Below are 115,343 nucleotides of genomic sequence, written 5' to 3'. Positions count from 1 at the left end.
TCGCTTTTGGATAACAAATGTGTGTCTTTTCTCCAGTTGAAAAATCGGTTGTATAAATCGACGAGGATAACTGATCAATTTCAGTCTTATTTAGTTCATAAAAATGCTTGATACATGATAGAGACCTAACGTCAACTTTGCTAAATGAACACCTTTCATCTTTGTAAATCCCCTTAAATGTATTTTGAAAATACTGATCGAAAGCTGGGATAAACCCAAAAACACCTAATAAAATTTTAGTAACAAGTGTTATATCACGGTTGTTATCAAAAATAAGTACCTTCTTTATTCCTGAATAAATGTCTACAATTTTCTGCATATTTTCCGGAGTATAATTGTTGACATCAATTTCCCAAATTTTCTTGTCGATTTCTGCTATGTAGGCTAGTAAAGGTTTGAAGTAAGCGATGCTTTTCTGAAAAAGAAAACTCGAACCTCTAAACATTCCCCAACTCGACAGATAGAATCCTAGAACCAGGCAGCTTTTTTCCAGATCGTCATTCGGGTTCTTAGTGGTTCGGAAATAATTGTAACAATAGTCAAAGGATGTATATCTATCCTCTGGATTTGACTTGGCAATAAAATCATCCATCACGGCTTTGATATCCTCTTTTGATGAGTGATGGTCAGAAAAGCTTAACTCTCTCAAGTTAACTTGTTCTTGGGCACTGCCCCAAACGTCGGTCTTCCTTTGTTTATTTTGAGTTTGTGATGTTCCATTACTTGGCGCAAAGCCGAAGGTGACGGTGCCTGTTCTATTTTTAAGAGAAATATTATCTCTATCAATCACATTCAATCCAATTGATAACCAGGCTGGTTTTTGTACATGAGTTGGACTGTTAAAATCATTGCCCCAATAAGCAGAATGTTTATATGCTGTGTTGGGTAAACCTCCCACCAAAGCGCTAATATCAGCCAAAGACATCTTAATCTCTTGGCGCCCATCGGCGACCATATTTTTAAGGTAAACCTGCAAAGGGAAATACTTACTTGTCTCATTCATAGGTTTTATAGCAAAATGGGGTTTAGATAGTTGATAAAGTCAAATAACGCTACATTATATTGATAAATGCACCGTTAGAAAAATCCCTCATCCCTCAATTTGCATCCCAGCAAATTTCTCCCGAATATGCGTCCTCCAAAAAAGTAGTCTTTATGAAAAATATTGAAAGTTTTGCCCTGCGATGGTGTGGGGTCGGCGAAAGTCCCCCGAGCGATGATTACTTCGCTTGGACACCTTAGGCAGGGCATTTTTTATCCATCCAAAAAAGTAATTTAATGAACAACAAACTAAACTCCCCCGAGTCCAGGGACTCGACGTGTATGGCCTATGGTGCTCAGGTCGAGGCGCTGCTAAGTATGAGTGATGCGTCCGTTTGGATCGATGATCTTTGGACGATTTACACCGGGTACATGGTTTCCCAAAAGGAAATGGGTTACAATCCGCGAGCTGCCGACCTTTTCTGCACATTTCGAGATCTGGTGTTTTTCTTTCAGCGGACTCAGTTGGCAAAGTAAGGATTAAGCTCATTTTCGTACTCACGTTCCTCTTTTACTATCTACTCTACCTTACTAGGGCTTGTCCGCAAGCTTAGTAAACTCCTCCAATTGATCCATTCCGCCCAAATAACCACTAGGTATGATCAGCCGCCCAGCCTTATCGAAAATCATTGCACGGGGAATAAATGTGAGGTTTTGCTCTTTCAAAAACCGGGCTGAATGCTGATTGGTGATAAGGTAGTTTTCTGCGTAGGTATCGAGTTTTTCTTCGTCGCTTGCCTTTTTCCATCGGCTGGCGTCTTTGTCAATCGAGAGGTATACGAAAGCAATGTCTTTGCCTTTCATGGCTTCGATCAATTTCTTCGCTTCGGGCATCGGTTCACGGCAGGGTCCGCACCAGCTCGCCCAAAAATCCACTACCAGTATTTTTCCGGCATGTCGCTTTTTTAAATCATCGAGCGTCAACTGAGCACCTGTTGGGTCAACGAGTTGGACGGCTGTACTGTCTTGGTTTTCACACAGCGCGGTCGGTATTACGATTTCGGCAGTGGCCGTGTGATTACTTTGCCCGATATTGATCAAACTGTAAATGAGAAGAATAGATAGCATGTTGACGACATTTTCTGTTTCAAAAAGATAAGGCAGCGTTGTGATTATTTTACCTTCTCTATAAAAGATTTCCTACTTTAACAATCATAACTCATCAACACTCCAGACATTGACTTTATGTTCAAAATCTTGACTAATAGTGGAAAGCAAAAAGTGCGGCAACCATTGATCCACTTTGGCAAACTCTTACTGACAATCCCAATATTTCTCTTGTTTTATGAGTGTTCCTCATCAACACCAACGGAGGAAATTTACAGGCTTACTTTCAGCGACTCGACGAATTTCAAGGTTATGAACCACCTGGGACATTCCCGTCCCGAAGACATCGTAATCCTGGATACGACACAAGGTTGGAACTATACTATTTTTTGGAACAAACCGGTGGGGGGCGAATCTCCTGAGCAACTCGAAATTGATACCACGACCGAACAGCACGAGAGCTATGATCCGGACTATCTTTTTAGAGATTCGCTAATGATAAATGCCATTGATTCAATAGAGCGAAAGGCCCTTCGAAGGAGAACATTAAATGTCGGGCCAAAACGACTCAACCTGCAAGGCCTCCACTACAAGACCATTCCTTACGCAAAGGATGTCAAGGGCTTTTATATTATTACTACCGAACCCGCTTTTAGCTCAGACGGTCGGTATGCATTCATCGTTTGGGAAATATACTTCAATGATGGTGTTAAATACATTTATGGCTGGGGAGAGGTTTTCGGCTATACTACTCTTGTGTATCAAAAACAGGCTGATGATAGCTGGAAGAAGTTTAAACAGATTGATCATCTGATCCTATAATGATGTATTGGGGTGACTTTGGACGACAAAAACCACCTTGTATACCTATTGTTCACCCACATTTCCTTACCATAAACCATTTGTATACCATTTAAAATTGACGGCTGCTTTCTGCTGCCGTACGTTTGCATTGCCTTCCGGGACAGGCTTTCGAATACTGACCGGCGGCAGCTTGCACAGCATTGCATCACACTATTTTTTACTATTAGCCTCAAAATAAAATAAGCAGCATTGTATCACACTATTTTACTATTAGCCTGAAATAAAATAACATGTCTATCATTAAAATCATTACCGGCATCAATTGGGTCCTGATCGCCATTTTCGGTTACTATGTGGTCTGGGCGCTGTTGCAAGTCAGTAAGCCCAGCCACGAAATGCCAGGCGTGGAAACCATCATTAAAGTAACAGGATTAATATTTTTGCTTTCACTGATAGGCCTCAATCTTGCTTCACATTCGTGGATGAAAATCGTTGCATTCATTCTGGGTCTATTGCTGCTGTTGATCATCTATTCTTTTAGGGACAATTAAAGAAAACAACTCATGAAAAACTTTGCAATCGCCCTCCTCTGCGGCATCGTAGGTTACCTTATTCTTGCTACGCTTAGCTACTATCTCGTCGGAAAATTTTCATCCAACAATCATGACCGCAGTGTTGAAGCCAGTATGACCAGCATTTTTGTATACGGCCCCATTGGTTTCATTCTGGCGTTCATTGCCGGTTATGTCTGGATCAAAAATTATTTCTGATATGCGGAGCTTTGACAATCTGGCTCTTAGGTGAGATTTGAAGCGGGAATGATTACGGACGGCTTTTACTCGCCGTTTTTTCCATTCAAAAAAGTTATATTTCAGAAACTTTACTCATCATTATCAAACCACTAAAATGGGCAAGATCACTGTTAAAGACGGCACTGAAATTTATTACAAGGATTGGGGAACCGGGCAACCGATTGTTTTTCATCACGGATGGCCGCTGTCCGGCGACGATTGGGATGGCCAGATGATGTTTTTCCTGAACCAGGGATTCAGGGTTATCGCGCATGATCGCCGCGGGCATGGAAGATCCACGCAAACGGCCGTTGGAAATGATATGGATACCTATGCAGCCGATGTCGCTGAACTGACAGCTGCGCTCGACTTGAAAGACGCGATTCACGTAGGTCATTCTACTGGTGGCGGGGAAGTGATCCGGTACGTTGCAAAATACGGACAAGGCCGCGTCGCAAAAGCAGTATTGATTAGTGCGGTGACGCCATTAATGGTACAAACCGAAAATAATCCCGAAGGTATACCCATCTCCGTTTTTGATGGCATTCGTGAAGGTACTGCTACCAAACGTCAGCAATTCTTTCAGGATTTCACGATTCCTTTTTACGGATACAACCGTGAAGGGGCCGAAATATCGCAGGGTGTCCGGGATAACTGGTGGCGCCAGGGAATGATGGGCGGAATTAAAGCACATTATGACTGTATCAAGGCTTTTTCGGAAACGGATTTTACCGAGGACCTGAAAAGTGTAGATGTACCGGTACTCATTTTACACGGCGAAGACGACCAGATCGTTCCCTACCCATTGACCGGAGCAAAGGCGATCAAACTATTGAAAAATGGCACATTGATCTCCTACCCTGGTTTTCCGCACGGAATGCCTACCACAGAAGCTGCCACGATCAACAAGGATCTTTTGGCTTTTATCAATTCTTAGTGGTCAAAAAGTTTAAGCTACATTAACCTAATAAAAAGCTGTCATCATTTCGTTGACAGCTTTTTTTAATGCACTAGTAGGGCTTCTGCACACAATTCTGCTCCCGGGAATTAGAGCGAGTCGCCTGCCCTTGTTGTTTTTGCACACAAAAATTTCAGCAAAAAATGTAAAATTAATTTTATATCAAGAAAAATAATCTGAATTATAGTATTCCAAATTGCAAAAAGAGGCACTTCGGAGTATCCAAAGTGCCTCTTTCAAAAAAATCAGACTTATCAATAACCCGGGTTTTGTGTCAACATGGGTGCATTACGGTCAATTTCCGTTTGTGGAATCGGCCAGAACTCGTATTTATCTTCATACTTGGTCTTCACGGTTGGCGCCAGCGGGTTTTGCACGAACCCATTCAATTTTTTAGTAGCGATCCCCCACCTTCTCAGGTCGAAGTAACGCTGACCCTCCAACGCAAACTCCACGCGCCGTTCATGACGGATCTTGTCTCTTGTCTCAGTCTGGGAAAGTCCGGCTGCCAAAGCGGGCATTCCGGCTCTCTTCCTAACCTCATTCACAGCCGGAATCGCATTAGCAGGGCCTTTTGCCTCGTTTTCCGCTTCTGCGTACATGAGCAGGATATCCGCGTAGCGCAGCAGCACGAAGTCTTGTTCATCAATGGCGCCGTAGTCCGGGTTCACAAGACTTGGATCGAGCCATTTTTTCACCGCGTAAAAGCCATTTGTCCAGCTGTCCTTACCTGGTGTCGCCACCGACAGATCGCCTGTAAACGGCCAGCCCTGCGCCTTGGTATCACCCGGAAAAAAGAATGTAAGCCGCATTCTCGGGTCTCTTTTTTCAAATGGTTTGGTGCGGTCATACACCGCCGAAGTGGCAATATCCTTACCGTCAATGGCCTCATATTCGTCGATCAGGTCCTGTGTTCCCAGCTCGCCTTTCCAGCGTTGCAGCGACACACCCAGGGCCACATCCTGATGCAGCAGGTTAGGCTGCAGGTACTTTACCGAAAACATGATTTCAGGGCTGCTGTTTTGGGCAGGCTTGAAGAAGTTGCCTTCGTAGCTGGAAAAGAGGCTATACTTTTTGCCATCGATGATCTGCTTAGCCATAGCTGCGGCTTCCGCATATTTTTTCTGATATAATAACACCCTTACCAGGTAACCCTGGGCAGTACTTTTCATGGCATGTCCGTCCTTATAAGCATTGTCCGGCAACGATGCGATGGCTTTCCCAAGATCTTCTTCGATCAGTTTCAACACTTCCGCCTTTTCGGATTTAGCCCTGGCCGACTTGAAATCTACCGCAAACGGATCGTCAGTGGTGATAATTACATTTCCGTACAGCTGCGCCAGCCAGAAGTAGTTGAATGCCCGCAAAAAATACGCTTCTCCCTGGTACCGGCTCAATTTATCGCCTTTCAAAACCTTGTCCACATTGGTCAGAAAAGAATTGATCGCTGCTATTGCCTTGTAATTATTGGCATAATAGCTATACACAAAATCCCCTGACTGCGGCGTGATACCGGACGAAAGAGCGCTGGTACCGCCGCCATAGTTGTACTGGCCGTACGAGTCATCACTGAAATTGTCCCAGGCAAATACCTGGTACTGCGAAGTCGCGTAGCCACCACCGGGAGCATACAAAAAGTTGTAAAGTCCGGTCAATGCAAGATCTGCATCCGCCTCTGACTTCCAGAAAATACTCGTGGATAGTTTGTCAGGCGGGGCCACGTCCAGGTCGTCGGTACAGGAGGTAACCGACAGAGTGAGTGTTACCAGCGTTAGAACAGTATATTTTAATAAATTTTTCATATTTCAAATATTTTAAGGTCTATTAAAATTGGACATTGATGCCGAAGGTGTATGTCCTGTTTTGCGGGTATGCCAGGTAGTTTCCGCTATTCACACGCTCCGGATCCAGGCCAGGGAATTTGCTGATCGTCGCGACATTGTCTGCCGAAACAAACAATCTGACAGACTTCATTTTCACTTTCTCAATCACACTCCGTGGAATCGTATAACCCAGCTGTATATTTTTCAAGCGGGCAAAGGATGCGTTTTTCAGATAGTAGGTCGAATTATAGTTCTGCACGGGTGCGTATCCGTCTGCCACATAAATTTTCGGCATTGTATTGGTAGGATTCGTAGGCGTCCAGCGGTTTCTCCAATCCACTGTGGGCACCGAACCTTGTCTGAATGGCTCAATCCCCCATCCGTTAACATATATTTTCTGGCCGATCGAGCCAAAAACCTGCGCTGCGATATCAAATCCTTTCCAGTCAGCTGATAAGTTCAAACCCAGCTGCATGGCAGGGTACTTGCCTTTCTGGTAGGTACGGTCCTTGTCGCTAATGACCCCGTCACCATTCACGTCCTTAATTTTGAGGTCGCCGGGAGTGGGCGTAACAGGTTGCTTGGGTGATGCGTCAATTTCGGCCTGGCTCTGGAAAATCCCGTCCCAGATATATACATAAAACTCATCCAGCGCGTGACCTTCCTCACGGATATTATTACCAATGATCTCAACCTTTCCGAATTCTTCCAGGATATTTTTATAGGCCTGTACATTCGCGCCGATCGTGTAGGATAGCCCACCGTCCGTGCGACCAGCGTAGGAAATGTTCAGCTCAATACCTTTGTTCCGGACCGCACCGTTATTGATGGTAGGCGCATTCAGCCCCAGCCACAACGGCACCTGCGATCCGCGCAGAATGTCAAAAGTATACTTGTTGAATACATCAGCAGAAAAAGTGATCCTGTTATTGAAAGCCGTTAAATCCAAACCAACATTGACTGACCGGGTTGTTTCCCAGGTAAGATTAGGATCTACAATGGACTGTGCCGCAAAACCAGTTGACGTTGACCCGCCGAAAGCGTAGTTAGCATTGGTCAGTGTGGCCTGGTAAGGGTAAATACCGATGTTCTGGTTACCCAGCTGGCCATAAGAAGCGCGCAGCTTCAAGTCATTAAGCCAGTTTACATTTTGCAAAAAACTCTCTTTCGACACTCTCCATCCTCCCGAAAAGGAATAGAATAACCCCCAGCGCGTATCCGTCGGCAGGCGTGACGTGCCATCGTAGCGGATACTTCCACCCAATAGATACTTGTCTTTCAAACTATAATTGGCAGTAGCATAAGCCGAATGGATCGCCCATTGCTCCGAACGTCCTCCGTTGGTTTGTCCGTCCGCGGGACCTGCATCCAGTTCAGTTAAGAGATTAGTCGGAAACTGCCTTCTGGATGCCGATAACCAGCTCTGCTGGTTCTTTTCCTGCTGATAACCGCCTAAAATAGAGAGCGCGTGATCGCCAAATGTTTTATGATAGTTGAGCTGGCTATAAAAAACGCTATATATCACATCGCTACGTTCGGTGCTCAACCCGGGAGTACCCACGTCCAATATTCCTGCGGAACTCATATCATTGTAATAATACATCGGTACCACCGGCCTGAAAGTGCTCCATTTGGTATTCTGAAAGTTAAATCCCGCTTTGTTTTCCCATCTGAGGCCGTCCAGTACGTCCACGTCCAGGGACATATTTCCCTGTGCGTAGTAATCTTTGGTATACCGAATAGATTTCTCCTTCACAGTCGCAATGGTGTTCTTGTTTCCCTGCTCATTAGGGAATGCTCTTTTTATCCATTTACCGTCTGCGGTTTGAGGCGGGTAAAGCGGCGACTGGGCCATGGTGGATAAAAACATATCCGTACTCCCATTGCTCGGCGCCTGCTGATCTCCATAACGGAACTGCAAATTTGTACCCAGGGTAACACGCTTATGTACTTTGGAAGACAACCCCAGGTTCATTGTATATTTTTTGTAGTCGAACCCTATCATTACACCAGGCTGATCGGTGATTCCCAGGCCGACATTAAAAGTAGTGCCGTCTCTGCTGCCGCCGGACATGTTCAAAAAATGGTTTTTCACATAAGCAGGCTGAAAAAGATCGTCCAGCCAGTTGTGGTTTGGGTACTTGACACGGTCCGTAGCATTTCTGTACAGGTCGATCTGATCCTGGGTGTATAATGGCTGCAGATTGGAATTGGTACGTGCTTCATTGGAAAGCTCCATAAACTCCGCAGAGTTGGTAATTGTTTTCGGGATTTGTGTAGGATTGGAAATACCGATATTGAAGCCGTAACCAAAAGCAAAACCACCGCCATTGCCGTTTTTAGTTTTAACAACGATCACGCCATTCGCCCCTCTCGCACCGTAAATCGCAGCCGAAGCAGCATCCTTCAACACCGTGACGGACTCAATGTTGTTTGGGTTGAGAATACCCAGACTACCCGGCAGGCCGTCTACAATCACCAAAGGATCATTTCCCGCGCCGCTGAATGTCCCCGTACCCCTGATCCGAAGCTGAATGCCTTCATTGCCCGGCTCGCCAGAGTTTTGGATCACCTGCAAGCCTGGGAGCTGTCCCTGTAACAAACTCACCGGGTTGGTAGCTACCCGTTTGGTAATAGCATCACCCGAAACTGTCGCCACCGCGCTGATCAGGTTTCGCTTGGCCTGAGAGTTGTAACCTACCACTACCACCTCATCCAGCGCCTTGTTGTCCAGCGCCAGATCGATGTTGATCACCGATGCCTCACCCACCTTTACTTCCTGGCTCACATGGCCCACGAACGAAAATACCAGGATAGCACCGTCGTTGGGTACGTCCAGCGAATAGGCTCCGTTCACATCTGTGGATGTGCCGCGCGTTGTTCCCTTAATAGTGATATTGACACCGGGTAAAGTTTCTTTTGTTCCCGAGGTAACTACACCTTTTATATTCTTATCGACCGCGTTTTCCGCAGCCGCCAGCAGGGTACCCTCTTCCCGGGACAGACTGCTAGCCGGCTCACGGCCTGCAGGTTTCAGTATAATCCTGTTCCTTACGATTTTGTAAGAAATATTATCAGGGCTGAATATCTGGTCCAACACTTCCGACATGTTTTTATTATGCGCCGAGAGCGTGATTTTTCGCTCTACCGGGAGTAACTCTTTACTATATACGAATTTGACATTTTCGGAGGCTGCGAGCTCCGCAAGTATGGTTCGGATCGATTTTTGTTGCGCCTCAATGGAAACTTTCCTTAGCAGAAGTTCCTGGGCGTGCGTTTCACCACCGTACGAATAGGTACAGGCGACGAGGGCAATAAGCATTTGTAAGGATGACACTTTCATGATAGTCCACCAGGGCTCTATGATTTCTAGTCTTTTTTTCATTTTTTTACAATTTTAGATCACAGGATGATTTAAATGATCCCAGTATTTCATTTGTCCAGAATGAAACAACCGAGATTTTTCGAGGGATGGGAATCGGGACCGAACTATGCTTCCGGCATATTCGGTCCTTTTTTGTGACTACGTAGAGTTTATATGCATACTGACGTTGTTAAAAGTTAAAAAAATCACTGAATGACCTGGCAGCCCGGCCCGACTAGAAAAATCTGATCCCCCCTCACCTCATAACTCGCGTCGACAGCGGCACACAAAACGTCCAGCAGCGCGAAAAGATCATTCAGGTTCGACGCGTCGGCGGTAATGCTGCAGTTAGCCAGATTTTTATTGTCGAGCAAAATGGCCACCCCGTATGCCTTTTCCAGCTGCGGAATAATGGAAGAAATAGGTGTGTCAGTGTAAATAAATGCATTTGCGGCTTCCCTCAGTTTTTCCTGCCGACTTACCATGACCGGTTCTTCGACGAGCCCGGTTATCATTTCTTTGGTTTCAAACGAGAAAGTAACCTTCTTGTTAGGTGTGAGAGTAACTACCTTGCTGCCTGCGGATATCGGCGAACTGTCTGCGTTCTCCTTCACGCTAACCCGCCCCCTCAGTACTGCCACTTCTACATTCCCCTTGTTATTAGTTTTAATCGTAAAACTGGTCCCCAATACATTGGTAATGATATGGTCAGAATAAACCGAGAATGGCTTGCCCGGATCGTGGGTCACATCAAAAAAACCGTCCCCCTTCAAATAGACCCTCCGCTCATGCGCCGTGAATTTTTCAGGGTAAAACAGGATGGCTTTGGGATAAAGTGATACCTCGCTACCGTCCGGCAGCTTAACCAGTTTGGGTTTTTCGCTATCATTCTCATTCCGCACCAGCTCGCTGATCATCGCGTCCGGAACCTCGGCGATAATGGATTTTCGCTCCATGACACCTCCTTTGTAAAAAAGAAATCCGGTGATCAGGAAAACAGCCGTAGCCGCAAATTTGAAGTACACCGACTGCCACCATCTTCTACCGATCAGCGGCTCGATTATTTCCGGTACTTCATTCATATTCTGCCGGATCGAGTTCCAGATGTCCGCTTTCAGCTTCTGATCCTGCTGCTGCAGCTCATCCGTTTTGGAATGATTGATTGAATCATACCAAAAATCCATTACCTGCTTCTTAATCGGATTGATCGTGTTGTTCTGGTAGCGATGTATCAGCCGATAAAATCCTTTCCAACTCTTGCTCATGCCTGTACCTGATCGTTAAAAACAGAATTGTTCCTATGTGTAAGTAGATCAGGCACGGACCATGCCACAAATAAGTTTATTAATTATTAGAAAATTCATATCAATTATTCCAATAAATAGTAAACTTATTAGAATATTTATAGAGATTCTCCGATGCCCTATTTTGAGAAGTAATGGGCGATCAACAGCAATACATAAATGCTGTAATCCTGCAATTGAATTCGAAGCGTTTTGAGTCCCTGGCTGAGGTGGTACTCCACGGACCGGGTCGACATTTTAAGGATTTTGGCGATCTCAACATTGGGTTTGTGCTGCAACTTGCTCAGTTCGAATACCACCCTGGTTTTGGGAGGTAGCTGGTCAATGCACGCGATGAGGGATTGGTTGAGATCATTGTAAGCGAGCTCTTCCTCCGTGTCCCAGTCGGCCTCGGACATGTTGATAAAGACAAACTTGTCGTAATTCCTGCGGACAATTTCTTTTTTGAAAAAGTCCAGTACTTTAAACTTGACGGCACCCAGAAGATAATGTTCCAGCTCGCCGATACTGACCGTTCCACGCCTTACCCAGAGGTCTAGGAAGATGTCCTGAACGATCTCCTTGGCTTCATCAGAAGCCCTGACTTTATTTTCGGCAACCCGATAAAGCTTGTGCCAGTAACGGTCGTAGATCTGCTCAAAAGCGTCCTCATCACCCAGTCTCAGGCCTTCCACCAAATCCGAATCACCGATATAAATATTAGGCATGACGATAGCAATTTATAAACTATTTGATCTGAACCGGGATATCTGATTTCAGGTCCTTCTTTACCATTTTACTCGTACTCAGCACAGGTTTCACTGTGTCACCAAAGCGATTACCGTTGATCGTAACCCCGGTGCAAGCCACCAGTTTGATAGCCTCCCTGGCATTCCCCGGCGGTAAAAAGTTTGTGCGCTCGATCGTATTGTTGATAAAAGTCAGCCCGTCTGTACTTAATGCAGACAGCACGGGATCGTCGTACACTTTGAAGACATTGTTCTCTATCCTGATGTTTTTATGCACATAATAGCCCGGTACCAGCTCATGCGCCTCGGGATTAATATTGATCACATAGTTGTTCGGAGCGGAATTGAAACCACATTCGATAAACTGGTTGTTCCGAACGGTAAGGTCGGTGACTATCCCCGATTCATACCAGCCCGAGGCATCGTTCTCTATTAAAATGGCGTGCATTCCGGTCCGGTAGTACACATTGTTTTCAATGATCACCTTGCGGCGGGTCGTAATGAGGTTCCCCCTCGATATGATGCGTTCAAACCTCGAATTTTTGATCGTCACGGCTGGCGTCCAGGTCGTATTTTCGAGCGCGTCCCCTATTTTCAGTTCTTTGGGTAATGCAGCCTGCATTTCGACCAGCATTTCACGCTCGGAAATGAGTCTGGCTGTTTTGACAATACCCTGCCCGAATATTTGCAATGAGGCCGAATGTAAATAAGCCACTGTGTCACCCGCACTGAACGCTTCAAAACCATACGTCTGATGATGCATAAATTTGATTTTCAAGCTGTTGGGAGATACAATTTCCGTTACCTTCAAATGCGTTCCGTGTACATTGATCGGGTCGTCGTGCAAGCCACTGAACCGGCAGTTGCTGATCGTGATCTGGCCGCGGCAACCGGAAAAATGCATTCCATCCGCCGACGAAGCGATTACCCTCCCGCTGTTTTGGGCAGGTTCCACAAAAACGCTGTCGTAATTAAGATTCTCGGAAAACTGTGATACAATGCCCAGCCCGTGCATGGAGTTCATGTGCAGGTTATGCAGGCTGATATTTTTCGAACGGTTGATAAAAGCGCCCACATAGTCGCGGTACCGGTCCCTCACCGTGAGTACCTCGCCCGGCTCGCCTTTGAACTTGGAAAAATCGCCGGTGAACTTCACGGTCAACGGTGCTATCACCTCTGCTTTACTTTTGAGAAACGGCTCCCAGGTGCTGTACAGCAGCATTCCCTTTTCCGGCCGAACGAGCACAGCATGGAAATTCCGCGCTACCCACTTTTCGCCATACCACTCCAATCGTCCATTGATAATGTCAAATTTTGAATCGGGATGTACGGTGGCAATAACCGTCGTCGGTGAGCTTTCTTTAATGGTCATTTCGGACATTCCCGGCCGCTCATAATTGACCGAAATGTTCCGGATAGTGATGTTCTCGCTGCTGTCGATCACCCAGGTGATCATTTTACCATGAAAAACGAATTCTGATCCATTGCCTTCCAGGGTTACATTCTTTAAGCCTTTGAAAAACAAACCAACCCGCTGTTTCTTGACCGGGAATTCTTCCTCGGAGGAACTATTGCTAATGTAGTAATGAGTTTCAACCGCCTTGTCGGGCCAGAAATCGTACCGTCCTTTCGGAAAACTGATCACCGTTTTCTCCTGGGTTTTACTGGCCGTGATTGCCTTTCCGACACTCTCGGTGGCATCACCGAAGCTGTCCGGTTTGGCACCGTAGCTGGTAACGTCAATGACCTGTGCCTGGACGTGGATCGCGAAACCCAACAGTAAGCCGGTAAAATATCTGATCATGTTTTTATACTTCGTTATTTTTTTCTCGATTGTCCAAAGCCTGGTCATTTCGCAGGCGGAAACAATTCAAACTCATTTACACCAAAATATCCGTGGTACTCATTGATCACCAGCCTGAATTTTCGCGCAGTAACCGGTTTAATTTCCTTGTTCCAATCCCCCATTTTCGTATCCTCCGCCAGACTGACCCAGTTTTTGCCTGCCAGGTATTGCACATCAAACTTCCTGATCTCAGAACCATGATACTTTGACTCACCCAGTTTGATTTTCCCTACGACCTGAGGTTTTCCCAGATCCACTTCCAGCCAGCCCGTAGGTTCATACAATTTCAATACCTCTTCGGACAAGTAGTGAATATTTTTGCCGTAAAACTGGTCAAAATCCACATCATTCCGACGTCCTATTTTCCAGCTCGTTTTTGGATTATCATCAAATGCCGCCGCAGGATCGTGGTAAAACTGTCCGACGGAACTGGAAGCAGTGGCCGTTTTTCCATAAGCCATTGAACCAGAAACGGAGAAAGGAATGATCGGCGCGAGTGCGGAAACATTCTGATCCATTGTCAGCACTGCGATGGTCGCGACCGAGTCTATTTTATCTTTCGGGAAACTGATTTTCAGCCCTGCGTTGCTTTGCGTGAAATCAATCTTCGTCCCATCGAGCAGGGCCGCGGTTTTTACTTTGGCAGCAATGGCCGGCAGCGTGAGCTCAGTCTGCGAGCCCGTCAATAGGTGAATGTATACTTTGTTCCCCTTGAATGAGCTGACGTAGTTTTGGGCTGGCGTGTAAATACCTCCTTTGGTACCATAAATAGCCTGCTCATTTTTCGCGATCCAACTGCCCATTTCGCGTGCCCTCGCGGCAAAATTCGAAGGAAAAACACCCGAGCTATCAGGTCCGATGTTAAACAACAGGTTTCCGTTTCCGCCCACACAACGAAGCAGGGTATGCACCGATTCTTTCAAGCTGCGCGGGTTATCATTGAATTTCCACGCCCATTGATGCCCCATATTCGTGCAGGTTTCCCAGGCGGTTTTACTATAACCCGCTACAAACCCTTCCGGTGTCGCGTAGTCGGCGTACTTGCCCACATACCCGTGCGACTCATCGGGGGTCAGCGGTTCCAGCCGGTTGTTGATAATGATTTCGGGTTGTAATTTTCTGGCAAGATCAAAAACTTTTTTGGGGCCTACCGGACTTGGCCAACCTTCAAAATCGATCCACAAAAGGCTTATTTTACCATAATTGGTCAGTAATTCTCTCACCTGTTCCAAAACCCTGTCGGCAAATACGCCATTCATTTTGGGATCGCGGCAGTCGGGATCTTTCCAGTCGGCCACAGAAAAATACCAGCAGATCGGCATATTGGCTTCGTGCGCTGCCTGTGCGAGTTCCTTGCACACATCACGCCCAAAAGGCGTGTTCATGATGTTGTAATCCGTAGTTTTTGTTTCAAACAGGCAAAATCCGTCGTGGTGTTTGGCGGTAAGCACCATGTATTTCATTCCCGAAGCCTTGGCCAGGGCTACCCATTCTTTTGCATTGAATTGCTTGGGGTTAAATCTTCTGTAAAGCGAATCATACTTCGCAGCACCATATCCCTGCCGCGACCAGCTGATCTCCTTCCCGATCAGTGAAACAGGCCCCCAGTGTATAAAAAGGCCCATTTTCGAATCCTGCCACCATTTCAGCCTCTCTGCACGCGGTATTTCCTTTTGAGAAAACCCCTGAAAACCAAAACAAACCAAAAGCACTGCGAGCACTACACTTTTCATAAAACTGAACTATTAAAATTGATATTTTCCGATGGCAAATCCGTCGGACCGGAGGTCACACGGTGACCTTCTTTTGCATAAAAAACCAGGTAGGCGTAACAAATAAGCGGGATAATGAAGGCAGGCTTGATCCCAAAAGAATCGGAAAGCAGCCCCATTACCGGCGGTACTATGGCACCACCCACAATGCTCATGATGATCAGCGATGATCCTGTTTTGGTATAAATCCCAAGATTTTTGATACTGAGTGTAAACAGGATCGGATACATCACGGAGGTGAAGAGTCCGACGAAGGCAATGGCGTAGACAGAAACATATCCGGTACTTAGTATGGAGATGCCGATCAGTGTCATTGCCGCGAGCGAACATGCTGCCAGCATTTTGGAGGGGTTCAAACTCCGAAGCCAGTACGCTCCGGCCAGCCTTCCTACCAGCACCAGCGCCATGTAGAAAGTAATGAACAAAGCGGCATTCTGCTCGGTAAGGCCCGTTATCCCCGATGACTTAGCGTAGCGGATCATAAAACTGACAATGCCTACCTCTGCGCCGAGGTAGCAAAACACGCCCAAAGCGCCCAAAACAGTGTGCCTGAACTTGAAAACAGATTTAAGGCTGCCAGCCGACTCTCCTTCTTCCTGAATGCTCGGAAGCTTGATAAAGTACAGCAGCAGGCCAATCGCGACAAACAAGCCTCCCAAACTCAAATAAGGCATTTTGACAAGCTGCGCTTCTGCATTCAGATATTGGTCCAGCTCTGATGTATTAAACTGCGCGACGGTGGCCGGTGAAACCTCGGTAGCATGCAGCAAAAACCGGCTGCCGACAAATGGCCCGATGGTTGCACCCAGCGACCCTACTGCCGAGGCCAAGCTCAGTCTGCTGGAAGCCCGGTCAGGATCGCCGAGCACGGAAATGTATGGCGTCGCCGTCACTTCCAGAAACGTAAAACCGGCGGCCATGATAAAAAGCGCACCGAGAAAAAGCGGGTAATAACGCGTATCAGCAGCCGGAAAGAACAAAAATGTCCCGGCGGCGGCTGTCAGCAGGCCGGTTACCATGCCTGCTTTGTAACCATATTTACTGATAAACTGCCCGACTGGCAGTGCAAGCAAAAAGTATCCGCCAAAGAAAGCCGACTGCACCAGTGACGACTGAAAATCAGTGAGTTGACAGGCCCTTTTCAAATGCGGGATCAAAATATCATTGATATTGCGACTGAGGTTCCAGATGAACATCAGGCTCATAACGACCAGCAAAGGAATCACGACACCGTTGCGATTTTTCATTGGAAGTGGTTTTCTTTTAAAGCCATTGTCATTTTATTTTTTGTACCCAAGCTCAGCGCCCCCGCTTACCGGCATCATGCAACCCGTCACGAAACGCGCGGCGTCCGAAATCAGAAACAATGCGGCGTCCGCAATGACGTCGCCCTCAGGACAGTAGCCCAATGCATGAATATGGTCCAGGTAATGCTCGATTTCAGCTGTATTGGGTTGTTCCGTGGCCCAATTTCTCAGCATTGGCGTCCAGACACCGGCCGGGCAAACTGCATTGACCCTGATCCCGAACGGAGCATAATCGAGTGCCATTGCCTTGGTTAATGCGCTCATTCCGCCTTTCGTGGCCACATATGCGGCGTGGTTGCCCTGTCCTATTTCTCCTACCATGCTGCTTGTATTGAGTATGCAGCCTTTGGTTTGTTTTAAATGCTCAATTCCATACCGGGTTGTCCAGAAAACGCTTTTCAAATTGACCGAAAACACATTGTCCCACTCTTCCTCGGTAGTTTGGTCCAGCGGTTTCGAAGGATTTGCAATGCCCGCATTGTTATGAATGACATTGATTTTACCAAAAACCGCAACAGTTTTTTCTATAGCAGATTTCACATCATTTCCCGAATTGACATTCCCCGCAAACGTGAATAGTTTCTGACCATTCAATTCAGATCTTAGCTCGTTCAAACCCTTTTCATCGACGTCCATTACAAAAACCTGCGCGCCCGCTTGCAGGTAAGCGATGGCACACGCCCGCCCAATGCCAGCGGCACCGCCTGTGAGAAAGATGACTTTGTCTGCTAATACATTCATATTCAATTATCAGTCTTTTAAATCGCTACTACTGCCGGGAGTCTGCGGTACCTGATAGTAGGCTTCACAAACCTCGGCAGGATTTACAAAATACTGCTTTAAATGTGGAATATGCTCCAAAAACAGATGCTCGTGATCCATTCCAATGTGATTGAACAAAACCAGATGCTGGTGGATCTGTCCCATATCACCCACGTGCGGCACAACCGGTATCCCCATACTCTTGGAAAGCAGGCTAATGGTCAGGAATTCCGAAATCCCGCCGACCCTCACGGCATCCACCTGGCAAAAATCCATGGCTTTGGCCTGAAAGAAATTCTTGAAAATAACTTTGTTAGGAATATGTTCGCCCGTCGCTACTTTGAGCGGCGCGATCGTTCGCGCTATGGTTTGGTGACCGATCACATCGTCGGGGTGCGTTGGTTCCTCGATCCAGAATGGGTTTACCTCGGCCAGTCGCCTGCATATGTCCAGCGCCTGGGGCACATTCCATTTTTGGTTGGCGTCCACCATGATGGTGGCATTGTCCCCGGCAACATTGCGGATCAGTCCTGCCCGGCGAACGTCACGCGCCGGATCATCGGAACCCACTTTTAGCTTCAATGCGGTGAAACCATTGGCCATTGCCTTCTTTGTATTGTCAACTATTTTTTCGTCCGAAAAATTGAACCAGCCCACTGAGGTATCATATCCTCTGTAGCCTGTCGATAAAACACCTTTTCTGTTTTCGCGACCCGGCACATGATCCGTAAGCATGGCAATTGCCTGGTCTCTGGTCAGGACTTCTTCGAGATAACTCAGGTCCAGGGTATTCACGAGCTGCTCCGGGGTAAGGTCCAGCAGCAATTTCCACAGCGGTACCTTCCGTGATTTCGCCCAAAGGTCATAGCACGCATTAACCACAGCCGCCAACGCCAGGTGTACCACGCCTTTGTGCGGCCCAAGCCACCGGAATGAAGGAGAATCGACCATTTTCCGGTATACCGTCCCAAAATCACTCATCAGCTCCTCCATTTCACGACCGACTAGTGACATGGAGAGATATTCTATCGCTTTGCACACCAGATCCGTTCCTACGCCAAGGGTAAACGCAAGCCCAACTCCTGTGATCGATGTGTCGGTTTTCAGACAGCAAACCGCATAAGAGTACTGGGGCGTAGTGTGTGTCGCATCCGAACCAACTCCTGCGGGTAAAACGAATCGCCTGTCTTTTATCTCAATGGATATAATGTGCATGAGTTGTCAAATATCAATATGCTACCAGTAAAAACATGTTTTGCAAATAACCAAAAATGTGAATAGAAAAATTAATCGTGAAAATATAAATATTTAACAATCAGCATATTATGTCCAATATAGCAAGCTGGAAGTCAAAAATATTTTTCAGTATATTCATTCAATCGCTGACTTATTTGAAGATATTATACAAATTTATTGTCCTTTAATCCAGTAAGTTGATTTTAGATTGATATTTTATAATACTATGTTTGCCCCCACTTCCGAATTACCCAGGACATGAAAGCCACCTACGCACTACTGCCGGATTTTGCCCAGATACGCAAACCGTTTTTGGTCAAAAAGATTGTTAGCCCATACTTTTCAACAGACTTTCACTTCCACACCGAGTGTCAGCTGGTATATATATTGTCGGGTTCAGGAACGCGCATTATCGGCGACTCAATCGAACAGTTTGAGGAAGGCGACCTGACGTTTGTCGGCCCGAATGTTCCGCATGTGTGGTACAGCAAGTCGATGGCGGGCAACAATGGCAATGATTCGGTATCACTGGCGCTTTACATTAATCCCGACGCGATCAGCGAAATTCTGGATGGCTTGATCGATACGAAAGAACTAAGGCATTTCTTTAAAGAATCGGAACGTGGTATCAGCATTTGCGGCGAAAAGAAGGCATTAATTGTTGACATTCTTGCGCAAATGCAGGGCCAACGGAGCATTACCCTGCTCACGTCTTTTATGCAGATCATGAGCCACCTGCTGGACCCGAAAGACCTGGTATGGCTCAACATTCCCAACCTGCTTTCGGTGTATACGACCCAGGCGCCAGGGCGTGTACATAAACTGATGCATTACATTCAGCAGAATTTTAAACAGGAAATCACATTGCAACAGGCAGCTTCGGTTTCCGGCCTGCAGATCCATTCTTTCTGCCGGTTTTTCAAATCGCTCACCAATCGTACCTTTTCGGATTTTTTAAATGAGGTGCGGATCGGGTTCGCGAGCAAACTTTTACAGCAGTCCGACCTTCCGGTGACGCAGATCGCGCTGGAATGTGGTTACGTTAATATTTCTTATTTCAACAGGTGTTTCAAAAAGATCAATAAGGTCTCACCGAAAGCTTATCGTACGCTGAGCGCAACGAAAATTGACGAAAAAAAATGATTGTGACCTAACTGACCAATAAGACAGACATTACCCATAACATACGCTTGCAGTAGCTCTGTCCCGTAACCGTCCATTATAAAACGAGTCCTGCCTTCTTTGGTTGAATTTGTTCGCTCAATGACGCACAACGGGTCGACCGGCTATATTCAAAGGGAGTCATATTCATTGTTGCTTTAAACTGCCGGTTAAAATTCGACAGATTGGCAAAACCTGAATCATAACATACCTGTGCTATTTTCATCTTGTTTTCCTGCAACAGCCTGCATGCATAACCGATCCTTACTTCTGCCAGAAAATGGGAGAATGTCTTGCTGGTACGCTGTCGGAAATACCTGCAAAAGGCAGCAGGGCTCATATTAGCCTCCTGTGCAATCCGATCCAGGCTGATTGGGTCTTTAAAATTCTGGACAATGTAGCGGTGTACATGTTGCAGGCGGTCGGCATAAGCTGGCTCCTGGGTAGACGCCATGCGCGCGTCGGTCAGGATTTCTGCTTCGCTCGAAATACTCATGATCCGCAGCAGGTCCAGTAATGTCAGCAGTCTTTCCGTCTGGCTTTCCTCCACCATTTGCGTCATCAGCGAAGCAACCTGATAACGCAATGCGCCTGTCAGTTTCAATCCGGCAGAAGACTTCCAAAGTAACTGCCTGATTTTGAGCAATTCAGGCATATCGAAAAAATCTTTACCTAAAAAGTCATACGAAAAATGAACGGTTATACACTCACAAGCCGACGCATCAGGCTGATCGAAATACTCGGGATCCGATTTCCAGACGTGAGGCAGATTTGAACCCAGCAACACCAGGTCGCCTTCGCTGAACCGTTCCATTTTATTGGATACAAACCTCGTGCCTTTCCCCTTCACAATCAGATTCAGTTCCAATTGAGGATGGTAATGCATTTCATTGTAGAAATAAGCCATGGATCGACGCCTACATGAGAAGGAGTTTCCCGGGCCGGTTGTAACCTTCAGTAAGTACTTTTTCATAAGTATTAAAAAGACTATTTACGTTCGCACCAACATTACGGTCATATATATACGAATAAAAGATCGTTGAGTTTTCATAATAAAATCCAAATCAGGCCGCGAGCACGGGTTCTCTCTTTTTTGGAAAAGAAGACTCGCGAATGACAAGCCGGGGCACCAGTACTCGTTGCTGCACCACCATAGAACTTCCTTTTCTGGCCCTTGAAAGCTGATCGAGCAATAGTTGGGCAGCCACCTCTCCCATTGATTCGCTGAACTGATCCACGCTGGTCAATGATGGAGTAAGGTGCCTTGTAAATTCTTCGTTGCTAAATCCCACCACTCCCAAGTCCTCCGGGACATTCAAATGATGGCTTTTCGCGTAATTAACAACACCTAAGGCCAAAAAATCGCTGGCAGCCAGAATAGCGTCAGGCGGTTCGGGTAGCTGGAACAGTCGCTCCATTGCTACCACTCCCTCATCTTTATTGGGAGAGCATTCATAAATATAATCCTCATTAACCGGCAGGTTATGCTTGGCCAATGCATACTTGTAACCTCGTATTCTCCGGTCGAAAGCAAGGATGTGGGAATGTCCGCCCATATGCGCGATACGCTGGTACCCCATTTCAACCAGATGGTCTACGGCTTTCACGGCACCGATAAAGTCATCGATCACCACGGAACATATACTTTCGGATTCAAATACCCGGTCGAACATCACCAATGGAACTTCCTTGGCCAAAGCTTTATAAAACTCAACGTCTATGGTTTCCATTCCGAGTGAGGCTATCACCCCCTCAACCTTAGCACGCATTAAACCCTCCAGCTGCTTCTTTTCGTGACGTGCACTATCCCGCGACTGGCAAATAATCACATTATATCCCGCGTCGCTCAACAGCTCCTCGGCGCCTTTGATCGCCGTGGAGAAAAATCCGTATTGAATGCCCGGCACCAGGATCCCGATCAACCCGCTCTTCCCTGTGCGAAGAGCACTTGCCATGATATTAGGCTGATAGTCAAGCTCTTTCGCCATCGCCCGAACAGCCGATCTTGTTTCATCGCTGATGCGGGTATTCCCGCTTAAAGCCTTGGACACAGCAGACGGCGTGATCCCGAGTCTCAATGCTATATCGACGATGGTGGCCTTCTTTTTCACTTGAAACTGATTTTATTGGACAAATATATGAATTTGTTCAAACGTTGTAACAAAAGAAAAATTAATTTTCAGACAGTCCCTTTTTGGCCCGACTGGTCAAAACAAACGGCTTTGTTTACAAGTATCTGCCCGGCAAAATGCGGATACTCATTAAGAATTTCAACAGTGAACTTTAAAGATTCAGGATCTTGCTGTATGACTTAAACCAGTATAACTATCTTGTTATCAGGCTCTTTGTTCTTAACGAGCTGATCAATACTGTTTAAGGTTACCTGGGCAATTTCGGATAATGCTTCCTCGGTGAAAAATGCCTGATGGGCAGTAACCAGCACATTTGGAAAGCTCATGAGCCGCTGGATCGTGTCGTCTTCAATGATACTGCCTGAAAGGTCTTTAAAGAATAGCTTATCCTCCTGTTCGTACACATCGATGCCCAGATGTGCAACGTGCTTACTTTTCAGAGCATTGATCACATGTACCGTATTGATCAGTCCTCCGCGGCTGGTATTGATCAGGGTAACCCCTTTTTTCATCATACCCAGCGTTTTTTCATTGATCATATAATGGGTATCTTCATTGAGCGGGCAATGCAATGAAATAATGTCAGAATGCCCCAATACGGCTTCCAGTGGCTGGTACTCGATACCCGATGATTCGAGTTGCCTGCTGGGATAAAGATCATAGGCCACTACTTTACAGCCAAAGCCCTTCATAATCCGGCAGAAAGCCGCACCGATTTTGCCGGTACCGATTACACCCACTGTTTTACCATACAGGTTAAAGCCCAACAACCCATTCAAAGAAAAATTCTGCTCCCGTACCCTATTATAAGCTTTGTGGGTTTTTCGGTTCAGGGTTAATATCATAGCCACCGTATGTTCGGCTACCGCTTGTGGCGAATACTCGGGCACTCGGCATACCCTTATCCCATGGGCACGTGCCGCTTCAAGATCCACATTATTGAAGCCCGCGCACCGCAATGCAATGATTTTTACCCCTTTTTCAGCCAGTACAGCTATTACTTCCGCATTGACCTTGTCGTTGACAAACACACAAACGGCCAACTCATCCTGAACAGCATTGACGATATGCGGGCCTAAATGTGTTTCCAGGTACTCGATCTGAAATCCATAAGGCTTATTATAATGATCAAAAAACTGCTTGTCATAAGGTTTGGCGGAAAAGAAAAGGATTTTCATGGCAGACGGTCGGTGGATATGGCTAAAATAATAAATAACTCTCAAATGATGCTCCGCACATCATTTTTGCCTTCATTTCCAAGTTTAGTGTGCCAGGCGCAGCAGCAACAACCGACGCCATCATTGCTATAAAAGCTCACACCATGTTCAGAAAATTATATCTGGCGAGCTACCAGGGCCTTCACCTGGTTGCTAAGTCTTGAAAAATCAGCCTGGTAAGGTAATGGTAAACACTGCGCCTCCGCCCTCTTTGGGCTGTACATCCATTGTACCTCCATACCCTTTGGTGACAATGTCGTAGCTCAGGGACAAGCCGAGGCCGGTACCCTGCCCGGTTGGTTTGGTAGTGAAAAACGGTTGGAAAATTTTCTTGCGAATGTGCTCAGGCACACCGTCCCCATTGTCGGCAACCGTTATAATGATCTTGTCACTCACCTTTCGGGTACTCATCTCCACCGTGGGATGGTAGCCGGGCTCTGCAGTGTGCTTTTGTTTTTGCTGAACGGCGTAAAAGGCATTGTTCACCAGGTTCAGGACCACCCTGCCCATATCCTGCGGGATCATCATAACTTTACCCAGATCGGGATCAAAATCCTTTTTAATAGTGGCATTGAATGACTTATCCCTGGCACGCAAACCGTGATAACTAAGCCGGCTGTACTCGTCGACCAGCGCATTGATGTCCGTCGGTTCTTTTAATCCGGTACTACTCCGGCTGTGCTGCAGCATACCTTTTACAATGGAATCGGCCCGCTTTCCGTGCTGATTTATTCTTTCCAGATTTTCAATCACTTCGGAGGCGATTTGGCTGGCTTCTTCCGGGTTACCCTTTTCGATTTCGGCCTTCATCTCATCGAGCAGCTCAATGCTCGTTTCCGAAAAGTTATTCACGAAGTTCAGCGGATTCTGAATTTCATGAGCGATACCGGCCGTCAGCTCGCCGAGGCTGGCCATTTTTTCGGATTGTATCAATTGCGCCTGCGCTGATTTGAGTTCATCCAGTGTCTCCTCTGCTTTTTTTCGTTGGGATTCGATGACAATATTCTTTTGTTGTAATTCCTTATAGGTATGGTTCAGCCTCTGTCTGTTGCGGTTAACAATCACCAGGATCACCACTAGCAAGGCCAATGCAGCCAATGCCGAATAGATCATCCATTGCTGCTTCAGATTTTGCTGGTTCAGCTCGTCCTCCTTTTTCGAAAATTCCAGTTTGGCATCATAGGTCGCAGCCACACGCTCGCTTTCCAGGTTCCGCAGGCTGTCCGAATAGATCTTGAATTCTTTAAAATAGGCCAGGCTGTTTTTCCCGTCGCCCAATTTTTCATAAATGACGGATACGATTTCGCTGGCATCGCGTAGCAACTGGGTGTGCCCCATCGTCCTGGCCTGCTGAAACCCTTCGAGTCCATTCCTCAAAGCTTCCTCCAACAATCCCTGCCGCTCCCGCACCCGGGCGAGGCCGATCACGGCTTTGCAGGCAGAAGTGCTGTAACCATGTTGCCTCGATACTTTCGACGCAGCTTCAAAATAAGCGGCAGCTTTGCCCAGACTGTCCATTCGGAAATAGGTGTTGCCGAGCGAATGAGATACCACGGTCAGCATTTCCGGGTTATCGATCCGGCTGGCCAGGGAATAGGCAAGGCTGAGGTTTGTGAGGGCGGCAGGCAATGCATTTTGCTCCACATTCACCTCCGCAATGTTGTTATAGGCGAGTATAACGCCTATGGTATCGGACATTTCCCTGGCGATCAGCAGTGTTTGCTTGTAAGTACTGTCCGCTTCGTCCATTTTACCCTGATAAAAATGAATGATCGCAATGTTGTTCAGCGTACTCGCCATTACAAATTTGTCGTGAATGGCTTCCGCTGATTTCAGCGCCTCATAAAACTCTTTCAATGCAGCCGTATAGTTCCCCTGACTCATATACACCAGCCCGATGTTGTTGCGGATACCCGGGAAAGCCGTTTTGTACCCAATCTTGTCGGCTACTTCATAACTTTTCCGGTACCAGCTCAATGCATTGGTATAGTCACCCTTGGTCATATAGGCATTACCGGTAATTTTGTAGCCATCGGACTCGCCTTCCCTGTAAGCTATCAAATCGCAGTTCAGTGTATTGATCTGTAATATTTTCAATGCACTGTCAGGATAGCTATCGGCATATAAGAATGCAATTTGGTTGACCACATTCAGGTAGGCGGTGTCACGGGAGTAATTTTCATTCTTTTCCAATCGCTTCTGCCGCTCCTTCAACGAACGCAGGCTACCTGTTTGCCCATTGGCCCGGAGCAAAAAGCAAAACGACACAAAGACTGTCAAAAAGGCAATTTTTGCCAATCGATCCATGAACGAGACACGATTAAAATGATGCGAAGTATACACGTCTGGTAACGAATGGTATACGATAAAGCAGAGTTACAAATATTCCAGATATTTTTTCACAATTCTAAGACCAATTTACTAACTTGGACAAACTAAATTTGATGTTATGCCACAGAAAATTAACAAAATCAAATTATCCAGCCTCTTTACAGTCGTCTTGCTTACTTCACTGATGTTTGTTTCGTGTAACAAAGAAAAGAAATCAGAAGAGGCGGAAGGTGCTGCCGCGGATACCACGCAAGTTATTGATTCGAAAATGGCACCGGACAGCGCGGCTACCGACAGCTTGCCGGCATTGGACAGTTCGGCTTCAACAAGGCCCGAACCCCGGAAAACCTAGTAGGAATATGAGCAAGAAACCCTTTTCCGGCCGGATTGAGTTATTTCGAAAGTGTACCGCGGCAGGGTTTTTTGCCATTTTATTGACTGCTGCCACTCTAAAATCCAACGGGCAGTCGTATTTCTATTTCGAGAACAAACTATCCCTCTCACAGGATTCCTCCTTAACCTACTACACTTTTCTAACCCTGTACAACAATGGCAGTGGGGTTGCACGTATACGGTATATCGAACCTTCGTCGGGCGAAAACAGGCTTACTGAAATCAACCTCCTCGATTCCGCCGATACACATGGCGGCATTTACAGCCAGGAGCATTATCTGATACACGAAGGAGATCCATTACCGGTCGAAGGCGCGATTACAGGCTTTCATATGCCCCGGTTTGTATTCAAAATGCAGAACGAGGAAAACGACATTTTTTACGTACCCGATTCCATTGCTTATCAATGGCCCGACGGAAGCTGGCGAATGTCTGAGATGCTGGTCAATCAACAAAAGAGCCACCGGGAGCTGAGAAAGGAACGGGAATTTGTCTCAGTCTTTTTTAGTGAATCAGATGAATTTTACATGTACCTGTATAACATGCGCACGTCGCCGCGTGACCCGGAAAAAAGGAAGGAGAAACTTTACCTGATTACCGTTGCCAACACCCTCGACTCGACTGTGGGTAACAGCACACAAAGGGATATGGCGAATGTGGTAAACATATTTACCCAGCTGGCCACGGACATGAACATGGATATCCTGACACAAAAAATCATGGACAATAACCTTAGCAAAAAGGCTGTGGAGCTCGTTTTGGCAAAATTACGCCCCTCATCTGTGGATGTCGTGGTGTTTTATTACAGCGGGCATGGTTTCAGATATTCCAATGATGTGAGCGAGTATCCCCGAATATCGCTGCGTATTAACCAGAAAACGGAGCTGAGTAAAAGTAACATGAGCGTGGAGGGTATTTACAAATTATTGCTCCAAAAGAAGGCCAAAGTCACGCTTGTCCTCAGCGATTGCTGCAATGGCGATATCGGTGAACATGCTCCCTTCGGCCCCACTTTTATGAAATCCAGGGCTCCCTCGGGAGACTCCAAACCGGTGCTGAACAAGGGGATCGCTAGCCGTCTGTTTTTTCCTGCCAAACCCCTGTCCATACTCATCGGCTCAGCCGACAAAAACCAGCTTGCGGTGGGCAACCCTTCAATGGGCGGGTATTTTACCAATTCGTTTGCCGTGGAGCTTCGTAAAGTGCTATACGGCATGCCCGGTGATGCTACCTGGCTGAGCATACTGGCCAACACAAGGAAGCAGGCAAGCTGGTTGGCTCTTGCTGCCCTGTGCGGGGAAAATCGCTGCGTACAATCGGCGAGATTTGTCGTGAGGCCTTAGCGTCAGCTACTAGTCAGGTATCATGTAAGCCATTGAGGGAAGTGTTACCTCCTCCTTCATCACCTGGTAGCTGGTTTCGAACAGTCTTGGGGAATATTTTCTAGTCAATGCTTTCCATTGAACCGATGTTCGTAACACGTTCCACGCAGGGTCAGTTTCCAACACATAGCCATAAGAGAAGCCACTTTGCAGACTTCGCTTCAGGGCGTATAGTGCCTTTTCATTTTGTTTAAGCAAAGCATGCAACCGGGCAACTGTGTAAAACCGGAGCGCATTCACACTATCCGGGTTGGTCGGGCCGGCATCCGCGGCAGCTATGGCGTTGAGATGCCGTAGCGCGGTGTTATTTTTTCCGACCAGCCAATTTGATTTCGCATACACCATGGCCAAAGCCGCCTTTTCAGCACCATTGACCGAGCTGATCTTACTTAAAACTTCCAATGCTTTGGCCGTCGCTCCGCTCATTGCATATCCGTTGGCCAATTGCATATCTTGGGTTTGGGTCGTCTTGCGAAGCTTGTGCAGGGCTTCCAGCTGGTTCATCGCGAAGACTGATTCATTGATCGCAAAGCTATAATCGATGATTTTAGTCTGGAGTGTCGCGTCCGCATGCTGATTTTGGATGATCTCTTTATAGGTATCCAAAGCTGTTTTTTGATTTCCCGTCCAGCTGCTAAGGTCGGCGATGGCTTCGAGCAATAGCGGGTTGGGCTGCGCATCACCGGAAAGTTTCACAGCAAGCCGGAGACTTCCCAGCGCCTCGTCCAACGGATCGTACTTAGGCGTAGCAATGATAATGGTATCACCGGTACCGGGTAAATCAAACTGAATCTCCTGATGTTCGGGCAAATTCCCTGTCACATCCGAAAATAAAAAGGGGTAAGCATATTTCTTAATGCCTTCATACGCTGTTACATACTTACTGACCGGCACTTTCCGAAAAGCAAGCAAAAGTCTTTGATACAAAAACATACCTGCTTTTTCCTGCCATTCCGAATCACGTGGAAAACGTCTGAGCATTCTTTGATAAAAATTGAAAGTAGCCGCTTCCGCCTGTCGGTTGATCGTGGCCCAATAGAAATTATAATTTACTCCTGAGATAATTTGAAACGGGCTTGGTTGTGTTTGTTTTCCTCTGAGATAGCCGGCTTCGCGATTGCGCTGCACTTGTTGCAAATAAGTTTTTTCAGCCATCAGGTAATCACCTGACTTTTCGAATAAACTGGCCATCTTAATATATCCACCCATATTCACGGGCGCCTCGTACCGGGCAATCAATTCTTCCTGATTCCCGCGGCTGTCCATTGTTTCAAAAAGTTTGTCGCGGTCGGCCCCAGGCGGTATTTCAAACCCTTTAAAAATCGCCTGATCCGTTTGCTTTTCATTTTCTAGGGCAATAATGATCGCATATTGTTCCTGTGCCTTTCTAGTGTCACCCTCCCGATCGTAACGACCGGCCAGCAAATAATGATCCTGCAACTGGTCGTCTGCTGTTTTCAAAAAATCGCCGCCCGGAGGCCCTCCCAATTCCGGCCCGTATCTGAAACTCTGATCATTGATTGCAAAAGCGATCTTCCGTGCCGAAGCCGCCGCCAAAAACCAGTCCGCCTTCTCATAATCACCGGTACTTATATACAGGCCACCCAGCCTTTCATAAGGAAGAAAGTGAACATTATTTTTCACGATTGCTTTGCTCAAATAGCTTTCTGCCCTGAGCAAATCCCCTTGTTCGGCCATCACGATACCTGCATTCATGAAGGTATAAGACAGGTCGGGCTGCAATGAATCCGCTACCTCAATGGCTTCGCTTGCTTTTTTTAAATTCCGGGTCGCCAGGCCCAGCCTGATCTGATTACTCCACGGCACTGCCCAGGTTGGGGACAGTTCTTTGGCCAGATTAAAATGATAATCAGCCAGCGTGTACTTTTTGCTCCGCAGGTACAGGTTACCCGTTTCATTGTGAATGTAGGCTGCATAAGGCTCCAACTTCATTGCTTTTTGCTGATACTGCAATGCACGCGCCAGCAACGCCGAAGTATTCGGAGCCGTCGCCATTTCCAGCCGGGCAACCAGCCCGCTGATATATGCCTCCTGCACAGAAAGCAGCTGGTACAGGTAATGCTGCTTGGGCGCTATCTGTAATGCAACACGAAGCATACTGATAAAATCACTGTACCGTCTGTTGCCCGCATAGTAATACTGCCTTTTTTCAAGTTCAGCAAGGTCGCCTTCCAGGTACGCATTGACCATGTCCTGAGCCAGGCCATGCACCATCTGAACCAATCGCTCATTGAAATTATTGACTACTGCTTTGCTCTTTATCAACTGGCTTTTGAGTAGTAGCAAAGTGTCGGTATCTGCAAAAAAATAGCTAGCGTCCGCCTCAACATTGCTGGCTATCAATGAATCCACCTGGCGGTTTAATTGTAGCTGATACGCAATACAGTCCGTTACGATTCTTGATGGCAGACTATCCTTTGGTACTTTGGCGTAGCCCGAAAAACGCAGTTTGGTTTCGATCGTTTTTGTTTTCATCAGCCCAAACAAGTAATCAATAGGCTGTATACCGAGCGGTTTGAAAATCCGCAACATTGACTGACCCTGCTCGCCAGGTTTCGCATGCGACGCGGTAATGTTTTCTTGCTTCAACATAGTAGTATCTACCACCGCCATGACTTGAAACGGGTTGCCATCCAGAACGGGATGCTGTTTGCGTGCGTTGGCTATCAGTACTTTGTCCGCAGTAAAAGCGGAGTCAAGATAGCGGTTCAATTCTTCGAGCTGTATGGTATCGTTGCGGTTCAGGTCGGCCAGTCCATTTAAGCCTTTTAACAAATAATAAGAGAATACCCCTCGCCCGCCGCCCCAGTCGTCCCCTTCGGCAGCTTCCTCATCCACCGCACAGGCCGCCAGTCTTACTTCGTTATTCAATATCAATTTTAACTGACTAGCTACCAGCTGCTTGCCCTTGTAATAGTCTCCGGCGAGCTTCCCGGTATGGCAGGCATCGGTCACTAAAACCACGGTAGCGTTGGCTTTTACCGAAAGATGATTTGCCACTTTGTTCAGATCTTCAATGGTGATGGCATTGTTACGGTAGTTGCCAGACGGCGAGTTATAGGCGAGCAAGTACCCCAGGCTGAAAGCATTTTGAGTCTCCACATCCCCGTGACCGGAAAAGTAGATATACGCCTTGTCATTAGCCGTACAACGTTCCTGCAGCCAGTTCAAGGCATCATAAATGGCAGCAATGGTTGCTTCTTCGTTTTGCAGCAATCTGATGTGATCAGCGGGAACACTTCCGCCCGCTTTGGTTTGCAGATGTAATGCGAACAGCCCTGCATCCCTATCCGCAAATTGCAATGTAGACAGGCTGGCATGCTGATAATGCGTGATACCTATCACGACTGCATACGTGTTACTGCGGATAGTGTCCTGCCCGAGAATGGTAAGATTAAAACCTGTCAGGAAAATCCAAAGCAGCGAAAGTCGTTTTCCCCGGGCCATAAAATGATATTTTGCCTAGTGGAAATATAACAAAAAAATAGAGAGGAGCCATTTTCACCAGTACACAATATTTCCGCGACGGATCAACGACTTGAAAGGTGAAATCTCGCAAACAGCTTCGGTCACTGCAAACAAACCTAAAAAGCGCAATGTTCATTCTCTTTTGAAACGTATTCTGCTTCTTCTGCGCAGTCATTTCAGCCAGGCCCAGCACATTCTCATAGGCAAGATTGACATTGATCATAGCTTCCAGCCGGCCATTGGCCACTTTTTTCTGTTTTAATGGAGCGTGCCTGCTTACCGATCCGACTATTTTTTCGGTCCGATAAGCTAGCTTTAAAAAAAAGGACTGTCACCAACAGTCCTCCAATTCCTACACTTTAGCGCCCATCTTCTCAAAACCCTCCCAAAGCACCTTCACATCAAAAAGCGCCGACTTTTCGGCCTTATCACACGGAATATCCGAATGATAAAGCGCCAGATCATGGATCATTTTGAGAGAATGCGCCAGCTCCTCACAGCCCTGACATTCTACGAGATACCAAAACTCGGCTTGTGATTGCGTCAGCGGATCGCCGACATTTGACGCGTGACGGGCATCATTCGTTGGGTTGACTGAATTTGCATTCGAGTCAACACCAGAACCATCTGAAGTTTGCATTGGCAATGGTTTTTGGATGAATAAATAAGGAGAGGTCACCGCAAACTTCAACGAAGAAACACTTCGGCCAGGTTTCGGGACTTGCACCCGTATGCCTCTCCAAGGCCATTTTGGCCTGGCTGTTCTAATAAAATTCATAAAGTGTTTCTAAAAAGTTTGCGGAAGCAAGGTAAGAAATTTCCATTGTTAACTTAGGCGGAAAATTGTCCCTCGCAGTACATCGTAAAGCGGATAGCCCAAGGGTAAATATTTGTTCGAATAACTTAAATACCTAAGTGATTGATTTATAGTGTGATATGAAATTTAATCGACTAAGGTTTCGATCTTTAGGTACTGCCTAATATATACTAGTATTTCTTTGGCACTGGGTTCAAGTGGCTTGCTTTCATGATTATATTTATTCCAAATTCCGGACAAGTCTAGATTTTCCAATGATTTGGCATTCGGAAATCTTTCCGGAAGCTCCTGAGCAATTTTTGTGAGAATCTTTCCTACTAACCACAAGTTCTCACCGACTTTACTCTCAAACTCCACCAACTTGTTTTTTAGAGGCACTGGAAGTAGCGGGGAAGCAATCAGAGTATTTAATTTTTGCATTTCATCATAATACTTTTTTGAAAAATGGATTTGGCCAAAATCATATCGCCTCCATTTATCCAACAAAAGCGCTGGATTATTTATCTCAATTCTCTCTTGCGGCTTAATTTTTTCATAGTATTCAGGTGAGTGAAAATTTTCTTCCATGTACTTACCAGTTACAACAGCACCTGAGAATTGCGAATAAAGCTCTTTCAACGTATCTTCATTAATCTTAATCTCTTTCTCGTAAAACGTTGAAACAAAATCATTGAACATTAGTCTAGCATTTCCGGATACTATAAAGTTGAAGTCAAATTGATGGCTAAAATCGGTTTCGGTTTTACTCTGAAAAAATGCCAATATTTCTTCAAAGGATTTTATCTGCATTTTGAATATTTCAGTCCTAATTGGCGTAAATAGCGTCTTCCTAGCCTGCTTATAGGTGAGTATTGTCACGCAGCCAACAACTATGAAAAATATTATTTGAAAAATATCTTTGACTGATCCTATCAAGAATGAAAGTTTATTTTTTGATAAATTTAACTCATGTCTATAAAGATAGACAACAATTAAACTGGCTATCGAAAAGAATAAAGCGGTCACATAAATTGCCAACGGATGAAATTTGGGCATACCGAATTTTATAAGTTGGTTGATTTTTGATTTTTGAGGGTCAATGGATTTAATAGACATTCGAAAATATTTTTTGGTTAAAGAATGAATGTATCAATAATATTAACTATACTCTATATATTTTGAACAGTGAAATATTAGTGGGGAATTAAAATGGTACTTAAGTTTGGTAACCTTCTTATGCTAAAATGATTTTCGTTACTTTTATTGTTCATCACTTAGCTTCGCGCCCATTATAACTTTTACATCTTTTTTACGACTGTCGTTAAATCCTCTAAGATGCTTGTTTGCGGCTCTTGCATTTTTGTTACCCACGGAGTTATAGACTTTCGTTCGTTGTTCGAAGCTTTCTTTCGTACCAATGACTTGCCCTTTTTCGGTTATCAGATAATTGAACTTCCATTTACTGTCCGAATTCATGATGAACTGTATTTTTGAGATAGGCACCTCGGTTAATAAATCCGTAATTTCTGATTTTACCTTGTCCAGGCGCTTTTTACTGAATGCTTTTTTAATTGCGCCTTCGTATCTTGTTTTGGCAATCAGCTCAATATGAGGCTTCCCCGGTATGTCGAATATAACCGAAACGGGCTTATTTTTTGGAACCATCTGCCGAAGAGAATCGCGTAACACCTTAAAAAGATGCTTCATTGTTTCGAAGCTCTTTTCAACCATAACCTCCGCCGCCTTATCTGCAACCGCCTCTCCCAGTTTTTTTAATATCGGTTTTGAAAATTGGTAAAGAGCTTGAAATTCAAGAAAGCGAAATACAATCTCTGGATCTGGGATATCGGACTTCCTACTAAGGAAGTTTACCTCGATTGGATCCGGAGACTGTTCCTTGATTTTTTCAGCAAAGCTAAATGCCTGCTCACGCGGCGTAAAGTTGATGGTATCGAATGCTACCTCTATTTTGCTCAACTGAGAATCGTCCACTTCAATAAATTGAAATGCATCATCAAACTGCTGAATCATTAGTTTTGGATTCCAGGTAACCTGCTCAGGATCCGGAAAGCTTACCATCTCAACTAGAAGATAATGAAATCCATCCTTTTCAACTACCTGAGCATTCTCTAACCTACCCATTGGTGGAAAGTCTCGCCGATGCTCAACTGACATTTTAATTTTCTTCTCTCCCAAATTTATCTTAACGCACAAATCTTCCAATGCCTCTCTGGTGATCATATCTCCATGACTGTCTACGTGAGTTGACGCCATCGTAGCTTGATAACGCTTATTCATATTTCATAGAATTAATGATTGTTAGACACCCAAACTAATATCGGAATAAATAATTCAATACAACAGACAATCAATTGGATATTAGTTTTGCGTCAACTGCATTTCGCGCCCAAAACGCCGAAGCCATCAATGTCTGCTCGCCGCGACTAATTCCAATTTCACCTGCCACCTTCTTCCATTCCGTCACAGCTGATTTCACCTGATCCAGTATTTCATCCATTTCCTTTTCACGCAGGCGAAAGTAAACTCCTACCTGCTTCGCCAAATCCAAATCGAGTTGGTTGTTATCCATGTCGATATTCAGTGCAAGTCCGTCTTTGTCGATGGAAGGATTTATATCAAAAGCTGGCGATAGTCTCCACCCGGTGGCAGTTAGCAGAAACCCGTGATTGCGCAGATGGTCGTCGGTGTTGGAAATCAGAATATTAAATACCATTCGCCGCCAGAGTTGAGCCAGATCTTCGGCAATGTTGCTTCCTGAAAACTGTATAAATTCAACTATATCGAGATAGGAAGGCGTATCATCGCGGATCAATTCCTCACTTTTACCGGTCATCGTCATGGCGGAGGCAAAATGGATGCGGGTACTTTTTTCTCTGTCAAATCGCTTCGTAAAAAAGGTATGATATTTTCCTGCCACAAGTTCCAGTTTACTTTCGGCCATCTCAATTCCTGCATTAATTGCCAGCCGGTAAGCCAGGTATTCCCAAGCCGCGCGGTCGGTTGTATCGTTTTTTGAAGGAAACTTCGCGATCCAGGGCTGCCCTTTTTCGTCGAGGATATTAGCTTTGGGCCTGGCGCCACCGAGAGAGGAGCCCGGCGCCATCAGCATAGCCAACCATTTTCTTACTTCCGCGGTATCTTCATTGGACTCGATGAGCGCAGCTCCATGTTGAAGTTCACGGACAGTCGCCCAGGGCGGCGTTGGCGAAACCGGATCATTATCTAAAAATGGCCCGCCCGGATCGAGTTTAAACCGCAATGCACCCATTCGACTTTCGTCATGGACTCCCAAAAGAAAATCGATATCATACAATGTCGGAGCCTGCTTCCCATTTTGCTTTGCAAGAATGGACGCCCTTCTTTTCATGAGCGTGCGCCCCCAGGTGTCGGGCATAGAGTCGAGAAATACGCCGAAGTTTTCCTTTTGGTTAGGATATTGCGCGCCGCCAAACCAGGCAATGTCAGGGTCGAGCAGGAATTGTTCATGCGAAGCGATCCAGTCTTTTTGATACGTAAAGCTGAATGATTTCCTGCCCTTGGCTTGCTGCGCAGAAAGCCCCCCGATCAACTTCGGCCCGGCCATACCGATCCAATCTGCATAAACATAAATGTCCGTCCGGTCTGCCATACTACGATTTGCCAATCAGCTTCAAATCCTGCAATTTTCTTCCCAACTCATCATCAGCAGCCAATTTGAGAAAATCATCCTGCAAACCCAGGACTCTCAAAACATTGAAATACGCGCCTATCGACACACTTGGGTTACCCTTCTCAATGTGATACAACGTAGTCCGGTCGATTCCGGCCCGCTCAGAAACCTGAATGGTGGTAAGCTTCCTTCGCTTGCGGGCCAGTTTGATGTTTTCGCCTAACTGTTCCAGGATTTTTAGAAATCTAGGGAGTAAGATTTGTTTCTTGGTTTGCATAATGTTGATTATTGCAAACAAAAATATGGATATTGTTTATAATAATCAACACGCTTTATATTGTGAAGGCGATTTGAGTTATTCGAAATTTTCGAGCAACTGAGTTTCAACCAAATCCCCCGCCCGCTCCTGATATTCATCCAGCACCTTATCATTCATATATTCAAGCCTCTTCTCCAAAGACAATTCAGTAACTGCCTCATAAGAAATAAAAGTACAGGACTCTTTCAAAGACCCTTTCTCTAGAAGCGCGAAAACAGGACGGGAGATTTCTTGCAGCACCTTTTCGCGCCGCTCGGCGGGGCTACGATGTGGGCACCGATGTCGAGATTGGGTTGCAGGGCCATCAGATCGGCCATTCGGAGGATGCCGGAATAGATGGAAGTCGTATGTTCCACTTCAAAAGCACGAACGATCGACCGGCCTTTGATCCAGAGTACATCGATATTTTCAATGGTCCGAAGCGTGATGGTATCATAATTCAGACATTTAATAACTGAAGAAATTGAAGTTCTCGAAGAGGATGGCAAGAGCTACAAGAAGAGAATCTTTGAAATGGACAGGTCTTTGCGATTGCATTGGATCAGATTTCACCTTGAAGAACATGCGGCGGGCGACGTAGAGATTTTCAGCGTTGAGGAACGTGATCAGAAAAAGCGTCAAGATATTGTTAGAACCTATATCTATGACAGAGATCAGCAGTACATCATTGTTTTGGATCCGCAGCGAAGTCAGAGAGACTATTATCTAGTCACTGCTTATCATTTGAACAAGGATTATGGAGAAAAGAAGATTAAGAAGTTATTCAAGAATAGGTTACCTGAGCTCCATTAAAACCGCAGGGCTCGGTACATATCATGATGTATCGAGCCCCGAAACTCCTTTATCCAAATGGAATAATGAGCACGACAAAGGTATGGTGAGGAAAATTGAATTGCAAATTTTGTCTAAAGAATGACCAAAATACCCTCATTTGCAAAAGAATATATGGGTAAATGTATTGAACGGCCACAAAAAAGCCGCATTTACGGTAACGCGGCCAACCAGATCCTTTTCCCTCTGGGAAATGACATTGCAAGATAAGGTTTATAGTCTAACATACCGGTTACAAGCAGAAAAACGTGTATAGAAAAGTGCCATTTTCTATACATATCAAAAAAACATGTATAGAAAAACGCCATTTTCTATACATATCCGAAACCCGATAGCGCATGGAAGTTCCTAGTTTCAAAGAAAACCACATCAGTCTGATCCCCGCTTTGCAAATGCTGCAAAAGCTGGGTTACACGTATTTGAGCCCAGCGGAGGTCAGTCAGCTACGTGGAGGGAAAACGACAAATGTGCTGCTGGACGATATTCTGCGGAAGCAATTGAAGGAAATCAATGCCGAGAAGCGGATCAGTTCCACGAAGTTCACTTACGTGAGCGATGCCAACATTGAGAACGGGATCAAGGCATTGCGCGACTTGCCTATGCAGGACGGATACATTGCCGCCTGTGAAGCAGCCTATAACCTGATCACGCTTGGAAAAGCATTTGAACAAAGCTTCGACGGCGAGAAAAAAAGCATTTCCCTACAATACATTGATTGGAAGAACATTGAAAACAATGTATTTCACGTTGTCGACGGCTATTCGGTAACCCGCACCACGAGCAAGGACCATTACATTCCTGACCTTGTATTGTTCGTCAACGGAATCCCGATGTGCATTATCGAATGCAAGCGACCAGATAAAAAGGATTCGCTGGCACAGGCGATTAGCCAGCATTTGCGAAGCCAGCAAGATGACGGTATCCGATCATTGTACGTATATGCGCAGGTGTTAATGAGCATTGCGACGCAGGATGCCGTGTACGCGACAAACGGAACGAAGGAGAAATTCTGGGCCAAATGGCAGGAAAAATTCCAGCATGAAGAACAGGAGGTGCAATATCGAAGCGAGTTGCAAGGATTAAAGAATAAGCCAGCAAGTGCCGAGCAAAAGGCAAAATTGTTTGCCGATCGTTTTAAATATGTCCGCTCTTACTTTGAAGAACTGGAAAAGGAAGAGATACTGCCTACCGTCCAGGACGAATACCTTTTCGGCTTATGTAGGCCTGAACGATTGCTGGACATTGCATTCAATTTCATATTGTTTGACAATGGTGAAAAGAAGATCGCCCGCTACCAACAGTTTTTTGCGATCAAGAAAACGATCGACCGGATCACCAACACTGAAAATGGAAAGCGACAAGGCGGGGTGATATGGCATACGCAGGGAAGCGGCAAATCGCTGACAATGGTGATGCTGGCCCAGGCAATCGCCATGGAGAAGTCAATCAGAAATCCCAAAATCGTACTGGTTACGGACAGAACTGACCTGGACGATCAGATTACGAAGACTTTCCGAAAATGCGGCAAATTTGTCGAAAATGCAGGAACAGGTCAGCGGCTGGTGGAGCTTCTGGAAAGCAAGAGCGATGCAGTTGTGACAACGATCATCAACAAGTTTTCGGCGGCGGTAAAGAAAATAAAAACGCCATTGGAAAGTCCGGACATTTTTGTGCTGGTGGATGAAGGTCACCGCACCCAGCACGGTACATTCAATGTGGAAATGCAAAAGACGCTGCCTAATGCATGTTTCATCGCCATGACCGGAACTCCTCTTTTCAAAAGGGATAAAAGCACGGCCGCAAAATTCGGTGGGATTATCGACACTTACACGGTAGACCAAGCCGTGAGGGACGAAGCCGTGGTGCCATTGTTGTATGAAGGCCGCGTGGCGAGGCAAGAAGTGAATGCTGGGCCGATTGACAAGTACTTTGGAATGGTCTCCGAACCACTAAACGAGTATCAGAAAGCGGATTTTAAGAGGAAATTCAGCCGCGCGGATCAACTGAACAGCGCAGAACAGAAAATATATGCTATCGCCTGGAATATCAGTGAGCATTTTCGGGATAACTGGAAAGGCACGGCATTTAAAGCACAACTGGTATGCGATAAGAAATTGAATGCAATCCGCTATAAAGAATTTTTAGATCAAATTGGCATTGTAACAAGCGAGGTTTTGATCTCACCCTTGGACGAAAGAGAGGGTGAGGAAACCGCTTATGGAGATTCATCCGATAAAGAACAACGCTTCTGGAAACGGATGATGGAGGAACACGGGAATGCGAAAACGTATGAAAAGAATATCATTAACCGTTTCAAAAATCAATCGGACCCGGAAATTATCATTGTTGTTGATAAGCTATTGACGGGATTTGATGAGCCGAAAAATACGGTGCTGTATTTGACCAGAAACTTGCAAGAACATAAACTGCTACAAGCGATTGCCAGAGTTAACCGGGTTTATGACGAGAAAGATTTTGGCTATATTATCGATTATTATGGTGTTATCAAAAATCTGGATAGTGCGCTGTCCATGTATTCTTCATTTCAGGATTTTGACGCCTATGATCTGGAAGGAACATTAACTAATATCAGTGAAGAGATTAAGAAGCTTCCGCAAAAGCATTCGGAGCTATGGGATATTTTCAAAACAGTAAGAAACAAGCGTGATGCGGAAGCTTACCAGGTTTTGCTCAAAGATGAGGCTTTGCGGGTACTGTTTTATGATAAGCTCGCCAAATTCGCCAAAGCTCTAAAACTGGCTTTATCTTCTATTGAATTTCAAAATCAGGCCGGTGAGAAGCAAATTAATCGATATAAAGAAGACCTGACGATGTTTCTGCGGTTGAGACTTTCGGTGGTGGCGAGATATAGCGATGAGGTGGATTTCAAAAAGTACGAAGGACAAATTCAGAAGCTGATAGACACCCATATCACAACTGAAAACGTGGAGGCAATCACGGAGTTGGTCAATATTTTCGACAAAGAGAAATTTCAGCTGGAGCTTGAAAAAACATCCGGTCCAGCGAGAGCGAAAGCCGATAAAATTGCCAGCCGGACAGCGAAACACATTTCCGAGAAAATGGAGGAAGATCCGGCTTTTTATAAAAAATTCTCGGATATGCTGCGGGAGACAATTGCCGACCACGAAGCCCAGCGCATTGGAGAGGCGCAATATTTACGCAAAGTTCAGGAAATTATGAACAATGTGTTGTCGTATACAGACAGTGCTATTCCTGGCGAGCTGCGAGATAAAGATATCGCAAAGGCTTTCTATGGAGTAACTATTGAAGCGATAGGAACCAAGGTTGGCGATGAGGCATTCAAAAAAGAAATAGGCGTCGAGGCTGCGTTAAAAATTAGTGATTTGATTCAGGATGCAATATTAGATCACGGTAAGCCGGTTGTAGATTGGTTTTTCAAGTCGAACATCATAGGAAAATTGCAGATCGAAATTGGTGATTACTTAATTGACGAGTTGAGGGACAAACATGACATTGACCTGTCTTTTGAAGACATGGACGACATTGCAGCCAAGTGCATCAACATCGCTAAAACACGCTATAAGTGACAGACTACATTGTTTTTGGGTCCAAGCGGATCGATTTCGAATTGACATTCGCAAATCGAAAATCGCTGGGTATCACCGTAACTCCCGATCTGGACGTTCGTGTCAAAGCACCCGACGGAACTCCGATTATTGACATTAAGGAACGCTTGCGAAAGCGAGCACCCTGGATTATTAGACAGCAAAGTTTCTTTTTGTCTTTTCATCCCAAAAATCCACCGAGAAAATTTGTCAGCGGCGAGACGCACCTATTTCTGGGACGACCATATCGGCTGAAAATTATTGATAGTGAGATCGAAGAAGTGAAAATCAGTGGCAAATTCATCGAAGTTTTCACTTTTGAAAAATCGAGAGCCGAAGCACTTCTCTGCGAATGGTATCTTCAAAATGCCAAAAAGAAGTTCCACTCTATTGCGGCGCCACTTATCAAGCGTTTCAAGAAATATGAAGTAGAGCCGTCATCGATCATTTTGAGGAACATGCCTACCCGCTGGGGAAGCTGTACGCCCAGGGGTAAGATTATCCTAAATCCGGAATTAATAAAAGCTCCCAAAGGATGTATTGAATATGTAATTGTCCATGAGCTTTGCCATTTGGTCCATCCTAACCACACGCAGAAGTTTGTTGATTTGCAGACGAGGGAGTTTAGGGATTGGGAGAAATGGAAGGGGAGATTGGAGAGGTTGTTGGCGTAGGTAAAGCAAGAAACAAAACGTTATATTCATAGTGGTGAGCATTTTCTCTGCTTCCAATTGCTCACCGAACTACTCATCAACATATTGGGAATTTTTGAACATTTTGGCATAGGATTTAATGTGTTTTTATATTGATTTCGGCAGAGAAACGGGGTTTTTGAATGTTTTGACATCATATCCTGCAGAGAGAGAGGGACATGGAACTTCTCTATATCTAGCTGAAAATCAAATCCTTACAACGAATATAAAAGCCTGCTCACCGAATTGCTCACCGAGATTTCTTAGGCTGCAACTACCCACAAATTTAACGATGATTTGAATAAAGTACAAACTACATAATCTATGAAATTCATTATCTCACCTGCCTTATCTTTTGGGCCAAGCCAACGCCAAATTCTGCAAAACAAATCTCAAAAAGCCATCCGTAGTCGGGTAGTTGATTCATTGATTTGTGAGATGGTAAATTGAGAATAGTTTGGCGATTGAAATGCAGCCAGTAATGATATGCCAGAGCCTACCCGTGCAACGGGGAAGTCCTAAAATACTGATGGGACGTTTTATGAGATTTCACATTGATATGATGGGTATGTTGTTGTAGTGGCACCCTTTCTTAGATTTGCCATGCCGATGCTGAACGGTTCAATTGGGCTGTCCCACAGAAATCCCGTTCAATTCTACGAAGAGCAAATGAAACTCATAACACTACTATCATTTTGTCTTATTTCATGTTGTGTAAGTGCTCAGCGAATAGTCACGGGAAAGGTTATCGATGAATTTGAACTGATGGCTATACCAGGAGCCAAGATAATGAGTCGTGACAATCAAGAATTGGCGACAACGGGGTTGAATGGAGAATTTAAAACTGAAATTCCTGCTGGGACTGACAGTCTTCTAATAGGTTCTGTAGGAATGGAATGGGCTTCAATAAGAGTCTCGGCCAACTGCGACAGATTGGAAATCATAATGATGTATGACGGTACCTTTGATTTTATGACACTTCGTCTAGTGGATAAAAGACGCTACAAGAGATTCAAAAGTTTAGATCGCAAACACGAAAGGGCTTTCAAAATAGGCGTTTTTACTTCGGCTAGTCCTTGTATCTCATACGCATTTCAAAAGTACTGGGTGAAATCTATAGATTCAGATGAATAAGTTTGATTACGATCCAGTGGGTCAAAAATGAGATCAGAGATTTCACCACCAAATTCTCAAATCTCAAATAACGCTCCAATGTGAGACATCTGATTTCCTGATCGCCATGGCTTAAACCAGTCGCACCGTTCGGAAGTTTCTTGACACAGACCTTAGGCGCTCAATAAAGTGAAGTTTAAGGTAGCGATTTCTTGGAAACGTACACAACGCCCCTGCCTCCCTGGCTATTGCAAAACTTAAATGACTGTTCTGAACCGCAAACCGCATCGCTTCCTACAATGTAAATCCGCTTTTGATCGTCCAAGAAAAGACTTTGTATCTGATGAAGCTGTGGAAGGTCAATTCTTTCTCCAGTAGATTTTATAACCCCGGGCGTTTCATAAACTCCTGATGTAGCATTTGGTCCATCACGAAAGGCTTTGTTAATCTGATAAGTCACCTTATTTGGAGCAACAATTGGATTAATTAGAAATTTATTAGGTGAATCAAATTCAGGGTGACCACCTAAAATAGGATTTCTTGCTACGTATCGTTGCCAGGTTTTACCATCGTCTACACTATAATTATTTGCGTCTACAAGGACTTGTTGATACAAATCGTCTGTGGTCTGATTGGATAGGCCACTCATAGTGAATAAAGTGTCTTGATATTGCACTATGCCCATAATCCCAACAGACTGCTCAAGAACCTGCTTCCACTGCTTGCCCTGATCTGTTGTGCGGAACACTTTAAACATTGTAGAAATTAGTACTGTTTTGTTATAATTGCCCCAAACGCCCTCGATTTGGTGATCTACTGGCGATTTTAAGGTATACCAGTCAGGATATTCATTTAAAACAGTGTCCTGCTCAACGGCATCAACACCCGATCTCGTACAAGACAAGACAGCCATGAGAAAAAAGCAATAAAGAAAGACTTTCATGAATGTTCGATTAACTTAATAGTCCAAAAGTTACATCGTTTTTTATAGTATAACAAGGCTATAAACCCTAGTTCCCTGTAAAAAGCTTCATCTGGCATAGGTGCGAATGCGGACAAAATTGAAACAGTGCGCTCTCCTTGCACGTTCCGAAGAAGTTTCCCAAAAGCCCCGGTAGACTTTTGTTCTGTATTTTGTCGTTTAAAAAACAGGTCATCCGAAATTCGGATTAGTTAGTCTCATGAAATCCTCCAACGTGAGACGTTCCCAAGTGTAAATTCTGAATGTATTTATAGGCAATGCTCCATAAAAACGCACATCTACTTTCAACATTTCCGACGCAACGATCATAAGAAATAACGCTCTCGTCCACACATTAACTTTGGCCAGCGTAATACATTACAATTAGCCACACCTGCTCTGCTGCAAAAACCAAAAGAATTAGAAGCAATTTTTCAAAGCGTTGCCTGAAAAAGACATGATGAAATACCAATCTCTGATAATTTTCACAATAATAATTTGTTTAAAAAACGACGCCTATTGCCAAAAAGCAGCACTACTGATGCTCGAAGGGGTATGGACTGGTAAATTATTACGCCCTAGCGATCCATACTCAAAAGAATGGCAAACGTATGTTGTATTCCATCAGACAGATAATCAGGTTATTGGGACTTTTAAGGCTTACAGAGGAGAGATTTTTATGGAAGCGGTGTTAGATGGAACAGTTACTGGCGACGGACTAAATCTTACCACCTGGAACATTATCGATGGACGGCGTCCCGGCACCAGCGGCTATTATTGGTGTATGGGCTATCACGGGATTTTAAAAGTCATCGAAGGCGGTCAACTATATGCAGTGTTGAAAAGTTATAACTGCCGAGACAGCATACTAATTTTAACACGTCTGGGAGAATCTACAACTGATGTTACAAACGCCGAATCTAGACACACTGATGAGGTCATACCTAAACAGGACCTTACTATCGCTCAAATGACAGAGGAAGTGAGGGTCATAGAAAGTGAGCTAGACAAAACTTTAAAGTGGAATAGTGACTATGTTGCCCAACTAGAAGGAAAAGAGAAGGAATACAAACGTCGCCCAATTGTACAACCATCACATCATGAGCCAACAAAGGAAAATCTGAGCCGAGAGAAACCATCGCTTACGGCACAGCCCACCACTGGTAATTCAAACCGGACGCCTACATTCATTATCCCGGAAGCGGGTAAAAATGTCGTGTTAAACCATGTGATCTTTAGGGAACAAAAATCTGAATTACAACCGGAATCGTTTGGGCAATTGGACGAGGTTGTCAGTCAGATGACAATAAACCCATCACTGAGAATACGCCTTGAAGGGCACACTGATCGAATTGGAAGTCACGTCATGAATTTGAACCTTTCGAAGGATCGGGCGCAAGCCGTCAAATCGTATTTGGTCGGTAAAGGCGTCAACGCTCTTAGAATAGTCGCAATCGGTTATGGCGATTCAAAGCCGATTTGTAAACCAAAATGTAATGCGAACCGCAGAGTTGAGTTCAAGATTTTGGAAGACTAAACTAATGTAGCTTCCAATTAGCATCAATATTGTTATCGGACTGTAAATTTATCAATCTCATGAAACGCTCGAACCTGAGACAATGGCCCTTACCCGCCTGCCCACGTCAAACTCAATTTCCACGCTTAGAGACATTGGTAAGGAAGCATAACTTTTTAGGTAAAAGTAGCCTTCAAGTTTGCTAAGAAGTTGTTTACTTTGCGTTCTTTCATCACTCTAAGGCAATCCACAAAGTAGAGCTTGATGTCTTGGCCTGCTTGACCACTAGATCCTGCTCTAAATAAGCTTGGCCAATATGGCACTGGTGGGCGCTTGATGATATCTATTGCCCACTAAACTCCATTAGAAGCATGAAGCGAAAATTCTGTTTCCTCTTTCTTTTGTGTCTATCCTTCTCCGCACATGCACAAATGAAAGCTATTTCCAATCTTCCTGTCATTAGCCCGGGAGACGCCGGTTTCAACAAAGATTCCATTGATGCTCTTAATGACACACTTTCCAAATTCACTCAAAGAGATTTTCGGGGATTGATTGTTATTAAAGACAATAAAATTGTAATTGAGAATTACTTTAATACATTTTGGCGGAATCACATACATGATATCCGGTCTGCAGGAAAGAGTATTACAGCTTTGCTCCTGGGCGTGGCAATTAAAGACGGATTGGTACAAAATCTAGATCAGGATGTTTACTCTTTCTTTTCCAAGGAGAAGTACCCTTCCATGCACGAAGATTATAAAAAGGTCAAGCTGATCCATCTGCTGAATATGGTTTCGGGTTTAGATGCAGATTCTGATAACCCTAAAACGGAGGGTAGTGAAGGGAAATGGGTGGCAAAGGACGAATGGTTAAACTATTTGTTAAGCGTTCCATTATCCAGCAAGCCAGGTGAAAAATGGGTCTATGCGGATATCAATGCTGTTTTGATTGGAGCTATCATTGAAGAAAAATCTGGCATGAGCCTGAGGGATTTTGCAAGGCAAAAAGTTTTTTCCCCCATGGAAATTAAAGAGTTTTACTGGTACACCAACGCAGCAAATCAGACTGGTGCTGCCGGCAATCTTTACATTTCCACGCTGGACTTTGCAAAGTTAGGTTTGTTGGTTGCTAATAACGGAAAATGGGGGAATAAGCAATTAGTCGATTATGATTATATGAATCGTCTACTGAATGAACACTCTACTGCCATAGGGGATTATAATCCTTTGGCCGACGAATATGGGATGCTATGGTACAGGTCTAAAAGAAAATTTGGAACAAGAGAAGTAAACTATCTCTGGGCATCTGGAAATGGCGGAAATCATTTGGTGGTTGTTCCCAAAGAAAATATGGTCATCGCCATTACTTCTGGTGCATATGGCAATTGGTACCCCCACATGAGGGCATATTTTATACTCAGTAAATTATTTCAAGCGTTAGAAACAAAAGATTAGAAAAGATTCCCTTTTCATCATGACTTAAACCAGTCACAATTTTCCGACGTTATATGAGATGGTCATACAGCAACTGCGATTGGTGGTTTCATAGTCTGATGTCTCTTATAATCCATGCATTTCATACATGGTGTTCAAAATTAACCCGTTTTCGTTGTGTTGCGTCCAAAAGTCGTTAATTGTGTATATATCCTCTATGTTTCCCTTATCAGGTCCAAATTGATAATCAGTTAGAAAATAGATTTTTTTGACTGGCGATTTGTCAAGCGCGATTTTGAGTAATCTATCAATATCAGATATATACTGTTCTAAAAATTTAAAAACGAATTGTTGGTTAGCTCCGCCATTATACTCTAAGTCATCTGCGCTGTATTCAGGAAGTTCAATATATTCACAGCTATCTATACTCCAATCTATTATTTGCCCTGCAAAAAAGCCACCTTCTTTATCATTTTTGAAGTCCGGGTTCCCCAAATGAACAATGACTCCATCTTGTTGCTGTAATATATCGTAGAAAAGTCCACGGTGACTTTCAAGTTTGTTTTCTTCAATTATTGCAATATCAAAGTCGACCTGGTCTAGCCCAAGTTTTGTCGAGTTAATCGATGCAATTTCTACGGTTGGCATATTGTTTATTAACGGTGGGAATATACAAACTGGAATTTTAGGCTTCAAAGACTAAATCCGAAGCCTTTGTCTTTCTGCCAGTCCTACCGGTTAGAGCGATTTAAATAACAATTTTACCCGATGCAGCCGTCATCCCTTACGGCAATTTTCATCGGCTCAAAAAGCAATAAGCCTGAGAGTTCTCCTTAACTTTCTAATTGAATAATGAAAAGCTATTCTCACAAAACACTCTTTTCTTGGTACTGTATCCTACGACCGTATTGGCAGCCCTCCTAATGAATCAGATTTAGGACGTTTTTTGAGACTAGTTTATGCGGTAAACTGAAACATGATCAAGGTACCTTGTATGATAGTATTTACAAACTATTGAGTGCTTTCATTCGTGTAAGCAGAGGCTAGACAAGAGGGATTAACATCAATTAGCAGCGGCATAAGTAGCATTAGCCCGTTGGCTGTTTTATCAATGAATTGCTAGATTAATCGAAACTGATACAATAGAAATGGAAAGGCGTCCATTCCTCAAAATTTTAAGCTTGGCCCCAATAGCTGTGCTGGTTTCCTGCAAGGACAGCCTACCTTCTACACCTACTATCGTTACAGGTAGAATCATCGATGAAAATGGTGATCCACTGGAAGGAGCGGGATTGAGGTTATCGGGTTCCAACCTTAAGGGCTTTTCAGGCTATGACACTTTCAGTATCACGGCTGAAAGTGACAGGAATGGCATGTACCAACTGTCCCAGGTTGCCCCGGAGGACACCAAACAGATTAGTATTGCCAGCAGGAGCACTTCGCAAATCAAAATTGATAATCAGCACTATAGAGTATACGTGTTTACAGATGGACAATATCACTTAGAAACTTCTCCCTATGACATTCCCCGATCTGCATGGGGCAAAACGACTACAATAAACTACCAATTCATCAAACAATGAAGCCGAACAGTAATCAAATATGGGGCTTTTGCGCTTGCCAATTAATGCTCTCTCTTCTCACAAAAACCCTACTCTCAAGAGAATAATCCATCGGAGCAACCCGAATGTCATTTGGATCAAAATTGGGACGTTTCGTGAGACAGAAAAAGTAAAAGCCTGGGGAACTGCCTTTTCCAAATTCACTGACATATAACTGAGGATTGTTTTGCCAATCACCTGTGGCGAGGAAACAGTCTGTTAAACCGGGCAGCTGCGCCGTCTGCTTGATTGTATCAGCACGGCGTTACTGGCTTTAATTTTCAATTTTGTCAACCGGCGTTTCCCGTCCATCGCGCCAATGCATTTTCAAACCGGACATCTGACCAGCAGGACCCTTTATGAACTGGAAATGAACCTGTTCGTTGAGCGTAAACCAATCCTCCATAATTGGACTAAGGGAAGTAATTTCATTGCCCCGGCCCGTGTTTTTACACCATAGCTTACTATTGCTCACATAGACCAACAAGCCGTCATAGTCACCTGTATACTTGGCAAATGCATTCGCAGCAACAACAAATTGATGCTGGCGGGCTTTTAGCTCGCGAACGGCCCATTGTAGTTTTCTTTTTTGCACATCACTTGACGTTTGCTCCATCGCTGTTGTCAAGATCAGCTCCTGGGTTTTTTCCAATGCACCGCCGGACTGCGTAGGAATATCAGGTACTACACCGATGCCCTCCCAATTGGTTTTGGAATACGGGTTTATGGATTGTGCGAACGGTAGATTAATCAAAAAACCCTGGCCGAGTTGAAATGGCCTTGCCGGATGTGCTCCACCTCCTGTCGTGTCACCTACGATCAGCGCTCGTTTGGCTTGCTGCATACTGTAACTGAAGTCTTCGGCGGCCGAAAACGTGCTGTGACTGGTCAGAATATAAACCGGCATGGATAAGTACAAGCCATCTGCCTTGGACGGATCCGCCCAATATACAAACGTAGAATCCCTGACCCGGTTTTCAATGGTCGTAAAAGGCGTTCGAATAGAAAAAAAGTAGCTGCCCAGTTGGCTCACCATTTCCGGACTACCACCTCCATTGTAACGCATATCAAGGATCAGCGCTCGCGTTTGGGAAAGGAAACGTAAGGCCGAGACAAAAGACGGCCGTGCCTGTTCGGTAAATGAGGTAAAGCTGTAAACCGGCAGATAACCAATGTTACCGTCCAAAATTTCCACTTTATTTAAACCGAAATTTTCGTCCACTGCGTCGATCAGAGCGAGTGAATCCTCGATTCTTCTCCTGTTCGGATCAATCTCCGTTAACTCCCTGGCAAAATCCGGATCATAGCGCACAAACATATGACCATCCGCATAAACTGATTGCAGATCCTGGCCCAATTGAGCCGCCAGCTTGTTTGGATTCGTGATTGTACGGTATTGGCCCTGTTTGAATTTTGTTTGCAATTTGTCGCTCATTAAGGCTGCTTTGTCGGGGAAAATATAAAACCGATTTAAAGCACGCTCCATACTGTCAATAAGCATTTTAGTGAGAGGCTGACTCATTATCACAGGATCAGTGGCAGGCTGGGCAAGACCTGATGTGCTTACGTATAATAAGGAAATAATTAAGCATAGAGCCCCTCGAATAAGAGTCATAACAGATTGTTAGTATAGGTTGAACAATGCTATTTTAGAAGATCGGTTAGAGCATTTTGCTCCGTCTTGTTACCGGACAATCAATCGATTATCCACATAGCCATTAGGTATTGTTCAAATCTAATACCACAACTAAAAACCCGCTATTTTGCACTCAGAAGGATATGTGCTGAAATTTCTTGTTCAATTTCGGACGTTTAAAACAATGATCGCCCACAACTAAAAAGTGGGAAGAATAATTGTGCGACCTGTATCTTTACAAAGTGCGAAAGATCAAAGGTTTGTTATCAAAACCTTAGAATAATTGTCTCAGAAAACGCTCGAACGTGAGACAGGCCCCCCCTTGGCGTTATCTTTCCCAGATCGCCACAAGTTTCGGAAGTTTTGTGAGATATTGTATTATGCTACCCGCTAGTTTTACCTATTTTTTATTCGAGTTTTGTAGTCCATATGTTCTAGGCGGTTTATCGCTTGTAAGATATCAATCCTGTTCCTTCTGCTCAACATCCACTTAGGTAGCCTACTTCCCAGGCTTGAATTCCAAATCTCGGGGCCATTGCGTTCCCGATGCTTAGCCTCACTATGCGACTTCATAAATGCAAGATGCTCATAATTGTACGCCCAAACCTGATTTGCACCTGACGATGTTGTCAACCAGAGAGGTAAGCCGAAATAAGGGTCACCTGCACCTCCAATTATAAATTTTGAAGGTTGTACTGATTTATTGTATCCACATTGCTGGCAGATTACCCTGTAATCTCTTTCACTGAACCCAGATGTCGTGACAATTCCCTGGTGTCTACAAGAAGGGCAGACGACATAAATAGTCTTTGTGAATTCACTTAGAAAAGTGGTGTAACCATTAGTACTACGTGCCTGCATAGTGTCAACTTATGAGTGGTATATGAACAAATAATTAATAGTTAACAGGAAATAATCCGAACAAATTTACCAAACTCACAAAACGCTGGAACTTGTGACATAGCGCCCACGCCTGCCTGCCCAGTTTCGCCGTAGTTCCTGAGTGGTCGCAGAGTTGACCTTTGGCCGGTAAGTATCATACTGTCTTTTCCGGTCAACCTGCCTGGCTTCAAAGTGGGCATTTGTCGAAGAGTTTCCAAAACGTTTCAAAATTACATTTAGGATCATTTCTCCTGACGCAACCTGCGACTGCTGTAAGGTGAACGAGCAAAATCAATGTCGATGAATACAGTTCATTGTAAACGAGATTAATGTTTTGACCAGAATCAAGCTGTAAACGAAAGTCTTAGTTGGTCAAAACATACTTACTGCCACGTCTCACAGGTTCCGTCTTTTAAGACCCACATTTATGTGCATAGGCTACACCTCACCAGTTTCACTCATTACAAATAGTTCACATGTCAGCCGTTCAAGTTTCTGGAATTGAGTCTATGTCAAAAGTTCCGACCTTTTCTTGGACAATGTTATTATATATCATTTATTTATATATTAATTTGGGATATATCATGATTGCTACGTGGCAGGACAAGGGGACTTTTGGGGACCAGTACCAATTGGATGGTTAAACGATTTTGTATATGGAACTGTTGGAACGCATTGTCCGAAAGGAACTCGTTACTTTTTGTGTTATTATTTTCTGCGGATTTTCCGTATTTGCTCAGAATTCGAAACCAATTACATCTCCGGAAAATATCGGTTTATTTCCAAAGCCGGGATTTGAGCCGCTCGCCCCGCACAAATCACCGGTTAGAGATAGATCAAACATTAAACCGGAAAATTTTCGGTTTTCTGAAGCATCCGGCAAAAGCTTAGATGATATACTATCCCCTGGTGTAGGTGCAGAAATTCCCGACTGTAAACCATCTTGGGGGTTGTTTAAATTTAGAGTAACCGGCAAAGGACTGGTCGACAGCACCTGGTTCGATGGTCAACTTCCAAAAGAAAAATCAATTCAAATTTTGAATAATATTCGCGCGACAAATGGCAGTTGGATTGTCGCACCTGGAACCAAAGAAGGAGATGTGGCCTGGTACGTTTACTTTTACTCTGATACACGTGCGCGATGGGACAAGAACCTTAATTGTTCGGAGTTGGATAAGGAACTCCAAAAAATAGTTTCTGCAATGACTGGAAACTTTTACAGGCTATATTATTGGACCGGAGAGGACAAGGCCACGATCGTTAGGCCAACAGATAACGACGGCCAACCTAGGTATTAGACCTGCCATATTACGATAAAGGACGCATGTCTTGTTTTGTGTTCTGCTTTTTAACACGAAAGGGGTTACTTGAAGCTAATTCTGTCAATCTCACGAAACCCTACTCTCAAGAGAATAATCCATCGGAGCAACCCGAATGTCATTTGGATCAAAATTGGGACGTTTTTTTGAGACTGATAAAGACCTTTTTTCAGATATCCACCAATATGCTGATCTTCTTGATTATTTATAGTATTGAAGACTTCTAGAGATGAAACATCATTTAGCTGACCTGCTTGACCTATCTGATAACGACCGTTAGCTGACCATAACTAAGTGTCATCCATAATCTCGTTGAGCCTCTCTCGCGACACCGATTAGTTGTCATCAAGACGGGATTCAATTCTAATTTATCCCGTCTTGCAGATACTTTGGTTCATTTGGCAGAATATTTGGAGTCCCAGAAATGGTGGCTTTTACATTTGGACTGTTCAATTAACCATTTGTAAAATGTACATAATACAAACCAATGGCTTATGCCATCAATTTGGTAGGGGCGATCGTGTTGTAAATGAACTTACCTTGCGAGTTCCGCAAGGAAGTATCTACGGATTCTTTGGCCCGAACGGCGCAGGGAAAACCACCACGCTCAAGCTTATCCTCGGATTAATCAAAAAACAGACTGGCCAGATCCATATTTATGGTAAGCCGCTGGAACAAAACCGGGTCTCCATCCTAAAACAAATTGGGAGTTTGATCGACAGTCCATCTTTATACGGGCATCTTACCGCAGTCGAAAACTTATTGGTTTTCCAGAAACTCTATCAATGCCGTAAAGAACGAATTGATCAGGTCCTCGAACTGGTTGGGTTATCGCGGACAGCTGATAAAAAAGTGGGCCGTTTTTCACTAGGAATGAAGCAGCGGCTTGGAATTGCCATTGCTTTGCTACACAATCCAAGCTTTTTGATCCTGGATGAGCCAACAAATGGACTGGATCCCAGCGGTATGCTCGAAATACGTGAAATGTTGAGCAGAATGAATCAACAGCACGGAATTTCGATACTTGTTTCCAGCCATTTACTTTCTGAAATGGAAAAACTTGTAAGCCACGTTGGAATCATAAACAAGGGTCAGCTGATTTACGAGGGTGCGCTCGATGACCTGATGGCCAAAAGCAGGCAAACTTCAAAAGTAATTTGGAATACGAGCAATGCAGCAAAAGCAATGGAAACTCTTAGTGGTAGGCATAATGCGGAGAAACTCGATGAAAACAAACTGATAACGCCCAATTTGCCAAAATCTCAGATCGATGAAATGAACCGTGAGCTGTTGGGCGCCGACGTTTCAGTGTACAGTATCAGTGGTAATAACAAAGATCTTGAAAGCATTTTTATAGACCTGATCGGCAACTAATGATGGTAATCTTACACAGTTTTCAAAGCGAGTGGATCAAGAAAAAGCGTAGCTCCGCTTCCTGGCTCACACTTTTCGGCGCACTTTTCATTCCTGCCATTGTGCTGATTAAAAGAATGTTGGAGGCGGAGAAATTGATCGGGAGCAATTCCTCGGGAAAGATCTGGAATCTGCTTTACAGTCAATGTTGGAATTATATGTCCATTTTTGTGTTACCCGTTGGAATTATTTTAACAGCTAGTCTAATCGCTCAGATCGAATACCGCAACAATTGTTGGAAACAAGTGCACACTACGCCGCAAAGTTTCACAGTCCTCTTTTTTGCTAAATTTTGCATCACGATCACCTTGTTGATCCAATTTTTTCTTCTTTTCAATTTAGGGATAGTTCTGACTGGCATTTTACCAGCGCCACTTTATGCAGATGTACCATTTCCTAAACAGGATTTTCCCTACCAGGGGTTTTTGACCGGAAATGCCAAATTCTTTCTTTACAGCCTACCGATCCTCTCTTTGCAATATCTGCTTAGTATCCACATCCGGAATTTCATGATTCCAATCGGCGTTGGCTTTGCAATGGTCATTGCGTCGCTCATTGCTGTAACCTGGAAGTATGGCTTTTTGTTACCGTATACTTATTGCTCAATGCAATTTTTGATCCATGATAACCGTATTGATCCCAATGTGAATATCTATGGTTGGTCAGGGGGATATTTCGTGCTATTCACGGTTTTGAATTATATCCTTTATATTAAACAAAAGAACAGGGGCTGACACCTTTAACAAAATTTCGAAGTGCCTTTGCACTTTTACATCAAATGAAAAAGTCGATCAGCGCATTGCTTCAGCTAGGGTATTGGATACTGTACGGAATGCTTCTCGTCGTATTATTCTTTCTCTTGACATTATTTCAAAGGCCCCCGATGAGTTTCGTTCATTGGTGCCGGATTATGTTGGGATTTGCGATTACCCCAGGATTAATCGGTTTTTACTCGTTTTACTTATTCTTGTTTCCTTATTATCTGCGAACGAGAAAGGCACTTTACCTGCTGTCACTGTCACTCATTGCTGCTGTGCTGGCGACTCTGGCTGGAATGATTGTGTTGACACTGCTGCTAAATTCAACATATCTGGAAAATGATGGAATTAACGGCGCTATTGCCCTGGCGATTCCATTAGCTTTTATTGCTTTGGTTAATGGCATGGCCGGGTTTGTGATCCGGGGTTTTGAATCCTGGTTTCACGACATTAAGCTTAAAGCGGAACTAAATCAAAGAAATTACCAGATGGAGCTGGCCCTGATCAAATCGCAGATAGATCCTCATTTTCTATTCAATACCATTAACAACATTGATATACTGATTGAAAAAGACAGTGTAAAAGCGTCCGCATATTTGAACAAGCTTTCCGATATCATGCGATTTATGTTGTACGAAACGAAAACAAACAGGATACTTCTGACGAAAGAACTTGTATACATTGAGAAATACATTGCATTACAGAAAGTCCGCACCTCTAATGTCAATGCAATAAATTGTATAATACAAGGTGATCCGGGCTCCAAAATGATAGCACCCATGCTGTTCATCCCCTTTATTGAAAATGCATTTAAACATACCAATTTAACAATAGATGGCGCTGTAAGGATTACATTCGTTATTGATAAAAAAAAGGTCATGTTCGAATGCGAGAATCTGGTTGAGCAAACCCTGCAAACGGAAAAACAATTAGGAGGCCTTGGAAAAGAATTGATGGAAAAACGGCTCGCATTGCTGTATCCCGCAAAACATCATTTACTAAGCACCTTCGACAATCATCATTATCGGGTCAAACTAGCCGTGGACGCATGAGAATCAGTTGCATTATTGTGGAAGATGAGCCTCTGGCGATGGAACGGGCAACAGACTATGTGCTTCGCGTGCCGTTGCTGGATCTGTTGGCAACTTTCACTAATGCAGAAGACGCTTTTACTTTTTTGAAGTTTAACCGGGTTGACCTGGTCTTTTTGGACATTAACCTTGGAGCCCTTTCCGGCATCAATTTGTTGGAATCAACTCGTATAGACAGCCATGTGATCATCACTACCGCGTATCATGAATTTGCGTTAAAAGGCTTTGAATTAAGCGTTACAGATTACCTTTTAAAACCTTTTACATTTGAAAGGTTTATCAAGGCAGTTGGTAAAGTGGAGACTAATCTGGCAACAAAAAGACTTCCGGAAAAGAAGTGGATATTCGTAAAAACCGAGAACCGTTTGGAAAAAATCTTATTGGAAGACATCATGTATATTGAGGGGATGCGGGATTATCGCCGGATTCACACAACTAATAAGAAGATTATGACTTTACAGACTTTTACCGATTTTGAAAAAGAGATTGCTGCCCACATCATTTGCAGGATACACAAATCCTTTATGGTATCTCTCGATAAAATCGAAACCATTGAAAAAGAAAAGGTGAAGATCAATAATATTTTTATACCTATTTCCGCTACTTACCGCAGCCTTTTCTTAAATCTGCTCGGAAAATAACACTCCACGCCCACGTCAACTATCATGACAAAGTCGGACCAAAATGATATGATCTCAGTAGCGAATTGGGGTGATCGACGACTAAGAAATATCCACCCATGCTGACCAATCATTTAAACCGCACATTTAACACAAACTGACTTAGCATTGATGGGGTATATTTTATCAGAATAAAGCTTCTTAAATTCAGTCCCCAACTCAATTACTGATAAAATGCGGAAAGCATGCTTTGTAGTAACCATACTTCTTGCCTCATTATCTGTATCTTTTGCACAATCCTGGCAGGACACTCTTACCGTCATAGATCAACTATGCAGCCGTTATCAGCCTGATCGTCCCGGATGTCAACTATCAATTAGCCGTTATGGGAAGCTGATTTATTCAAAGGCATGGGGCATGGCCGACATGGAGCGTCAAGTACCGCTTACTAATTCTTCGATTATTGAGGCTGGCTCAGTTTCCAAACAGTTTACAGCAGCAGCCGTCTTACTACTTGAACAGCAACAAAAACTGAGTTTACAGGATAACATACGAAAGTATGTCCCTGAACTCCCGATCTATCATTATCCCATTACCATTAGCCAGCTAATGCATCATACCAGCGGCCTGCGTGACTGGGGCGCTATTGCCCAACTCGCAGGTTGGCCGCGGACCACCAAGACCTACAGTAATGCGGATGCGTTACAAATTATCTCGGAGCAAAAGGGCCTTAACAACATCCCCGGTGGAAAGTTTATTTACAGCAATTCAAATTATAACCTGCTTGCTATCATCGTGCAGCGGGTAAGCGGTATGAGCTTGGCCGAGTTTACCCGAAAATATATCTTTATACCTGCCGGCATGGTCCATACCCAATGGCGTGACGATTTTAAGAGAGTGGTAGCTAACCGCGCTTTGGCTTACAGCGTAGATGAAGGACAATTTAAAACCGAGATGCCCAATGAGAATGCTTACGGCAATGGAGGCCTTTTAACCACGACCGAGGATTTGCTCAAATGGAATGAATACTATTGGAGTGGTCAGTTTGGTACTCCCTCGCTACTGGCAAAACTAATAGAGCCCGACCGGTTCATCGACGGAAGTCTTAATCCATATGGCGCGGGCTTATTTATAAGTAGGCGATACGGACTTGAATTCATTCAGCATTCAGGCGCAACGGCCAGTTACCGGGCCATGCTGGAACGGTTCCCTCAATTGGGCCTGTCGATCGCCTGGTTAAGTAACTCAGCTCAGTTCGACACGGCAAGTACCAACTTAATTGTTGAAGTGGAAAAACTCTTCATTAAAGAGGTTTCACCAAACGAAGATACCTCCGATCCATCCCCCAGCCACCCTATTGTTGTACCCCTTGCCCGATTGGAAAAATATGCTGGCGAGTATCAAAGTGGGATGACGGGAAATATATCGTTCACGATTGCAGATAAACGATTAGCCTTTGACGACCAGGCTTTGGTTCCCTTAAACGCCACGCAGTTTAAATGGCGTGAAGGTACCCTCGACTTTACCGAAATTAACGAAGTGACTTACATTAACCCTCCTTTTGATCGCTTTACATTTTATAAGGTTGATTCGACGGAAGCAGCCAATGATCTCTACTTGGGTACCTACTATTCTGATGAAGTAAAAACTTCGTTTACCGTTCAACTGAAAAATGGGAAACTGCTTCTGTACCAAGCCCCGGCCAACGACAACCCAATTATTGCGATCAATAAGGACCATTTTATGGTTCCAAATTTGCGGGCTGATCTTAGGTTTGTCAAATCGAAAACAGGTCAAGTTGTACAATTTACGATAACCACAGCTCGGGCTTTCAATATAAAATTTACCAAGGTAAAATAAACCCAAAACGCTTATTTAAATCCATTTCACAAATTCGAGCGTTAATCAAAGCATGAATCGAAATATGGATTTTCCAGATACCGAGTGAGACGGCTTTTAAGTTGCTCACTAGGTATCACAAAACGCTCGTGGCCGTTGCACAACTGATTGATACCGGAAGCTTTAATTTTTTAAAGTGATAATCAGGTCCTTTTTAAAAATTCGGAATAGCGACTCTTGCATCACCACATATTGCGCCTGAGAAGCCGATCCTAGCTCTTTGAAGCGTCTTTTGGGCTGTTTTAGTAATGGAGAACTTCATGTACTTTCTAATGTTGAATGCGATCGCAGCCATGACCATGTTCTTATGGGCACCATCTATTCCGAGGACTGCTATCTTACTGAGTCCGTAATATTGTGTCAGACTTCCAAACACTGGCTCGACCGTCCCCTGTCGTAATTTTTTCATCCGCTTGCCGGTATACGAATGCTGTCGGTTGTATGCCCTATGATACTCGTTGTCATATGCTGTCCTGACAATCCTTCTCGAACCAGTATTTGGACAGCAAGTAGATTTTAGAGGACACGGCTTACAGTCTTTTCGTGAAGCCCAATATGCTTTCAGTCGCTTGCCTTCAGAATTGTATTCGGTCGCCCTAACAGGAAGCAGCTTTCCTGCTGAACAAGTAAAGGAGTCCGCTTTCCTATCATAGTTAAAACCAGCTATCTCCGGTTTATACATGCCGAAAACGGGTATCCAGCCTATCAGGTCGCGCTGTTCAAGGAAATGATAATTGTAACCGTTGGAATAACCTGCATCAGCGACTATGTCGGTTACCTTCAGCTCATTTTCAGTAAACCTATCCTGCAAAGCACTTACCACTCCTGGTAGGCATTGGCTATCACGTTTGTCCGCATAACTAGCCTGTATATGACTTATAACACCTTCGGCTGTGTCCACTGCCATACTGCAATGGTAGTTTAGTTTCCTTAACTTCCCTGGCTTAATGGAAATACGCGCATCCGGATCATGCGGACTGTAATGGGTTTTATTACTTAACAACTCAGCTTTCTCGTGGTTAGAGGCGATCCCGAAGCTTCTTTTATCTTTTAATTTGTCCTGATACCTTTTCAGTTGTCTGAGCTGATAAGGTTCAGCAGTGATAGCTGGGGTAGCCGACGATTGACCACTTTTTACATTAGGGTCACCTTCTACAACTAGTGCAAGGTGTGCTCTAATTGAATTTGCTGGTACTTTCAATTCGAGACTTTCCATCGAAGCGTTTGCTTTAACGGGTGCGGAATCTATGGCCTGCGTGTGACCTGCAACCATTCCTTTGTCCACACACATTGAAAATACTTTGTTGAATAGAGCTTCGAAGAGTGCAGCCGGATATAATTGTCTGGTCCTGCTAACCGTAGAGTGCCAGGGTAGCGATTCGTCAATATCATAGCCGATAAAGAATAGTATATCCATTCGCATGGCGCAATGATCAATCAGCCTGCGGTCGGATGTGATGTTTTCTAAGTAGCCGGTCAGCATCAGCTTAAAGAACACGACGGGATCGATTGATGGGTTGCCTGTTTTACCATACAGCCCGCGAGTTTCATTGTATAGAAACTGTAAATCGAGCGTTTCGCTAAGTCTGCGATAGAAATTTTCCTTAGGAACGCGGTCTGAAAGTTGGAAGCTGACGAAGAGCTTTTCCGAGTAATTTTTCTTTCCTTGCATTCCTGAAGTTACAAAAAATTATAGCAATTTGGAAGCAGATGAGTCTGTAAATGATCTAAAAAGTGCCTTTCTAACTATGAATTCATTGACCGTACAACAAGCATTACAAAAATTGCTTGAAACTCGAAAGGATGCGACAATTGAAGAAATCATTGATTACCTGGATTACGTAAACAAGGTCAGGTATTCAAGAAATGAGATTATAATGATGTTAGCAGAGTTAACAAACGAACGAGACCCAACAAAATAACATTGATGGCCTTAGCTATGCTGGTACTGTAAAAATTTCGACATTACTGTTCCGACATGACGCAAGCATGAGTTGTGCAACGGCCACGCTCGAAAATGAGACGCCCCACCGTCTAATTTTCTTCGTGCCGGTCTTCGGAAAACATTTCTGTTTTTATGGGCATATCGCCCAGTCAATTCTGGTAGTTCAATATGCCTTTAAGAGCTTATGTTCTGTGCTGTACCGGAGTGACCACAACGATAAAATTTCTCAGTTTAGACAATTGGAGGGATCTGCTTCCTCATTGTAATTAAAGCCGTCCAACTACGGTCTGAACTTTCCTAAGAACGGGATCCACCCGCTCGGTGGCCGCCTGTGATTTTACGCTCTTGAAGGAAGTGAGAATTACATCCGTTGGAATAGCCAGCATCAGCGAACAGATCAGTTAGTCTCATATGGTTTCTCTTGAGCCGATCCTGTAAAACGCTAACGATTCTAGGTAAGTGCACACAATCGCATTAGGCGATTAAAAAAATTGGTCATCAAGTGTATAAGAGGTTCATACCATGGAATTTCTCTGCTGCGCTTTTTATATTCTACTTTTTCCATTTTAATCAATTTCACCCGCTGTTTGTCAACAAAAAGAACGCGTTGAATAATTGTTACATTTTCAAACTCAATCGCATACAAGTTGGAAGACTGGTTGGGAATCGCCCGCACCTTTACAGGCTTTGGCTGCCAGCAGATTCCCTAGCGCTCTGATTGCATTCTCGCTTGGTTGTGGATATTGAGAAACTTCCTTCCAATAAACGGGTGTATAGTCCTTCCTTTGAGGGTTTCCTACCAACGCTTCTTGTGAGATCTGTTTTACACGGTTAGTAAGCGCGGGATTTTTATCCAAGATATCTTGATATCCCTCCCACAAAAACCTTTTCATCGCTGGCAAGAGGTCAATGGGTTCTTGCAATAGTTGACTGTTGATATTGGAAATCTCGTAATAATGCTGTCCCTTGGAAAGTTCATCATTAAGATTGAGGCGAATATCCGGCCGGTTCTCTGAAAATCCTACCAACTGGATTTCTCCGCTACGTAAATCAAATACATTTGAATATTTAGTAGCGTAAGTGCCTTTTTGTCGGCATGCCTGTAATATGGATCTACCATTTGAAATAGTTGGCTCGGTAGAGCCTGACAACTGGCTGGCAAGAACTTTTTGTCCATAACCGAAACCACGTGACTGGCGCGATTGATCAAAGTGAAGGTTACCATCCCTAATTCCAATGATGACAGAGGCGCCAGTTTTATCCGCAATTAGAATTTTTGCATACGTAAATCCAGGTTCTTGGTATTTCTGATAAAATTCAATAGCCTCTGATATTGTTGAACAGCTTTCCAACATCCTCTCACTTGTGTTTCCCTGTGCTGTTTCCAAAGACTCGTCAGGTGTCCACTGGTTGGGGAAACCAGCCACCCAATCAAAAGCCAGACCGTTTTCATTGACCCCTCCTTGCGCCCAGCCATTGTCAAATCCTACAAACGCGCAACCAAAGTGGCTTTTTCCGGAAGGCCGGAACCAAAGCCAGGTTGTAGGATTCGAATAATCTTCATTATTGAAAAATAAGGTACGGTCCGTTCCCGTTAGAACAAAAATTGTACAAGGAGTTGCGGAAAACGAGATTAACTGCAGAACCAACAGCATCCAGAAATTCGCAATGCAACATTGACTTCTTTATTTAATCTTTTGACTACTTAGGTGGAATGCACGGAGTTGTGAATTCGATTATTTTAGCCCATGATAAATAGTCAGATGAAAATTTTTTCGAGCATTATCTGCGGTATCATTTTCAGCATCCTGCTCACATTCATTTGTTTTGCGCAATCGCGAAACCCCGCTGTAGACAGTATGGGAGTCAATATGGGTCGGCAAAACTGGGGTGCTGCCATTCAATGGGCCTTGAAAGCTGCCGAAGCTGAACCAGCTGATAAATACTGGCGCTATCTGAATGCGGCAGACTTCGCCAGTCGGGATCGCAATGCTGACCTGGCGATCAAATATGCTACCCTGGTTGTCGACTCCGATATTGCCACTAAAGTTTTTGGTAACAGTAGTTTTGATTGGCTACGCCAGGATCCACGTTGGATGCACCTGATGGGAAAAGTCGAGCAACTTAAGGAAAAACAACGGCAGCAACGCGTTCAGGCCAGTATTCGTTTTCGTGGCTTTCAACAACAATTACTAGGCCAAAACGATAATCACATTGATTCTCTGACTAAAATTTCGTCTGCCGACAAGTTGTACAAACAAATTCAAAACACCAATCCGGTACATGATTATAGTTATTCCGGGCGGTTTATTTCTGGCTGGTTCAAATTATCGGACTCATTGCAATTTCCCTATCTAGTGCAATTGCCTCTGGGCTTCGAGCCCGGTCGTCGTTATCCGATGATAGTCGTGCTCCACGGTGCGATCGGACGCCAGACCAAAATTCCTGATATGGTCGACAGTACCTTGAATGGATTCTTTGGCCAGCCGTTTGTTGACCAAGCCTACAATTTCAGCTTAATTGCGTTATTTCCGTATGGTACTAACCGTTATAACTGGATGATGCCAGATGATGGATTTGAGCTGGTTCCGGAGCTGGTCAGGCAGGTCAAAAAAATCTATTCAATTGACGATCGTCGCGTTTACGTAGCAGGGCATTCTAACGGAGCAACGGGCGCATTCGCCTATTTGATGAAACAACCAAGCCTGTTTGCTGGGTTTGCGGGAGTAAACAACCGCCCCCAGGTCCGAACAGGCGGCACTTTTTTGAAAAATGGGATCAATCGCTCATTTTACAATGTAGCCACTGACTACGATTATTATTTTCCGCTGGCAGGGCACCGGGCTATTACGGATCTTGCCAGAGAGTTGAAACTAGAGTGGGACAATGAAGAAGTGATCGGGCATTATAATCATGCATACTTGACAAACGCCAGAGATAGCACCGTCAAGGAAGTTTATCAAAGACTTTTCGCAAATCTGCTTACTAAACAACGAAATCCATTCCAAACAAACCTATACTGGGAATGTGATGATGTGAAGCACGGACGCGTCGACTGGTTGGAACTGAATCAATTAGACACAATGGTACAGAAATCGTCCTGGCACACTAGCCAAAATTTGTTAGTCAGTGGATGGCGGAGCATAGCAAATCCGGAAGTTGCTTTGGACAGTACTTCGCAAGCATTTGTTTTTCCCCGCCGATCCGGTGCCGTAAGCGCTTTCTATTCAAATAACCGGTTTGACGTGAAAACCTCGCGCGTGAAATCAATCGCTATCTATCTCTCGCCGGAAATGATTGATTTTAGGAAGCCTGTCCAGGTTGTAATAAACGGCACCACGGTTTTTAACACTACCGTCGTTAAAGATCGCAACTTCATGCTTGACGCATATATTCTTGAATCAGATCATCAAGCGGTTTGGGCCAATCGATTGCAGTTTACCGTACCATAAAATCTTAACTGCCAGAAGTTTCCAACGGGAGGCCCGATAGAAATCTCCTATATTACCGTGAATTATATTAATGCTTGAAAGTATCACAAAACGCTCTAATGGTGACACTGTGTGTCGTCTGGCCGCGTTAGCAATCGCAACGCATCAGATTTTGGAGGTTATTTTAGACGGTCAAAGTTTGAGGTCTTTGGATTGCCTGTTAGTCTCACTGGATAGAAATACAGTATTTTCCAGGTAACCGTATTGTATCAGCTTTGTGCTGCTGGATAAACCCCTTTTAGAGACAGGACTTTGAAATAGCTTCGCAAACGAGTATGTTGACAGGCAAATACTCCATTGTACAATAACCTAGCGCTGCTTTTTTCTCTCTGTTCGCATCGCGATGAAATTGCATATAAAAATTTTTGCCGGTAACAAGAACTGAATCCGGCAAATCCAGCATGGCAGCTTGATATTTTGCAACGGAAGCATTAATGTGAGTGATTTTTGTAGCCAATGAATTAGGCGACAGAAATTCTACCACATGAACCGGTTCTGAGGAAGTACAATGATACTCTCTCACATATTCTACCTGAACACAAAAAGTTTTTGAGCGAACATCAACCTTGTCGTCACACGACGTAAAAAGCCCGACTGCCAGCAAAAGTAGATAAAAAGAAAAATTGCGTATCATACTTTAAATATTTAGATGAACCAGAAAATAACAGGCAATTAACTGTCATTTTATAGACACTCGTGAAGTCCGATTAGTTGGGAATTGAGATTTGAAAGGAAAGGACTTTTATAACTTGGAGCACTACGGATCCAGAACGAAATGTGCAAAGTGCCTTCCCCTTGTACAAACCAGGAATTTAGCCAAAAGCGCCGCCAGGCTCTTGTAATCATTTAACTTTGAAACCATTACCCTAACAAATCTGTCAATCTCACAAAACGCTCCCAGCAATAAGACAAAGGATTTTCCATGTATTTGCTTTTGAAATGGCCGGGCCGTAGCAGGTGTTTTAAAAACATGAATACAGTTTGCCTATCGACAGAAACAAGTATGGATAGTTCGTTTAATGGAATGACCGTCTAAAGGCCAAGGGCGAAAGATTCGTTTTCGTCTTAAAGAACTTACTGAATGATTGAGAGTGCTCGAATCCCAACGTATATGAAACTTCGCTAACCGATAAATTAGTGGTCGAAAGTGTTTCTTTGGCCTTTTCAATCAACTTGTCGTGTATATATTGTTGGGTGCTTTGCCCAATCAATACGTTCAGTAGGCTGCTTAAATATTTCGGGGACACGTTTAATTTATCGGCAATGTATTGAACAGTAGGCAAACCTTTCGACGCCAAATCATCCTTAGTAAAGTAGCTAGTCAATATCTTTTCCAACTGGTCTAAAATTTGATGATTCGATTTTTCCCTTGTGATGAACTGACGATTGTAAAACCGCTTCGAATAACTAAGCAGGCTTTCAATTTGTGAACTAATGATCTGCTTGCTAAAGGCATCAATAGTGGCACGATATTCCTGTTGAATGTTTTGAATAATACGATTGATGGTTACTTCTTCCTTTCTTGAAAGCCACAAGGCTTCGTTCACCGAATAATCAAAAAACTCGTATTGTTTAATCGCCTTGGCGAGCGGTGTGTCCCAAAAGAAATCAGGATGAATGAATAATAACCAGCCTGAACGTTCGGCTGTTGAGATTGGGTTAGGCCGAATGTTAAAAACTTGATTGGGTGCAGCGAAGAACATAACACCTTCATCAAAATCGTACGCCTGTTGGCCATATTTGAGTTTGGCGTTCATGCCCCGTTTAACGGAAACCTGGTAGAAATCAAAAATCAAATTTACTTCGCCAATATCAGCGGGTCGTTTTATCAAGGCGTAATCAACAACGCTGATGAGCGGGTGCTCGGGTTGGGATAGACCTCTCAATCGGTGAAATTCACTGATTGTTCTTATTCGTTGTATCGGCCGTTGTTCCATAGTGCAAATTCAAAACTGGTTATCTTTGCTATTAACGCCAAAATCCCTTCGATTTTATCTGGCTAACATCAAAGCTGTAAGTTTTCAGAAATTTTCATAGCCAAATGTCGGAGCATCCAGATCAAGGAAGAGTACAATTATTGTTGATTGCTTTATGGATAATAACGATACCATCCTGAACTCAAGTATTCTGTTCTTATTTCATTTTGACAGACCTCTATCCATCCTTTAAGCATCGCACAGAAAAGCCGTGATACTTTCCACCATGGTTTCTACCCAGGGCTTCGCTGTCGAACCGCAAATACCAAGCCCAGGCATCCACATCGTCATAAGCTGTGCCACTCCAAAATAACAAAGTGCCATTGCTTAAAGGAATAAATCCGCTTTTGCCACGGAAACTGCCGTATAAAGCTGTAAATCCGCTTAAATTAGTTGCACCGGCGTTTGGGCTTGACCAAAATTCTGTACCTATTGCTTTCATTTTTCCACCCGCTACAATTTCGCCACCAAGAAATTCCGCCAATATTGACCATTCTTTGTCCGTTGGTATGTGCCAACCTTTCGGACAAAGTTTACCAGTATTTAGGGTGTGCCAATTATACAAAGCACCTGTTGTTTCCATATAATTCTCATTATCATCGTACCAGCAATAACCTGGTGAATTCAGCTCATACCAAGCTTCAGCGGTATCGAATATAAATGGGATTTCAGTACCATCGTTGTATTTTGTGGTTTTTAGATTTTCTACCATCCATACTTGAGTGCCAATGGATATCGTGTGATAAACATTACCGTCGACATCAGTAATTATTTCTGTGTTCTTGTCCATTATTATGATTTTTGTGTGCAAATGTATTTATAAAATAGGTATACTTTTGATACCAATATCCTAAAGGATACCAAAACGGTTTAAGTATGAAAGGAATGACAGAAGAACAAGCAATGAAGTATTTGCAAGATACATTGTTTGTCGTAGGCGGTAAATGGAAACTCCCAATATTGAGAGCAATACATAGTGGGAATTATCGCTTTCGTGATATACAACGAAGTGTGACTTCAATTACAACGAGGGTTTTATCAAAAGAATTAAAACACCTTGAAGAGAACAGGTTAGTAATTAGAACGGTTGATCACTCGCCACTTGCAGTCGAGTATAAAGTGTCCGAATATACGCTTTCTCTACTGCCTGTCATTAAAGAAATGATTTTATGGGGCAAAAACCACAGAAAGAAAATTAGTGAGAAATAAACACGATTTTCGGACTTGTTTTCGTCTACAATTAAATTAATCGTTTGGCCTTATTGATTGTCGGGTGTCCGGGCTGTGACAAACCTCTTAACCGATGAAATTCGCCGATCGTTTTTATCCTTCGTGGCTGCCTTTGCTCCATAATACAAAGTTAGGGATCGCTGTTCCCTTAATGCCAAAAGCCCTTTGATTTTATCTGGCTTTCGTCAAAGCCGTAAGTTCTTAAGAGCTTTCTTATTGTCACAATTAATTCTTTACCACCGACAACATAAAAGACAAAATTCTCTTTTTCAGCCTGATGTTTGATTACCCAATCTTCTGTTTGTTTGTGGATAGCGTCATAATTTGAAACTGCCTGTAAAGGCAACCAAGGGCAATTTTCAGAAAAAGCCTCAGCCGATTGCGAGTCGTTAAACGTAACGAGACCGCTGATTGGCGTGTTTTTAGTCGCCAATTGTTGCAACGAACAAAAATGACCGATGCCTGTCTGGTCGCCCAGAAAAACCAGGTGCTTACCTTTAATAGGAAACTGCTTTTCAGCTTCTATTTTTAAGTAATACAAATCGTTTCCTGCAATTTGATTTTTAGCCCATACGCTTCCTTGTCCGTTGTGGCCTGTATCAATATAGAGTGTGCAAGTCTTTTGGTAAATGTCCCACATGGCAGGCGTGTAATCAGTATAATGGAACGCAGAGATCCTACATTTTATGGATTGTGCTTGGTCCCATTTGTCAAAAGTAACGGTTGACAAATAAACGTCTACTTCGTGAATCTTACCTCCGTTCCAAACACGGACGGCACGGATTTTCCCTGACTTGATGAAAATCGCTTCCACAGCCGATATTCTTTTTTCCGTGTTGTTCCTAATCTGATTGGTCATTTCGTATCTATGCCGGTTAATCGTTCCCAATTGGCGAAAGAAAATTTTTCTTTATCTTCTTGGCTTAACTCTATTGCTTCTAAAAAGTTGCGGGCCTCTCGGCCCGGCCGGTACTGATAGGGGTAGTCGGTCGAAAAAAGGATACGGTCTGCTCCGATAATGTCAACTGAACGTTGCAGGTAAGAATGGCTGAACATGCCGCTTGCCGTTACATGCAAATTTTGGCGAACGTAATCAATAAACGGCTTGTCAAGCTTGGTGACGCGGTTTAAGGAAGCCAACCGTTCAGTATAAAACAAAATCACTTCACCCCAATGGCCGAGAATAATTTGAAGATTGGGAAACTGGTCAAATACCTTAGCTAAGACCAGTCGGACAAATTGGATGCCCGCCTCGTAGTGCCATCCAAGCCCAAACGTCGAAAAGGCCAAGTTCGTCAGCTCGTCAAATCCTGAATAATAAACATCTCTTACGGCTTTTTGGGGAATTTGCGGATGGATGAACAAGGGAACGCCGAGGGTTTCGGCACAGTCAAATAGTTCCCAGTAATCTTTATGGTCTAGATTTTTCTCCCGGGTTCTTCCGCATACCATAGCACCTTTTAAGCCAAGATTTTCCACGGAACGTTTTAACTCTCTGGCTGCTTCTTTTGGTACCGCCATTGGCAATGCCGCAAAACCTTGAAAACGATCGGGTGTTTTCCGGACAATCTCCGCCACATATTCATTGGTTAACGTAGCAAGGGCTACGCTTTCAGTGCCCAAATTGTGCAAACTCGGACTGGTGAGCGAAAGCACTTGCATGTCTATACCTGTTTCGTCCATCAGCCTAAGACGTGTATTGCCGATTTCATCCAACCGATTTTCAATCTCGCCGAAATGTAATTTTTGCGTTGGGCCGTCCTGGTCAGAATAGTTCCTCCATTCATCTTTGACGGCTTCTGTCAGAAAATGTTCTTCGATTGCGACTAACTTCATCATACTGGTTATTTTTTGTGGATACAAAATTCACTTCCATTTAAATAATAGCTGTAGCCAGATGTCAGATTGTTGTAGTCAAAAAGAAGATGTCAATTAGTGAGGGCGGGATACGATTAGTTTCCAAAGTCGTAGTCAATAAGCCGAAAGCTGTGAGTTCTGCGGAAAAGTGCCGCCTCGGCCTTTAGTTCAGCTTGTAAACGTCCGTTTGATGGTCTACATAAGTCCAGCCTACCCTAACAAAGTACCCCTTTACTTGTTCTCACAAAAGGCTAGAACGTGGGACACTCATCGCCTGCTCACCATGGCTTAAAACAGTCGCCCCGATTGGAGGTTTTATGAAGCAGATACAAACCCGTAAAACCCAAAAGGCGTGATCGCTATGTGAATGCCTTTTGGGTTTGAACTTTAGTACAGTTTCCTTTATTCGGCCCGTAAACTCTTTACAGGATTCATCAGCGCAGCTTTGAGGCCCTGAAAACTTACTGTCAATATGGCAATGCCAATGGCCAGAAAAGCGGCCAGAACAAATACCCACCACGAAATATCGACGCGATAGGCGAAGTTGTCGAGCCATCGACTCATGGCGTACCAAGCAATGGGCGAGGCAATCAGAATGGCAATGGCGACCCAGGCAATAAATTGGCGCGACAACAGAAACAGGATTTCGGAAATACTGGCCCCTAACACTTTACGAATGCCAATTTCTTTGGTGCGCTGCTCCGTAATGAAAACGGCCAGACCAAACAAGCCCAGGCAGGCGATAAAGATGGCCAGGGCCGAAAAGACGGTAGCGATAACACTCGTATTTTGTTCCGCTTTGTAAAGTCGGGCCACCCGTTCATCTGAAAACGAATAGCGACATTGTTCCGTTTTTTCGAAACGTTGCCAGGTTTCTTCGATGTAAGCAATCGCATTTTTTGTGGCATTGGGCTGAATTCGGATGTTTAAAATACTGGCGGCTTGCCGGACGGGACTAAGGTGAAATACCAGCGGACGAACCTGGCGGTGAAGCGATTCATAATTAAAGTCCTTTATAACACCAATGATTTTATACGTTTTAGGGCCATTTACCTCGATTTCGGTGACTACCTGATCTAACGGATTGTTCGTTTTAAACGCTCGCAATGCCGCTTCGTTGATGACCACGGCAGTGCTGTCCGCCAGCCGATCGTTGGAAAAAAATCGTCCGGCTTTTAACGGCACCGCAAACGTTTTTGCGAAATCCGCATCGACATCTAGAAACTGGCATAAAACAGGATCATTACCCGACCGTCTTCCGAACAAATAAGCACTTCCCGGAATACCGTTTGCAAATAATAGGGACGAGTTGCTGACCGATAGTATGGCTGGATTTTTCAATAATTCGGCTTTAAACGCTTTGAGTTTGTCGCCCAGCACCTTAGCATTATTGATAGAAAGCAAGTGCTCTTTGTTGAATCCCAGGTCTTTATGCTGAAGATACCCTAATTGGTTTCGGATGATGATCATACCCAGAATCAGCGTAATGGATATCGAGAACTGAGTAATCACCAGCAGGCTACGTAACGAGGATTTTCTTTTTTGTACGCCCGATTTTAAGACGTCGACCGGCCGAAAAGACGATAAAAAGAAGGCTGGATAACTTCCCGCCAGCAGACCCACAATGAGCGTAAAAGCAAGCAGCGCCGGAATGGTATACACATTGGTAAAAAGTGGTAGTGTCAACTGCCGACCTGCTATCTGGTTGAAGCCGGGAAGCATGAGTTGTACCAAAACCAACGCTATGATAACCGAAAGGCCGGTCAGTAATATGGATTCGGTCGTAAACTGCCCCATTAGTTTTAAGCGACTCGAACCGATGGCTTTTCGAATGCCTACTTCTTTGGCGCGTTTCTCGGAACGGGCTGTCGATAGGTTGACGAAATTGATGACGGCAATCAGCAGAATAAATAACGCCACTGCCGAGAAAATATACACATACACACTGTCGCCAATTCGGATATCACCCCACTCGGTATTAGGATCGATATTGTATTGGCGTTTTGCGTGCAGGTAAATGGATAATAACGGTTGCATGCGATACTCAAATACATTGCCGTTGGCCAGAAATTGCTTCATAGAAAAGCCCAATGCTTTTTCGATCTCTGGTCCTAAACGGTCGAGAACGGCTTGCTGCATTTTGCGCTCGACCCGTGTAGGATCTGCCCCGTCTTTGAGAACAATGTAAGTGGAGTAATCCCCTTGCAGCCAGTCTTGTTGATTAACCTTGGGATAGGTCGACATCGACAAAAGGAAATCGCAACGGAAATGCGACTTATCGGGAAAGTCTTTCATGACGCCCGTAATCTGATAGGAGTTTGTCCCATCGACCAGAAACGATTTTCCCGTCGGGTTTTCCAGCCCGAAGTATTTGCTGGCCATGGTTTCGGTCAGGACAATGCTGTTCGGGTTTTTGAGAGCAATCGACGGATTGCCATGAATGAAGGGAAGCGTAAACACATCGAAATAGGTGGAGTCGACAGTATAGATTCTGTTTTCCTTGAAAATTTTGTCTTTATACCGCAAATCGTGTCCGCCAAAGTAGCCGATGCGTGTTTGGGTGAGCACTTCTGGGAGCATCTGCACCAGTGCAGGGCCAGCCGGAGGTGCCGTCTTGGAATTGTTTGATTCTTCGTTGTTAATCGAACTGTGAACGTAAAGCCGATACGTCTGGCTGGCTTTTTTGTTGTATGTGTCGAAGTTTAGCTCATCGAGAATGAATAGGAACAACACGATGGAACAGGCAATCCCCAACGAAAGTCCGATGATGTTGATGGCCGAAACGCCCTTATTGGTGAGCAGGTTACGGTAAGTTATTCTAAAATAATTTAGTAGCATATCAGGACCCAGCGAGAAAAGAGATGTATATGGTACTTGGTAGCGTGGTTTGGCCAGCGGCCGCATCAATTTTTCCCCACAAATAAAAGACCACTTGTCCAAATCAGCTCTGATTTGCGCCTGACGGGGTTTTTGATAGATTGCTAGTATGGATAATTGTCCGAATCCGGACACATGACGTACCTAAAACGGACAGCAATTGTAGAAGGTAGTCAATTTCATACCATTGGACGATGACCTATCAATGGTCAGATATGAACAATCTCAAAAAAGGCTCTAATCTTGATACTGCGAGTCGTTTCCCCCGTTACCACTCCCAAACATTTCCTTGAACAGCATCACCTTAACAGGCTGGATTTGCAGAGACCTAATCCTTAATAAGGACGCTGGATAATAATTTGTCTTTCGAATAAGGTAACTTATATTCTGGCCGGCTCGCACTGATGGAACCGATGCGACCGCGGCAGGAAAACGAGGTAGGATACGTCCAAATAAATTCGGACGAATGCCATTATAGAAAGTAACCGCTGTATATTAGCATATCATTTATGTTTTCTCCGAGGAAACAGAATGCCGGTTTATTAGCAGGGCGGCTTATGAATACACTTCTTCTACGGGTTACTTTTATTATTATTGCCCTGATAGCCGCCTTCCCGGCGCGTGGAGCGAACCTTTTGCGTGATAAAATTGATATGGCCTGCGAGCCATCCATTACGAATATCGCGGTGACGAAGGCCAATTGTGAAAAAGACAATGGTGTCATTTCGGTCACAGCCAAAGGGGAAGGGCCGCTCGTTTATAGCCTCGATGGTGATAGCTTCCAATCTTCCCCTGTGTTTTCGGGGCTTTATGCAAAGACCTACCGGCTTTTGGTCAAATCGGGGCAAGGGTGTGTGGTGACGCGCGACGTAGTGGTCGAAAAGTTATGGAAACCTTCATTCGTAACGGCAGTCATCCTGAACCCGTGTGAATTTGAAGACAAGGATTTCGGCGCGACGGCGATGGGCGGTTATGGGCCAATCACCTACGCGCTCGATGACGGGCCGTTTCAGGAGATGGGCTTTTTCCCTGACCTGCCGGGCGGCGAGTACACGCTACGCGCCAGGGACTCGGTAGGATGCGAGATCGTCATGGAGATCAAAATTCCTGAAAAGAAGGAGGGGGTTGTGATGCAGGACGCAGATGTTCTGCATGCACGATGCGGCGGTGAATTTGGCAGTGTTACATTGGCTGCTACTGGCGGCAGCAAATTGCAATATTCGCTCGATGGGCAGAATTACGGACCATCGCCCAATTTCCCACGCGTGCCACCCGGTGCGTATGAAGTTTTTGTAAAAGATGAGAGGGGATGCACCGATAGCAGGAACATCGTCATCGGAAAGTCATCGGCTCCCCAGTTTCTGGAAATCATCGAAACTAATGCCAGCTGCAAGGGCGACGATGGTACTGTTGCGATCTATGCCATTGGAAGCGGCCCGCTAAGTTTTTCGATCGACGCGGTTACCTATTTGTCGGACACCGTTTTCACGGGGCTGACACCGCTCGTTCAAACGGTTTATATGAGAGATACAGCGGGGTGCGACGTGGCGCGTTCCATTATGATCGAAAAAGACTGTCTCGAAGCCATTTACATTCCCACTGCATTTTCCCCAGATTCCGATGGTAAAAATGAGGTGATGGACATGAAATTCTTAGGCGGGGCATTGAAAATCAGGTATTTCAGGCTCTTCAACCGATGGGGAAACGTGATTGCGTCTAGCGCAAGCCAAAACGTGGAAAGCGGCTATACGCTGTGGAATGGGATTCACAACGGCAATGAGGTTCAGCCCGGCACTTATCCTTACGAGCTCATGGTCGAATTTGCCAATGGGTTTACCAGGGTGATCAGAAATTCTGTATTGGTACTGCGATGATTAGTAGCGTGTTAATTTGTAGATTCCTGCGTGGGGATTATCCAGGTGGTAATTTGGCTTTCCATCGCTGGGAATGAAAAATCAGGGTCAGATAATGAGAACGCAAATATCGAATTGTGGAAAATTCTGTTTAAAATCAAACTGCAAATCTTACTAAAAAAAACATAAACTCGGTTCACATCAACGACTGCGACTGTATGTTCCTTCAATATTCAATGCAAGGATCCTGACAAACAGGCGGTCTATGCGATTGCCAAAGTGAAACAGGTGAGAATCAAACGTCAAGGTTTTCGATGTAAAGATTAGTGAGAATATGAAAGGATTACGTAGCTGCCCAAGGTAGTAGGAGTTCTTTAAAGTGCGCTCAAGGAGAAAAACCAATAACAGCCGCTGTATTTGAGGTCAAGTACTGAAAACGACAAAAAATGGTGGCGCGGCATCTCTAAGAAAGTAGTTTGGGCAGTCGAATTTCTTTGGTAACCGTTGTTCTATTTATGACATTATGAATCGTATTCAGCATATATTAATTTTTTTTATACTCGTTTCCTGCTCGAACGATGAGCCCGCACCTCAGGTTTCCTTTACTGCCAGCGACGTGGCACATGGATCGGTTAGTTTTAACCAGAACAGCACCAATGTAACTAGTTATTTATGGGACTTTGGCGACGGATATAGCACGGATGTCGACAATCCAACCCATATCTATATCTATAATGGCACTTATGTGGTGACGCTCACTGTAAAAGGGAAAGGCGGTGAGGCTACTGTCAAACAAGATGTTATTGTAAAAAGTGTTTTAGGAGAACTCATGTTCTGGATGAGCAAGAAGGGTGAAGACGTCAGGGTGGCTATTGATGAAGGGAGTTTCACGGGCAATATTGATTGGGCATTTGATTCGGAGCCGGAATGCACGAGTGGTGGCGCGGTAACTTACTCGAATCTGAGTGACGGTGAACATACCTACCATGCGGTCGAGGAAGAGGGAGGAACTTCGAAGGGATGGTCGGGTACCGTTACGGTAATTGGAGGCAAATGTGTGAAAAAGGAACTTGTTTATTAAATCACATCCTGAATCAGTGCTCAACTATTTGTTTATGCAAAAAATATTCTTTGTCCTGATTATAGGCTTCACGCTTTTCATATCCTGTAAAAAGAAACCGGATCCAGTGCCGGAGCCGGTTATTGTTGGACTTGAAGGGGACACTTGCCGAATAAGCAAGGTCTCGTATGGCCCATTTCAAAAAATCATATATGAGTATACTGGCGACAGGGTAAATAAGATTATACTTCAAATAGATGGCAACGAATATCCAGGTGTACTTGAATATGACGCCGAGGGCAAACTAACGAAAGTGAAAGGCCTTCATGTGGACACTCAATATGAGTATGACAGTAAGAGCAGGCTCATTAAAGAAAACCGGACGCTCCACAATGAAGGTGTATACACGTTGATCTCGCATTGGGAGGCCCGAATTTTTGAGTATAATAATGAAAATCAAGTTGCTAAATGCTCGTATTTGGAAGGGCGTGGTACAGACTACAACTCTTTCTATGTAAAAAAGGGGGAAGTCTACCGGTATGAAACATATTTATACGATTTTCAAGGCTGTGTGGAAAAGTTAGAATCCTATGAGCGAACACCGCGCTCCACTAAATTCGATAGAACTGCTGTGTACATTTACCAATATGATAAACTGATTAACCCTTTCTATGGACATCCGGGAATTTATGACGTCAAAACCTATTTTGGAGCAGATTCAGGAAATGGAGTGCTTACATTTTCAAAACATAATGTTATCAAGGTAACGGCTAATGGGATGAGCGAAAATATTGGTTATACCCATAGCTCCACGAAGTACCCCTTGTCGATCCAAAATGTGCGGTGGCAGGAGAATCATTTTCCTGATCTAAATTTAGAGTATGTGAATTGCAAATAACTTCGTGGATTGGTTTTTATGATCAAAGATTCAAATCTATGTCCCATTTCAAAGATTTAGAATTTACTCTATTCAGATTATAAACATAAAGGTCATGAACAGTTTCCGCTTCATTTTCATTCTCTTATTAACTCTGTCGGGCTGTAAAGATAAAAACCTCGAACCGAGATTCGAGCCGACGGATGTTCTTGTGGGTATAAAAACGGGATATACAATTGATAAGGTTTTTGATCTTATCAACCAGGTTAATTTAGAAGTCGATTATATCGAATACTCCTATTACAGGTCTTCGCTACCTTCGGATAGCTTGCAGTATGTACTTGACTATTTAAACACAAGGCCGTATGCTCACCGACCAGATTGGCCTGTTACAGGTTATTTACATTACCAGACCAACGTCATTCATGTATTTCCGAAATTATTTCAGGCAAATGACGAAAATAACCAGAGAGACTGGCTTGAATGTATCAAAGTGATGAAGCTGAAAGAGATAACAGATTCCGAAGTCGGCAAGATGATTTACTTCCACGTACCCCAAGGTATTGAGAAAAAATGGGTTGAAAAATTCCAACAAATGGATTTAGTGGAATGGGCTCAGCTGAATTATTACCACGAAATATCATTGTAATTTGCTGTCTGGGCCTGGGGAATGCATTGACTAACTGCATATCGTCCCCGATTTAGACTTGTGAACCCGGATGTTGTGATAATTCCTTGGTGTCTACAAGAAGGACAGACCACATAAATAATCTTTGTGAATTCGCTTAGAAAATTGGTGTAACCATTAGTACTAAGTGCTTGCATAGTGTCAACTTACGAGCGGTTTATGGAGGAATAGTTAATAGCTAACAAGAATAAATGTACTTCTCTTCCCGCGATCATTATGCATGAAGATTATTCAATCTCACAAAACGCTCGAACGTGAGACGGGGTGTTCCGCCTCGAAGGAGGCGAGACGCTTATTTTTCAGCCATTAATGCCTTCTGAGCTCCACTCATAAATTTGTATCTTTAATTTGAAATAACTTTGGTTACTTGTGACAAAATAAATCCTATGTCAAAACTTATTTCATGTCGTGCTTGCAACCAGCCTGTATCGGCGACGGCTGAATTTTGTCCTCATTGCGGCGAGAGAGAACCAAATCAAACAGTTTTTAGAGTGCAATCGGTTCTTATCACCGCCCTCCTTTTCTTTGGACTGATATTCATTCTCTATAAATGCATTTCATAGATAGACATGAATTTATGCTTATACTGGCCAATGGGTTTAATACCCGTCACGTTTGAACTAATGTTCGCACAAAACCCTCCAATGTGAGACGGTAACCGCTGGCCTGCCTGTCTAAAATCTAACCGCAGATACCCGACGTTAGTTGAGACCGTTAGACCGTCATCCTAATCTTTTCTTCCTCTTTTTTCATTCTCCTAGCTCTCATTTTTATGGTAAACCAGATGATGTAACTTCTTTATATTTTATAATCCGTTTCTGTACATGAAAAAGCCATCTCAATTCGAAATTGTTTGCATTATATTGGTGATAGCTGCATTTGTGTTCCTATTCGGTCGATCGATCCTAAGAGAGGAGAAGGTAACTTTTATGCCACAGGAGCCGAAGCCGCCTTTTCCATACCTTCAGGAGTATATAACATTTGAAAATCCGCGGGCAAAGATCAAGCTTGCAGGCACCCTTACCTTACCCGCTGGGGAAGGCAATTTTCCTGCTGTGATTCTAATTAGTGGTGGCGGACCCAGCGACAGGAACGTGGAATCAATGGGTCATAAGCCGTTCCTGGTTATTGCTGATCACCTAACACGAAACGGAATTGCAGTCCTGAGATTTGATGACCGGGGGGTAAAGCTATCGCAAGGCGACTATCTGTCGGCGACTTCGGCAGATTTCGCAGACGATGTAGAAAGTGCAATTGGTTATCTAAAGACCAGAAAGGAAATTAATTCTCGTCAAATCGGCCTGGCCGGTCATAGCGAAGGAGGTTTGATCGCGCCAATTGTTGCGGCTCGCTCGCAGGATGTCGCATTCGTTATCATGCTTGCTGGCCCCGGAATTCCGGGCGATTCTTCCATATTGTTACAAATGGCCGTTCTTCAACGCGTACGCAAATATCCGGAAGGGCAAATCCAGCATGCACAAGCTGTCTTCGGTGGTGTATTAAATATCGTTAAGCATTCTTCCGATAGAACCATTTTACGCGAAAGATTGAAGCAATACATCAACGCAAATCTCGACAGTTTAGCTGCATTTACATCAGATAGCGCTTCGCTCGCGCAGGCACGTACCACCGTGATAAAGAACTTTTCATCTGTTTGGACCCAATTTTTGGTAAAATGGAATCCGGCACCTACACTTGAGAAAGTAACTTGTCCTATTTTGGCATTGATAGGGGAGAAGGATTATCAGGTACCCGCAAGGGAACATTTCAGTGGAATAAGGAGAGCCGCCCAAAAGAGTGGGAACAAGAATGTAAAGCTAGTTGAGCTGCCCAACCTAAACCATTTGTTCCAAAATTCTAAGACAGGTGGGCCGGAGGAGTATTACAAAACAGCAGAGACATTTTCTCCGGTAGCTCTGGCGGAAATGACAAACTGGATTCTTCAAACAACCCATTAGAGCTTTTTAAAAAAAGCACCGCAACTTTAAAATCGACTTGTCTTACAAAACCCTCGTGGCCGTTGCACAACTGATTGATACCGGAAGCTTTAATTTTTTAAAGTGATAATCAGGTCCTTTTTAAAAATTCGGAATAGCGACTCTTGCATCACCACATATTGCGCCTGAGAAGCCGATCCTAGCTCTTTGAAGCGTCTTTTGGGCTGTTTTAGTAATGGAGAACTTCATGTACTTTCTAATGTTGAATGCGATCGCAGCCATGACCATGTTCTTATGGGCACCATCTATTCCGAGGACTGCTATCTTACTGAGTCCGTAATATTGTGTCAGACTTCCAAACACTGGCTCGACCGTCCCCTGTCGTAATTTTTTCATCCGCTTGCCGGTATACGAATGCTGTCGGTTGTATGCCCTATGATACTCGTTGTCATATGCTGTCCTGACAATCCTTCTCGAACCAGTATTTGGACAGCAAGTAGATTTTAGAGGACACGGCTTACAGTCTTTTCGTGAAGCCCAATATGCTTTCAGTCGCTTGCCTTCAGAATTGTATTCGGTCGCCCTAACAGGAAGCAGCTTTCCTGCTGAACAAGTAAAGGAGTCCGCTTTCCTATCATAGTTAAAACCAGCTATCTCCGGTTTATACATGCCGAAAACGGGTATCCAGCCTATCAGGTCGCGCTGTTCAAGGAAATGATAATTGTAACCGTTGGAATAACCTGCATCAGCGACTATGTCGGTTACCTTCAGCTCATTTTCAGTAAACCTATCCTGCAAAGCACTTACCACTCCTGGTAGGCATTGGCTATCACGTTTGTCCGCATAACTAGCCTGTATATGACTTATAACACCTTCGGCTGTGTCCACTGCCATACTGCAATGGTAGTTTAGTTTCCTTAACTTCCCTGGCTTAATGGAAATACGCGCATCCGGATCATGCGGACTGTAATGGGTTTTATTACTTAACAACTCAGCTTTCTCGTGGTTAGAGGCGATCCCGAAGCTTCTTTTATCTTTTAATTTGTCCTGATACCTTTTCAGTTGTCTGAGCTGATAAGGTTCAGCAGTGATAGCTGGGGTAGCCGACGATTGACCACTTTTTACATTAGGGTCACCTTCTACAACTAGTGCAAGGTGTGCTCTAATTGAATTTGCTGGTACTTTCAATTCGAGACTTTCCATCGAAGCGTTTGCTTTAACGGGTGCGGAATCTATGGCCTGCGTGTGACCTGCAACCATTCCTTTGTCCACACACATTGAAAATACTTTGTTGAATAGAGCTTCGAAGAGTGCAGCCGGATATAATTGTCTGGTCCTGCTAACCGTAGAGTGCCAGGGTAGCGATTCGTCAATATCATAGCCGATAAAGAATAGTATATCCATTCGCATGGCGCAATGATCAATCAGCCTGCGGTCGGATGTGATGTTTTCTAAGTAGCCGGTCAGCATCAGCTTAAAGAACACGACGGGATCGATTGATGGGTTGCCTGTTTTACCATACAGCCCGCGAGTTTCATTGTATAGAAACTGTAAATCGAGCGTTTCGCTAAGTCTGCGATAGAAATTTTCCTTAGGAACGCGGTCTGAAAGTTGGAAGCTGACGAAGAGCTTTTCCGAGTAATTTTTCTTTCCTTGCATTCCTGAAGTTACAAAAAATTATAGCAATTTGGAAGCAGATGAGTCTGTAAATGATCTAAAAAGTGCCTTTCTAACTATGAATTCATTGACCGTACAACAAGCATTACAAAAATTGCTTGAAACTCGAAAGGATGCGACAATTGAAGAAATCATTGATTACCTGGATTACGTAAACAAGGTCAGGTATTCAAGAAATGAGATTATAATGATGTTAGCAGAGTTAACAAACGAACGAGACCCAACAAAATAACATTGATGGCCTTAGCTATGCTGGTACTGTAAAAATTTCGACATTACTGTTCCGACATGACGCAAGCATGAGTTGTGCAACGGCCACCCTCGAACCTGAGACAGCTCTGACCGTACTTCCGTTGTTTTGATTAGTGCAAGATTGGGACGTTTTCTGACCTGAGCCTCGTTAACTTCGTATATGCCACTTGCGACCTATAAGATTTGCTCGTTCCTTGGCCTGTGATGGGAAACGCGCAACATAGCCTGTAATAACAGCATCTTTTTCTTTTTCTAACAATTGATTGGAAATATATGCACCTTCACCGCTCGAAACTGCGTTCCAAACAGATATGTTTACGGCTTAGAGGTCCTTGCAGTAAAGGAGTTTAGCCGGCAAAGGCAGTTTACAGCTTTGAAGCTGAAAAAAAAATGAAAAAGACTGAACTGATATTTAGGTTAACAAACCTTGAAATTCCTCAAGACTCCTATAGTTTAGATGGAGGTTTCCCCTCAGAGACGTTTGTTGTGTCGAAAAATATCATCGGATGGGAATTCTATTATAGCGAAAGAGGATCTAAGACAGGACAAGTGAACTTCCACTCAGAAGAAGAGGCTTATGACTACTTGCATGAAGTACTAAAAAATGAAAAGGGCAAGAATTATTTTTAGGTGAAAATGATATGTATTAGGAAATTAGAAGCCAGGTTTGGACTTGGGGCGAATGTCTACGTTAGTTATTTAAAAGTTGGATCATGGCCGGAACCAAGTGCCCTGGTGTGTTCGCAGGTATGTTCCCTGTTTTGCGCTTCTTTCATCACTGCCTACTATGCCTTTAATAAAGTTCTCACGTTAAGTTTGTTTGAAACAAATGGTAATATTGGCTCTTTTTCGATAAACCTAAGTATACACATTGTATTCCTTCTCTCATTTGTCGCGGCCCGAATTGATAAATGCAGGTTTAGATCGCCGGTTAAAGAATAGTACTTGGACGCTATTAATTCGAAATCGGTTAGGTTTTGAAATCTTGTCTCAGTAAACCCTCGTGGCCGTTGCACAACTGATCTGTGCTGGAAGCCTTTCCAATTTTAAGAGTGGATATTCAGACCATTTCAAAAATTCGGAACAGCGACTCTTATATGATCGCATATTGCACCTATTAAGCCTATTTTAACCCTTTGAAGCGCCTTTTGGGCTGTTCTACCAATGGAGAATTTCATGTACTTTTTAATGTTGAATGCGATCGCAGCCATGACCATGTTCTTGTGGGCACCATCTATTCCGAGCACTGCTATCTTGTTGAGTCCATAATATTGTGTTAGGCTTCCAAATACTGGCTCAACTGTCCCTTGGCGTAATTTCTTCATTCGCTTGCCGGTAGTCGAATGCTGTCGCCTATATGCTCTATGATACTCATTGTCATATGCTGTCCTAACTATTCTTCTTGAACCGGTATTTGGACAGCACGTAGATTTTAGAGGACACGGCTTACAGTCTTTTCGTGAAGCCCAATATGCTTTCAGTCGCTTTCCTTCAGAATTGTATTCGGTCGCCCTAACAGGAAGCAGCTTTCCTGCTGAACAGGTAAATGAGTCCGCCCTTCTATCATAGTTAAAACCAGCTATCTCCGGTTTATACATACCGAAAACGGGTATCCAGCCTATCAGGTCTCGCTGTTCAAGGAAATGATAATTGTAACCGTTGGAATAGCCAGCATCAGCGACTATGTCAGTTACCTTCAGCTCATTTTTAGTAAACCTATCCTGCAAAGCACTTACTAGTCCTGGTAAACATTGGCTATCACGTTTGTCCGCATAATTAGCCTGTATATGACTTATAACACCTTCGGCTGTGTCCACTGCCATGCTGCAATGATAGTTGAGTTTCCTTAGTTTCCCTGGCTTAATGGAAATACGCGCGTCTGGATCATGCGGACTGTAATGAGTTTTGTTACTTAACAACTCAGTTTTCTCGTGATTGGAAGCTATCCCGTATGTTCTATGATCCTTTAATCTATCCTGATACCTTTTCAATTGTCTGAGTTGATAAGGTTCGGCAGTAATCGATGGAACGGTAGATTCGTCACCACCTTTTACATCTGGGCCACCATCTGCAACTAATGCAAGGTGTGCTCTAATTGAATTTACTGGGACTTTCAATTCGAGACTTTCCATCGATGCGTTTGCTTTGACAGGTGCGGAATCAACTGCATGCGTGTGACCGGCAACCATTCCTTTGTCCACGCACATTGAAAATACTTTGTTGAATAGAGCTTCGAAGAGTGAAGCCTGTTTTGAAATTCCGCCCGTTTTACAAAATCAAGTTCAAGATAAGAATGGACTGCGGACAGCCTCTCATTTTCGTTGCAGTCAAAAGGTTCTTGCACGAGTACAGCGTACAATTTGGTTCGTCAGAAGGATTTCCTTCTCAAATATAAGTGTATTATGAAGGCGTCGTACTAGTTGTACAAGTTTTTAAAAAAGGCGGGGAATGCGCTCTTGGTATAGCGTCCTACAATTGCTATCTCAAGAGCAAGCCGTGGATATATCTGTGAGATGGTCAATCGTTCGGATTTCCTGCTCCTCAACGCATGATTGCATACTTCACAGCTAAAAATGGCCGGTATCCATTCAGAGATTTTACTCCGTATATGTATGTTTTAACTATTCTTGTACCTTCGCGTAAATTATCCTCCATTCTCAACGATATCATGTTAGCTTTTAAAAAAACTGCCCTTATTGCAGCTCTAGGGACGTATCTCGGCGTATACGACCAATCCTTAAACGAACTTTTTTCTTTCCTTCGCGCTATTATCAATGCGAAAGGTGCCTGAAACATTTTTTCATAATCAAGTTTTAGGTCTTGCGGATGTCCATGCATCGGCTTGGCTTTTCTCTAGTCTGAGTCGACTGTTAAGAATGGTTCTTTGGCAGGAAAACCAGGCTTGGTCTGATGGGGCGAGATATTATAACATTTCTATTCGTATTTTTTTTAGTACGATATATGCGTATCTTTTCAATGCCGAACCAAATGAACGCGATCTCGCAAAATCTTCATTCAAGGAGCATTTATTATATCCAGGATAAAAAAACATTCATAGTGCGAAGTTCACTTCCATGAAGTTTGACAAGTATTTTCCTACTGAAGAGCTGAAACCCTACATCAAATATTTTGTAGTGTCAGAGAATGAAATGGGAAATGAATACAAGGTATTTCCCTCTTCCGGATTGGTTATCGGGTTTCAATATAAAGGGCGGATTGCGAGCATTACAGGAAATACGGAATGCCGGTTGGCGACAGCAGGGGTTACTGGTATATCTGATAGCTACAAGATCTTTAAAAGCTACCCAAACGTCGGCTCTATTCTAGTTTATTTTTCCGAAACAGGATTTGCACATTTTGCTTCACATCCAGCCAATGAATTGTTCAATTTGTGCCTTTCGCTTGATGAGGTGTTTGATAAAGAAAATATTGAAAAAGTAGAAGAAAAACTGGCATTTGCTGCCACCGACGAACAGCGTATAAATATCGTGGAGCATTTTCTACTATCGCAGCTCAAAAACATTCATGCGGACAAATTGATTTTGGAATCGGTAAAGCTGATCTATGAAAGCAAGGGGACCATGCGTATAAAAGAACTAAACGACAAACTATGCATAAGTCAAAGCCCTTTTGAAAAGCGATTCAGGAAAGCCGTTGGCACCACGCCTAAAAAGTTTGCATCTATCGTGCGTTTCAATGTAGTGCTTGCCAATTTACGCGATCCCAAATCGCTTACCGAAATCTGTTATGACAACAATTTCTTCGACCAGGCCCATTTCAGCAAAGACTTCAAACAGTTTACAGGAGATACCCCTGAAAATTTCAAGCGTTTTATGTGATGGGTTGTAATAGCCAATACTGATAACCGTCAGCTTTGATTAATGAGGGATTTCTTCCACCAAAATCTCATCTCCCATTTTTCCGTAATAGGTACAGGTCATTTTGTCCATACAGATTGCCCACTTTTCAACACCAAACGTTGCACAGGCTTTGATGAAGGTCAGGAAATCCGTTTTGCCTTGCTGGTGAGCAACCAACTCATCTTTAAACTGTGCACTTTGCGAGCTGCCAGCAATTGTTAGCGGGTCGTATTTTGCGGGCACTTTTGCAGTATAATTGTTAGCGCCATGATAGTCTATATGCCCGTCTGTCACATAGGCTTCATAGTGGGTAACACCTAAAGATTTGATTTCCTGAATATAGGCAGGGAAATCTGCGCCAGACTTCACCTTACTGTGGGCGGCCTTGATTTGTTCTGCTGTAAACATACTTTCACTTTTTAAATTGTTAAACGATTAGTTGAATTACACATAACCATAAGTTTTAGGCCGTTCGAGTGAAAACCCATTTGGGCGATTCATTGCCTCAGAATTATGATTACTATGCAAAGATGCCGCGAGGAAATTCCCTGTAATTGTAAAAAATCGTTTTCCTGAAAGAAGCGTCAGAAGTTCTGTGGCGTTTGCGGTAAGTTGCCTGATGCTTTGATGAAGTAAATCTGCTCACGGCAAGATCATTGGAAAAACTAATGGGTTCACTCAGGTCATTATTTTCCCATCCACCATCTCAATGATGCGGTCGCAATTCGCGGCAAATTCGTCGTCGTGGGTGACGGCTATGATGGTTTGTCCCCTTTCCTTTGCCAACTGACGAAAGATGTCGAAAACCACTTTGGTATTCTTCGAGTCAAGATTTCCGGTAGGTTCGTCACCCATGATGATTGCCGGTTCGTTGATCAACGCGCGCGCAATGGCCACCCGCTGCTGTTGTCCGCCCGATATTTTGGATGCCTTTTTCATTTCATGTCCTTTGATGTCTAGCAATGTCAGCAGTTCCATGGCATTTGTCTCTACCTGCTCCTTTGACTTTTTCCCCAGTTTGAGCGCAGGGAGCATCACATTGTCCAATACAGAGAATTCCGGCAGCAGGTAATGGAACTGGAACACGAACCCGATGTGCTCGTTACGGAAACGTGACAATTCATTCTGGCTGAGCCCAGTAACTGTGGTGCCATTAATGGTAATACTCCCCTTGTAATCGGTGTCCATGGTCGAGAGCAGGTACAGCAGGGTCGATTTGCCAGATCCTGATTTTCCGACAATGGCCACAAATTCTTCTTTTTTTATTTCAAAGCCCACATCCTTCAATACCTGGAAGGTTTCCGGTTCATGGAAGTATTTGTTAAGGCCTTTTGCGGAAAGTGCTGCGTTCATTGTTGATGATTAAAAGTTTAGCCTCTTAGTATTTCCACCGGATCGACTTTGGACGCTTTTCGTGCGGGCAGATATCCTGCAACAAATGTGATGATCAACCCAAAGACCATCGCCAAGATATAGTCAGCCGGCAGGTAAGAGATCGGAAGTGTATCCAAAGATGCAATTTTGAAGGGAATACGGTCAACGATGGAAGCAATGGTAAAGCCGAGCAACAGCCCGATAAAACCACCGATCAGACCAATGATAACGGATTGCACGAGGAATATTTGTACAATGTCTTTGCCATCGAAACCCATGGCTTTCAGGATCGCAATTTCCCGTATTTTCTCGCTGACGGTCATGTTCATAATGTTGTAGATGCCAAATCCGGCCACGATCAGTATGGTGAGTGAAACGGCAATGGCGATGATGTCCCGGAGCGTGTTTGCTGACTCCAGTTGCCCGTTACCTTCCTGCCAGGCTTCTGTTTTATATTTGATATCCGGGCTTATAGCAGCGGCTATTACTCTCGCCTTGTTGTAATCGCCGACATTGGCGAGCACCTCCGTTGCATAACTTTTATTTTTTGATAGCAACTGCCTGGCCGTATTGATCGAGATCAATGCGCGGCTCTTGTCCACGCTGCCCGTGCCGGTCTGTATCAGGCCGGTCACTTTAAGGATTTTGCTGACGCCGTCAGATGTGGTAAGTGTAACATTGTCACCCACCGACGCGCTGAGCTTGTCTGCCAGCCCCGTTCCCAGCACCACCGCACCCGAACGCCTTTCCAGCTCGTTCAGGTCGCCTTCGGTCATGTATTGCACGGTATTGAACATCCTTATCTCACTGGTTACCGCGATTCCGGAAAGCGTGCCGCTTACCTTGGTCACCCCGTTGCGGAAAAATACGTTCTGGTTGACCTGTTCAGTAACGGCCACTACCTCTCCGTGTTTTTGCAGCAACTGTACTACCTCATCTGCATTTCTGATGCCCTCGGTGTAGCTGATATGCCGGGCATTGCTTACGCTGAGGAGGGTATCGCTGCTGCTGTTTTGTGGGATCAGTATCGTAGGCTCACCGCCCAGCTCATTATATACCCTGATGTGCGCCATAGTGGTAAAGGTGATCTCGGTCTGTGCAGCATTCACACCATTCATAAAGCTGTTCATGAAAATGTACATGGATATGCCAAAGGTGACGCTCAGCACCGCCACGATCAGCTGTCTTATTTTTGAGGTCAGGTGAACCCACGATATTTTCGTATTTACGTTTGCCATTTTCTGTATTTATAAAGACAGTTTCATATCGCATATGCGGATTCTTGGTGTTCGCTCTTGTCAGGTGCCAGGTAGTGCGCCTTGTTTCTGGTCTTTATCCTCTGGTAAAAGAATGACATCCTGCTCCGTCAGGCCTGCTTTAACCTCCACCCAACTCCCTGCTTTCTGCCCCGTCCTGATCGCCCTTTCTGTTCCGTCGCGCATTTGTACAAATTGCCCTCTGACCAAAGCCGCAGACGGGATCACCAGCACAGGCTTTACCCCTTCCTGCACAATATTGGCCTGTAACTGGGTACCCGATAACAGCAGCGGCGGCGGGTTTAGGAATACGGCTTCCACGATATACGATTGTGCCGTCTGGTCGAATGCGGGTAAAATGCGGGTGATGATAGCGGTGAAGGTGCTGTCGGGATAATTGTTCATTTGTATGATAGCACGCTGGCGTGTGCTGAGCCGCGTGATATCGTCCTCTGCAATGAAAAGTTTCATAATGTGCCGGCCGCTGCCGATCCTAGCAATTACCTCGCCCTTGCGCACCAACTCACCCTCTTTTTTGAGCACATCCAGCACAACTCCCGGCTTATCCGAACTGATTTCGTACTCGCTCAATATAGCCTGCTGGGTTTTTACCTGTTGCAGACTTCTGTCGGCGTTCAGGCGCAGCGCATCCTGCGCCTGGCTGTAACTTTTCTCTAACGCAACAAGGTTACTCTGTGCAGTTTTGTACTGCAGTTCGGCTTTTTCAAATTCCAGCTGCGATACCGAATTTTTGCTTCTTAATGCCCTATAACGTTCATAATTGAGCCGGTTCTGGTCAAGCTGTGCCCGTGCCAAACCGATTTGCGCCTGTAGCTGCGATAGCTGCGGTGCGTCAGGGGTTGCATTTTTGCGGGCATCGTTGTACACAATCCGTGCTTCCTGCAATTGGGTGCGGGCAACATCGCTTTTGATGCGGACAAGGATCTGCCCGGAGGTAAGCTTATCCCCCTCGCGCATATTAAGCTCCCTGATCGTGCCTTCCGCCGTGGCGGCGATCACATATTCATTTTCCTGTTCCAGGTGGCCACTGGCAAAAACGGCCTGCTGCAGACTTTTCCTGATCGGACGGGTTTCTTGTTGGCCACTGCATGCCCAGAGGCACGTCAGCAGCATTGCTGTAATCATTGTCGTGCTGTTTGCCTTCATTGACTTCGACATTATAGTTTTATCCGCAGATAGCGTTGGTAATAGCTAACATAATAGTTGCTAAGGCTTTGCATGTACTGGTTCTGCACTAGCAGCAGGTCCTGGAACTTGTCCAGCCGTTCGTCCAGGCCGATGATCCCGCTTTCATACCGGTCGTTGGTATGGCTGTCACTGCTGCTTTGGAGCTGCAGGATCGCCTCCTGTTGTTTCAGGTCTTCTGCGCTCTGCCGGAACTGGATCAGCAGGTTCTCGTCTTCCTTTTGGGAGACGCGTGCCTGATTGTCTAATACCTGTTGCTGCTGATGAAGCTGTATTTGCGCCTGGGTGACCTTTTCCCGGATAGACAGACCGTTGAAAACGGGGATGCTCAGCTTGACACCCCAGAATTGCTGGGGCAGGGTGTTGGCAGCCGATAGGTCAAACATTTTATCAGTGGCCCAGTTGCGGTTAAATTGATAAACTACTGCCAGCGAAGGATATGCCAGGGTCCGGCTTTGAGCAAGTTGCCGCTCGTTCAGTCGCAGCTGGGCCTGCTCAGCCTGAACCTGCGGGTGAATGGGCGCAGTGCTTTCTTCTCCAACGGTGCCAGGCTGAGGCCCGGTTAATTCTGTGGCAAGCATAACCTGCTCGGACGTGTTCAATTGGGACTGTAACTGGTTGTACAATTGGGTAAGAGATGCGGAAAGGTTGCTGGCTTGCTGGACAGCTTGTCTGTGCTGGATTTTGCTGCGGTTCAGGTTTTCTTCGGTAAATATGCCGGCGTCGTATTTGTCCTTTGCAATGCGGTAAATGCTGTCCGCCGCCGCGATGTTGCCAATGGCGATGGAAATGTATTTATCAGTAAGCAGGATGGAATAATAGGTCTGCGCAAGCTGGTTGTAAACCTGAAACCGGGCACTACGGGTATTGGCCTCACTGAGAGTTTGCGACGCCGCCATGGTTTTCACATCGAACCACTTTTGGAAATTGATCAAGTCCCAACTTACCTGCACCCCAGTGCTGTACAGGTATTTCCTGCCGAAAGTATATTCATTAAATGTTCCCTCAGGGGCGGCAGGATTGAACAGGCTGGCCGGAACGAGCGTGGGCTGAAGCGTTATGTTATCATTGAACCCGGCCGAAGCATTCACAGCCGGGACCAAGGCGCCTTTCGCCGCCCTGGTTTTTAAGGCCGCAATCAGCTGCTGATCCTTGGCGCTTTGTATACTGATAGCATTTTGATCTGCATAACCGAACACTTCTTCGAGTGAGCTAAACCTGATCTGGGCCTGGCCTGAAAAACCGGCGGGACAAAGGAGGAGTAATATAATTCTTAATCTTAAGTTTATCATTTCAGCAAGCTCTTACGCTTTTTAGCAAAAATTGACCAATAGCCATGGATCGGAAAACAGCACATTCCAATTCATTCAACTCTTTTCCATAGCTTCTTTTGGCTCATCATACCCACTTTTCCGGTAATTTCAAGTTCCTCTTTGTCAGGCATGGAGATGCTGACAGAAATGTCCCGGTTACGTGCAGGTATATACGCTTTCCCTACCCAGTGGCCATTTTTGTAAGTGATATCCTTCAGTACGATATCTCCGACCCGTACCTTACCGGCAGTACTTTTCAGCCAGATAATTTTTCCAAAAAAACTGCTGTTGCTTTCACAGATTTCAATTTTGCGATCGCCGTCAGGGCTGAGCCATTTTCCGGTAATCTCGTTTTGACCGTAGCAAATGGTACATAGAAAAAGAAGAATGACCGCCGTGCAACCTGCCAGTTTCCTGAGTGGATTCATGAGTTTTTGTAAGTTTGGTTTTCAAAATAAACACCGGTTCAAATGTCCTTTTTGTCGAAACGGAATGAAGAGGACACATTGCCGGTCGAAAGGGACAGAATAGTTGCCAGGCTGTATCGCAGGCAGGGATTACGCTACCGTGTCACCAGGGCATAGCTTACTTTAAGGGTCAGCGAAGGCAAAAAGAAGGAACTGAAACTATCCTTGGTTTTCTCTTGCAAAATGGGCTCCGCGAATTGGTTAACGAGGACATTCCCGATGCGCGAGCTGGATTCAATCGAGGTACTGCTACCCATATTCCATTGTCCCGACAACTCTGTGTGAAGCCCGAAACGTGGTATTTTCCTGACACCAAAACGTCTGCCTATGGTAATACTGAGCCTTTGCAGCGTGACCTTCGAAATGATCTCGGTGGTTTCGTAAAATTCCCTGAGCCTGGCATTTTTATCTACCAGGTCCAGTATTTTGTCTTTCCGGTCCTGACTGTCCAGGAAGTCATAGTTTTCAACCAATTGCTGTGTCGTAGAGGGCAGCGTGAAGTGCTGATTCTGAAAATTGATCCCGGCGTAGAATTTCCTGCGTTTGGGAAAGTGATAGGCAAGCCCGGCTTCAAAAACGGTGCCATCTCTCAGGTTGTCCTTGATGAATTGTCGCCGCATTTGCTGTTCCACTTTTTTGTTCGGCAGTGCATTCAAGGCGACAGTCGTGTAAAACCTTGAAAATTGCCCGAAACCGAAATAACCTGAAAGTTTCATTTTCGTCATCACTTCAAGCCCTATTGCCTGTTGTATGGGGAACTGACTTTTTAGTGAGACGGAAAGGAGCGGCACCTGCTTTTTTGGTATCGTGTCGCCGGGAATTCGGGCCAACGTCCGTTCGGCGCAGAGCAGCAGGAAAATAGAGCAGAAGTACAGTCCGGCATGGGTCAATGCTATGTTTTTCATACAGGATAACATTTGTTCAGGGTACTGTTATTTCACGTGTCTCACTGGTGTGTGCGCTGAAATACCCCAGGGCACCGCCTTGCATATTGCTGACCGGATTGGCCGGTGATGCAGCGCTCCCGTCGCCCAGTGCGCCGCGGTCGAGGCTGTACCAGTACTGGTACGCGGCATGATCTATGCACTGCATTTCCACGCGGATTTTGTCGCCGGTCAGTATGTCATTGTCATCATCAGCCGGGTAACGGAGAGGGGCAGTGACCTCATTACCATTTGTCCGTTCGTCATTCCTAATAAAAATGGTTTTCTCCTTAACCCCGTTTTTGAATTGAACAAAACGGTAAAAATTGACTGCGTTGCTGGGATCTGTGTAACCAACATGGGCAAGGTAGCGCTCCTTGTTTGAGAGATTGGAACCATCTTTTTTTACAAATAATGAATCCATTTTTACGCGGTAAGGCATCACCGAAGTTGCCGTATACTCATTACCGTTTAATTTTACATGAAGGTGGTAAGTCATTCCGGGCTTCCCCAGCAAAAGAGTATCCTGATAAAACCCCTGCTGTGTTTCTGCTAAAGGAAAGACATTTCCCTCCGTGTCGGAAATGGTGACGATTGCGCCGGAAATACCCGGATAAGTACCTGTGTTTTCGAAATCCGTGGTTTGGGAGATCACCACCAGGGCACCCTTTTCCTGATTGGTGATCTGTCCTTCAATCACGTACTGCTGATCGGCCGGGTCCAGCTCAACGTCGATCACCTTTTCGCAGGAATAAAGAAAAGATGTGAGCAGCAGCAATGTGGTCGTATGTTTTATGGTTGACATATCTTCGGTTAAAATTTAAAATTGTAACTGATCGACGGAATAAATTTGAAAAGTGCGGTTTGGACGGCCTCCGTTCTGCCGGGGACTGACTCGCTGTCCCGGAATTCGATGGTATACGTGTTTTCCCTGCCATAAGCATTGTATAGGCTGAACGCCAGCTCCTGTTTTAGGTTTTTACGGTCGCGTAATTTCATCGTTGCACCCAGGTCCAGGCGGTGATAGTCAGGCATCCGGTAGCCGTTTCGTTCGGTATAGTAGTAGGCGGTCTGGCCATCCACCTGATATTTGCCAGCCGGAAAAGTGATCGCATTTCCGGTGTAGTAAACCCAGTTTGCAGACAACGTCCATTTTTTGTTCAGCTCATAAATACCCACCAGGGCAACATCATGCGTACGGTCCTGGCGGGCGTTGTACCAAAGGTTGTCATTGATACCATCAATTTTTCGCTCCGTTTTGGACAACGTATAGCTGATCCAGCCGGTAAGTTTGCCCGACTTCTTTTTCAGCTGCCATTCGGATCCGTACGCCCGCCCCTTACCGAACAGCAGCTGGGTTTCAATGGCATCGAAATTGCTGAATATATTGGCTCCGCTACGGTAGTCGATCTGATTTTGCATGGTTTTATAATAAACCTCCGTACTGAGTTCGTAGCGGTTTTCAGCGAGGTTTCTGTAATATCCCAGTGAAACCTGGTCGGCTATTTCGGGCTTGATGTTGTTGTTACTCGCGATCCACTTGTCTGTCGGGTTCGAGGCCGTGGAATTGGATATCAGGTGCAGGTTCTGCACGTTCCGGACGTAAGACGCCTTCACGGAAGCATGCTCGCCCAACTGATAACTGGCAGATAACCTCGGTTCCAGGTTCAGGTAGGTTTTGGCGACCTGTCCCTTGTGGTAATGCAGGGTATCGGTTACCATTCCCGCCGGGGTCACGGTATAAAAATCCCCTTCTCCGATGGCACTGAACGCAGTGAGCCTCAGGCCGTAGGTCAGGTTCAGTTTGGACGATAGCTGCCAGCTGTTGGAAACAAACAAGGCACTTTCCCAGGAAAATCTTTTTTGTAATTCCGAAGCATTGATACTCGATGTACCGATGGGCGTCACCTCACCGGGTGTGATGGTATGGTGGATTGCATTCACGCCGAACCGCACCGTGTTTTTGTGATTGGGAAACCATTGAAACTCCTGTTTGAGGTTATAATCGCGGATCTGGGAAAAGATATCAAACTGGTTTCCGCCATTTTGAATGGCTACATTGTAGTCGTAATTGCTGAAAATCAGGGAGGTATTGGAAAAAAGTTTACTGTTGAAGATGTGGTTCCAGCGCACGGTGGCCGTCGCATTTCCCCATTGCAGGCCGAAGGCTTCCCCCATACCCATATCATCTTTTCCGAAGTAACCCGAGACGTACAAGCGGTCTTTTTCGCCAAGACTGAAATTTAATTTGGCATTTAAATCATAGAAATAAAGACGATAATCCCTGTACTCGCTGGAAGCCTTCAAAAACACATCGGCGTAGGTTCGCCGGGCGGAAAGCAGGAATGAGGATTTGTCTTTCTGAATGGGTCCCTCCACATTCAGCTTGGCCGAAATAAGCCCGATCCCGCCACTCACCTCATAATCCTGGTTGTTGCCCTCATTCATTTTGATGTCAAGTACCGACGAAAGCCTCCCGCCATACTGGGCGGGCATTCCCCCTTTGTAAACGGTCATATCCTTAATGGCATCGGCGTTGAAAGTGGAGAAAAAACCGAGCAGGTGAGACGCATTGTAAACAGGTGCTTCGTCGAGCAGGATCATATTTTGATCGGTGGCCCCGCCCCGTACGTAAAAGCCGCTCCCGCCGTCCCCCGCCGACTTGATCCCCGGCAACAATTGCAGGACTTTGAGCGGGTCCCGTTCTCCAAACAGGACGGGAACAGTACTGATTTCCTTGATATTCAGCTTTTCTGCACCCATTTGTGTGCTGGAAACCTTGTCATTTTTGTCGGCGGTGATTACCACCTCGTTCAGCGTGGTAGCATGGTCGGACAGGATGACGTCCAGTTTTTGGTCTGAAACCAGTGCTATTTCAAATGCCTTTTCACTAAAACCAACCAGAGAATACATCAGCGTGTATGTTCCTGGTGGCAGGCTCAGCGAGTAAAAGCCGTATTCGTTGGTTACCGTACCGGTGGCAGGCAGCTGTTTTACCCTTACCGTGGCACCGATGAGCGTTTCGCCGGTTGCTGCATCTTTCACAGTGCCGGCAATGGTAGCTTGTTTTTGTTGTGCAAACGAATTCCCTGCCGCCAGCAGGATCAGGCAGAGCGTCAGCTTGATAAATGGGGTCATAAATTGAAATGATATGCAGTGTAAAAAACGCCGAATTAGGGCTGATAAATTAACGTTTAATCAACCTTGCCGACCACCACATAACTTTCGTTCCCATTTTCGGAAACTGACTTTTCATAGTAGGTATCGTTGATTTTGTAATATTTCTTACCAGCAATGTAAACGCTTTGTGTGCCTTCGGGCAGGGCGGATAATTGGGAAGGGTTGTTGTTTGTGACCAATTCTATTGGAGGCTCCGCCACCTCGTACGCGCCGGGTGCACGCTGAACGTAATAGACGCCACCGACATAAAAATAAGGAAGGCCGCCCAGTGTAACGCGGGTGTATCCAGCGGGCAGGATGGTCACGCGCAAGCCGACGGGCGGACGAACAACCACGTATTGGCGACCGTACGGTTTGTAATATACGCCGCCATGATAATGGTATCGAACCCCGGCATGTACGATGATTTTCGATTCGCGCGGAGGCCTCCGGATTACCGTCACCGAAGACTGGGCATTTGTCTGCAATGAGAAGGCGATCATGGTGATGGCCAGAAACACTTTTAACGTTTTCATGGAATGTTGTTTTAATTTTTGAAATGACTAAACCAATGGGCTGATGAAGCTTTGATTTCTTCTCAAAATTAAAACCGGGCATGGCTGCACTTCCGACTAATCGAAATGAAAGGGACAAACAGGAAGCTGAACGGACCAGGATCAATGGCCTTCCATCCAACGCAAAAATTCGGAAGACTTCACTTTGGATACGATCACTGGCTCAGAAGCCGGAATGGACAGTTTTAGGACCAGGCGTCTGGTAAAATAATGTTCCGCGTTGACGATGCTGTTGCGGTTAATGATAAACTGCCGGTTGGCCCGGAAAAACAGGGAACTGTCAACGAGGCTTTCAAGCTCGTCCAGGGTGTGGATCAGTACATATTTCTGTCCTAAAAATGAATAGGCGCTCACCAGGCTGTTTTCGTAGTGGATATAGGCAATGTCCGTTATTTTCAGTGGGATGATCTTGTCCTGATGGTGTATCAATAGGGTCGATTTGTGGGAACCTGAACCTAACTTTTGCAGCATCTGCTCCATTTTCTTTGTCAGTATCTCCTCATATCTGCTTCCGTCGGCCGGGCCGAATGCAGCCTTCATACGGTCATATTTTTGGAGACTGGCTTCTAGTTTTTTTTCATCAATGGGTTTTAGCAAATAATCAATGCTATTGGTTTCAAAGGCACGAATTGCATACGCATCGTAAGCCGTGCAAAAAATCACCGGCGCGCTGGGTTTGACCTGTTTGAAAATCTCGAAACTAAGGCCGTCCGCGAGCTGGATGTCCGAAAATATCAGGTCGGGCGCGTCGTTTTCAGAAAACCATTTCACGGCACTTATGATGGAAGGCAGTATAGCGGCTATTTCAATGCGGTCATCCAGAATTTCCAGCTGCACTTTCAGCTCCTTTCCGGATTTTATTTCATCTTCTATGATCAGTACTCTCATTTTAATAGGGGCAATTTGACGATAAAATAGGAACTATTTTCAATGATCTCAATCTCACGGCTCGAAAGCAGCCGGTAGCGTTCCTTAATATTTTTTAAACCCTTTCCCGTACTTTCTTCCACGGACATTCTGGGCAGAACGTTGTTTTCCACGCAAAGCATTTCCGATTCTACATAGATACGGATCGTAAGCGGTGCATCCTCGGAAACGATATTGTGCTTTACTGCATTTTCTATCAGAATCTGCAATGAATACGGCGGAATGCTGCGGCTGAGGCTGGCCTCCCGAAGTTCAATCTCCACATGGAGACCGTGTTCAAAGCGCTCCTGCAAAATGTAAAGATAAGACCGCGTAAATTCCAGCTCCTTTTCCAGTACCGTCAGATGTTCCTGCTCACTGCCAAGCAGATAACGATATACATTGGCAAGCTGCATCACGTATTTTTTTGTAGGAGCATCTGGGGCAATCGTCCTGAGTGTGCTCAGCGAGTTAAACAGAAAATGGGGATTTACCTGTTGCTTCAGCAGGTTGAGCCGGGCTTCCAGATTTTCCTGTTTGAGCAGCTGATTCTCAATTCTGGAATTCTGGCTGTCTGTGACAAGTTTGAGATAGAAGGAAACAAAATATTGAAGTCCGCCTATCAGCAGCCCCCGAAACGCCATCATCAATAGTCTTCGATCTTCCGAAAGACCGTTAAGGTTCATCATCGGGAAGTTCTCGGTGCGCATTTCCCGCAAAGGGTAAAGAATTACAATGGCGACCAGCACACAAGCGGTAAGTGCAAAGCCGGTTTTCAGTGCCTTACCCTTGATCCAAGCCGCACTGAGTGTGTATTGGTTTGCGATCCAGCAGAAAATAGATATGAGAAATGTAAGTGCAGCATTCCTTAATACAAGTTCGCTCTTTTCCTCCTGGTCTAACCGTATGGCGCTTGGTATGAAAACGATCAAAGCTATGAACATCGAAATTACAAGCCCCGGCCAAAGATTAAATTTTTTCATCATCTAAAATAAATTAAAGAAGTTGAAAATAATGCAATCAATGGATAGCCGCGGAAACGAAAGGGACAAATGTGAATATCAAACGGCCATGATGGTCCCTAACAGGCCGACTGATCTCTCAGGAGGCTAGTGGCGGCACACCTGCTGTAAGTGTCCCTAAACGCCAGACAAAAGATAATAAAAGTCGAAGAATTGGGGTTCCGCACCAAACCATTCATGTAAGTTTTGCAGACGAAACTTACTAATTAAAAACAATGAAGGCACTTAGCTTTTTCTCCCGGGGAGCAACCAAATTGCGAGGAAAAACGCTCACCGAATTGCTCACCAACATCAGCAACTTTTTCGCATTGTCGCTCGCAAACGATCCTGAAAATCAGCTAGTTAAATTCGGCAAAAACACAGATAGCGGAGATTTCGCTCCGCTATAACTCATTAAATATTAATTACTTATGGCTCCTGCAGAGAGAGAGGGACATGAAACAATCCTACATTTCACTGAAAATCAATATCTTACGAAAACATTAAAAAGTCTGCTCACCGAATTGCTCACCAAGATTTTGTGGGCTGCAATCATGTACAAATTTAGCATGAAAAAGCGCTGATAGCAAGAATTTTAGTGACCACTCTCCTAATCCTGAAAATTAATAGTGTAAACCTACGGTTGATGATTTGAGCTTACTGAATTACTGTATTTCTCAGCCGTATATTGTCCGCCGTATTGGGGTACGTACAATTTGACCCAAATTTTTTATTTTTAGGATATGGCATTCTCAACAGATGAAAAAATAATATATTCAGAGACCAAATTTTTTCTAGAATCGGTCAAAGAAGTCTGTCCTTCTATCACCGAGTCTGAGCTTTCTCAATATGCCCTTAGGCTCAAATTCATAGAGTTAAAAAAGAAAGAACTATTTCTAAAGTCCGGCGAAACTCAAAAGCTATTGGGATTCGTAACAAAAGGGTTGGTTCGTTCTTTCTACATTGATAAGGATGGAAATGAAAGAACTGTTGGTTTTTATCCCGAGGGTGACTATGCCACCCACTATCCTTCGTTTATCATTCAAAAACCTAGTAAATATTCTATTCAGTGCCTGGAACCCACGACATTCGCCTGTCTGTCGTTTGATGACCTTCAATGGTTATATAAACAATCTCAAAATTTTGAGAAATATGGGCGGTTAATAGCCGAAGAAGTCCTCAGGCAGCAGCAGGCACGCATTGAAAGTTTTGTATTTCAAATAGCAGAAGAGCGTTATCTCGATTTCATTCAGCATCGTTCCGCCCTTTTTAACAGGATTTCACTATCTCACCTTTGTAGTTATCTTGGCATAGAAAGACAATCACTCACCAGGATTCGCCAGAAAGTCGCGCAAAAATAATTTTTGACACATTTGTGTCAGGTACACCTTCCTGTTCCCGTCCACCTTTGTAGTATCAAATTAAAAGTTGATCTGCAATGGAAAAGAACATATTACTCATCCTCGGACACCCCTCAGAAAATTCTTATTGCAAAGCCTTGCTGGATGCCTATCAAAGCGGTGCAGAAAGTGCTGGTGCCAATTGTAAAACCATGTATATATCAAGACTGAATTTTGACGTAAATCTTTCGGGCGGGTATAAAAACGGGGAAGTGATGCAGCTGGAAGAAGACCTGATTAATTCACAAATGCTTATCCAGTGGGCCGACCACGTAGTACTCGCCTACCCAAACTGGTGGGGATTTATGCCAGCCATCACCAAAGGTTTTATTGACCGGATATTTCTGCCTGGCTTTGCCTTTAAAAACCATTCCGGAAAAAATTTCCCTGAAAAACTTCTGAGGGGAAAAAGCATGCGAATCCTCGTAACGATGGACACACCGACTTGGTGGTTCTACATTATTTATCGTGCGTCCCAATACCAGATACTTAAAGACATCATATTCGGCTACGTAGGTTTCGATCCCGTCAGGTTCTCCACATTTGGGTTTATCAGAAAATCAACTGATAAGCACCGGAAAAATTGGCTGCGGAAAGTCCAGGAACTAGGTAAACAATTCAGGTAGCCCTGATCAAGCTTTACAATTTTAATTATCTCAAAAAATATTCTCAATAATCTTAGAAATCATGATACATCAGACCAATTGGGTCCATGCACCCATCAACTCAAAAAAAAGTTTCAGAATCCACTTACTTGTTTTCCTTCTCGCAACTCCGGCTATCTTGCTTGGGTGGCAACTTACCGGCAGCACTTCCCCATGGCATTTATGGGCAATCGCAGCTTGGACAAAGGTTTTACAGGTCCACTTCCTCCGAGCAATTGTATCCAAATTAGAAAGGTATCAAAAGCTGAAATTATGGATCAGCAGCAAAATGCATTCAGCCGCATTATGACTTGTGATTTCGCTCACATTTTATTAGTGATTTCCTTCCTTCCCTCCGGGTTGCTGATGACGGTAAATTTACCTCGGAAAGCCAGTTCATTTTTCTTCTGTATTACAAAGTATTTGGCCTTAAAAACAATCAAATCATATTAGCGATGACAACCCCTATTTTCGAACCGGCCACGATCGGTTCTTTACAATTGAAAAACCGCATTGCTATGGCCCCAATGACAAGGGCCAGAAATGCGGATGGTATCCCCAATGGTAACAATGCATTGTACTATGCACAACGTTCAGGTGCGGGACTGATCATAACAGAAGGAACAGCGATTTCGGGCACTGCAAAAGGAGTGTTGTACATTCCAGGATTATATACAGCAGAGCAAGTAGAAGGATGGAAAAAAGTGACCAGGGCTGTACATGAAAATGGCAGTACGATATTTAGCCAATTGTGGCATGTAGGTAGGGTGTCCCATACATCCAACCAGCCTGGTGGAATAGCCCCGGTCGGTCCTTCGGATATTCAGGCATCCAGCTCTTTCTCCTGGGGATATGATGAAAACGGGAACGAAGGTTTTGTGATTTCTTCAAAACCACGTGCTCTTTTAAACGATGAAGTGAGGCAGGTTGTGGATGATTTTGCCAATGCCGCCAAAAATGCCATCGAAGCCGGTTTTGACGGTGTGGAGCTGCATGGTGCCAATGGTTATCTGATTGAGCAGTTCCTGAATCCTTTTGTAAACAACCGCACCGATGAATACGGCGGAAGTATCGAAAACCGGTCCAGGTTTTTATTGGAAGCTGTTGATGCAAGTATAGAGGCTATCGGTAAAGACAAAGTGGGCATCAGGCTAACACCGTATGGCGGCTTGGGTGATCTGCCACATTATGATGAGATTGAAGCTACCTACCAATATCTTGCAAAAGAATTGGCTAAAAGAGATATCGTCTACATTCATATCATGGATCAGCAATCCAAAGGCAGCCATGCATTGCCAGAAGGCTTTATAGAACGTTTCCGTTCCTGGTATGATGGCGTGATCATTCTTGCAGGCAGTATGGACAGGAACAAGTCGGAACGGCTGATCAATGCCGGAACGATTGATATTGCCGGGTTTGGAGAGCCATTTATATCCAATCCGGATTTGGTGGAACGTTTACAAAATAATTGGGAACTGACCCCTCCGGACCGTAACCTGCACTATGGCTTAGGTAGCCACGGCTACACGGATTGGGAAACATATCAGCAAGCTGTATTGGTCTGAACAAGAATCGAAAAAGCTAACATAAATCAGCAATGATGAAATACAGAAAACTGTACACTGGAAGCTGCCTGACCGCAGCTTCCTTGTGTGTTTCATACCTGTCTGTGGCCCAGGTATTATCCGGCGCAAGCCAGCCGCCAAAGCAAGCCATCACCTACTTACTGCCCGATGGCAAAGTGTTTCCCATTGAAAAACTGGACAGTTTGAACAAAGCCTGGGGCAAGGTTTTCTTCGGGCACAACGACGAAGATGACGCAAAAGGGATTGTCCGTCTGATCAGGATGACTGACGAACTGAAGAAACAATTTGAAGATGCAGATGCCAAAAGAACTCAGGCTGTCGCATCCATGCTGAATAAGCCAGCTCCTGATTTTAAACTTACGGATCTGCAGGGCAAACGCTGGACTTTACAAGACCTTCGCGGTAAGATTGTGGTACTCAACTTTTGGTTCACCTCCTGCGCTCCGTGTATTGAGGAAATGCCGGAATTAAATGAACTGGTCAAGGATTATGACGGCAAAAATGTCGTTTTTCTGGCTTTGACTTTTAATAGCGGGGAACAGGTAAAGACATTCCAAAAGAAACGCACCTTCAATTACACGCTGTTGCCGAATTCACGTGAAGTTGATAAAAAGTACCAGATCAACTTATGGCCAACCAGCATTGTCATTGACCAGGCGGGTGATATAAAAATGATTATGCATTCGAGCCCGAAAGTGCGAGAAGAGATAACGTCTGCTGTCAATTCGCTGATGTAAAAACCAGAAGTGCAAATGAGAAAAGGCGTATAACGGTAATTGTTACACGCCTTTTCTCATTTGGCATTGAAAATAAATTTAATACCCGGAGTCCATATGCGGACTCCGGGTATTAGTTTAATCGGCAAGCTGGTCATCAATGAAGTTGAGCTCTTCTTTGCTAAGGCTGATCTGGGCAGCCTGAGCGTTGCTGATCGCCTGTTCTTTATTCCTCGCTCCCGCCAGTACCGCTGTGATACCGGGCTGAAGGGTTGTCCATCTCAGCACCAATTGTGAAAGCGAGACTCCTTTGTCCTGCGCAATCGGCTCAATTCGTTCTAACAAGGATTTTACTTTTTCGAGGTCGAATTGAGCGAAATAACCGTTGCGATGGTCGCTGGATTTCAAGGTATCGCATTTAAAGAATCTACCGGTCAGCAAACCCCTTTCCAGCGGACTATAAGCGATAATGCCAACATTGTTTTTGATGGCAGCGGGGATCACTTCCGATTCAATTTCCCTTTTCAGCATGCTGTAAGGCAGCTGATTGGACGCCAGACGGATACTTTTCTGAGCTTCCAGCATCTGTTCATTATTATAGTTGCTGACCCCCGCTGCCCGGATTTTACCCTGATCGATCAGTAGCTGCAATGCTTCCATCGTTTCATCAACTGGTGTGGTGGAATCAAACCAATGAAGTTGTAACAAATCGATATAGTCTGTCCCCAATCGTTTTAAGCTCTCTTCGGCTTCCTTGATCACATTGGCTTTTGAGGCGAATTTGTAGATAGGATAAATTTTACCTTCATTTTCAATATCAAACATAAAATCCCCTTTCCCGTTGTTGCTGCCATCCCAAACCATCCCGAATTTTGTCAGTATCTGAATCTTCGAACGGTCCATTCCTCCGATCGTCTCACCGATCAGTTTCTCACTGAGGCCAAGCCCATAAAATGGCGCCGTATCCAGCGTGGTGACGCCGTGGTCAAGTGAAGCAGTGATCGCCTCCTGTGCTTCTTTTTTCTCTGTTCCCGCCCACATGGTGCCTCCGATTGCGAAGCTGCCGTAGGTTATTACTGATAAATTAAGATCAGTATTTCCCAATTTTCTGTATTCCATGCTATTGATTTTCTAGTTGGTATTTTGACTTTTAATATCAAATACGATCAACGTTTTACAAGCCACTGTTCAACCGCTCTCGAGAAGTCAGCCACATCAATCGGGTGTCTGCTGGTGATGAGGTTACCATCTGTTACCACCGGTGTGTCCTCTACGATACCGCCCGCATTTTTCAGATCGACCTGGATATTCCAGTAGCCGGTCAGTTTCTTCCCTTTCAGAATATCCGCAGATGCCAACACAACAGGAGCATGGCAAATGGCGGCAATCAGCTTTCCTGATTTGTTAAAATCCTGGATGAAGCGGATCACATCTTTGTCGTAGCGAAGGTTATCCGGGTTCCAGGCACCGCCGGGAATAAACACAGCATCGTAGTCGCCTACTTTGACCTGCTCCGCCCTGCGATCCACTTTTACCCAACCCACAGGTTGCAGGTACTGTATCGCCATGATATGTGTTTTGGCCATTTCTGGTTGGACAAGGCCATACCTTGCCGGCGCCGGGTTGTATTTGGGAGCAACGATGTCGACCTGGGCGCCCAGTTCCCGGAAATACCACACTGGCCCGAGCAATTCGATTTCCTCGAAGCCATCGGCGGCAATGACTGCGATCTTTTTTCCCTTCAAAGCCGACTTGTCTTTTACCGGGGTAAAAAAGAATGCCCTGAGTGCTTCGTTTCCAGGAGCATTGAGTAGTTGCGATACCGGCATGTTGACAACCTCCGTGTGGGATGCCAGTTGATTCAATACTTCCAGTTCACTGGATTTGATTTGCCCGGCACTTACTTTAACCTGGGCATTTGCATTCAATAAAGCAAGCGTGCTAAGGACGCCTGTCAGTACAATTTGATTAACCGTTTTCATTTTTGAGTTTTTGATTGTTTGTAGTTTTTGTTAATTGTTTTTACCCTGTTATTCCCGGGTAAGGGGTGCAAATTCGATCAGTCTGTGAATTCCGGTTTGGAAGGGTTGTTGTCTGATACTGGTTTCCAAATAGTCGATCACCGGCTGTATGGGGGGGAATTTCAGATGGTATTGAAAAGCATCTTCACCCCTGAACTTCTCATAAGTGACAAACCGGGTGCTGTCTTCTTCAAGCTGGGAAAGCTGGTAGGTAACGACACCGGGTTCACCACGGAATTGAGGCATGGCGGTATGATAAACCTTTTTAAAGTTACCCTCCGTCCCGGCTTTGGCGTCCACGAACAGCATAATGGTGATAGGCTTGTCATTCTTCCTTGCAGTTTTACGCCATTGCTGTTTGGAAAGTGGTTCCAGGTCTTTGACGTAGATGACTTTGGCAGGTTGAACCAGTGCTTTCGCGAATAACAGTTCTGTCGCTTTAAACCCTGAGCTCGCGCTGTTTTTCTCGAATTCCTTTTTGGAACTCCATCTTTCAATAATCCACCAAACAGTAGGATTTGCCTCTTCAAAATAGGCTTCTGCCATGATGTTGCTTCCCAAATCCAGAGAACGCAGGACATATTCGCTGATCGCTTTGCGGAATCCATTCTGATGTTCCGGTTTCACTTCATATCGTGTCAATCGGGCTACCATATTCTTGTTTTGCGCGTTCAGGTTGGCATTAAGCAGGAGTAACAGCACTGCGATGGAAGTAACTGTCCGCTTCCTGGAAACTGACAATTGTGTTGTTGCTTTCATTGGTTTTTTGATCTTTAAAGTGCGGCACGCGCAAGGTTAAAAGAAAAGTACCTTTTCATCTTTCACCTTTCAACCCTGCGCCGGTTGCCTTCTTTAATCTAAGGTTTAACGCTTATTTCTTGTCCGATTTGAAGCAACAGACCCGAAACCGCGCGCGGCTGGGAAAGAAAGGGAGAATGGCTCGTATTGACCTGCAAAACCTTCTTGATACCCGCTCCTGCAATCATTTTGTCCTGAAATCCCGGGGTTATCACGATGTCCTGCAGGGTCTTGATATAAACCTTTTCTACCGAGCCAAAACCCGCACTGGTCAGCGTGATCGCATTTCCAAATGGAATCGCGGGCTCTGCCCGATAGTTCGCAAGGACCTGATCTTTGGCAGCTTGGCTGCCATCATTAATGAAAAGGTAAGTCAGTTGATCGCGTTTTACATCAAGCGTTAGCTTGTCGTCGGATTGAGTCAGCTGAGGTCCAAGTTTCGAATTTGGGTCAGCCATCGAAAGCTCACCTAGGCTTTGTCCGGAGGCAGGTACAAATGCGCCTATATATACCAGCCTGCTAATTTTCTGAGGAATCTTCTCGGCGACACTGGTTACGACCATTCCACCCATGCTGTGTCCTACCAGGATTACTTTGCCATCCGTTTTAGAGATCGCCTCGATCACTTTATCGCGGTAAACATCCAATGTTAGCTGATATGTCGGCGTCTTGTCGGCGCCGTGGCCAGGGAGTTCAACGACCACCACTTTGTTACCCTTATTGGTCAGGTCAGACTTTACAGCGTCCCATACGTATGGGGCTTGCCATGCGCCGTGTACCAGCACGTAGGTGTTTGGATTGGCAATCACATTGTCGTCATCAGTGGAACATGATGCAATGGCAGATACTGCGAACGCTGCTGATAGCAGCGATAAAACTGTTTTTTTCATTTTGTTTTTAAATTGAGTTGTTACATAAAATGGTTAAAGCAACCTCCTGATCGATTTAGTTAATGGAGGTTGATGATGCAAAGTTGGCCTGTAAAAGGAAGGTCTGCCTGACACAAATGTGTCAAAATTGAGTAAGGGCATTTTTTTTGATAAATCAATAATTCTGGTGAGATTTTAACATAAAGACAAAAGGTAACCCTACTCGCTAGACGTTAGGTCGAGTATTCACTTGGGGGTCAAATTTGTTTATGCTATTTCTTAAAATAGTCGGCTGTGCCATTGATCCAATCCTCCCGACGGGGCGCAAAGAAATCGAGATCAATAGTTCCTTCTTCCAGACTTGTAAAACTATGGGGAACATTAGAAGGTATGAGCACAGTTTCACCCGCTTTGATAATCATCGTGGTGTCTCCAATAGCAGCTTTTACGCTGCCTTTTAATATAAATGAGTATTGCTCATTTGCATGACTGTGAACCGGAACCGAAGCACCCTTTTTCATGACGAAATAACCAAATGTACCATTGGATCCCGACTCGGACCGAAGCGTAATTCCATCGGAAATTGCTTTTGCTTCCATACTTTCAATAACCAGATGTTTCAATTGCTGGGCTTCTGCATTTACCCCTACGGATAAAAGGTAAAACAGATAGACCGGTACGATCAGATTTGCTTTCATAGTATTCATATTTAAGTGTAGAAATGCATGACTATTGGATGCACGGAGCAGGAGGAATTTTTAAAATCCGAAGATTTCATCCCGCTCAATAACATACTTCCCGGCTTCCAAAACTTTGGGTGCCTTTGCCATTTTTTCGGCAAGTGTTGAAGTCGGCATAGGTCTAAATTTCTTGAACAATCCCAATCCATTCATGAAATTCAGCAGGCCGGCAGACACTTCTTCCCCCAGTCGGTCGGTATCTTTCCGTAACAAAATCCCCGGCCTGAATATGATATACTGATCAAATGCAAGACTGGCAATCTGCTCTTCCAATTGCCCTTTGATTCTTAAATAAGACACATTACTCTTCGACAAAGCACCGTAAGACGAAAGCAGTACCGCCCTGGAAATGCCGTTTCTTTTGGCGATATGCGCGAACCTGACCGGGATTTCATAATCGATGTGCCAATGTTTTTCCTTGGAGCCTGCCGCTTTGAGCGTAGTCCCCAGGCACGAGAACCAGACATCTCCTTTGATGGAGGCCGACACCTCTTCGATTTGATCAAAATCAACAACGAGTTCAGACAACTTGATGTGAACGATGCCGGTAGGACGACGTACGAACACGACAACTTCTTTGTAGTCCGGATCCTGCAATAATACATTTACGAGATCCATACCAGTGGCCCCCGTTGCTCCAATGATCAACGCTTTCATATTTTACCAATTTTGCTTTACAAACCATTTTCAGTACTTCAAATTGATGCATGCCTATGACTGACCGGGTAAAGTCTGCTAAGCGTTTCGCGGCTGATCCCGAGATATTCCGCTATGTATTTTTTGGGGACTTTTTTTACAATGTTGGGATACAAACTCTCAAATTCTTCATAGCGCTGCCGGGGATTATTAGAAAGTAAAGAGATAATCCTGTGTTGCTGCACCGTATAACCTCTGGTCACTTTCATTCTGAAAAAATGCTCCATTTTGTGCAGCTCGGAAGCCAGTTTTTCCTTGGCTAAAAGCGTAAGACAAAGCACTTCCGCATCCTCCATGCAAACAATATTCATTTTCGATTCTGTCTGATTAAAAAAGGCATTGTAATCCGACAACCACGAATTCTCGAGGGCGAATTGCAGAATATGCTCCTTGCCTGTTTTGTCGACATAAAAAGCCCTGAAAATGCCTCTGGTAATCCAGTAATCACAGGTTACTATATCTCCTACCTGGATCAGGTACTGATGTTTCCTGACTCTCTTCCTGGTAAGGAATGTTTTGACATATTCAAACTCTTCGTCACTTACCGGCGTAATTTCTTCGATATGTTTTCGCAATTTATCCATGACATCAATAATTCAGATTTACCTGCCATTTGGCGAACAGGATAATTGGGTTAGTATTCATTTTTTCAAAGGTGAGTAGCTTATGTGATATATATTTATACTTATAATTAAAATATCATACCATACATTAAATTATTGATTATTAATACATTATATACACATCTAACGAGATTCTAATACGATATATCGCCATTCCGTGAGCGTGGAAAAAAATTGCTTTTTTTCCATTTGAGGGACTTTGAAAAGATCGTAAATTGGAGAGTGGCAATTCATTCAGTGCCAGGATATAACCCCGGTTAAGGCAACAATACCCAGCATAAATCATCGACTTATGACGCTCAAACGAACGCTCCTATCCGGCATTCTCTTCTTCCTGATCAACTGCACTCTGGCGCAGCCGACACCTGGCGTCATTGGGATCGGGAGGGATCCGATTTATCATCTTTCACGCTATCTGAGTCAGCTCAGGAAAGCAAAAGAGGATACGTCAAAAGTTGATTTGCTTTTGAAAGTTGGCGCTGTATATCATAGAAACGAATCACGTGGCTCAATTGACAGTGCTCTGTTTTTTGCCCGTTCAGCAATAGCGCTCAGCAAATCCCTGAAATATGCTACAGGATATAACAATGCAACTTATCTGGCTTTGGTATCTTATTTGAAAAAGAAGGACTACGCCGCTGCGAGACTTATGCTTAATAATGTATATGGAGAACTGAAAGTTTGTTTACTTAAGACTTTTGGTGAATGTTATCTTGATAACAGAGATGCCAAACCAGAAGAGTTACGCAAGGCGTATCCATATTTGCAAATGGCGAACAGTCTGAGTCGGAAGCTAAAATCAAGGCAATGGATGACCGAAGTTTCTATTGCCGAAGGTAAATATCATTTTCATTTAGGCGAAATGACGCTGGGAAAGGAATGTTTTTATCGTGTTATCCGATACCATCAACAAATTGGCGACAAGGCGGGATTAGCACACTGGTGGGATGAACTAGGCCGGAATTTACCTGATTCTGATAGCACTTACGCAATAGAAATTTACAGTTATGGTCAGGCGCTCAAACTTTTCCAAGAGCTGGGGGACTACAAATCGGCGGGAGATTGCCAGTCCAATATTGCATATGTCCATTCTCTCAATAGCAGAATTGACTTGGCTGAAAAGTTTTACCTGGCCGCCGCGGAAACCTACAAGTCTGCTGGTATTACGAAGAGATTGCCCTTGACATACCGAAGACTTTCCCAGGTTTACCAAAATCAAGCTAATATGGATAAGGCGTTGCAATATGCCTTATTGGATTTAAAAGCATCAAAAACGATGGGAGACAGTACCCAAATTGATCTCTCTTATGCGGCCGTCGGAAGTTTGTATTACAACCTGGGCGACCTTCCTGCCAGCATCAAATATTTCAAATTATCCTTCTCTAAAATGTATGTCAATGACGCTAATACCTACACAGTACTAAAATCCCTGACTGATGCACAAATCAAGATGGGAAATCCAAAAGAGGCGCTTCAATTTCTTCGATCCTTTCTAAAAAACGAGCATTCTCCGAACTTAGCACAAAGTAAACAGTTGGTGGCAGCGATGTTTGGGGACTGCTATGCCGCTCTGAAGGACTTAAAAACGGCGGAAAAGTATTATGTCGAAATGATCCGGCTAAACAACGACGTTGAGTATTCACGAAAGTTTGCGACGAGAAAAAGTCTGACAATTGCAGGTGCCGAAGCCTATTTAACAATCGGCAGGTTTTACGCAGAGAGAGGGAAATTCATTCAGGCAGATCCTTATCTTAAAAAGGCCCTGGCTTCAAAAAACCTCACCGCGGCATTCGAAACGGAAGGCCGACTGCTCATTTCCAAGGCGGATTCCGCGGCTGGTAATTATCTTGCATCGATCGGTAATTACCAGCGCTACGTATTTCTCAAGGACTCCATCGCAAAGACCACCAAGGATAAAGAGTTTTCTATTTTAAAGGTCAATTTTAAGATCGCCCAGAGAGAAAAGGACTTCAAAATCCTGCAAAAAGAGGCAACGCTGCAAAAGCAGAAACTGGAATTGTCAGCACGCACAGAAAAATTCACTTATGCCGGGTTTGCTGCCCTGTTTTGTCTATTGGGGCTGTTGTACAACCGTTACCGGCTCAAACAAAATAAGAACCTGCAATTGGAAGAACAACAGAAAACCATCAACATCAAAAACTCCTCTCTTATTCGACTGGTTAACGAAAAGGAATGGCTGCTTAAAGAGGTCCATCATCGTGTTAAAAATAATCTGCAGATCGTCATAAGCCTTTTGAATTCCCAATCCGCTTACCTTAAGGAAGATGTAGCTGTCAATGCAATTTTAGAAAGCCGTCACAGGATTCAGGCGATGTCCATGCTGCATCAGAGGATTTACCAGTCCCAGAATATGAGTGGTATTTCCATGCCCAGCTATATTCATGAGCTGGTATATTACCTGGATAACAGCTTTAATTTGGGTAAACGTATTATTTTCGATGTGAACGTTGAGGATATTCAATTGGACCTGGTCGAGGCGGTCCCCGTTGGTTTGATCTTAAATGAAGCCATTACAAATTCTCTTAAATATGCTTTTCCCAATCAGCAGGAAGGTGAAATTAAGGTTAGTTTAGCCAAAATCGATGACGGAAGACTGTTGCTCTCCATTGCTGACGACGGAATTGGGCTCCCACAGGATTTTGATATAGAGGAAATCAAGTCCTTTGGACTGAAACTGATCAAAGGACTTACAGAAGATCTGGAAGGAGATTTTACCATAAAAAGTCAGCCTGGAACAATGCTGCTGATCGAATTTGACCACAAATTGGTCATGGGTTCAAACCAGGAGGATTTGCAGGAGATAGCCATTTAGGTTTGCATTATCCCGTAACAAAATTCCAGCTGATTCCGAGCTTTTTCATCTTGGAAACCAGTGTCGCAGCCGGTAAGTTCAGGATCTCCGCCGCCCCGCCTTTGCCGGAAATTTTCCCATTGCTTTTTGTTAGCGCTGCCAGAATGTATTGTTTTTCATTCTCTGCAAGGGATTGGATTTTCGAAACATCCCCCAATTTCTGACTTCCTGCCGTTTCGTCTTCCGGAAGGTCTATGGATGAGATAAAACCCGATGAATTTATAATGATATGCCTCTCAATTACATTTTCAAGTTCCCTGATGTTTCCCGGCCAGGAATAAGTGAGCAGTTTTTTAAGAGCCTCCTGACTTATTTTTTTTGGCTGACTATCAGACAGTTTAGCATTTTTTTTCAGAAAAAAGTCGACCAGACCGGGAATATCTTCGGTCCGTTCGCGCAGAGGCGCAAGTGTGATCGAAAAGACATTAATTCTGTAATACAGATCGATCCGAAACTTTCCGGCTGCCACTTCTTTGTACAGATTGCGGTTGGTTGCAGTAATGAACCGGATGTCCAGCTTGATGGTCGTCCGGCCGCCAATCCGTTCCAATTCCTTTTCCTGGATAACGCGGAGTAATTTCGTTTGTGTTTCCAAAGGCATTTCACCGATCTCATCCAAAAAAATCGTCCCGCCCTGGGCCTGTTCAAACTTCCCAATCCGTCTGTCAGAAGCCCCGGAAAACGAACCTTTTTCATGTCCAAATAATTCCGATTCAATCAGGCTGGGAGGAATCGCCCCGCAATTGACTTTGATAAGCGGCTTATTTTTTCTTTTTGAGAGCTGATGAATTGCCTTGGCGATACCCTCTTTGCCAACTCCCGTTTCTCCCAAAATCAGTACGGAGGTATCCAATGGCGCTACCTGACTGACCAGGTCCAGGGCTTGCAGCAGTTTGGGGCTACGCCCGATGATCTGTTTAAATTCTACCCTGGCTTCACTACGTCCCGAAACAACGCTGCTGTTTTTCAGCCATTTATCCTGGTTATGGGCATGCTCAGTAGCATATTGATGCCGGTAAATGGCAATATCCAGCGCCACAAGAATATCCAGTTTTCTGAATGGCTTGATAAGAAAGCCATCAGGCCTTGTTGCTTTGGCAGCGTCAAATGTCGATGGGTCGGAATTGGCAGAAATGAAAATGAACGGGATGTTTTCTGTTGTGAGCGTGAGTGCCAGGTCAATACCCGTTTGAGGTCCTCTCAGGAATATATCCAACAAAACGATATCGGGCTTGTTTGTTTTTAGGAATTCAAGGGCGGTGGTCACGGATTTTGCGATGCCACAAACAAAATGTCCGGCACTTTCCAAAATCAGTTGCAGGTCATTGGCCTCGATGAACTGATCTTCCACTATAAATACCTTTAAGCCCATGTTAAACAAATATTTGATTACTTGTAAGATAATACAATGAGGATATATTTTTACCTTATTCTTAGCTAAAATCCAACGTGAATAATCTTAATAAGGACAGCTGGGCCATGCTCGCCAGATTTTGTATTGAAATTGCGAAAATTACCAACCGGGCCGAATTTTTCACGGTGGTCGCCGATGGACTGAAAATACTCGGCATCGACAAGCATATGCTTTCCGTGGTTAATGACAACAATGTCATATCCGGCACAAACGATCTATTGGGCATTCCGCTCATGGCTGGAACCAGGAATATCGGTATTTTGTGGACAGAGCCCAATATTGTTGATGCAGAACTCCTGCAAGCCGTAGCCTCACAAATCAGCATTGTACTCGCATATATTATTGCGAACGAAGAAATTGAAAGACAAGCCGCCAAGATTCAAAACCTGGAAAAAGAACTCGCTGAAGGCTCCTCCTCCTTCAATAAAGAGATAGAAACAACCGGCAATCATTCAAAGATCATTGGTACAAGTCCATCCATGGAAAAAGTGCGTACGCTGGTGTCCCAGGTCTCAAAAACACAAAGCACGGTGCTTCTGCTTGGAGAAACCGGTACGGGAAAAGAAATCATAGCCAGGGCAATCCATCAAAACTCATGGAGGAAGGACGAGGCGATGGTAACCGTAAACTGTGCCGCGCTTCCCGAGAATTTAATTGAAAGTGAACTGTTTGGACATGAAAAAGGGAGCTACACCGGTGCAGCCGAACGGCGGATCGGCAAATGGGAGCTCGCCCATAACGGTACTTTGTTCCTCGACGAAATAGGCGACATGCCCCTGAATTTGCAGGTGAAATTACTCAGGGCCTTACAGGAAAAAGAGATTGAAAGGATCGGTGGAAGAACTCCTATAAAAACAGATGTTCGTGTCATTGCAGCCACCAATAAAGATCTCCAGAAAGAAGTAAATCAGGGCAATTTTAGGAGCGACCTCTTTTTCAGGCTAAATATTTTCCCAATCACGATACCATCATTGAGGGAAAGGAAACAAGACATTCCCGCCCTGGTGCTCCATTTTTTAGAAAAATATGCAAAAAGAAGCGGGCGAAAAATCTCCGGGATTTCCAATAAAGTCATTAAAAAACTTTCAGCATATAATTGGCCTGGCAATGTGCGGGAGCTTGAAAACCTGATAGAACGAAGCGTGCTATTAACGTCCCAGCCAATCATCAACCAGCTGTATTTACCCGTAGGCGAGGAAAATATGGCCTCTGTTTTGGAAAGTACCCGGGTGAAAACAATAGATGAAGTGGACAGGGAGCATATCATGCGCGTTCTGAAATCCTGCAAAGGAAAAGTAGCCGGCCCAGGCGGCGCCGCAGAAGCATTAAGGATGCCCCCCACCACGCTGCATTCAATGATCAAAAGACTAGGAATAAAAAAGAGGTTCTCGGAATAACCCGCCAAGTCCAGCTTGCCGACTGCCGACAGCCGATTGCCGACAGCCCCCTACTCCTCTACCGCCAAATAAGTAATCAAATAATACACCAACCAGCCCGCAAAACCAATGAGCAGGATCCAGAACAAAGCGGGAATGCTTTGGGGCGATTCGCTGCCGGTGATCAGAAACTTCTTTTGGTCCCCTTTTCTATATGCATTGATCATCAGCGGAATAACGCCATCTACAACAGCATTTTCCCCAATTCCTTCTATGGCAATAGCCGGCCCGTTTCTTACTTCAAAAGGGATCATCCTGACTCCTTCCTTCCCGGTCGGATCTTTACTGACGATTTTCAGAACATGCTTACCATCAACCATTTTACGCGTGTCCAATTCAAAATTCACGGGAGAAGCGAACTCTCCTACTGGTTTTTCATCATCATCGATAAAAATGATAACAGTGCTTTTATCCTCCATTTTAACGGTTGGTTAAAATGAATCTTTTGATATGGTCGGCGGCGGATTCACCCGGTTTGACCAGCCATTTTACAGAAAAAAAGAGTGTGAAAACAACGATGGTCATCGCGGTAATGATGATGACATAATCCCAATTGTTTTCCGGGCCCGCGCCATGTGTGATCCCTTTTAAAACCTTGAGCTGCCGCTGGTCGCAAACCGGGCAGGCTAATAAAGGCAGCCGCATTACAATCAGCAGAAGTATTGTGACAGACTTTTTCATTGTAAAATCATTTCATTGTTTATTGATTCGGCAGTTGTTTGATCGCATCCATGAGCTTGCTGACTTCCTGTCCGCTCAGTTTCCTGGCATTGTTGCCCCAGGAAGTTCGTTCGTGGTTCATGATGGCTGCAATTTCGTCGGGCTTCAATTCTGCATTTTTTCCAATGGCAGGCATCACCCCAAACTCTTCCCGGGCATCGTATCCATTGATGATAATGTTCAGCATGAGCTCCGGATTGTCATTCACTACAATTTCGCTGCCTTTCAGGGCAGGAAACGCACCTTTAAGTCCTTCTCCGGTTGGTTGGTGACAAGCCTGGCAATGTGTTGCATATAAGGCAGAACCGTCCGGGCCGGGATTCGCACTGGTTTCTTCTGAGCCTTCTTTTGTTTCTTTTTTGTATAAAAATGTTGATACCATACCATTCGGGGGCGCCCCACCGGGCAATTCAGTTTGTTTCAGTGATAGGAGATAGGCAACAAGCTGCAATGCTTCTTTTTTTGCAACCAATATGCCTCCCTCTTTTACGTATCTCTCGGGCACGGTCACAATCACGTCTTCCTGGGAGGGTTCTTTTTTTACTTCAAAGAGCCAGGGATAGGCTGGCATAATGGATTCCTTTACAACAATGCGCGGATTGAATAAATGTACCAGATTCCATTCCTTGCTCGGCTGACGGGTGCCGATAGACGTAAGATCCGGCCCGGTGCGTTCCGTTCCCATCAATGTAGCCGTGTTGCGCCACAGATCCGTCCTTTCGTTGGCGGCATAATCCGGAGCTACACTGGGACGCTGCCCCCACATCTTATCCATATCCACATTTCTGACCTGCTGGGTATGACACGCTACGCAGCCATTGGCCACAAAAAGCGCCTTCCCTTTCACAGCATCATCGCTTAATGGCTGAAAGCCGGGGAGCGGCGCATTGTTTTTCTCATTATTAATGGCCGGGACCAATGCAACAAACACCGTCAAAACCAGAAACAACAAAAAGGCTGCACCAAATAATTTAGTATGGTTATCAAAAAAATCCATGTCAATTCATATAAAAATGGAGGTATTTATCAATCGTTATTTTCCTGGACTATCGCTTCAAATGCTGTCTCGCGAATGTCGATAACGACACTGCTGACGATCATGTGGTACATATTGTAAGCAAAAAACAAATGGGAAAGCCACATCAGGCTGCCACCGATCGCACGCCATAACCAGAACGGCGCCATGAAAATAACGCTGTCGATAAAAGGTTTTCCTTCCATCCACATCAGCCCGCGCAACGTGCTCCCGTACATGAGCGGAATGGTGTAAAATAGCAGTCCGATCAGCGCCAGCCAGAAATGCACCCCTACTGTTATTTGCGGAGGTTCAAGGCCCGTCAGCCGCGGTAGCACGGCATAAATACCGGCCCAGAGAAAAAAGCAGATGATCCCGTACATTGTCAAGTGCGAATGTGCGACAGTGAAATCGGTAAAATGCCAGAGTAAGTTGGTCGACCGGAAGGCTTCCGCCGTACCCTGCAATGAACCCGTGAAATAGAACACGATGCCAGTCAGGAAAAATGGCAGCGTGTAACTATCCGGTACTTTGAACCAGGCACCTTTAAAAGTCATCACGAAGTTGGTCGTCCCGGCCACCACCGGAATAATCATACCTGCACTGCCTACAATAGCAACTGTTTGCAGCCACCATGCTATGGAGCTAAAAACAAAATGGTGCGTACCAATGGTCGTATAAAACAGAATCTGCGCCCAGAAAGCCAGTATCCCCAAACTGTACGAATAAATGGGTTTATTAAGCTGCTGAGGCAGAAAATAGTACACAATACCCAATGTAAAAAGCATAAACCACATGCCTACTCCCTGGTGCATATAGTAGCCTTGAATGATAGTCTCACCCAGCCCATTTTGCCAAAATGGTAAGTAAGCGACAACCGTAATCGTAATCCCGAAAATGATGGAGGCGACAATGTACCAGTTGGAAATATAGATTTCTTTGGTGGTACGGTTTGCAATGGTTTTAACAAAATTGTACAACGTAAGTACCAGACCAATTGCAAAAGGCAGCATCACAGGCCAGATATATTCCCGGTATTCTCCGCCACCATTGTTGATACCTGCCATCAAACACAACGTACCCGAAAACACGGTTACATTGATCAAAACCAGCGCATACCAGCCCAGCTTAGTACTAAAAAGCTGCGTATTACTGACCCTTGGCACAACGTAATGCCCAAGTCCGAGCATTGCCAGCGATGCCCAGCCCCAGAAAACCGCATTGGTATGTACAGGGCGAAGTCTGCCAAAACTCAGCCAGCTCACCTCGTCCACATCGGGCGCTACGAATTTGATCCCCACATATTCCCCCACCGTTGTACCGAAAACGAGCCAGAAGGTGGCACATCCGATATACCAGAGAATGAGCCTGGCTAATTCAGGGTCAATTTTCGGACGTACCTGTGCGCTTTTTTTACGGGCAACAAAGGGTAAAGCGGCATGATGGGCTACATGGGTGATGAGGCCTCTTTCATCTTTGGGTACCAGCAAACCTGACAATTCTGAATTGGTGAGCTGGTAATCCCGTTGAATTGTTGCGGCTGCCGAGGCGGCCGGTGCCGCAGCGTCGGCTGCCGGTATGGCTTTGTTCTTTTTTAAAACATTTAAAATCTTAAACCAGCAACAGCATTCCGCAGATGATGGGAATTTCGATCAGGACGATGGTGATGATGATTCCGGTATGACTGAATAGTGATCCCATGCTTCTTAGAAACGTATTTTTAAATATTTTTTTCGGGGTTAGACTTACCAAGTCTCGAAGACTTGGTAAGTCTGTCTACCAACCCCCACCCAGCGCTACATACAAATCCGTAACGGCGAAAAACCGGTCTTTTTTAATACCTGCCAATGTAAGCTCACTTTGAAGCACATTGCCCTGGGCAGTAATTACCTCCAGATAATTGGCCACACCATCCTGAAAAAGCATCCTCGCATTTGTGGTGGCCTGCCGAAGGTTTTGCGTCCTGAGCAATGCTATATTTTCCTGCTCCTTCAATTTCTCTATTCTGACCAATGCATCCGAAGTTTCTCCAATGGCATTCAAAACGGACTTTCTAAATTCCGCCACGGCCCTCTCCTGCTCCACTTGCGAAACTTCATATTGGGTACGGAGCCGTTTTTGCTGAAAAACAGGCTGGATCACGCTGCCCGCAACCGCACCAAACAATGACGCCGGTATGTTGAACCAGTTACTTGCCAAAAAGGAATTCACGCCGCCGCTTGCCGTAATTCTCAGCGCCGGGTACATATTTGCTTTGGCTATGCCGATGTTGGCGCTGGCGGCAACCAGTGCGAGCTCGCGACTTTTAACATCCGGCCGCCGACCGACAATTCCGGATGGAATTCCAGCTGATAATTTTTCAGGAAGCGCCAGTTGATCAAATGTCAGATACCGGTCGATACGCCCGGGCAATTCTCCTGTGAGGATTTTCAAAGCGTTTTCCTGGATATGGATAGCCTGCTCAAACTGCGGGATGAGCTGCATGGCAAGCTGCTGCTGTGCCTGCGCCTGCTGAACCGCGAGAGAACTCACCTGGCCAGCATTGAACTGCAGCCTGATCATTTCCAGTGTACTGTCGTTTAGCGCAACATTTTTTCGGGCAATCGCCAGCTGGGCATCCAGCATCATCAGGTTATAAAATCCTTTGGTGACAGAAGATACAATGTACGTCTGTACCGCGTTTCGGGCCTCCTTACTTTGCAGATAACCTGCCAGTGCGGCCTTCTGCTGGTTTCTGATCTTGCCCCAGATATCCGCCTCCCAGGACACGTTAACTGCGGCAGTATAATCCTCAATGTGGCCCGTCCCCAGAAATTTATCAAGGCTTAAACCATTCAAACTATTGTCCGACGGCCGGCTGCTATTGGAGCTGATTTGCAAGGCAGCCTGTGGGAGATAATTGGACCGGACCTGTGCAAAGATCAACTGGGCAGCTTCAATGTTTTTTAATGCAATCTGCATATCGTAATTCTTTTCAATTGCAAAACTGATCAGTTTCTGAAGGGTCG

Annotated in this window: 100 protein-coding genes and 1 pseudogene (2 of these 101 cut by a window edge); 40 read left to right on the top strand and 61 right to left on the bottom strand. The window is 44.6% G+C overall.

The features are described from left to right. Nucleotides 1–1,003, bottom strand: the 5' portion of a protein-coding gene (locus tag ON006_RS01055; RefSeq protein ID WP_244823257.1) for a DUF7662 domain-containing protein. It extends 53 nt beyond the left edge of the window; only the first 1,003 of its 1,056 coding nucleotides appear in the window; it begins with the start codon at nucleotides 1,001–1,003; its stop codon lies beyond the left edge, outside the window. A gap of 275 nt (nucleotides 1,004–1,278) precedes the next feature. Here ON006_RS01055 and ON006_RS01050 point away from each other — a divergent pair, with 275 nt between their 5' ends. Continuing rightward, nucleotides 1,279–1,518 carry a hypothetical protein gene (locus ON006_RS01050; protein WP_244823256.1) on the top strand — a complete coding sequence of 80 codons (240 nt, stop codon included), beginning with the start codon at nucleotides 1,279–1,281 and terminating at the stop codon, nucleotides 1,516–1,518. A gap of 54 nt (nucleotides 1,519–1,572) precedes the next feature. On the opposite strand, the gene ON006_RS01045 is transcribed toward ON006_RS01050, so the two are convergent. Next, nucleotides 1,573–2,109: a TlpA family protein disulfide reductase gene (locus ON006_RS01045; protein ID WP_244823255.1), complete on the bottom strand. Its 537-nt coding sequence runs from the start codon at nucleotides 2,107–2,109 to the stop codon at nucleotides 1,573–1,575. Nucleotides 2,110–2,226: 117 nt separating this feature from the next. Between ON006_RS01045 and ON006_RS01040 the strand changes: the two genes are divergently transcribed. The 4 genes from ON006_RS01040 to ON006_RS01025 all read left to right on the top strand — a co-directional run bounded on the left by ON006_RS01040 (nucleotide 2,227) and on the right by ON006_RS01025 (nucleotide 4,620). Beyond that, nucleotides 2,227–2,910, top strand: a complete 684-nt coding sequence (locus ON006_RS01040) for a hypothetical protein (RefSeq protein ID WP_244823254.1) — start codon at nucleotides 2,227–2,229, stop codon at nucleotides 2,908–2,910. Nucleotides 2,911–3,182: 272 nt separating this feature from the next. After that, nucleotides 3,183–3,443, top strand: coding sequence for a hypothetical protein (locus ON006_RS01035; protein WP_244823253.1), 261 nt, complete (start codon nucleotides 3,183–3,185; stop codon nucleotides 3,441–3,443). 12 nt (nucleotides 3,444–3,455) lie between these two features. Beyond that, a complete protein-coding gene (locus tag ON006_RS01030; protein ID WP_244823252.1) occupies nucleotides 3,456–3,662 on the top strand; it encodes a hypothetical protein in 207 nt (68 codons plus the stop codon). Between the two features lie 136 nt (nucleotides 3,663–3,798). Then, nucleotides 3,799–4,620, top strand: coding sequence for an alpha/beta fold hydrolase (locus ON006_RS01025; RefSeq protein WP_244823251.1), 822 nt, complete (start codon nucleotides 3,799–3,801; stop codon nucleotides 4,618–4,620). A 275-nt stretch (nucleotides 4,621–4,895) separates the two neighbouring features. Here the strand turns inward: ON006_RS01025 and ON006_RS01020 are convergent, their stop codons facing one another. From ON006_RS01020 to ON006_RS00980, 9 genes are all read right to left on the bottom strand, one after another. Further along, on the bottom strand, nucleotides 4,896–6,443 hold the full coding sequence (locus ON006_RS01020) for a RagB/SusD family nutrient uptake outer membrane protein (RefSeq protein WP_244823250.1): 1,548 nt from the start codon (nucleotides 6,441–6,443) through the stop codon (nucleotides 4,896–4,898). Between the two features lie 22 nt (nucleotides 6,444–6,465). Beyond that, nucleotides 6,466–9,849 carry a TonB-dependent receptor gene (locus ON006_RS01015; protein WP_244823249.1) on the bottom strand — a complete coding sequence of 1,128 codons (3,384 nt, stop codon included), beginning with the start codon at nucleotides 9,847–9,849 and terminating at the stop codon, nucleotides 6,466–6,468. Between the two features lie 185 nt (nucleotides 9,850–10,034). Then, nucleotides 10,035–11,093, bottom strand: a complete 1,059-nt coding sequence (locus ON006_RS01010) for a FecR family protein (RefSeq protein ID WP_244823248.1) — start codon at nucleotides 11,091–11,093, stop codon at nucleotides 10,035–10,037. Nucleotides 11,094–11,251: 158 nt separating this feature from the next. After that, nucleotides 11,252–11,839: an RNA polymerase sigma factor gene (locus tag ON006_RS01005; RefSeq protein WP_244823247.1), complete on the bottom strand. Its 588-nt coding sequence runs from the start codon at nucleotides 11,837–11,839 to the stop codon at nucleotides 11,252–11,254. A 19-nt stretch (nucleotides 11,840–11,858) separates the two neighbouring features. Continuing rightward, the gene (locus tag ON006_RS01000; protein WP_244823246.1) at nucleotides 11,859–13,664 is read right to left on the bottom strand and encodes a right-handed parallel beta-helix repeat-containing protein; all 1,806 of its coding nucleotides are present in this window, start codon (nucleotides 13,662–13,664) and stop codon (nucleotides 11,859–11,861) included. 44 nt (nucleotides 13,665–13,708) lie between these two features. After that, nucleotides 13,709–15,439, bottom strand: coding sequence for an alpha-L-fucosidase (locus tag ON006_RS00995; protein ID WP_244823245.1), 1,731 nt, complete (start codon nucleotides 15,437–15,439; stop codon nucleotides 13,709–13,711). Continuing rightward, nucleotides 15,436–16,725 (bottom strand): L-fucose:H+ symporter permease, encoded by a 1,290-nt coding sequence (gene fucP, locus ON006_RS00990; RefSeq protein WP_244823244.1) that lies wholly within the window; start codon nucleotides 16,723–16,725, stop codon nucleotides 15,436–15,438. The genes ON006_RS00995 and fucP overlap by 4 nt, the downstream gene beginning before the upstream one ends. A gap of 33 nt (nucleotides 16,726–16,758) precedes the next feature. Continuing rightward, complete coding sequence (locus ON006_RS00985; RefSeq protein WP_244823243.1) at nucleotides 16,759–17,526, bottom strand: SDR family NAD(P)-dependent oxidoreductase; 768 nt, start codon at nucleotides 17,524–17,526, stop codon at nucleotides 16,759–16,761. Nucleotides 17,527–17,535: 9 nt separating this feature from the next. Then, on the bottom strand, nucleotides 17,536–18,762 hold the full coding sequence (locus tag ON006_RS00980) for an enolase C-terminal domain-like protein (RefSeq protein ID WP_244823242.1): 1,227 nt from the start codon (nucleotides 18,760–18,762) through the stop codon (nucleotides 17,536–17,538). A 279-nt stretch (nucleotides 18,763–19,041) separates the two neighbouring features. Between ON006_RS00980 and ON006_RS00975 the strand changes: the two genes are divergently transcribed. After that, nucleotides 19,042–19,926 (top strand): helix-turn-helix domain-containing protein, encoded by an 885-nt coding sequence (locus tag ON006_RS00975; RefSeq protein ID WP_244823241.1) that lies wholly within the window; start codon nucleotides 19,042–19,044, stop codon nucleotides 19,924–19,926. 76 nt (nucleotides 19,927–20,002) lie between these two features. Here the strand turns inward: ON006_RS00975 and ON006_RS00970 are convergent, their stop codons facing one another. The 4 genes from ON006_RS00970 to ON006_RS00955 all read right to left on the bottom strand — a co-directional run bounded on the left by ON006_RS00970 (nucleotide 20,003) and on the right by ON006_RS00955 (nucleotide 25,600). Then, the gene (locus ON006_RS00970) at nucleotides 20,003–20,917 is read right to left on the bottom strand and encodes an AraC family transcriptional regulator (protein ID WP_244823240.1); all 915 of its coding nucleotides are present in this window, start codon (nucleotides 20,915–20,917) and stop codon (nucleotides 20,003–20,005) included. 91 nt (nucleotides 20,918–21,008) lie between these two features. After that, complete coding sequence (locus ON006_RS00965; RefSeq protein ID WP_244823239.1) at nucleotides 21,009–22,055, bottom strand: LacI family DNA-binding transcriptional regulator; 1,047 nt, start codon at nucleotides 22,053–22,055, stop codon at nucleotides 21,009–21,011. Between the two features lie 200 nt (nucleotides 22,056–22,255). Beyond that, nucleotides 22,256–23,254, bottom strand: coding sequence for a 2-hydroxyacid dehydrogenase (locus ON006_RS00960; protein ID WP_244823238.1), 999 nt, complete (start codon nucleotides 23,252–23,254; stop codon nucleotides 22,256–22,258). A gap of 207 nt (nucleotides 23,255–23,461) precedes the next feature. Beyond that, nucleotides 23,462–25,600 (bottom strand): tetratricopeptide repeat-containing sensor histidine kinase, encoded by a 2,139-nt coding sequence (locus ON006_RS00955; RefSeq protein ID WP_244823237.1) that lies wholly within the window; start codon nucleotides 25,598–25,600, stop codon nucleotides 23,462–23,464. 142 nt (nucleotides 25,601–25,742) lie between these two features. Between ON006_RS00955 and ON006_RS00950 the strand changes: the two genes are divergently transcribed. After that, nucleotides 25,743–25,976, top strand: a complete 234-nt coding sequence (locus ON006_RS00950) for a hypothetical protein (protein ID WP_244823236.1) — start codon at nucleotides 25,743–25,745, stop codon at nucleotides 25,974–25,976. A 7-nt stretch (nucleotides 25,977–25,983) separates the two neighbouring features. Continuing rightward, a complete protein-coding gene (locus ON006_RS00945) occupies nucleotides 25,984–27,360 on the top strand; it encodes a caspase family protein (RefSeq protein WP_244823235.1) in 1,377 nt (458 codons plus the stop codon). 9 nt (nucleotides 27,361–27,369) lie between these two features. Here the strand turns inward: ON006_RS00945 and ON006_RS00940 are convergent, their stop codons facing one another. The 8 genes and pseudogenes from ON006_RS00940 to ON006_RS32465 form a co-directional block, all read right to left on the bottom strand. Continuing rightward, on the bottom strand, nucleotides 27,370–30,867 hold the full coding sequence (locus tag ON006_RS00940; RefSeq protein ID WP_244823234.1) for a caspase family protein: 3,498 nt from the start codon (nucleotides 30,865–30,867) through the stop codon (nucleotides 27,370–27,372). Continuing rightward, complete coding sequence (locus ON006_RS00935) at nucleotides 30,815–31,135, bottom strand: hypothetical protein (protein WP_244823233.1); 321 nt, start codon at nucleotides 31,133–31,135, stop codon at nucleotides 30,815–30,817. Before ON006_RS00935 ends, ON006_RS00940 begins: the two co-directional genes overlap by 53 nt. A gap of 105 nt (nucleotides 31,136–31,240) precedes the next feature. Further along, nucleotides 31,241–31,528, bottom strand: a complete 288-nt coding sequence (locus ON006_RS00930; RefSeq protein ID WP_244823232.1) for a hypothetical protein — start codon at nucleotides 31,526–31,528, stop codon at nucleotides 31,241–31,243. Nucleotides 31,529–31,831: 303 nt separating this feature from the next. Next, a complete protein-coding gene (locus tag ON006_RS00925) occupies nucleotides 31,832–32,800 on the bottom strand; it encodes a hypothetical protein (RefSeq protein ID WP_244823231.1) in 969 nt (322 codons plus the stop codon). Between the two features lie 144 nt (nucleotides 32,801–32,944). Next, a complete protein-coding gene (locus ON006_RS00920; protein ID WP_244823230.1) occupies nucleotides 32,945–33,982 on the bottom strand; it encodes a hypothetical protein in 1,038 nt (345 codons plus the stop codon). A gap of 70 nt (nucleotides 33,983–34,052) precedes the next feature. Next, entirely contained in the window at nucleotides 34,053–35,333 is a 1,281-nt protein-coding gene (locus ON006_RS00915; RefSeq protein WP_244823229.1) for a type II toxin-antitoxin system HipA family toxin, read from the bottom strand. A 1-nt stretch (nucleotide 35,334) separates the two neighbouring features. Beyond that, nucleotides 35,335–35,631 (bottom strand): helix-turn-helix domain-containing protein, encoded by a 297-nt coding sequence (locus tag ON006_RS00910; RefSeq protein ID WP_244823228.1) that lies wholly within the window; start codon nucleotides 35,629–35,631, stop codon nucleotides 35,335–35,337. Nucleotides 35,632–35,709: 78 nt separating this feature from the next. After that, nucleotides 35,710–36,161 (bottom strand): annotated as a pseudogene (locus ON006_RS32465) (type II restriction enzyme NmeDI-related protein). 25 nt (nucleotides 36,162–36,186) lie between these two features. On the opposite strand from ON006_RS32465, the gene ON006_RS00895 reads away from it, so the two are divergent. The 4 genes from ON006_RS00895 to ON006_RS00880 all read left to right on the top strand — a co-directional run bounded on the left by ON006_RS00895 (nucleotide 36,187) and on the right by ON006_RS00880 (nucleotide 41,917). Beyond that, nucleotides 36,187–36,465 (top strand): hypothetical protein, encoded by a 279-nt coding sequence (locus ON006_RS00895; protein ID WP_244823225.1) that lies wholly within the window; start codon nucleotides 36,187–36,189, stop codon nucleotides 36,463–36,465. Between the two features lie 377 nt (nucleotides 36,466–36,842). After that, nucleotides 36,843–40,073, top strand: coding sequence for a type I restriction endonuclease subunit R (locus tag ON006_RS00890; RefSeq protein ID WP_244823224.1), 3,231 nt, complete (start codon nucleotides 36,843–36,845; stop codon nucleotides 40,071–40,073). After that, on the top strand, nucleotides 40,070–40,765 hold the full coding sequence (locus ON006_RS00885) for a M48 family metallopeptidase (protein ID WP_244823223.1): 696 nt from the start codon (nucleotides 40,070–40,072) through the stop codon (nucleotides 40,763–40,765). The genes ON006_RS00890 and ON006_RS00885 overlap by 4 nt, the downstream gene beginning before the upstream one ends. A 687-nt stretch (nucleotides 40,766–41,452) precedes the next feature. Continuing rightward, a complete protein-coding gene (locus tag ON006_RS00880; RefSeq protein WP_244823222.1) occupies nucleotides 41,453–41,917 on the top strand; it encodes a carboxypeptidase-like regulatory domain-containing protein in 465 nt (154 codons plus the stop codon). A gap of 175 nt (nucleotides 41,918–42,092) precedes the next feature. On the opposite strand, the gene ON006_RS00875 is transcribed toward ON006_RS00880, so the two are convergent. Further along, complete coding sequence (locus ON006_RS00875; protein WP_244823221.1) at nucleotides 42,093–42,839, bottom strand: hypothetical protein; 747 nt, start codon at nucleotides 42,837–42,839, stop codon at nucleotides 42,093–42,095. A gap of 460 nt (nucleotides 42,840–43,299) precedes the next feature. On the opposite strand from ON006_RS00875, the gene ON006_RS00870 reads away from it, so the two are divergent. Continuing rightward, nucleotides 43,300–44,394, top strand: a complete 1,095-nt coding sequence (locus ON006_RS00870) for an OmpA family protein (RefSeq protein WP_244823220.1) — start codon at nucleotides 43,300–43,302, stop codon at nucleotides 44,392–44,394. Nucleotides 44,395–44,744: 350 nt separating this feature from the next. Continuing rightward, complete coding sequence (locus tag ON006_RS00865) at nucleotides 44,745–45,827, top strand: serine hydrolase domain-containing protein (RefSeq protein ID WP_244823219.1); 1,083 nt, start codon at nucleotides 44,745–44,747, stop codon at nucleotides 45,825–45,827. A 105-nt stretch (nucleotides 45,828–45,932) separates the two neighbouring features. Here ON006_RS00865 and ON006_RS00860 read toward each other — a convergent pair whose 3' ends face one another. After that, nucleotides 45,933–46,454, bottom strand: a complete 522-nt coding sequence (locus ON006_RS00860; RefSeq protein ID WP_244823218.1) for a hypothetical protein — start codon at nucleotides 46,452–46,454, stop codon at nucleotides 45,933–45,935. A gap of 533 nt (nucleotides 46,455–46,987) precedes the next feature. Here ON006_RS00860 and ON006_RS00855 point away from each other — a divergent pair. Then, nucleotides 46,988–47,389 (top strand): peptidase associated/transthyretin-like domain-containing protein, encoded by a 402-nt coding sequence (locus tag ON006_RS00855; protein WP_244823217.1) that lies wholly within the window; start codon nucleotides 46,988–46,990, stop codon nucleotides 47,387–47,389. Nucleotides 47,390–47,681: 292 nt separating this feature from the next. Here the strand turns inward: ON006_RS00855 and ON006_RS00850 are convergent, their stop codons facing one another. Beyond that, on the bottom strand, nucleotides 47,682–48,908 hold the full coding sequence (locus ON006_RS00850) for a S41 family peptidase (protein WP_255772995.1): 1,227 nt from the start codon (nucleotides 48,906–48,908) through the stop codon (nucleotides 47,682–47,684). A 1,673-nt stretch (nucleotides 48,909–50,581) separates the two neighbouring features. Here ON006_RS00850 and ON006_RS00845 point away from each other — a divergent pair. The 6 genes from ON006_RS00845 to ON006_RS00820 all read left to right on the top strand — a co-directional run bounded on the left by ON006_RS00845 (nucleotide 50,582) and on the right by ON006_RS00820 (nucleotide 56,986). Further along, complete coding sequence (locus tag ON006_RS00845) at nucleotides 50,582–51,223, top strand: hypothetical protein (RefSeq protein WP_244823215.1); 642 nt, start codon at nucleotides 50,582–50,584, stop codon at nucleotides 51,221–51,223. Between the two features lie 489 nt (nucleotides 51,224–51,712). Further along, nucleotides 51,713–52,618, top strand: a complete 906-nt coding sequence (locus ON006_RS00840) for an ABC transporter ATP-binding protein (protein WP_244823214.1) — start codon at nucleotides 51,713–51,715, stop codon at nucleotides 52,616–52,618. Then, nucleotides 52,618–53,391 carry an ABC transporter permease gene (locus ON006_RS00835; RefSeq protein WP_244823213.1) on the top strand — a complete coding sequence of 258 codons (774 nt, stop codon included), beginning with the start codon at nucleotides 52,618–52,620 and terminating at the stop codon, nucleotides 53,389–53,391. The genes ON006_RS00840 and ON006_RS00835 overlap by 1 nt, the downstream gene beginning before the upstream one ends. A gap of 44 nt (nucleotides 53,392–53,435) precedes the next feature. After that, nucleotides 53,436–54,467 carry a sensor histidine kinase gene (locus ON006_RS00830; protein ID WP_244823212.1) on the top strand — a complete coding sequence of 344 codons (1,032 nt, stop codon included), beginning with the start codon at nucleotides 53,436–53,438 and terminating at the stop codon, nucleotides 54,465–54,467. Continuing rightward, on the top strand, nucleotides 54,464–55,147 hold the full coding sequence (locus ON006_RS00825) for a LytR/AlgR family response regulator transcription factor (protein WP_244823211.1): 684 nt from the start codon (nucleotides 54,464–54,466) through the stop codon (nucleotides 55,145–55,147). Before ON006_RS00830 ends, ON006_RS00825 begins: the two co-directional genes overlap by 4 nt. 213 nt (nucleotides 55,148–55,360) lie before the next feature. Next, nucleotides 55,361–56,986 (top strand): serine hydrolase domain-containing protein, encoded by a 1,626-nt coding sequence (locus ON006_RS00820; RefSeq protein ID WP_244823210.1) that lies wholly within the window; start codon nucleotides 55,361–55,363, stop codon nucleotides 56,984–56,986. A 193-nt stretch (nucleotides 56,987–57,179) separates the two neighbouring features. Here ON006_RS00820 and ON006_RS00815 read toward each other — a convergent pair whose 3' ends face one another. Beyond that, nucleotides 57,180–58,697, bottom strand: coding sequence for an IS1182 family transposase (locus ON006_RS00815; RefSeq protein ID WP_244825186.1), 1,518 nt, complete (start codon nucleotides 58,695–58,697; stop codon nucleotides 57,180–57,182). Between the two features lie 28 nt (nucleotides 58,698–58,725). On the opposite strand from ON006_RS00815, the gene ON006_RS00810 reads away from it, so the two are divergent. Beyond that, nucleotides 58,726–58,947, top strand: a complete 222-nt coding sequence (locus ON006_RS00810) for a hypothetical protein (protein ID WP_244825187.1) — start codon at nucleotides 58,726–58,728, stop codon at nucleotides 58,945–58,947. Nucleotides 58,948–59,602: 655 nt separating this feature from the next. On the opposite strand, the gene ON006_RS00805 is transcribed toward ON006_RS00810, so the two are convergent. Continuing rightward, nucleotides 59,603–60,625 carry a hypothetical protein gene (locus ON006_RS00805; RefSeq protein ID WP_244825162.1) on the bottom strand — a complete coding sequence of 341 codons (1,023 nt, stop codon included), beginning with the start codon at nucleotides 60,623–60,625 and terminating at the stop codon, nucleotides 59,603–59,605. A 204-nt stretch (nucleotides 60,626–60,829) separates the two neighbouring features. Between ON006_RS00805 and ON006_RS00800 the strand changes: the two genes are divergently transcribed. Next, entirely contained in the window at nucleotides 60,830–62,422 is a 1,593-nt protein-coding gene (locus tag ON006_RS00800; RefSeq protein WP_244825161.1) for an alpha/beta hydrolase family protein, read from the top strand. Between the two features lie 277 nt (nucleotides 62,423–62,699). Here the strand turns inward: ON006_RS00800 and ON006_RS00795 are convergent, their stop codons facing one another. From ON006_RS00795 to ON006_RS00785, 3 genes are all read right to left on the bottom strand, one after another. After that, a complete protein-coding gene (locus ON006_RS00795; RefSeq protein ID WP_244825159.1) occupies nucleotides 62,700–63,095 on the bottom strand; it encodes a hypothetical protein in 396 nt (131 codons plus the stop codon). 382 nt (nucleotides 63,096–63,477) lie between these two features. Further along, nucleotides 63,478–64,398, bottom strand: a complete 921-nt coding sequence (locus ON006_RS00790; protein ID WP_244825158.1) for a helix-turn-helix domain-containing protein — start codon at nucleotides 64,396–64,398, stop codon at nucleotides 63,478–63,480. Nucleotides 64,399–64,615: 217 nt separating this feature from the next. Next, entirely contained in the window at nucleotides 64,616–65,227 is a 612-nt protein-coding gene (locus ON006_RS00785; RefSeq protein WP_244825156.1) for a fibrobacter succinogenes major paralogous domain-containing protein, read from the bottom strand. Between the two features lie 86 nt (nucleotides 65,228–65,313). Between ON006_RS00785 and ON006_RS00780 the strand changes: the two genes are divergently transcribed. Further along, entirely contained in the window at nucleotides 65,314–65,646 is a 333-nt protein-coding gene (locus ON006_RS00780) for a winged helix-turn-helix transcriptional regulator (protein WP_244825155.1), read from the top strand. 169 nt (nucleotides 65,647–65,815) lie between these two features. On the opposite strand, the gene ON006_RS00775 is transcribed toward ON006_RS00780, so the two are convergent. The 3 genes from ON006_RS00775 to ON006_RS00765 all read right to left on the bottom strand — a co-directional run bounded on the left by ON006_RS00775 (nucleotide 65,816) and on the right by ON006_RS00765 (nucleotide 70,362). After that, complete coding sequence (locus tag ON006_RS00775; RefSeq protein WP_244825153.1) at nucleotides 65,816–66,526, bottom strand: SIP domain-containing protein; 711 nt, start codon at nucleotides 66,524–66,526, stop codon at nucleotides 65,816–65,818. Next, nucleotides 66,523–67,506 carry an amidohydrolase family protein gene (locus ON006_RS00770; protein ID WP_244825152.1) on the bottom strand — a complete coding sequence of 328 codons (984 nt, stop codon included), beginning with the start codon at nucleotides 67,504–67,506 and terminating at the stop codon, nucleotides 66,523–66,525. Before ON006_RS00770 ends, ON006_RS00775 begins: the two co-directional genes overlap by 4 nt. Nucleotides 67,507–67,926: 420 nt before the next feature. Then, a complete protein-coding gene (locus ON006_RS00765; RefSeq protein WP_244825151.1) occupies nucleotides 67,927–70,362 on the bottom strand; it encodes an ABC transporter permease in 2,436 nt (811 codons plus the stop codon). 596 nt (nucleotides 70,363–70,958) lie between these two features. On the opposite strand from ON006_RS00765, the gene ON006_RS00760 reads away from it, so the two are divergent. From ON006_RS00760 to ON006_RS00740, 5 genes are all read left to right on the top strand, one after another. After that, complete coding sequence (locus ON006_RS00760; RefSeq protein ID WP_244825149.1) at nucleotides 70,959–72,275, top strand: T9SS type B sorting domain-containing protein; 1,317 nt, start codon at nucleotides 70,959–70,961, stop codon at nucleotides 72,273–72,275. Nucleotides 72,276–72,777: 502 nt separating this feature from the next. Continuing rightward, nucleotides 72,778–73,335, top strand: a complete 558-nt coding sequence (locus ON006_RS00755) for a PKD domain-containing protein (protein WP_255773071.1) — start codon at nucleotides 72,778–72,780, stop codon at nucleotides 73,333–73,335. A gap of 34 nt (nucleotides 73,336–73,369) precedes the next feature. Beyond that, nucleotides 73,370–74,212, top strand: a complete 843-nt coding sequence (locus tag ON006_RS00750; protein ID WP_244825148.1) for a hypothetical protein — start codon at nucleotides 73,370–73,372, stop codon at nucleotides 74,210–74,212. 94 nt (nucleotides 74,213–74,306) lie between these two features. Continuing rightward, nucleotides 74,307–74,840: a hypothetical protein gene (locus ON006_RS00745; protein WP_244825146.1), complete on the top strand. Its 534-nt coding sequence runs from the start codon at nucleotides 74,307–74,309 to the stop codon at nucleotides 74,838–74,840. Nucleotides 74,841–75,703: 863 nt separating this feature from the next. Then, the gene (locus ON006_RS00740; protein ID WP_244825145.1) at nucleotides 75,704–76,837 is read left to right on the top strand and encodes an alpha/beta hydrolase family protein; all 1,134 of its coding nucleotides are present in this window, start codon (nucleotides 75,704–75,706) and stop codon (nucleotides 76,835–76,837) included. A gap of 120 nt (nucleotides 76,838–76,957) precedes the next feature. Here ON006_RS00740 and ON006_RS00735 read toward each other — a convergent pair whose 3' ends face one another. Beyond that, on the bottom strand, nucleotides 76,958–78,475 hold the full coding sequence (locus ON006_RS00735; RefSeq protein WP_244825186.1) for an IS1182 family transposase: 1,518 nt from the start codon (nucleotides 78,473–78,475) through the stop codon (nucleotides 76,958–76,960). A gap of 28 nt (nucleotides 78,476–78,503) precedes the next feature. Between ON006_RS00735 and ON006_RS00730 the strand changes: the two genes are divergently transcribed. Together ON006_RS00730 and ON006_RS00725 are read left to right on the top strand one after the other, a co-directional pair. Continuing rightward, entirely contained in the window at nucleotides 78,504–78,725 is a 222-nt protein-coding gene (locus ON006_RS00730; RefSeq protein ID WP_244825187.1) for a hypothetical protein, read from the top strand. A 410-nt stretch (nucleotides 78,726–79,135) separates the two neighbouring features. Then, nucleotides 79,136–79,375, top strand: coding sequence for a hypothetical protein (locus ON006_RS00725; protein ID WP_244824638.1), 240 nt, complete (start codon nucleotides 79,136–79,138; stop codon nucleotides 79,373–79,375). Nucleotides 79,376–79,815: 440 nt separating this feature from the next. Here ON006_RS00725 and ON006_RS00720 read toward each other — a convergent pair whose 3' ends face one another. Further along, nucleotides 79,816–80,952, bottom strand: a complete 1,137-nt coding sequence (locus ON006_RS00720; RefSeq protein ID WP_267609941.1) for a transposase — start codon at nucleotides 80,950–80,952, stop codon at nucleotides 79,816–79,818. Between the two features lie 867 nt (nucleotides 80,953–81,819). On the opposite strand from ON006_RS00720, the gene ON006_RS00715 reads away from it, so the two are divergent. Then, nucleotides 81,820–82,584, top strand: coding sequence for a helix-turn-helix domain-containing protein (locus ON006_RS00715; RefSeq protein WP_244824636.1), 765 nt, complete (start codon nucleotides 81,820–81,822; stop codon nucleotides 82,582–82,584). A 39-nt stretch (nucleotides 82,585–82,623) separates the two neighbouring features. Here ON006_RS00715 and ON006_RS00710 read toward each other — a convergent pair whose 3' ends face one another. The 12 genes from ON006_RS00710 to ON006_RS00655 form a co-directional block, all read right to left on the bottom strand. Next, nucleotides 82,624–83,013, bottom strand: a complete 390-nt coding sequence (locus ON006_RS00710) for a DUF1398 domain-containing protein (protein WP_244824635.1) — start codon at nucleotides 83,011–83,013, stop codon at nucleotides 82,624–82,626. Nucleotides 83,014–83,283: 270 nt separating this feature from the next. Further along, nucleotides 83,284–83,958: an ABC transporter ATP-binding protein gene (locus ON006_RS00705; RefSeq protein ID WP_244824634.1), complete on the bottom strand. Its 675-nt coding sequence runs from the start codon at nucleotides 83,956–83,958 to the stop codon at nucleotides 83,284–83,286. A gap of 17 nt (nucleotides 83,959–83,975) precedes the next feature. After that, entirely contained in the window at nucleotides 83,976–85,217 is a 1,242-nt protein-coding gene (locus ON006_RS00700) for an ABC transporter permease (RefSeq protein WP_244824633.1), read from the bottom strand. Nucleotides 85,218–85,277: 60 nt separating this feature from the next. Then, nucleotides 85,278–86,402, bottom strand: coding sequence for an efflux RND transporter periplasmic adaptor subunit (locus tag ON006_RS00695; protein ID WP_244824632.1), 1,125 nt, complete (start codon nucleotides 86,400–86,402; stop codon nucleotides 85,278–85,280). 11 nt (nucleotides 86,403–86,413) lie between these two features. After that, complete coding sequence (locus ON006_RS00690; RefSeq protein ID WP_244824631.1) at nucleotides 86,414–87,733, bottom strand: TolC family protein; 1,320 nt, start codon at nucleotides 87,731–87,733, stop codon at nucleotides 86,414–86,416. Nucleotides 87,734–87,804: 71 nt separating this feature from the next. Further along, nucleotides 87,805–88,182 (bottom strand): DUF2147 domain-containing protein, encoded by a 378-nt coding sequence (locus ON006_RS00685; RefSeq protein ID WP_244824630.1) that lies wholly within the window; start codon nucleotides 88,180–88,182, stop codon nucleotides 87,805–87,807. 134 nt (nucleotides 88,183–88,316) lie between these two features. Next, nucleotides 88,317–89,126: a hypothetical protein gene (locus ON006_RS00680; protein ID WP_244824629.1), complete on the bottom strand. Its 810-nt coding sequence runs from the start codon at nucleotides 89,124–89,126 to the stop codon at nucleotides 88,317–88,319. Nucleotides 89,127–89,142: 16 nt separating this feature from the next. Further along, nucleotides 89,143–89,949: a DUF4249 domain-containing protein gene (locus ON006_RS00675; protein ID WP_244824628.1), complete on the bottom strand. Its 807-nt coding sequence runs from the start codon at nucleotides 89,947–89,949 to the stop codon at nucleotides 89,143–89,145. A gap of 8 nt (nucleotides 89,950–89,957) precedes the next feature. Continuing rightward, nucleotides 89,958–92,282, bottom strand: coding sequence for a TonB-dependent receptor (locus ON006_RS00670; RefSeq protein WP_244824627.1), 2,325 nt, complete (start codon nucleotides 92,280–92,282; stop codon nucleotides 89,958–89,960). A gap of 56 nt (nucleotides 92,283–92,338) precedes the next feature. After that, nucleotides 92,339–92,839, bottom strand: coding sequence for a DUF6515 family protein (locus ON006_RS00665; protein WP_244824626.1), 501 nt, complete (start codon nucleotides 92,837–92,839; stop codon nucleotides 92,339–92,341). A 141-nt stretch (nucleotides 92,840–92,980) separates the two neighbouring features. Further along, nucleotides 92,981–93,766: a LytR/AlgR family response regulator transcription factor gene (locus ON006_RS00660; protein ID WP_244824625.1), complete on the bottom strand. Its 786-nt coding sequence runs from the start codon at nucleotides 93,764–93,766 to the stop codon at nucleotides 92,981–92,983. Continuing rightward, nucleotides 93,763–94,770 carry a sensor histidine kinase gene (locus ON006_RS00655; RefSeq protein WP_244824624.1) on the bottom strand — a complete coding sequence of 336 codons (1,008 nt, stop codon included), beginning with the start codon at nucleotides 94,768–94,770 and terminating at the stop codon, nucleotides 93,763–93,765. Before ON006_RS00655 ends, ON006_RS00660 begins: the two co-directional genes overlap by 4 nt. Before the next feature lie 251 nt (nucleotides 94,771–95,021). Between ON006_RS00655 and ON006_RS00650 the strand changes: the two genes are divergently transcribed. From ON006_RS00650 to ON006_RS00630, 6 genes are all read left to right on the top strand, one after another. Then, on the top strand, nucleotides 95,022–95,195 hold the full coding sequence (locus ON006_RS00650; RefSeq protein ID WP_244824623.1) for a hypothetical protein: 174 nt from the start codon (nucleotides 95,022–95,024) through the stop codon (nucleotides 95,193–95,195). 333 nt (nucleotides 95,196–95,528) lie between these two features. Beyond that, nucleotides 95,529–96,146, top strand: coding sequence for a Crp/Fnr family transcriptional regulator (locus ON006_RS00645; protein ID WP_244824622.1), 618 nt, complete (start codon nucleotides 95,529–95,531; stop codon nucleotides 96,144–96,146). A gap of 77 nt (nucleotides 96,147–96,223) precedes the next feature. Continuing rightward, complete coding sequence (locus ON006_RS00640; protein ID WP_244824621.1) at nucleotides 96,224–96,811, top strand: NAD(P)H-dependent oxidoreductase; 588 nt, start codon at nucleotides 96,224–96,226, stop codon at nucleotides 96,809–96,811. 61 nt (nucleotides 96,812–96,872) lie between these two features. Beyond that, nucleotides 96,873–97,139: a 2TM domain-containing protein gene (locus ON006_RS32175; RefSeq protein WP_374760249.1), complete on the top strand. Its 267-nt coding sequence runs from the start codon at nucleotides 96,873–96,875 to the stop codon at nucleotides 97,137–97,139. A gap of 145 nt (nucleotides 97,140–97,284) precedes the next feature. Continuing rightward, nucleotides 97,285–98,394, top strand: a complete 1,110-nt coding sequence (locus tag ON006_RS00635; protein WP_244824620.1) for an alkene reductase — start codon at nucleotides 97,285–97,287, stop codon at nucleotides 98,392–98,394. A gap of 32 nt (nucleotides 98,395–98,426) precedes the next feature. After that, a complete protein-coding gene (locus ON006_RS00630; protein ID WP_244824619.1) occupies nucleotides 98,427–99,152 on the top strand; it encodes a peroxiredoxin family protein in 726 nt (241 codons plus the stop codon). Nucleotides 99,153–99,269: 117 nt separating this feature from the next. Here ON006_RS00630 and ON006_RS00625 read toward each other — a convergent pair whose 3' ends face one another. The 7 genes from ON006_RS00625 to ON006_RS00595 all read right to left on the bottom strand — a co-directional run bounded on the left by ON006_RS00625 (nucleotide 99,270) and on the right by ON006_RS00595 (nucleotide 104,839). After that, a complete protein-coding gene (locus ON006_RS00625; protein WP_244824618.1) occupies nucleotides 99,270–100,250 on the bottom strand; it encodes an aldo/keto reductase in 981 nt (326 codons plus the stop codon). A 47-nt stretch (nucleotides 100,251–100,297) separates the two neighbouring features. Beyond that, nucleotides 100,298–101,113 (bottom strand): DJ-1/PfpI/YhbO family deglycase/protease, encoded by an 816-nt coding sequence (locus ON006_RS00620; protein WP_244824617.1) that lies wholly within the window; start codon nucleotides 101,111–101,113, stop codon nucleotides 100,298–100,300. Nucleotides 101,114–101,161: 48 nt separating this feature from the next. Continuing rightward, nucleotides 101,162–101,911, bottom strand: coding sequence for a putative quinol monooxygenase (locus ON006_RS00615; RefSeq protein WP_244824616.1), 750 nt, complete (start codon nucleotides 101,909–101,911; stop codon nucleotides 101,162–101,164). A 98-nt stretch (nucleotides 101,912–102,009) separates the two neighbouring features. Then, entirely contained in the window at nucleotides 102,010–102,840 is an 831-nt protein-coding gene (locus ON006_RS00610) for an alpha/beta fold hydrolase (RefSeq protein ID WP_244824615.1), read from the bottom strand. Between the two features lie 251 nt (nucleotides 102,841–103,091). Then, nucleotides 103,092–103,517, bottom strand: coding sequence for a cupin domain-containing protein (locus ON006_RS00605; protein ID WP_244824614.1), 426 nt, complete (start codon nucleotides 103,515–103,517; stop codon nucleotides 103,092–103,094). 60 nt (nucleotides 103,518–103,577) lie between these two features. After that, entirely contained in the window at nucleotides 103,578–104,216 is a 639-nt protein-coding gene (locus ON006_RS00600) for an NAD(P)H-binding protein (protein ID WP_244824613.1), read from the bottom strand. A gap of 38 nt (nucleotides 104,217–104,254) precedes the next feature. Continuing rightward, a complete protein-coding gene (locus ON006_RS00595) occupies nucleotides 104,255–104,839 on the bottom strand; it encodes a Crp/Fnr family transcriptional regulator (RefSeq protein ID WP_244824612.1) in 585 nt (194 codons plus the stop codon). A 331-nt stretch (nucleotides 104,840–105,170) separates the two neighbouring features. Between ON006_RS00595 and ON006_RS00590 the strand changes: the two genes are divergently transcribed. Further along, nucleotides 105,171–107,711, top strand: a complete 2,541-nt coding sequence (locus ON006_RS00590; RefSeq protein ID WP_244824611.1) for a tetratricopeptide repeat-containing sensor histidine kinase — start codon at nucleotides 105,171–105,173, stop codon at nucleotides 107,709–107,711. A gap of 7 nt (nucleotides 107,712–107,718) precedes the next feature. Here ON006_RS00590 and ON006_RS00585 read toward each other — a convergent pair whose 3' ends face one another. Continuing rightward, on the bottom strand, nucleotides 107,719–109,122 hold the full coding sequence (locus ON006_RS00585; RefSeq protein WP_244824610.1) for a sigma-54-dependent transcriptional regulator: 1,404 nt from the start codon (nucleotides 109,120–109,122) through the stop codon (nucleotides 107,719–107,721). 77 nt (nucleotides 109,123–109,199) lie between these two features. Between ON006_RS00585 and ON006_RS00580 the strand changes: the two genes are divergently transcribed. Then, nucleotides 109,200–110,561, top strand: a complete 1,362-nt coding sequence (locus ON006_RS00580) for a sigma-54-dependent Fis family transcriptional regulator (protein ID WP_244824609.1) — start codon at nucleotides 109,200–109,202, stop codon at nucleotides 110,559–110,561. A gap of 50 nt (nucleotides 110,562–110,611) precedes the next feature. Here the strand turns inward: ON006_RS00580 and ON006_RS00575 are convergent, their stop codons facing one another. The 5 genes from ON006_RS00575 to ON006_RS00555 form a co-directional block, all read right to left on the bottom strand. Beyond that, nucleotides 110,612–111,019 (bottom strand): cytochrome C, encoded by a 408-nt coding sequence (locus ON006_RS00575; RefSeq protein ID WP_244824608.1) that lies wholly within the window; start codon nucleotides 111,017–111,019, stop codon nucleotides 110,612–110,614. A 1-nt stretch (nucleotide 111,020) separates the two neighbouring features. After that, complete coding sequence (locus tag ON006_RS00570; protein WP_244824607.1) at nucleotides 111,021–111,281, bottom strand: hypothetical protein; 261 nt, start codon at nucleotides 111,279–111,281, stop codon at nucleotides 111,021–111,023. 19 nt (nucleotides 111,282–111,300) lie between these two features. After that, entirely contained in the window at nucleotides 111,301–112,317 is a 1,017-nt protein-coding gene (locus ON006_RS00565; protein ID WP_244824606.1) for a cbb3-type cytochrome c oxidase subunit II, read from the bottom strand. A 29-nt stretch (nucleotides 112,318–112,346) separates the two neighbouring features. Further along, complete coding sequence (locus tag ON006_RS00560; protein WP_244824605.1) at nucleotides 112,347–113,834, bottom strand: cbb3-type cytochrome c oxidase subunit I; 1,488 nt, start codon at nucleotides 113,832–113,834, stop codon at nucleotides 112,347–112,349. 277 nt (nucleotides 113,835–114,111) lie between these two features. Then, nucleotides 114,112–115,343: the 3' portion of an efflux transporter outer membrane subunit gene (locus ON006_RS00555; RefSeq protein ID WP_244824604.1), read on the bottom strand. 172 nt of this gene lie beyond the right edge of the window; the window shows 1,232 of its 1,404 coding nt (coding positions 173–1,404); the start codon falls outside the window, past its right edge; it ends in the stop codon at nucleotides 114,112–114,114.

This window comes from Dyadobacter pollutisoli, assembly GCF_026625565.1.
GTDB lineage: Bacteria > Bacteroidota > Bacteroidia > Cytophagales > Spirosomataceae > Dyadobacter > Dyadobacter pollutisoli.
The sequence above is the reverse complement of the archived record's forward strand: the minus strand, read 5'-3'. Positions and strand labels throughout refer to the sequence as shown.

Excerpts from the sequence above, each read along its gene's own strand:
- ON006_RS00995 (WP_244823245.1), bottom strand. The coding sequence starts at position 15,439 with ATGAAAAGTGTAGTGCTCGCAGTGCTTTTGGTTTGTTTTGGTTTTCAG.
- ON006_RS00955 (WP_244823237.1), bottom strand. The coding sequence starts at position 25,600 with ATGGATCGATTGGCAAAAATTGCCTTTTTGACAGTCTTTGTGTCGTTT.
- ON006_RS00930 (WP_244823232.1), bottom strand. The coding sequence starts at position 31,528 with ATGCAAACTTCAGATGGTTCTGGTGTTGACTCGAATGCAAATTCAGTC.
- ON006_RS00795 (WP_244825159.1), bottom strand. The coding sequence starts at position 63,095 with ATGATACGCAATTTTTCTTTTTATCTACTTTTGCTGGCAGTCGGGCTT.
- ON006_RS00940 (WP_244823234.1), bottom strand. The coding sequence starts at position 30,867 with ATGGCCCGGGGAAAACGACTTTCGCTGCTTTGGATTTTCCTGACAGGT.
- fucP (WP_244823244.1), bottom strand. The coding sequence starts at position 16,725 with ATGAAAAATCGCAACGGTGTCGTGATTCCTTTGCTGGTCGTTATGAGC.
- ON006_RS00980 (WP_244823242.1), bottom strand. The coding sequence starts at position 18,762 with ATGCACATTATATCCATTGAGATAAAAGACAGGCGATTCGTTTTACCC.
- ON006_RS00960 (WP_244823238.1), bottom strand. The coding sequence starts at position 23,254 with ATGAAAATCCTTTTCTTTTCCGCCAAACCTTATGACAAGCAGTTTTTT.
- ON006_RS00945 (WP_244823235.1), top strand. The coding sequence starts at position 25,984 with ATGAGCAAGAAACCCTTTTCCGGCCGGATTGAGTTATTTCGAAAGTGT.
- ON006_RS00625 (WP_244824618.1), bottom strand. The coding sequence starts at position 100,250 with ATGGAATACAGAAAATTGGGAAATACTGATCTTAATTTATCAGTAATA.
- ON006_RS00600 (WP_244824613.1), bottom strand. The coding sequence starts at position 104,216 with ATGAAAGCGTTGATCATTGGAGCAACGGGGGCCACTGGTATGGATCTC.
- ON006_RS01010 (WP_244823248.1), bottom strand. The coding sequence starts at position 11,093 with ATGAGCAAGAGTTGGAAAGGATTTTATCGGCTGATACATCGCTACCAG.
- ON006_RS00880 (WP_244823222.1), top strand. The coding sequence starts at position 41,453 with ATGAAACTCATAACACTACTATCATTTTGTCTTATTTCATGTTGTGTA.
- ON006_RS00680 (WP_244824629.1), bottom strand. The coding sequence starts at position 89,126 with ATGAAAAACATAGCATTGACCCATGCCGGACTGTACTTCTGCTCTATT.
- ON006_RS00950 (WP_244823236.1), top strand. The coding sequence starts at position 25,743 with ATGCCACAGAAAATTAACAAAATCAAATTATCCAGCCTCTTTACAGTC.
- ON006_RS00720 (WP_267609941.1), bottom strand. The coding sequence starts at position 80,952 with ATGTGCGTGGACAAAGGAATGGTTGCCGGTCACACGCATGCAGTTGAT.
- ON006_RS00685 (WP_244824630.1), bottom strand. The coding sequence starts at position 88,182 with ATGAATCCACTCAGGAAACTGGCAGGTTGCACGGCGGTCATTCTTCTT.
- ON006_RS00630 (WP_244824619.1), top strand. The coding sequence starts at position 98,427 with ATGATGAAATACAGAAAACTGTACACTGGAAGCTGCCTGACCGCAGCT.
- ON006_RS00910 (WP_244823228.1), bottom strand. The coding sequence starts at position 35,631 with ATGCAAACCAAGAAACAAATCTTACTCCCTAGATTTCTAAAAATCCTG.
- ON006_RS01040 (WP_244823254.1), top strand. The coding sequence starts at position 2,227 with ATGTTCAAAATCTTGACTAATAGTGGAAAGCAAAAAGTGCGGCAACCA.
- ON006_RS00570 (WP_244824607.1), bottom strand. The coding sequence starts at position 111,281 with ATGAAAAAGTCTGTCACAATACTTCTGCTGATTGTAATGCGGCTGCCT.
- ON006_RS00780 (WP_244825155.1), top strand. The coding sequence starts at position 65,314 with ATGAAAGGAATGACAGAAGAACAAGCAATGAAGTATTTGCAAGATACA.
- ON006_RS00845 (WP_244823215.1), top strand. The coding sequence starts at position 50,582 with ATGGAACTGTTGGAACGCATTGTCCGAAAGGAACTCGTTACTTTTTGT.
- ON006_RS00740 (WP_244825145.1), top strand. The coding sequence starts at position 75,704 with ATGAAAAAGCCATCTCAATTCGAAATTGTTTGCATTATATTGGTGATA.
- ON006_RS00840 (WP_244823214.1), top strand. The coding sequence starts at position 51,713 with ATGTACATAATACAAACCAATGGCTTATGCCATCAATTTGGTAGGGGC.
- ON006_RS00640 (WP_244824621.1), top strand. The coding sequence starts at position 96,224 with ATGGAAAAGAACATATTACTCATCCTCGGACACCCCTCAGAAAATTCT.
- ON006_RS00975 (WP_244823241.1), top strand. The coding sequence starts at position 19,042 with ATGAAAGCCACCTACGCACTACTGCCGGATTTTGCCCAGATACGCAAA.
- ON006_RS01005 (WP_244823247.1), bottom strand. The coding sequence starts at position 11,839 with ATGCCTAATATTTATATCGGTGATTCGGATTTGGTGGAAGGCCTGAGA.
- ON006_RS00635 (WP_244824620.1), top strand. The coding sequence starts at position 97,285 with ATGACAACCCCTATTTTCGAACCGGCCACGATCGGTTCTTTACAATTG.
- ON006_RS00595 (WP_244824612.1), bottom strand. The coding sequence starts at position 104,839 with ATGGATAAATTGCGAAAACATATCGAAGAAATTACGCCGGTAAGTGAC.
- ON006_RS01020 (WP_244823250.1), bottom strand. The coding sequence starts at position 6,443 with ATGAAAAATTTATTAAAATATACTGTTCTAACGCTGGTAACACTCACT.
- ON006_RS00830 (WP_244823212.1), top strand. The coding sequence starts at position 53,436 with ATGAAAAAGTCGATCAGCGCATTGCTTCAGCTAGGGTATTGGATACTG.
- ON006_RS00565 (WP_244824606.1), bottom strand. The coding sequence starts at position 112,317 with ATGGATTTTTTTGATAACCATACTAAATTATTTGGTGCAGCCTTTTTG.
- ON006_RS00860 (WP_244823218.1), bottom strand. The coding sequence starts at position 46,454 with ATGCCAACCGTAGAAATTGCATCGATTAACTCGACAAAACTTGGGCTA.
- ON006_RS00865 (WP_244823219.1), top strand. The coding sequence starts at position 44,745 with ATGAAGCGAAAATTCTGTTTCCTCTTTCTTTTGTGTCTATCCTTCTCC.
- ON006_RS00915 (WP_244823229.1), bottom strand. The coding sequence starts at position 35,333 with ATGGCAGACCGGACGGACATTTATGTTTATGCAGATTGGATCGGTATG.
- ON006_RS00920 (WP_244823230.1), bottom strand. The coding sequence starts at position 33,982 with ATGAATAAGCGTTATCAAGCTACGATGGCGTCAACTCACGTAGACAGT.
- ON006_RS01015 (WP_244823249.1), bottom strand. The coding sequence starts at position 9,849 with ATGAAAAAAAGACTAGAAATCATAGAGCCCTGGTGGACTATCATGAAA.
- ON006_RS00695 (WP_244824632.1), bottom strand. The coding sequence starts at position 86,402 with ATGAAGGCAAACAGCACGACAATGATTACAGCAATGCTGCTGACGTGC.
- ON006_RS00660 (WP_244824625.1), bottom strand. The coding sequence starts at position 93,766 with ATGAGAGTACTGATCATAGAAGATGAAATAAAATCCGGAAAGGAGCTG.
- ON006_RS00895 (WP_244823225.1), top strand. The coding sequence starts at position 36,187 with ATGGACAGGTCTTTGCGATTGCATTGGATCAGATTTCACCTTGAAGAA.
- ON006_RS00715 (WP_244824636.1), top strand. The coding sequence starts at position 81,820 with ATGAAGTTTGACAAGTATTTTCCTACTGAAGAGCTGAAACCCTACATC.
- ON006_RS00645 (WP_244824622.1), top strand. The coding sequence starts at position 95,529 with ATGGCATTCTCAACAGATGAAAAAATAATATATTCAGAGACCAAATTT.
- ON006_RS00665 (WP_244824626.1), bottom strand. The coding sequence starts at position 92,839 with ATGAAAACGTTAAAAGTGTTTCTGGCCATCACCATGATCGCCTTCTCA.
- ON006_RS00650 (WP_244824623.1), top strand. The coding sequence starts at position 95,022 with ATGAAGGCACTTAGCTTTTTCTCCCGGGGAGCAACCAAATTGCGAGGA.
- ON006_RS00985 (WP_244823243.1), bottom strand. The coding sequence starts at position 17,526 with ATGAATGTATTAGCAGACAAAGTCATCTTTCTCACAGGCGGTGCCGCT.
- ON006_RS01035 (WP_244823253.1), top strand. The coding sequence starts at position 3,183 with ATGTCTATCATTAAAATCATTACCGGCATCAATTGGGTCCTGATCGCC.
- ON006_RS00890 (WP_244823224.1), top strand. The coding sequence starts at position 36,843 with ATGGAAGTTCCTAGTTTCAAAGAAAACCACATCAGTCTGATCCCCGCT.
- ON006_RS00770 (WP_244825152.1), bottom strand. The coding sequence starts at position 67,506 with ATGATGAAGTTAGTCGCAATCGAAGAACATTTTCTGACAGAAGCCGTC.
- ON006_RS00700 (WP_244824633.1), bottom strand. The coding sequence starts at position 85,217 with ATGGCAAACGTAAATACGAAAATATCGTGGGTTCACCTGACCTCAAAA.
- ON006_RS00790 (WP_244825158.1), bottom strand. The coding sequence starts at position 64,398 with ATGGAACAACGGCCGATACAACGAATAAGAACAATCAGTGAATTTCAC.
- ON006_RS00585 (WP_244824610.1), bottom strand. The coding sequence starts at position 109,122 with ATGGGCTTAAAGGTATTTATAGTGGAAGATCAGTTCATCGAGGCCAAT.
- ON006_RS00755 (WP_255773071.1), top strand. The coding sequence starts at position 72,778 with ATGAATCGTATTCAGCATATATTAATTTTTTTTATACTCGTTTCCTGC.
- ON006_RS00875 (WP_244823221.1), bottom strand. The coding sequence starts at position 42,839 with ATGAAAGTCTTTCTTTATTGCTTTTTTCTCATGGCTGTCTTGTCTTGT.
- ON006_RS01045 (WP_244823255.1), bottom strand. The coding sequence starts at position 2,109 with ATGCTATCTATTCTTCTCATTTACAGTTTGATCAATATCGGGCAAAGT.
- ON006_RS00760 (WP_244825149.1), top strand. The coding sequence starts at position 70,959 with ATGAATACACTTCTTCTACGGGTTACTTTTATTATTATTGCCCTGATA.
- ON006_RS00610 (WP_244824615.1), bottom strand. The coding sequence starts at position 102,840 with ATGAAAAAAACAGTTTTATCGCTGCTATCAGCAGCGTTCGCAGTATCT.
- ON006_RS00675 (WP_244824628.1), bottom strand. The coding sequence starts at position 89,949 with ATGTCAACCATAAAACATACGACCACATTGCTGCTGCTCACATCTTTT.
- ON006_RS00735 (WP_244825186.1), bottom strand. The coding sequence starts at position 78,475 with ATGCAAGGAAAGAAAAATTACTCGGAAAAGCTCTTCGTCAGCTTCCAA.
- ON006_RS01030 (WP_244823252.1), top strand. The coding sequence starts at position 3,456 with ATGAAAAACTTTGCAATCGCCCTCCTCTGCGGCATCGTAGGTTACCTT.
- ON006_RS00805 (WP_244825162.1), bottom strand. The coding sequence starts at position 60,625 with ATGCTGTTGGTTCTGCAGTTAATCTCGTTTTCCGCAACTCCTTGTACA.
- ON006_RS00825 (WP_244823211.1), top strand. The coding sequence starts at position 54,464 with ATGAGAATCAGTTGCATTATTGTGGAAGATGAGCCTCTGGCGATGGAA.
- ON006_RS00820 (WP_244823210.1), top strand. The coding sequence starts at position 55,361 with ATGCGGAAAGCATGCTTTGTAGTAACCATACTTCTTGCCTCATTATCT.
- ON006_RS00775 (WP_244825153.1), bottom strand. The coding sequence starts at position 66,526 with ATGACCAATCAGATTAGGAACAACACGGAAAAAAGAATATCGGCTGTG.
- ON006_RS00620 (WP_244824617.1), bottom strand. The coding sequence starts at position 101,113 with ATGAAAACGGTTAATCAAATTGTACTGACAGGCGTCCTTAGCACGCTT.
- ON006_RS00815 (WP_244825186.1), bottom strand. The coding sequence starts at position 58,697 with ATGCAAGGAAAGAAAAATTACTCGGAAAAGCTCTTCGTCAGCTTCCAA.
- ON006_RS00925 (WP_244823231.1), bottom strand. The coding sequence starts at position 32,800 with ATGTCTATTAAATCCATTGACCCTCAAAAATCAAAAATCAACCAACTT.
- ON006_RS00690 (WP_244824631.1), bottom strand. The coding sequence starts at position 87,733 with ATGATAAACTTAAGATTAAGAATTATATTACTCCTCCTTTGTCCCGCC.
- ON006_RS00590 (WP_244824611.1), top strand. The coding sequence starts at position 105,171 with ATGACGCTCAAACGAACGCTCCTATCCGGCATTCTCTTCTTCCTGATC.
- ON006_RS00575 (WP_244824608.1), bottom strand. The coding sequence starts at position 111,019 with ATGGAGGATAAAAGCACTGTTATCATTTTTATCGATGATGATGAAAAA.
- ON006_RS32175 (WP_374760249.1), top strand. The coding sequence starts at position 96,873 with ATGATACATCAGACCAATTGGGTCCATGCACCCATCAACTCAAAAAAA.
- ON006_RS00750 (WP_244825148.1), top strand. The coding sequence starts at position 73,370 with ATGCAAAAAATATTCTTTGTCCTGATTATAGGCTTCACGCTTTTCATA.
- ON006_RS01050 (WP_244823256.1), top strand. The coding sequence starts at position 1,279 with ATGAACAACAAACTAAACTCCCCCGAGTCCAGGGACTCGACGTGTATG.
- ON006_RS00970 (WP_244823240.1), bottom strand. The coding sequence starts at position 20,917 with ATGAAAAAGTACTTACTGAAGGTTACAACCGGCCCGGGAAACTCCTTC.
- ON006_RS00800 (WP_244825161.1), top strand. The coding sequence starts at position 60,830 with ATGGGAGTCAATATGGGTCGGCAAAACTGGGGTGCTGCCATTCAATGG.
- ON006_RS00670 (WP_244824627.1), bottom strand. The coding sequence starts at position 92,282 with ATGACCCCATTTATCAAGCTGACGCTCTGCCTGATCCTGCTGGCGGCA.
- ON006_RS00710 (WP_244824635.1), bottom strand. The coding sequence starts at position 83,013 with ATGTTTACAGCAGAACAAATCAAGGCCGCCCACAGTAAGGTGAAGTCT.
- ON006_RS00765 (WP_244825151.1), bottom strand. The coding sequence starts at position 70,362 with ATGCTACTAAATTATTTTAGAATAACTTACCGTAACCTGCTCACCAAT.
- ON006_RS00745 (WP_244825146.1), top strand. The coding sequence starts at position 74,307 with ATGAACAGTTTCCGCTTCATTTTCATTCTCTTATTAACTCTGTCGGGC.
- ON006_RS00605 (WP_244824614.1), bottom strand. The coding sequence starts at position 103,517 with ATGAAAGCAAATCTGATCGTACCGGTCTATCTGTTTTACCTTTTATCC.
- ON006_RS00850 (WP_255772995.1), bottom strand. The coding sequence starts at position 48,908 with ATGCTTATTGACAGTATGGAGCGTGCTTTAAATCGGTTTTATATTTTC.
- ON006_RS00705 (WP_244824634.1), bottom strand. The coding sequence starts at position 83,958 with ATGAACGCAGCACTTTCCGCAAAAGGCCTTAACAAATACTTCCATGAA.
- ON006_RS00785 (WP_244825156.1), bottom strand. The coding sequence starts at position 65,227 with ATGGACAAGAACACAGAAATAATTACTGATGTCGACGGTAATGTTTAT.
- ON006_RS00655 (WP_244824624.1), bottom strand. The coding sequence starts at position 94,770 with ATGATGAAAAAATTTAATCTTTGGCCGGGGCTTGTAATTTCGATGTTC.
- ON006_RS00725 (WP_244824638.1), top strand. The coding sequence starts at position 79,136 with ATGAAAAAGACTGAACTGATATTTAGGTTAACAAACCTTGAAATTCCT.
- ON006_RS01025 (WP_244823251.1), top strand. The coding sequence starts at position 3,799 with ATGGGCAAGATCACTGTTAAAGACGGCACTGAAATTTATTACAAGGAT.
- ON006_RS00835 (WP_244823213.1), top strand. The coding sequence starts at position 52,618 with ATGATGGTAATCTTACACAGTTTTCAAAGCGAGTGGATCAAGAAAAAG.
- ON006_RS00615 (WP_244824616.1), bottom strand. The coding sequence starts at position 101,911 with ATGAAAGCAACAACACAATTGTCAGTTTCCAGGAAGCGGACAGTTACT.
- ON006_RS01000 (WP_244823246.1), bottom strand. The coding sequence starts at position 13,664 with ATGATCAGATATTTTACCGGCTTACTGTTGGGTTTCGCGATCCACGTC.